We start from the raw sequence: 113,438 nt of genomic DNA on the forward strand, positions 1-113,438 counted from the left end.
CCGATTTTCCCGCCCGTGTAGTATGAGGCCATTGGGAACACGACATCTCGTGTGGCGGACCCCATCACCATACGACAGTTAGTATGCCGGCGGTCAAACCCATTTGTCCGCGTGAGAACGGACTCTATTCAAGAATACGGCCTGGAGCATAATCGATGAGCTGGACGGACGAGCGCGTAGCACTCCTGAAAAAACTTTGGATGGAAGGCCTCAGCGCAAGCCAGATCGCCGCGGAACTGAGCGGCGGGGTTACCCGCAACGCCGTGATCGGCAAGGTTCACAGATTGAAACTATCGGCGCGGGCCAAGCCGGCGAGCGTCGCACCGCGTGCCAAGACGCAGCGCCCCAGTGCGCCGCGGCGGCCATCTAGCTCTTCGGGAGGAGCGCGCGGCACGGCATCGGCGGCGGCCAGCGCGGTCAGCCAGCGGCGCACGACGATGGCGCCGACCATGGGCGCCACGGCGCTCAAGATGGATACCGAGCTCGAAACCGAGACGGTGGTGGAGACCAACACCAAGGCGGAGCTTTTCATTCCGGTCGAGGAGCGCATCTCGCTGCTCGAATTGACCGAAAAAACCTGCAAATGGCCGATCGGCGACCCGATGAACAGCGAATTTCACTTCTGCGGGCGCGAGTCCGACGAAGGCAAGCCCTATTGCGAATTCCATTCGCGGCGCGCTTACCATCAGATCGACCGCAAGAAGCGCTAGGTTTGTGTAGACCGTTAGGTGATGGTGGCCTGCAAGCGGCAGTTTTCGGCTCACCCTGACCTAACGGTCCACACAACCTAAAGCCTTCCGATACCGAAAAGCCCCCGGCCCTGCCGGGGCTTTTTTTTGTGCCGTTTGCCGTTAGGGCAATTCCAGCTTGCAGGCGGCCAGTTCCCCAGAAAGCGCATCGACCGATTTGCGGGCTTCAGCCTCGATCTGGTCGAGGGACAGGCCGTAGGCGACTTCGAGCCCCAGCCTCTTTGAGGGGTCATTGGCCCAGACGAAATTCAAGTAGGACTTTTTCTGCGCGATGTCGTGGGACAATCCCACTATGGTGAGGGTGGAAGCGGCCATTGTGCTGTCTTTGCGTTTCATCGAGGGCGATCATAATGCCCGACTGGGGCGCGAGGACAAGTTGGCGATAGGCAGGATTTCTTGACGGCCGCAGTTGGACGTCGTTTAATCGCCGGCTTGGGGGCAGGGAGATGGCGCAATGAAACTTCTGCTTGCCGTGGACATTGCCGATCGCCTGCGCGACATCCTCGCCAGCCGCAGGCCCTTCGATATCGAATTTGAAGCCCGAACGCTCGTGGAGCGTCATCCGGAGGCTCATGTGGAGATCGACGACGTCGTGGCCACCATGATGCAAGAGATAAACCGCGGGGCCGATCAGCCGGCAAAGATCATGCTGGCCGGCTCCACTCGGGCAGCGGGAACACCCGATCATAGGCCAGATTGAAGACGAAGGCGTAGCCCATGTATAACAGGGCGAACGATATATCCATGACCAGGGCGTGGATCAGGGTGATGCCCAGATACCAGGCGATGAACGGCATGAGCACGATCAGCAGCCCCAGTTCGAACAGTACGGCATGGACGATGCGCAGGCGTACCGATTTCAGCGTCGTGCCGATTGTGCGCTGCAGGACGGTGTCGAAGCCGAGGTTGAAAACGTAATTCCAGGCCATCGCGATGGTGGCCGAGACGAGGCCAACCACACCGATATCGTGCATGGGCATTGAAAAGACCAATGCGCCAAGCGGGATGACGAGAATGAGGCCGATGATTTCAAAGAAAAGCGCGTGGCGGACGCGATCCCAGGCGGTGCGCATGGTTGGGAAACTCCTTGGCTAAAAAGCTCGGGTCGTCCCGAAAACAATGCCCTTGGCGGGGGAGGTCGTCCTCACGGGGGGCTATTTAGGGGCTGGGGCGGGGAAGTCAAGTTTTGTGTCGGATACCGGAAGCAAGCCCCCCTTCGCTGACGCTCAAAGCCCCCTCACCCCTTCGTGGTGAGGATGGCCGGCAAGCCGGTGAGGGAGCCTGTCTTTTTCGGACAAGCACAAGCGTCCGACGGCGAGATCGCCTCGGTTTCTGATTGCCATTCGAGCTTGGCTCTCATGGCCTTCTCACCTCCAATCGTGCCACCGGCACGAAGTAGACGGCATGGGGCGATGAACGCTCCGCATGATTTAGTTTTTATATGAAGCGATCATCGCCCCATGCATCCGGGGTTTTGGGCTTATGGCGGCGTCTCGGGCTGGGGTTTGTCGTCCGGGATATTGGCATTTTTAGTGGGTCGGTTGGCGAACCGGGAAACCGGTGCCCACTTTCCCTGCCAACCTCCCGTCGGTGCCCCTCTCCCTTTCGGGAGTACGACGTGGACTCCCATCCTCGCCCGGCCATCCGTCCGCTTTGGGCCTTCCCTGCGGCGACCCGCATGGAACCCGGATCGGCCTGTCGGATGGGATCGAAGTGCCCGAGGGCCGATGCGGTCCTAAGGCTCGGACCCATGCTCCCCCTTCTCCAATCCCGCCCTCACCGGAAGCTCGTATGCATCCTCGTCTCTGGTGCGGCCGTGGGAGGAGAATGGCATGAGGATGAGGGGGCGGGGATAAGTTTTTGCGCAGCGTTTCCACCTTCACCCACGTCATCCTCGGGCTCGACCCGGGGATCCGCAACGCTGCTGTTGTGCAGCGCAGAAGTGGCGACCCCTCGCGTCTCACGGCTCCTCAACCCCTTCACCGGCTGCCCGACGCAGCAGATCCCCGGGTCAAGCCCGAGGATGACGATGGGGGTGGGGCGAATGGTGGTGATGGAACCAAGAAGGTGGCCCAAGCCCCATTGCTATCTTGGACATGATCCGGGACCCAGTAGCCTTGCCGACCCTCTGGTGCGTGAAGAGAGGCACATGGGCCCCTGCCTTCGCCGGGGGAGCTAGAGCGGGGTCTGTGGCGAGTCCGCCAGCCCCCGGTTGGGAATTGCCCTGGCCAAAACCGGCCCGGGCAGCGAGGGAGAGAGGTGAGGCGTTTCCGTCGAATGCCGATCTCGACAAGGGCGTGGAATCTGGGGCAATGTCGGGGGATGAACACTTCCCTATTCGCTGTTTTGTGCGTCGGCCTCGGTGGCGGTGTCGGAGCGGTTTTTCGCCATATTGTTTCGACGATCGTTGCGCAAAAACTTGGTCACGGGACCTTCGGCATTCTTGCCGTCAACGTGACCGGCAGCCTGCTTATTGGACTTATTGGCGGTTTTTTCCTGGAGCCGGGCGTGACGGGGACACCATCGGAGCTCGTCTGGCTGCTGGCGGTGGTCGGGGTGTGTGGAGGGTACACGACGGTTTCGAGCTTTTCGCTGCAGACCCTGACATTGCTGCGTGAAGGGCAAGGCGGCCCGGCGCTTCTCAATATCGGCGCTTCGCTTGTTCTGTGTTTGTCGGCCACCGCTATCGGTTTTGCGCTGATCTATTCAATGGGGGCCATGCCATGAGCGAGCGGATGCTTGTCGTTGCCATAGCGTTCGGCGGCGCCGCAGGCAGCATGGCCCGCTTCGGGCTGTCGCTTTTTGCCGTTTCGATGATCCCTGGCTGGTTCATGGCCGGTACGCTGGCCGCCAATATTGCGGGGTCGGCGTTGATCGGGCTGATTGCCGCCTGGTCGGTGCGCCGCTTGCCTTCTCCCATTCTCAGCGGGTTTCTGATCACCGGGTTTTGTGGGGGGTTCACGACGTTTTCGGCATTTTCGCTCGAAGCGCTGCTTTTTGCGATGTCGGGGGCGTGGGCCGTGGCGCTGGGATATATCGCAGCTTCGATTATCGGCTGGATGGTTGCGGTGTGGGTGGGCTGGAGCGCGGGGATGGCGCTGTTTGCGGAAAAAGAGGCGGTCGCCCAAACCAAATCTTAAACGGGTCGCTGCCATAACCCTTGAGGTAAAAAGCCTTGGGGACCACGATCATGCTCAGCCGCATAAACGCCATGGGCGTTCTGTTTGCCATCGCCGCGCTGATGGCGCTGGCGCTGGCGGGGGGACTGGCGCTTTACGCCATTATCGAGGATCCCGGTTCGAACAGCTATGCGCTGCTGGCCGAAGCGTTTCTCAACGGGCGGCTGGACACGACAACCTGCTTCGATGGCGATTGCGCGCGGTTCGAGGACAAGATCTTCGTGATGTTTCCGCCCGTCCCGGCGATCATCGCCCTGCCCTTCGTGGCGCTGTTCGGGGTCAATTTTTCCGGCTTCGTGTTTCTCTCGGCCATCGCCTTTGCGCTATCGGTGTGGCTGTGGTGGCAGATTTTCGAGGGGCTGAAGGTTGAGCGCGATGTGGCGATCTGGCTGCTGCTGGGGCTGGCCTTTGCCACCCCGCTCTATTTCGTGACCATCCGCGGCGACGGCATCTGGTTTTTTGCCCAGGCGATCGGGTTCGCCTTCACCTCGCTGGCCATCCACCAGATGGTGCGCGGGGGGAGCCTGATCCTGGCCGGGGCGTGCATCGGGGCGGCGTTTTTGTGCCGGCAAATGGCGGTGTTTTACCTGCCGTTCCTGTTTGCCCTGTCGCTGGACCGGTTCGAGCCGCTGATCAGCTTTTCGCGTGAGCATATCGTGCGGGTGCTCAAGCTGGGTCTGCCGGCGGGCGTCGCGGTTCTGATCTATCTTGCCTACAATTATCTTCGGTTCGGCGATCCGATGCAGACCGGCTACCCTTACATGATTGGCGCCGATATTGCCGAGGGCGGATCGATGATCAACTACCGGCTGGCCGAGCACGGGCTGTGGTCGTCGGCCTATGTGTTGTTCAACACGCTCTATCTGTTCGTGCAGGGCTTCCACATGGATTTCGGCGGCAATGCGATGGTCGAACCCGTCGGACTCGATCCGTCGGGCACGGCGCTTCTGGCGGCCAGCCCGTTCGTTCTGTTCGCGTTTTTCGCGCCGATGCGCCGGCCGGTACTGATCGGGATTGCGACGATCCTCGTTATCGCCGTGCCCACCCTGTTCTATCACTCGAACGGGTATTCCCAGTTCAACGTGCAGCGCTATGCGCTCGACTGGCTGCCCATCGTCTTTTACATGCTGGCGCTTGCCGTCACCGATCGCGACATGCGCGGGCTGGCGCTGCTGGTGACTTTCGGGATCGGGCTTAACCTCATTACCATGGCGTTTCTGGCACTGGGATTGGCGGCGTAGTTCCTAAGTGGTCACGCTTCCGAACCGAAAAAGTGGAAACCACTTTTTCTGGAAGCGCTCCGGTGGGATCGGGCTTAACCTCATTACCATGGCGTTTCTGGCACTGGGATTGGCGGCGTAGCGTCTTGTCTGGTCGCGCTTTCGAACCGACAAGCGCTTATTCAGCCGCCCAGGCGCCGAACTGCGCATTGTGCAGGCGAGCGTAGGCGCCGGCCCTGGCGACCAGCGCTTCATGGGCGCCCTCTTCCACGATACGGCCATCGGCGACCACGGCGATGCGGTCCGCATTGCGGATGGTGGCCAGGCGGTGGGCGATGACCAGAGTGGTGCGGCCCTCCGAGAGTGCCGAAAGCGCGCGCTGGATCTGCATTTCTGTTTCGGTATCGAGCGCCGAGGTCGCCTCGTCGAGAATGAGGATCGGCGGGTTTTTCAGAAATATTCGCGCGATGGCGAGGCGCTGCTTCTGGCCGCCCGAGAGTTTGACCCCGCGCTCGCCGATCATGGTATCGAGCCCGTCGGGCAATTGGGCAATGACGCTATCGAACTGGGCGCTGCGGGCGGCGGCCATGATCTCCTCGTCGGTTGCACCCAGACGGCCATAAGCGATGTTGTCGCGGATCGAGGTGCCGAACATGAAAACGTCCTGCTGGACGATGCCGATCTGGCTGCGCAGGGAATCCTGGGTCATGTCGCGGATGTCGATGCCATCGATGGTGATGGCGCCGGAATCGATTTCGTAAAAGCGCGGCAGCAGTGAGCAGATCGTGGTCTTGCCCGCACCGGAGGGACCGACCAGGGCGATGGTTTGCCCGGCTTTAACGCCGAGGGTGATGTCGGCCAGGATCGGGCGGTTGTCCGAATAGGCGAAGTTGACCTTGTCGAAGACGATATCGCCCCTGAGATCGGAAACCCTTTTTGCGCTTGGGCTATCGACGATATCGGGTTCGGTATCGATCAGGTCGGTGAAGCGTTTGAAGCCGGCGATGCCTTTGGGATAGCTTTCGATGACCGAGATGATCTTGTCGATGGGACGAAACAGAACGGTGATGAGAAGCAGAAAGCCGACGAACTGGCCGTAGGTCATTTCGCCATACATGACGAGCGCGGTCCCGGCGAGCATGACCATCAACTGCACGAGGCTCTTGGCCATATAGGACATCGAGATCGACGCCGTCATGATCTTGTAGGCCTTGAGCTTGGTGGTGCGGTAGCTCTGATTGTCACCTTCAAACAGCTTGCGCTCATGGCGCTCATTGGCAAAGGCACGTACGGCACGGACCCCGCCGATCGATTCCTCGATGCGCTGGTTGAAATCGCCGACCCGGCCGTAAAGGTTCTTCCAGGTCATGGTCATGGCGCTTCCGTATTTGAAGATCAGGAAGGCGGCGACCGGGACGATGAACAGGGTGAGCGCGGCGAGCTTTAAATTCATCAGCGCCATGATGATGAAGGCACCGATAAAGGTCATGATGGCTATAAAGACGTCTTCGGGACCGTGATGGGCGATCTCACCGACCTCTTCGAGATCCTTGGTGACGTGGGTAATGAGGTGCCCGGTCTTCTTGTTGTCGAAATAGCGGAATGAGAGTTTGTGGAGGTGATCGAAGGCCTGACGGCGCATGTCGGTCTCGATGCCGATGCCAAGCGCGTGGCCCCAATAGTTGACCACCGAAAGCAGGCCCGCATTGAGGATATAGACGACCAGCAGACCAGCAGCGGCGGCAAGAATCCAGAACCAGTTCTGGCTGGGCAGCAATTGATCGACATAGAGCTGGACGACCACGGGGAAGCTCAATTCGAGCAGGCCGACGATGACCGCGCAGCCGAAATCGAGGAAAAACAGGCCCTTATAGGGCGCGTAATAGGAGAAAAATCGGCGCAGCATCGTCGGATCGCTTTCAATACCGCCCGGACCTAGCGCGCTTAAACCAGACTCGTCAAGTCAAGTTTTCTGCGTGGTCGGGAGCGGTCCGAAAACTGAGATATTTGTGGCCGAAGAAATTTGCAACAGCGCCGACGCCGATTGCCGTGCCGTGTGCAACCGCTTCAGGCAGCAAGCGCCATCCGATGGCCGGGAGCAAATGATCGAGCAGGGCCAGGGAAACCGCCATGACGACAACGGCGCCGAGCGCATTGACGATGAGAAAGAGCGTGGCCTGCAGCGCCATGGACTGGCGGGAATTGGGAAACACATAGGCGCGGTAGAGCGTGAACCCGGCGCTCATGCCAATGAGATAGGCCACGAACACGGCGGCGGGAAACGGCAGCACGAGCGAGAGCGGGAAACGCACCAGCCAGTTGATCGCCGCTGCAAGACCGCCAAGCAGCAGGAAGCGCACGACCTGGGGCAGCTTGAGGAAGGCCTGCGGGCTCATATGCCGATCCAGGCGAGAAAGAAGCCGAGCGCCAGACCGGCGGCGAGCATGAGGCTTTTGGGGTCTTTCATGGCAAAGGCGACGGGATCGTCGTTGAGTTCGCCGCGAAAGCTGAGCATCCAGATGCGGCCGATCCACAGGAACAGGGCGGCGGGCATGAGCCAGAGCCAGATCGAATCCGAATAGAAATCGGCGGCCAGGGCATCCTGGGTGAGATAGAGCACAAGGATGAGAACCGAGCCGATGCCGCTGGCCACGCCCATGGCCATGATGAAGGGCGCATCGGTTGTGAAATATCCGCGCCCACTGATCCGGCCCGATCCGCCATTGTCGGTCATGCGCTGCACCTCGGTGTTGCGCTTGGCGAAGGAAAGCGAGGCAAACAGGAACATGGAAAAGACAAGCAGCCAGGGCGAGGCCATGACACCGACGGCGACAATGCCCAATACGAGTCGCAAGGTGAACAGCACGGCCAGCGTGAAGGCATCGAGGATCGGCTTGCGTTTGATCCCCAGGGAATAGGCGACGGTGAGGGTCAGATAGGCGGCAAGCGTTGCGACAACCAGGGGATTGACCAGCGCGCCGAGCGCGAAGGCGGCAATCATGGCGACGGGCATGGCGGCCACGGCATTGGCGATGGATATGCGACCGGCCGCGAGCGGACGGTTGCGCTTGGACCAATGGCGGCGGTCGTCGGCGATGTCCCAGAGGTCGTTGAGGAGATATGTCGAGGAGGCGAGGATGCCCAGGGCGAGAAATGCCATGCCCGCGCTGGTCCATGCTGCGAGGTCGAGCATATGGCCACCCAGCATGAGCGGCACGAACACCAAGGCGTTCTTGGCCCATTGATGCAGGCGCGCCTCCTTGATCCAATCCCTGAGCCGTGTGGGACGCTTTATGGTGTGCTCGATATCGGTCAGGCGGGCGGCCGCGCGCTCCACGCCACCGGCGGTTTCGACAAGAACGCCGGCTTTCGCGACTTTCCAGACGGCAAGGTCGGTCTTGCTGTCGCCGGCATAGACGAAGCCATCGGGAAACATTTCGGCCAGCTTTTGAGCCTTTGTGGCGCCCTTGAGATTGGTGATGCCATCGGATGCGATGGTCTTATCGATAAAGGGGAAGCGGTGAGCGATGCGTATGGCCAGCAGGCTGTCTGCCGCTGTGGCCAGAATGATTTGACGGCCTTTTGCCTTTTCGGCCTCGGCGTAGGCGACAAGCTCGGCGTTGAGCGGGATGTCGTCGACCTCGAGGGTCACCTGGCTGGCCAGTTGCTGCTTGAGATGCGCCTTGCCCTTGAGGAGCCAGAGCACGAGGGAAAACAGGCCGAACGGGTTCTGCTTGAGATAGGCGAAAACCGTCTCGTGCAGCAGATCGGTGCGGATCAGGGTGTCGTCGAGATCGAGAACGAGCGGGAGAAGGCCCGATCGGGGTTTCCGGTCGGCACGGGTCTGTTTGACCGCAACAGCTGATTTGGGCATCGCACCTGCTCACTTTGCAAATTTCGCCCCGTTATCGCGGGCGCGAAGCTGTGGTGCAAAGAAAACAGCAAATAAGCGTTAATCAGGCGCGACGCGCAAATCAGTCAAATGCACGACAAAATTTACGCTTTATCGATCTGGCTTAATATGGTGCCAACAGGATCGATAAAATCGTACCTGTTTATCAAGCCTCTAGTTCGCCACGAATTTTTCGTCGAAGGCATAGCCCGCGCCGCGGACGGTGCGGATGGGGTCCTTGACCCGCCCCCGATTGATGGCCTTGCGCAGCCGGCCGACATGGACGTCCACGGTGCGCTCGTCGACATAGACATCGGTGCCCCAGACGCCATCGAGCAATTGCTCACGCGAATAGACGCGGCCGGGATTGCCCATGAGGTATTCGAGCAGGCGGTACTCTGTGGGGCCGAGATGGACTTCCTTGCCCGAGCGGCGGACGCGATGGGTGGTGCGGTCGAGTTCGATGTCGCCCGCCTTGAGGATAGCAGCGATCAACTGCGGGTTCGACCGGCGCAAAAGGGCGTTGATGCGGGCCATCAGCTCGGGAAGCGAAAAGGGTTTGACGACATAATCGTCGGCCCCGGTCGCCAGACCGCGCACCCGCTCTTCTTCCTCGCCGCGTGCGGTGAGCATGATGATCGGGATGCGGGCGGTATCGGTGCGGGCGCGGATGCGGCGGCAGATCTCGATGCCCGAAGTGCCCGGCAGCATCCAGTCGAGCAGGATGATATCGGGCGTGTTTTCGGCGATGCGCAGCATGGCCTCTTCGGCATCTTCGGCGGTTGCGACGGAAAAATCTTCCGCCTCGAGATTGTATCGCAGAAGTTCGACGAGATCGGCCTCGTCTTCGACAACAAGAACCTGAGGGATCATTGACTAGCCCTTGATCTGCTCACGCTTGAAATCCTCGACGTCCGACGTCAGTGACTGGCCGGTCGCAAGGAAATAGGCCTGCTCTGCTATGTTGGTCGAGTGATCGCCCACCCGCTCAAGATTTTTGCCGCAGAACAGGAGGTGCGTACACATGGTGATATTACGCGGATCTTCCATCATGTAGGTGAGGAGTTCGCGGAACAGGGAAACATAGAGCGCATCGACGTCGGTATCGCGCTCGACCACATCGACCGCCATGTCCTTGTCGCGGGCGGCAAAGGCATCGAGGGCCAGCTTGACCTGGCGCTGGACGAGTTCGCCCATGTGGCGCAGTCCGTTCTTGAACTGGCTCGACATGCCGATGCCTTCGAACTGGGTGGAGCGACGGGCCGTCGACTTGGCCATGTCGCCGATGCGTTCGAGATCGTTGGCGACGTGAATGGAAGCGATGACAAGGCGCAGGTCCTGCGCCATGGGCTGGCGCCGGGCGATGATCGAGACCGCCATCTCGTCGATCTGGGCCTGCATGGCGTCGACCTTCTTGTCGGCGGCCACAGTGGCCAGCGCAAGGTCGGCATCGGAGCGGATCAGGGCGTCGGTGGCGTTGGAAATCGCCTTTTCGACAAACCCGCCCATTTCCGAGATCGAACGGGCCAACTCGATCAGTTCATCTTCGTAGGAGCTAACGATATGTTCGCTTGAATTGGGCATGACGTGGGTCTCCTACCCGATGCGGCCGGTGATGTAATCCTGGGTGCGCTTTTCCCTGGGATTGGTGAAGATGGATTCGGTCGGACCTTCCTCGATCAGCTTGCCCAGGTGGAAGAACGCGGTCTTTTGCGAGACGCGCGCGGCCTGCTGCATGGAGTGGGTGACGATAACAATGGTGTAATTGGCACGCAATTCGTCGATCAGCTCCTCGATGATCGCGGTTGCGATCGGATCGAGTGCCGAGCAGGGCTCGTCCATGAGGATGACTTCGGGACCGACCGCTATGGCGCGCGCGATGCACAGGCGCTGCTGCTGGCCACCCGACAGGCCGGTGCCGGGCGAATGCAGCCGGTCCTTGACCTCTTCGAACAGCCCCGCCTTTTGCAGCGAAGTCACGACGATTTCTTCAAGATCGGACTTGTTGCGGGCCAGTCCGTGGATCTTGGGGCCATAGGCAACGTTTTCAAATATCGATTTGGGGAACGGATTGGGCTTTTGGAACACCATACCGATCCGGGCGCGCAGTTCGACCACGTCGAGGCTGGCGTCGTAAAGATTGTCGCCGTCGAGAGCGACGGTGCCGGTGACCCGGCAGCCCTCGATGGTATCGTTCATACGATTGATGCAGCGCAGGAATGTGGATTTGCCGCACCCCGAAGGGCCGATAAAGGCGCTGACAGCCTTTTCGGGGATATCGATCGAAACGTCGAACAGCGCCTGTTTTTCATTGTAGAAGACCGAAACGTCTTCCGCCTTGAGGCGCGCGGGGTGCCCGGTATCGTCGGGCGTGCGGACTGTCTGGAAGCCGGCCTCGCCAGCTGTCGTGTTGCTCTGGTTCATCGGAGGCATTGCACTCCTGTCCATTGTGGTTCCGATTGTCATTTGCGGCGCTCCAATCGTGTGCGCAGGAAGATGGCGATGGCATTCAACAGGATCATCATGCCCAAAAGGACCATAATGGCAGCCGATGTCCGCGCCTCAAAGAAGTTCCGGTTTTCGTTGCCCTGCCAGAGATAGATCTGAACCGGCAGAGCCGTCGCCGAATCCAGCGGATTGGCGGGAATGTTGGCGATGAACGCGCTCATGCCGATCAGCAGCAGAGGTGCCGTCTCGCCAAGGGCCTGGGCTACACCGATGATGGTGGCGGTCAGAATGCCGGGGAACGTCAGCGGCAGAACATGGTGGAACACGGTCTGGTTGCGCGAGGCACCAAGCCCGAGCGCCGCCTGACGGAGCGAGGGCGAAACAGCGCGCAATGACGAGCGGGTCGCAATGATGATGGTGGGCAGGGTCATCAGGGTCAGCACAAGGCCGCCAACCAGCGGTGCCGAGCGCGGCAGGCCAAGATAGTTGATGAACACAGCCGCGCCGAGCAGACCGAAGACGATGGAGGGCACGGCCGCGAGATTGTTGATGTTGACTTCGATGAGGTCGGTCCAGCGGTTCTTGGGCGCGAACTCCTCAAGATAGACCGCGCTGGCAACGCCGAGCGGAACGGCCAGCACGATCACCACCATCATCATGTAGAGTGAACCCATGAACGCGCCGGCCAGACCAGCCGAAGCAGGAGCGGAGCGGCTATCGACATTGGTAAAGATGTGCCAGGCGAAATCGAAGCTTATGGCACCCTCTTCCAGGAGCCGATCGGCAAGCTGGCGTGTCTGGGGAGAAAGCTGCTGGCGCTCGTCAGCCAGCGAACGGTCGATGGTGCCCTTGAGCCAGTTGTCGGTGTTGGCGGAGGCCAGTATTGTCACCGGCACGGTCTGCCCGAGCACGTCGGGATTGGCGAAATAGCGATCGCGCAGCTGGAAGCGAGCGGCCGATGTTACGAGTTCGAGAACATCGCGGCTTTCGATTTCCAGATCGGGCACGGCGGTGCGGACAGCGGTTTCGACGATGGCGTTCCAGTTGGACAAAGTAACGTCGCGCTGCCACTGAACCATCGCCGCGCGATAATCGGCATCGGACGCACTGTCCGAACGGTCTGGCTGGGGACCGCCTTCAACCAGCTCGGGATCGAAATAGGCTTCGACATGCAGCGTTGACTGCCAGAAGGACGGCAGGCCCTTGGAGATGATCATCCCGAACAGGATGGCAACGAAGCCCAGCGCAGCGGCAATCGACAGGATGCCGGCCCAGCGAAACATGGTTTCATTGCGATGGCGCCGCGCAAGACTCTTGCGAACGCGTTCGCGCTTGGCATCGCTGGATTCGGGGCTGGAGAGCAATGTGTCGACCATGGCTATTCGTATTGCTCCCTGAACTTGCGGACGATGTAGAGTGCCAGGACATTCAGCAGCAGGGTCATGACAAAGAGTGTCAGGCCAAGCGCGAAGGCCACGAGAGATTGAGGGCTGGTGAAATCGGCATCGCCGGTGAGCTGATTGACGATGCTTACGGTCACGGTGGAGGTGGGCTCGGCCGGATTGAAGCGCAGCACGGGGCTGTTGCCGGCGGCCAGCACCACGATCATGGTCTCGCCGATGGCCCGGCTGACGGCGAGCAGGATGGCGCCCACAACGCCGGGCAAAGCAGCCGGCAGCAGAACCTTGCGGATGGTTTCCGATTGCGTCGCGCCCAGCCCGAGCGAACCGTCGCGCATGGTGCGGGGAACCTGGGCGATGATGTCGTCACTGAGCGAAGAGATGAAGGGGATGATCATGATTCCCATGACCACGCCTGCCGTCAGCGCACTTGTCGCCCTGATGTCCACACCGATCATGTTGCCCAGGCCGGCAAAGAACGGCCCCACGGTAACCAGGGCGAAAAAGCCGTAAACGATGGTGGGAATGCCGGCCAGCACCTCGATGATGGGCTTGACCACATTGCGCACATTGGGGGGCGCGTACTGGGAGAGATAGATGGCCGACATCAAGCCAATCGGCACGGCAACCAGCATGGCGATGAGGCTGATCATGACAGTGCCCCAGAGCAGCGGCAGCAGGCCATATTCGCCAGCCGATCCGGTGCCCGAGCTCTGGAACCGGGGGTTCCAGGTGGTGCCGAAGAAGAAGTCGAGCGGGTTGATGAAGGAGAAAAACCGCAGGGCGTCGGCAAGCAGCGAAAGCACGATACCGATCGTGGTCAGCACCGCGACGGTGGAGCAGGCAATAAGGCCGATACGGACAGCGATTTCGACTTCGGTTCGGGCCCGCAGCCGCAAGCCGATGCGCCGCTGAGCAAAAAAGAGCCCGCCGGCGCCAAGCGCCGCGGCTGCGCCGATCACGGCAAGGAACGAAACGAGCTGGAAGGTCTCAAAGGCCTGGGCGGCAGCCAATTCCTCGGGCGCGGGCTCACCGACCACGCCAAATCCGTTGGCGATGGCCTGGACACGGTTGATGACGGCCTGCACCTGGACCTGGGTAAGCTGCGCCGTTTCGGGCGGCAGTTGTGCGAGAATGAAGCTGCGCGTGACCGTTTCGCTGAACAGCGCCCACAGGCCGAGCACGATGATTGCCGGAAGCAGGGCGAAAAGGGCGGCGAGAACGCCGTGATAGATGGGGCGCGAATGCAGGCGCTCGGCGCCTCCGCTGGCAAGCCTGCGGCTGCGCGACCAGCCGATCTGATAAGAGAGCGTGAGAAGAACCAACAAAAGTGCGGCGATAACGAGAGCGTTCACGGCGAACTGGTCCTTCCAGATGGGCCGGGGCCTGGGACCCGGCGCGGACTGTAATTTTATATGGAGGACCCCGGAATGCCCGGGATCCTCCGATCTTGCAAGTGCCGATTACTGCGGCTGATACTGGTCGCCATTGTTGAAGGCATCGAGCTGTTCTGCAAGGAACTCGCTCGAAGCAGGAACCAGACCAGCGCCTTCAAGCGTGCCACCGGCACCGGCCATCTGGTCGGACAGGAAGAAGGCAACGTAGTCTTCGATGCCAGGGATCACGCCGACATGAGCGCCCTTGACGTAGAACTGCAGCGGGCGCGAGATCGGGTATTCGCCCGAAGCGATGGTGTCGAGCGAAGGTTCGACGCCGGAAACGGTTGCAACCTTGAGGGTGTCGCGGTTCTGGTCGTAGAAGGAGAGACCGAAGACGCCGATTGCTTCGGGGTTCGACTGCAGGCGGGCAAGGGTTTCGGTGTAGTCACCGGCGATCTCGACCACCACGTCCTGACGCGGGGTCAGGCAAGCAGCTTCCATGGCATCTTCTTCCATTTCAGGAAGACCGGCGGCTTCACAGCCAGCTTCGAGAACGCGAACGTCGAAGACTTCGCGCGTGCCGTGGTTGGTGCCGGGAATGGCGATGAAGATGTCCTGGTCGGGAAGCGAAGAGTCGATTTCGGACCAGTTGGTGTAGGGGTTGTCGACCATTTCGCCATCGACCGGAACCTGAGCGGCAATGGCCTGATAGAGATGGACGGGTTCGAGAGCGAAATCGCCCTGGTCGATACCAGTGGCGAACACGATGCCGTCAAAGCCGAAGATCACTTCGCGAACGTCTTCGACGCCGTTGGCAACGCAGCCTTCAAGCTCGCTGGCGCTCATCTTGGACGAGGAGTTGGCGATGTCGAGGGTCGCTTCACCGACGCCTTCGCAAAGCTGACGCTTGCCGCCGCCCGAGCCGCCGCCGGCAACGTTGGGCGTGTTGTAATCGGGGAATGCGTTACCGAATTCCTCGGCAACGATCGAGGAGAACGGCAGAACGGTCGACGAGCCGGCGATCTGGATGGTGTCGCGGCTCTGAGCCTGGGCAGCGGTTGCGCCAAGAGCGGCAACGACAGCCACCGCGGCGGCGCTGGCGTAAAGTGCGGTTTTCATGATTCTGATCTTCCTTTGTGTCAGAAGCGTCCGGGCATTTTTGCCCCTTGGGTTTGATGAAGCCGGACATGTGTCCTTGCGGCTCCATCTCGAAAACAGGGGCAACCTAGGACCGGCAGCTAAAGGTTCTATGTCTTTTTCGTGACACTTGGATGACAATATAAGGTGCTGATATTGCAAATAAAAATGCGCAGCGCCCTGTGGGAAACTGCGCATTGGCAACGTTTGTGACAAAGAGGCGGTCAGCGGGGCAGGAGGATTTCCACGCGTGTGCCCTCGCCCAGTTTCGAGCGTATGGAGAGCAGGCCGTGATGGCGGGCGACGATGTGTTTGACGATGGCCAGGCCCAGGCCCGTGCCCTTTTTCTTGCGGTTGGCTTCCGCATCGCCGCGATAGAAACGCTCGGTGAGGCGCGGTACGTGTTCTTCGGCGATTCCCGCGCCGAAATCGGTCACGGTGATGGCGTGGTGGGCACCTGAGCGGCTGGCGCCGGCGACCAATGCGATCTCCACCATGCCCCCGTCGCCGCCATATTTGATGGCGTTGTCGGCAAGGTTTTCGAGGACCTCGAACAATTCCTGGCGGTCGCCGATGATGGTCACGGGCTCGTCGGGCAATTTGAGATCGAGAACAAGTTGGGCGGCGGTGACCTTGGGTTCGAGGGTTTCTGCAACCTCACGCAGCAGCAGGTTGAGATTGACCTCGGTGGTCGGCTTGACGTGCTGGCGCAATTCGATGCGCGAGAGCGAGAGCAGATCATCGATCAGGCTCGACATGCGCTCGGACTGGCTGCGCATGATGCCCAGAAACCGGCCACGCGCCGCCTCGTCCTTTGCGGCCGGGCCCTGCAGTGTGTCGATGAAGCCCATGAGCGAGGTCAGCGGGGTGCGCAATTCGTGGCTGGCATTGGCGATGAAATCGCCGCGCATGCGGTCGGTGCGCTTCTGCTCGGTGAAATCGTAAAGGGTGATCGCAACGAAACTACGCTCCTCGCTGGGCCGATAGGGGACGACGGACGCGCGGTACCAGGTTTCGTTGGGCACCGGGATGTGCAGTTCGCTGCCTTGGGCGGTCCCGGTCTCGATGGCCTTGTCGATGGCTTCGACGAGATCGGGATCACGCAGGGTGAAGGCCAGAGGATCGCCGGTTCGGGCACGGGGAAAGCGTTTGAGCGCCGCCGGGTTGCGATAGATCAGCACGGCGCGTTCATTGATGATGAGGCAGGGTTCGGTCAGAATATCGGAGAACTGCTCGACGGCCCCGTCGATACCGACCAGCGCGCCGGCCTGATTGGTTTCGACATCGGAATTGAGTGAAGCGCGCATTGCGATGGCGGTTATGGCGGCGATTGCAAGAATCACCACGCCCGAATCGAGGAGAGCGAGCCTGCCCAATACCGCCAATGCCAGAACAATAAGCACGGCAGCGCCGCCGACCAGCAGCGGTGAAACCATGACGATCGGCCGGCCCACCTCGGGTCGCGTCCTCACCCTCTGTCCTGTGCTCATTGCAAATGAATCATCAATCATGACAATGGCCATATAGCGCGTGCATGACAATGGCATGATGCAACGGGCGCATCCGATTATGACAGCTGCGACACAAAACGCCGAAGAGGACTTGATCTATATGGACGGCTTCGACCTCGAAAATCCCGAACTCGACGAAGCGATCAAGGATCGGGCGCTGACCAGCGGCGGCTATCCTTACACCGAAAAGATGAAGACCAAGGATTACGAAAAGCATCTGCGCGCCCTGCAGATCGAACTGGTCAAGCTTCAGCGTCATCTGGCCGAGAGCGGGGAACGTGTGCTGGCGCTGTTCGAGGGGCGTGACTCGGCCGGAAAGGGCGGCACGATCAAGCGCTTTCTGGAAAACCTCAATCCGCGCAACGCGCGCACCGTTGCTTTGCCCGTCCCCTCGGATCGGGAACGGACGCAATGGTATTTCCAGCGTTATGTGACGCATCTGCCATCTGGCGGCGAGATCGTGCTGTTCGACCGCTCATGGTACAATCGCGCAGTGGTCGAGCCCGTCATGGGCTTTTGCACGCCGAGCCAGACCGAAAATTTCCTGCATGAGGCGCCGCCTTTCGAGCGGATGATCGCCGAGGAAGGCATCCATCTGTTCAAGTTCTGGCTCGAGATCGGGCGGGAAATGCAGCTCAAGCGTTTCCACGATCGCCAGCACGACCCGCTCAAGATCTGGAAGCTGTCGCCGGTCGATCTCAAGGCCCTGGAAAAGTGGGACGAATACACCAAGGCGCGCAACAAGATGTTTGTGGCGACCGATACGCCGGACACGCCCTGGACGCTGATCCGGGCCAATGACAAGAAGCGCGCCCGGATCGCCGCGATCCAGTCGGTGCTGTGGCCCATCGATTATGCCGACAAGGATTTTTCGGCCATTGGGGAAATCGACCATAAGATCGTCATGTCGCCCGAAGGCTTCCTCGCCAAGACCGGATAGGCTATGGCGGGACGCAAAACGGGGAGGATACGCGTGAGCCGGACAGCAGTTTCCATCGGGGAAGCGATGATCGAAATGAGCGGGGGCGAGGATCGCACCTACAGGCAGGGCTTTGCCGGGGACACGCTCAACACCGCCTATTACCTCAACGCGCTTCTCGATGCGGACTGGCGGGTGCGCTATGCGACCGCCGTGGGCGACGACCTTTATTCGCGCCAGATGGTTGAGTTTATCGGGCAGACCGGGATCGATACAGGCGCGATCCGCACTATCAAGGGCAAGCGCGCCGGGCTTTACATGATCCATCAGGCCGATGGAGACCGCCACTTCACCTATTGGCGCGATACTTCGGCCGCAAAGCTGCTGGCGGACGATGCGACGGCGCTCGAGGCGGCGCTGGAGGATGCCGAGCTGATCTATTTTTCAGGCATCACGCTGGCCATTCTTGCACCCGAAGCCCGCGAGCGGCTGGTTGCGGCGGTTGGCGCGCGGCGGGCAGCCGGGGCCATGGTGGCTTTCGACCCCAATATCAGGCCTGCCCTCTGGGCCGACGACCAGAGCGTTGTTCATGCGCTGACGGAAGCGGCAAAGGTTTCGAGCATCGTCTTGCCCACGCATTCGGACGAGGTGCCCTATTTCGGCGATGCGGACGATGAGGCGACCGCGCGGCGCTATCTGGCGGCGGGCTGTGAGGAAGTTGTTGTCAAGAACGGCGCCGATCCGGCGCTTGTGGTCACAGGTAAGGGGGAGTGGCGCGTTGGCGCAAGAAAAGTCGCCAGCGTGGTCGATGCGACCGGAGCCGGCGACAGTTTCAATGGCGGATATCTGGCGGCGCGTCTGGGTGGCGCCAGCCCCCAAGATGCGGCCAGGGCCGGGCACGCCACCGCCTCGGTGGTCATCGGCCATCACGGCGCGCTGATCCCCAAGGAAGCACTCGGGAAAGCCGGCTAGTGCTTTGAACCTTTGTCGAAGCCCCGCCGGATGGCGCGGAGGCCGAGGAATACGGCGATCAGCGCGACGGGCGAGAGGATAGAGATGGCGAGCGTCTTGTCCCAGCCTGTCGCTTCAAGCGGTCCTGCCAGCGCGTAGCCCAATATGCCGATCAGATAATAGGTGATGGCGATGGTCGAAAGGCCTTCGACGGTGTGCTGGAGCCGGAACTGGCTGCGGGCCGTTTCGGCGATGGTTTCGAGCACCGATTTGTTCTGGATCTGCATATCGAGGCTGATGCGCACATTGAGCAATTCGACGGCCCGCTCGAGCTTATCGAGCAGGACGGCGAGCCGCTTGTCCATGGCCTCGCAGGTGGCCAACGCCGGCTCGACCCGGTTGCCGATAAAGCTCGAAAGCGAGGAGCCCTGCCCCAGGGTCGTTTCGCGCAGCTTTTCGAGCCGGTTACGCAGGATCGCGCCATAGGCATAGGCCGCGGCGAAGCGATAATTGAGCTGTTCGGAAATCTGTCCCGAGCGCACGGCAAGCGCGTGCAGGCTCTTGAGGCGGTCCTGCACCGCATCGGTGGTTTCGACCGCCGAAAGGTCGGTCATCACATCGGTCAGCCCCATTTCAACGGCCCTTAGATCGGGGCCGGTCCGGCGGGCCAGCGGCAGGGCCAGAAGCGCCATGTTGCGGTAGGTCTCGATTTCGAGAATGCGGCGCAGGGTGATGGCGCGGCGCAGCGGCGAGAGCTTGCCGGCGGCAAATTCGAAGCGGATGAACTTGTCCTTGTCGGGCACGAAATCGGTGGCCAATTGGGCGTTGGCATGCTCGACGGCGACAAGACACAGACTGGTGGGATTGAACGAGGGAAACACCCGCTCGGGCAATTCGGGCTCGTCCATCAGATCGACGCGCATGGCGCCCACCAGTTCGGCCTCGCCCAGAACGTCGAGCCCGATATCGGTGGGCCAGCTCTCGGCATCGGTCAGCGGGGCATACCACGTTATGGTGATGAATTCGGTGTGAAATTCCCAACTCGCGACCCGTTCGGGGGTGGTGAACTGGTACTGCCGGCTGGCATCGTCCTTGACCGCATGACCGTTGTCAGCCGCGAACTGGCGGAATTCTTCCATGGCCTTTCGCATGCCGCCCGAGCGATTGGGCACGGTCAGCACAAGACGGCGCACGCGCATACTGGGTGCAACGAGTTCGACAGGCCGCGCGTGCAGTTCGGCCAGAACCGCTTCGCGGTAGGGATGGTCAGCTATTGGTGCCGCGCACATTGTTTCCGAGCCTTTAAAACAATATCGCTCTACCCTACGCCCTCTGAAAAGCCATACCCATCCATCTTTGGTGTGATGCGCGCTTTTGACCTAGTAAGCCTTGCCTTCGCGCTCTTTCATATAGGCCAGTTCCTCGGGTGTGGATGGGCGCCCCAATGCCGCGTTGCGAAGCGGAAACCGGCCAAACCGGGCGATGATGTCGTGATGTCCGAGGGCGTAGGTGAGATAATCATCATGGCCCAGGGCTTTGAACAGCCTCACGGACTCTTCCTGAATTACAGCCGATTCCGAGTGCTGGTAAGGGGTGTAGGCAAAGAGCCTTTCATCGACCGAAAGCTCTGCGTCGAGGCCGCGCGAAACGATCTCCTGGGCCAGCGCCAGCGCCATGGTGTCGGATGCAAACGCCCTGGCGCTCTCGCGATTGAACTGTCGCGAGAGCTGGTCGAGCAGAATGATCTCTGCCAGCCGGCCCCTGGCCGTTTCGCGCCAGGTCCAAAGTTCGGAGCGAATGGCTTTTTCATGAACATCGCCCAGGCGCGCCGCGCAGCGGGCATCGAATTCAGGGTCGTTGGCATACCAGTCTTCGAGCCCGTGTTCGACAAACCAGAAGTCGATTACATCATCAGGCTGCATGACCCTGTCTCCAATCTTGTTTTGTTCGCATTGTGGGTTTCGCCGCGGCCTTTGCCCGGCAATACTGGCGGGGAACTGATTCCCCTCGTTTGTCGGAGTGTGTTTCACAAATGGTTGCTTGGTCCAGCCAGCAGGATGAGGCCCTCAAAGCCGTGGCAGCGTGGCTCAAGGACGAGAACGGGCCGCAGGTGTTCCGGCTGTTCGGCTGGGCGGGCACGGGGAAATCGACGCTGGCCCGGCATCTGGCCCAGGACGTCAAGACGGTCAAATATGCAGCGTTTACCGGCAAGGCGGCGCTGGTGATGCGCAAGCGCGGGTGCAAGGGCGCCTCGACCATCCACTCGCTTATCTATACGCGAATTTCCGAAAAGGAAGGCGAGCCGCGCTTTGTGCTCGACCCTGAATCGGCGGCGGCGGATGCCGATCTGATCGTCATCGATGAGGTTTCGATGGTCGATGAGGTGCTGGGCACCGACCTGCTTTCATTCGGCACCAAGGTTCTGGTGCTGGGCGATCCGTTCCAGCTTCCGCCGGTGCAGGGCGAAGGTTTTTTCACGGCGCAGGATCCCGACGTGATGCTGACGGAAATTCACCGGCAGGCGGCGGACAATCCGATCGTCAGACTTTCGCTCGATATCCGCGAGGGCCGCGGGCTCGATTATGGCACCTATGGCGAAAGCAAGGTTGTCTCGCGCCGCGAGGTCGACCAATCCGAAGTGCTCAACGCTGATCAGGTGCTGGTGGGGCGCAACAAGACGCGGCTCGACTACAACAACCGGATACGGGAATTGAAGGGCCTGCCCACCGACATTCCGGTCAAGGGCGACCGGTTGGTATGCCTGCGGAACAACCCACAGAAAAAGCTGCTGAACGGGCAGATCTGGACGCTCAATTCGATCAAGAAGCGCGCCGGCGGCACCTTGGAAATGACCATCGATCCCGAAGAGGCCGACCGGACGTCAGTGCAGACCAAGGTGCGCGCGCATCAGAGTTTTTTTACCGGCGAGGATGCGGAAATGAGCTGGCAGCTGCGCCGGCAATACGATGAATTCACCTATGGCTATTGCCTGACCGTTCACAAATCGCAGGGCAGCCAGTGGGACAGCGTGTATCTGTTCGACGAGAGTTTCGTGTTTCGCGACGAGGCGCAGCGCTGGCTCTATACGGGCATCACCCGGGCGGCGGAGCGCATAACCGTCGTGCGCTAGACGCCCTGCAGCACCAATATCCCGACGCGCTGCCGGTGCGCCGGATCGCCCAAACAGAAGAACGCGCGGCGGGTCAGGCGTCTTCGACGGGCTGAGCCTTTTGCAGGATTTCTGCGGCCTCGGGGTTGAGGGCCGTGCTTTTTTGCCGGGGCTTGAACGAAGGGGTTGGCCGGGGGCCCGTGACATTGCCGAACATGAGCGTGGCACCCTCGCTTAGCCCACCGGCGATATCGAGTTCGAACCGCGCCTTGTCGCGCTCGCGGACCTGCTGGAGAATGTCGGCGGCCTCTTCTTCATCGACGCCCAGACCGACCAGGGTCTCGTAGCCGAAGACAAACGCCGATTCGAGCGTCTCGCGGATCTGATAGTCCACGCCCAGGTGAACCAGTTCGACAGCGTGCTCGCGGTCGAAGGCACGGACATAGAGCTGTGCGAGCGGGTATTCGGATTTGACGCGCTCGGCGATCCGGGTCGCGTCGGCGGGTCTGTCGATACAGACCAGAATTGCCGTGGCGGTCGATGCACCGGCGGCGTGGAGGATTTCGGGGCGTGTGCCGTCGCCGTAATAGATCTTGAACCCGAAATCGGCTGCGGCCTGGATCATTTCGACGTCGTTGTCGATGATGGTGACATCGACGCCCTTGGCCAGAAGGGGCTGGCTGACGATCTGGGAAAAGCGGCCGAAGCCGATGATGAGAACCGTGCCAGCCAGGCCGTCGGCAATTTCAACGCCGTCGAGATTTGGTGCCTGACGCGGCATCATGCGGTTCATCGCTATGATGGCGATGGGGGTGAGAACCATCGAGACAATGACGGTGCTGGTGAGAATGGCATTCATTTCCGCATCGAGGATGCCCACGCCCAGGGCCGCAGAAAACAGGACGAAAGCGAACTCGCCGCCTTGCGCCATGAGCACCGAACGCTCGAGCGCCTCGCCATGGCTGGAGCGCAACAGGCGGGCGATGGCGTAGATGCCGGCGAATTTGACGGCCATATAGACGATGACGGCCATGATGATGAAGGGGTAGTTCTGGGCGATGACGCCCAGATCGAGCGACATGCCAACGGCAATGAAAAACAGCCCGAGCAGGATGCCGCGAAACGGCTCGATATCGGCTTCGAGCTGGTGGCGGAAGGTCGATTCGGAGAGAAGGACGCCGGCAAGGAAGGCGCCCATGGCCATGGAAAGCCCACTCATGTTCATGGCCAGCGCGGCGCCGAGCACGACCAGCAGGGCGGCGGCGGTCATCACTTCACGGGCATGGGCATTTGCGAGAATGCGGAACAGGGGATTGAGCAGGAAGCGCCCGACCAGCACAAGGCCGACCAGCGCACCGACGGCGATTGCGATATCGATCAGGCGCTGGCTCATGGTTACAGTTTCGGCCTGCGGGGCAATGAACGCCACAAGGGCCAGAAGGGGCACGATGGCGAGGTCCTCGAGCAGGAGGACCGAGACCATTTTCTGGCCGGCCGCGGTCGAGATTTCCCCGCGCTCCTCAAGCACCTGAAAGACGATGGCCGTCGAGGTCAGAACAAAGCCGAGCCCGGCGATCAGGGCAATTGTCGGCGACAGACCCATCAATATTCCGGCCCCCGTCATCAGTGCGGCGCAGGTTGCAACCTGCAGGACGCCGAGCCCGAAAATCTGTTTGCGCAGGCTCCAGAGGCGCTGGGGCTGCATTTCGAGCCCGATGATAAACAGGAACATGACGACGCCGAGTTCGGCGGTGTGCAGGATGGTGTCAGGGTGGGTTACGACGGCAAGGCCGAACGGGCCGATGGCGAGACCGGCGGCCAGATAGCCGAGCACGGAACCGAGACCGATTCGCTTGAAAATGGGAACGGCAACGACACCGGCCGCCAGAATCCCGACGACTGGAAGAAGATCAAAACCATGTGCCGCTTCACCAGCCATCCTGTCCCCCGATGTATCGATTGTCCCGCTACGCTAAGCCAGACCGAAGCGTGCGACAAGGTGCTTGACAGTGGTGTGCCGGTGTTTTAGTTATATAGCACACTACACGGAAGCACACATGACCCAGTGGCGCGACGACCAACCGATATTTCTGCAAATCCGGCAAAGGATGATCGAGATGATCCTCAACGGGGCGATCAATGAGGGCGACCCCCTGCCCTCTGTCCGACAAGTGGCGACCGATCTTTCGGTCAACCCATTGACGGTAACCAAATCATACCAGTCACTGGTGGATATGGGCACCGTGGAAAAACGCCGGGGGCTCGGCATGTATGTGACCGAGGGGGCGCGGGCTGCCCTTCTGGCCCATGAAAGAGACAAATTTCTCAAAGAGGACTGGCCGGCGATTGCGGCGCGGATTTCAGCGCTCGGGCTTTCCACCGGTGATCTGCTCAAAGATGGAGACGAGAAATGACCGCTGAAAACCCGATCGTTTCCGCGCGCGGTCTGCGCAAGCAGTTCGGCAAGAACGAGATATTGCACGGGCTCGATTTCGACATTCCGGCCGGCCGCATCTACGGGCTGGTCGGGCACAATGGCGCGGGCAAGACCACGACGCTCAATGCGCTGCTGGGCCTGACCCAGTGCGAGGGCAAGATCGAGGTTTTAGGGCTCGACCCCTTCGCCAACCGCGCCACGCTGATGAACGATGTGGCGTTCATATCCGACGTCGCCTCCCTGCCCCGGTTCCTTCGGGTGCGGGAGTTGTTTGCTCTCCTAAGCAACATCCATCCCAATTTTTCCCAGGACAAGGCACGCGATTTTCTTTCGGGCACCGACATCAAGCCCGAAGCCAAGATCAAGAACCTTTCCAAGGGGATGATCGCCCAGCTTCATCTTGCCGTGGTCATGGCGATCGACGCCAAGCTTCTGGTGCTGGACGAACCCACGCTGGGACTCGACATCACCTATCGCAAGCGGTTTTACCGGCGGCTGCTCGAAGACTACATGACCGAGGAGCGCACGCTCTTGATCACCACCCATCAGGTGGACGAAATCGAGTTCATGCTCTCGGACATCATGTTCATCCGCGATGGTGAGCTGATCGTCCATATGCAGATGGAAACGGTCAACACGCGCTATTGCCAGTTGGTGATTGCCGACCCCACCCATCTCGATGCCGCCAGGGCACTGAATCCAGTCTATATCGAAAGCCGGTTCGGCCAGACGGTCATGATTTTTGATGGTGTGGACCGCGAAACACTGGCACCGCTGGGCCAGATTTCCACCCCGAGCCTTTCGGACCTTTTCGTCGCGCTCATGCAGCGTGAAACTCATAATGCGGGAGCTGCCTGATGCAGGCCTTCATTGCGCTTATCAAACGCGAATATCTCGAGCATCGCGGCGCGTTCATCTACGGCCCGATCCTGTTGCTGGCACTGGGATCTCTGGCGGCGATCTATGCCGTGTTCGGGACCGATTTCCGCGGCGAGTTCAGCGGAACCCTGCCCACGGTGCTGCGCTTTTACGAAACGGCCTTTGCACTGGGGGCGGCAGGGTGGCTGGTTTATCTGATCATCATGCTGTTCTTTTACTACGGTGATGCCTTTTCGGCCGACAGCCGCAACAATTCGATGCTGTTCTGGAAATCGATGCCCCAGAGCGATCTGAAAATCTTCGGGTCCAAGGTGGCGGCATCGCTCACGGTGTTTCCCACGGCGATCCTGCTTGCGCTGGCCATCACCGGGGTGATCGCCTATCTGCCGACAGTGGTCGCCAGCAATTTCCTTGGCGGGTTCGCACCGCCAACCATAGGGGAAACGCTGGGCGCCTGGGTCAACATCATGGCCTCGGCCATCGTGCTGTTTGCGATCGCCCTGCTCTGGTACCTGCCGTTCCTGGCGTGGGTGGGGCTGCTGGGCACCATATTCAAGCGCTGGGCCATTCCGCTGGCCTTCCTGATACCGGCGGTGATCGGGCTGTTCGAACGGGTCGTGATGCGCAACATATTGCAGGAGGGCGCCTTTTGGGCCTTCATCACGCAGCGGTTCGAACTGAGTTTCGAGGGCCTCGATTTCGAGGGCTACTGGCTGGCCGGGCAACCCTGGAACGGATTGGAACTGGCTACGCTGATGCTATCAGGAGTCGATTGGATCCAGCTTGTCGGCGGGGTCGCGGTTGCCGTGGTTCTTATCTATGCAGCCAGCGAGTATCGCAGGCGATATATCCTGACCTGAACCATTCCTAGTCGTACGGTCGAACCGGAAAAGTCTCCAACTTTTTCTGACCACACTCAAAAGGGCCGCCCTCCGGGGCGGCCTTTTTCGTTTACGCCATTGTCGGCATTGAGAACTGTGCGCCTTCCTTGAGCCCCGAGGGCCAACGGGCGGTGACGGTCTTGGTGCGGGTCCAGAACTTTATCGAATCGGTGCCGTGCTGGTTGAGATCGCCGAAGGCCGAGGCCTTCCAGCCGCCGAAGGAATGGTAAGCCAGCGGGGTGGGAATGGGCACGTTGATGCCCACCATGCCGATATTGATGCGCGAGGCGAAATCGCGAGCCGTATCGCCATCGTGGGTGAAAATCGCGACGCCATTGCCATAGGGGTGCCTGAGCGGCAGCGAAAGGGCCTCCTCATAGGTGGGGGCACGAACGACCGAAAGCACCGGGCCGAAAATCTCCTCGCGGTAGATGTCCATGTCGGGGGTGACGCGGTCGAACAGCGTGCCGCCGACGAAATAGCCGTTTTCATATCCCTGCAAGGAGAAGCCGCGACCATCGACGACGAGATCGGCGCCCTGCGCTTTGCCGCTGTCGATGAGCGAGAGGATACGCTGCTGCGCCGCGCTGGTGATCACCGGGCCAAGATCGGTTGCGGGATCGGTGTAAGGACCGATTTTCAGGCCTTCGACGCGTGGCGTGAGCGCGGCGACCAGACGGTCGGCGGTTTCCTCGCCGACCGGGACAGCGACCGAGATTGCCATGCAGCGTTCGCCCGCCGAGCCATAGCCGGCTCCGATCAGCGCATCGGCGGCCTTTTCGATATCGGCGTCGGGCATGATGATCATGTGATTCTTGGCGCCGCCGAAGGCCTGCACACGCTTGCCGTGGGCAGCGGCGGTCGCATAGATGTGCCGGGCGACGGGCGTGGAGCCGACAAAACTTACGCCGCCAATTTCATCGTGGGCGAGGATGGCATCGACGGCGGTCCTGTCGCCATTGACGACGTTGAGAATACCGGCGGGCAGGCCCGCCTCGATCATCAGTTCGGCCAGCCGCATGGGGACCGAAGGGGCGCGTTCGGAGGGCTTGAGAATAAAGGCGTTGCCCGCCGCAATGGCGGGGGCGAACATCCACATGGGGATCATGGCCGGGAAATTGAACGGGGTTATGCCCGCGCCGATGCCGAGCGGCTGACGCATTGAATACATATCGATCCCCGGACCGGCCCCTTCGGTGAACTCGCCCTTTTGCAGATGGGGGATGCCGCAGACAAATTCGGCGACCTCCATGCCACGCACGATATCGCCTTTGGAATCCCCGATGGTCTTGCCGTGCTCGGCCGAGAGCAGTTCGGCCAGTTCGTCCATGTGCTGGTTGACCAGAGCGACGAAGCGGAAAAACACCCGCGCCCGGCGCTGGGGATTGGTGGCGGCCCAAGCCGGCTGGGCTGCGGCTGCGGAGCTGATGGCGGCGTCGAGGTCCGTCTCATCGGCAAGGGCGAGTTTGGCCGAGACCTCTCCGGTTGCGGGGTTGAAGATTTCTGCCGTCCGGTCCGAATGGCCCGCAAATTGGGTGCCGTCGATGAAATGCCCGATGGTCTTCATTGCTCGCTCCGTGAAAAATCCCCGCGAGAATGAATGTCTATTATTATAGCTTCAACGTGATAGATTTCACATTCGATGTGCAAAAACCGTAGAGCAAAATGAACTGGGACGATATTCGAATATTCCTGGCGATCGCGCGCGCGGGGCAAATTCTGGCCGCGGCGCGGGGACTGGGCGTCAATCATGCGACGGTGGCGCGGCGGTTGAGTGCGCTTGAAGACTCCATGGGCGCGCGGCTTTTCGTGCGGCGCACCAATGGGTGCGATCTGACCGCCGAGGGTGAAGCCCTGCTCGAGCGCGCCGAGCTTATGGAAACCGCTGCACTCAGCGCGCAATCGGTGATCGGGGGCACCGATGCGGCGATTTCGGGCACCGTCAGGGTTGGGGCGCCGGACGGGTTCGGGGTGGGGTTTCTGGCATCGAGGCTGGGCCAGTTGCGCGCCCGGCATCCGGGCCTGACGGTGCAACTGGTGCCCGTGCCGCGCAGCTTTTCCCTGTCGCGCCGTGAAGCCGATATCGCGATTACCGTGGCGCGGCCGACCGAGGGGCGGCTGGTGTGTCGCAAGCTTGTCGATTACCGGCTCGGGCTCTACGCATCGTCCGACTATGTCAAACAGCGCGGCCTGCCCAAAACGGTGGCCGATCTGAAAGATCATAGTCTTGTGGGCTACGTGGAGGATTTGATTTTCACGCCCTCGCTCGATTATGCCCGCGACATCTGGAAAGGCTGGCGCTCCGATATCGAGGTGTCGAGCGCACTCGGTCAGACCGAGGCGGTCCGGGGCGGCGCCGGCATCGGCATCCTGCACGATTTCCTGGCGCACAGACATGGCGAACTGGTGCCGGTCCTGCCCGAACTGGGACTGGTGCGGAACTACTGGACGGTGATGCACGAGGATGTGCGGGCGATCAAACGGGTTTCGGTGGTGGCCGATTTCATCGCCGAAACCGTGTCGCTGGCACGCGAGGACTTCTCCCGGACAGGGCGCGCCTGATTCGAGACGGGGAAGTATGGAACAGCAGCAAGCCTTTGAGAATCCCTCTTATTCTTAAACCCACTCAAACATTCGTGCAGAACCGGTGAAGCAAAACAGGGTTGCCAGAGTTATGAAATCAGGCCAACATGATCATGGTCTTAACCAAGCGAAAGGAGGTGATCCAATGTCTAGTGAGATCCGCGCAGGCGGGAGCGACTTTGGGTATGAGGTGATTTCGACGAGGCAGCCCTCGGCGAAGTAAACCCTTCTCTCCGAACCGCTTGGTGCAAACGGTTCCAACGGTTCAAGTCACCCCGTGTGACGGTATCATGGAAGGACTGTTCGAGTTATCGGACAGTCCTTTTTCTTTTGGCCGCTTGATTGGCGTGCACGACGCGCCTAAATTGTCCATCGGCGTTTCACGATGGAACGCTTCATTTTTAGATCTACGTTCTCAGGGCGGGGTGAAAGTCCCCACCGGCGGTAACAGTCTTTGGGACTGAAGCCCGCGAGCGCCGCGCCAGATTGGCGAGGGTCAGCAGATTCGGTGCAACTCCGAAGCCGACGATCATAGTCCGGATGAGAGAGAACGGGAATTGCGCCTTGTCGCGTGCCGATATCCTTTGGGGGTGCGGAGCGCTCGCGGTGTCGCCTCCCGTAACCCTGAGGAAACTGGTTACGGAAAGGACGACAGATGAACCAGATTTCCTCCCTGCCCCACGCACCCGTTCTGGGCGCCGCATTCATGGTCGGGGCCGGCATTACTTTTGCCATTACCAACATTTTGACGCCGATCATCACCTATCAGATGGGTGTGCCCTCCACAGCCGTGGTGTTCTGGCAATACATCATTGCAACGCTTTTTGCCCTGCCGTTGATCCTGCGGATCGGGGTTTCGAAGTTGCGCACAAAACATCCCTATTGGCACGAGATCCGCGCGTTGCTTTCGGCGCTCGGCGTGCAGTTCTTCGCCTTCGGGTTCGCGCTGGGTGTGCCGGTCTGGCAGATGGTGGCGCTGTCGATGACGGGGCCGTTCTTCATTCTGCTCGGCGCAACGCTGTTTCTGGGCGAACGCCTGACCGTGCAGCGGCTTGGCGCGACGATTACCGGTTTTGTCGGTGCCGTCATGGTGTCCCAGATCGGCACCGAGCAGTTCACTCTCGCCTCGCTTTTGCCCGTATTGGCGGCGCTGTGCTGGGGTTCGGTTTCGGTCATCACGCGTTATCTGAGCCGCGACGAAGAGCCTGAATCGCTCACGCTTTACATGCTGGTGCTGATTACGCCCAACCACTTTCTGATCGGGTTGCTGGTTGGCATAGCCGTCGCGGTGCTGCCGGTGGGCGCGTTGCCGGCAGGACTGGCGACAGGGTTCGATTTTCAACTTCCGTTGGGCGATCCGTTGATGCTGATCGTGCTCTTGGGGCTGGTGACGGCCGGGGCGCAGTATTTCCTGAGCTTTGCCTACAAGGTGGCCGACGCCACCTATCTGCAGCCTTTCGATGATCTCAAACTGCCGCTCAATACGCTTTTGGGCTGGGTCGCTCTTTCGCAGGTACCGGCCATCTGGTTCTGGCCGGGTGCGCTTTTGATCCTCGGCGCGTCGAGCTTCATCCTGTGGAGCGAGCGCCGGGCAACGCCGAGCCGGCTGCAGATGGCATAGACTTTATGTTGTCGCGCTTCCGAACCGGATAAGTGGTGCCCATCCCCGATCGGGTCGAGGACATGCTTATCCTGGAAGCACTCTAGAGCCTCACCCAGCAGCCATCGCGATGGCTGTGCGCGATGGCATGTATGGTCTTTTCGATGGCCAGCCCCTGTTGAAAATCGATGATGTGCGCCGTCTCCCCGGAGATGGCGCACATCACTTCGCGGGCTTCGATGATTTTGAGCTCGTTGAACCCTAGACCGTGGCCGGGCGCGGGAATGAATTTGTCATAGGGCGGATGGATGGGCGCTGTCAGCACAGTGCGGAACCCCTGTTCGCTGGCCCTGCCCTCGCGGGTGAAGATCTGGAGTTCGTTCATGCGCTCCTGATCGTAGGCGATGGTGCCTTCGGACCCGAAAATCTGGATCGCGATACGGCCCTTGCGGCCCCAGGCGGAGCGCGAAAGCTGGATGGCGCCCGATACGCCGCCCGCAAAGCGCAGAAGAATATGGGCGATATCGAAGGTTTCCACCTCGCGGTCCTTGCCGTCCTGAGTGGGACGGGTGGGGAACGGTTTGGCAAGGTCGGCCATGACCTGTTCGGCGGGGCCGAGCAATTTCGAGAGGATCGAGAGCGGATGGACGCCGAAATCATCAAGCGCGCCATAGCCTGAACTCGTCTCGCTCTTCCAATAAAAGAGCGCAGCAGGGTCGGCCATGAAGTCTTCGTCCATTTCGACCCGCACCGAATGGACCCTGCCGATCGCCCCTTCGGCCAGCAATTTTCCGATGTGGCGGATGAGCGGGTTCTGGATGTAATTGTACCCCAAGACCGCCACCCGGCCCGACGCTCGCGCCGCTTCGGCCATGCGCTCGGCATCGGCAAAGGCGGGAGCCATTGGTTTTTCGCACCAGACATGCTTGCCGGCCCCGAGCGCGGCGATGGCCATTTCGGGGTGGAAGGCATTGGGCGTGGTTATCGAAACAATATCAACATCGGGGTCGGCGATCAGCTCGCGCCAGTCGCCTGTCGATTTGACAAAGCCCAGCGCCGCGGCCTGCTTTGTCGCCAGATCGGCATTGGCTTCGGCGAGGTGGACAAGACGTGGGCGCTCGACATCGCCGAAGACCGGCGCGACGGCGTTCCAGGCGAGCGCGTGGCACTTGCCCATATAGCCGGTTCCGATGAGGCCGACGCCGAGGGATGTCATTGAAGCGCTCCGGACAAAAAAAGACGGCGGAATATGGGAAACCCATATTGCCGCCGGAGGTTGCTCTTGCCCTTCGCGCTCTCGCGAAGGAGGCTAGAATACGCGCCTTGGCGGGAAAATTTCAAGGATAATGGCTATAAAACGGCGCGATTTGTGTCGCGCCGTTTTTCTTTTGTCACAGTCGGGCGTCTTTGATGGCCCTGTTACTGGTAGTCTGCGGCGTTGGACGCATCGACAAGAACGGTGCCGGTATCGACCCATTCCTCGATGGTTTCCCCGTTGTTCAGAGCAATCAGGGACTCGATGCCGAAGCGACCCATATTGTCGGGCGCCTGGGCGATCGAGGCCGTCATTTCGCCGGCAATGATGGAATTGGCGGCATCGGGGTTGGCGTCAAAGCCGACGACCATGACGCTTTCGAGCATGGCGGCCTGCTTGAGCGCCTCGACGGCACCGAGCGCCATGTTGTCGTTGGACGCGAAAATGCCTTTGATGTTGGGATTGCCCGCCAGAATGGTTTCGGCAACGGACAGACCCATGGCGCGATCCCAGTTGGCAGGCTGTTCGGCAACGATGTTGAGCCCGCATTCGGTCAGGCCGTCATGGGCGCCCTGGGCGCGCTGCTGGCCCGTCGACTGGCTGATAAGCCCCTGAAGAATGGCGACGTCGGACCCGGCTTCGAGATTGTCGCACATATATTGGGCCGCAAGCGCCGCGCCGACCTGGTTGTTGGTGCCGATAAAGGACACGCCCTCATTGGTGCCACGGGTATCGACGAACACCACCGGGATGCCCTGCGCGATGGCGGAATCGACAACCGGAGCCAACGCATTGGGATCGGTTGGGGCCAGCGCGATGCCGTCCACGCCCTGGGCGATCAGATCCTCGATCTGGTTGATCTGGGCCTGAACGTCGGATTCCTGGGGCGGGGCCACGACGATCACCTCGACCCCATGTTCCTCGCCGGCCGCCATGGCACCGGCCTCGACGGCGGCCCAGAACGGATTGCCCGCGCCGGGGCCCTTCATGCCCAGAACATAGGTTTGCGCCTGAGCGCCGACGGTCATGGCGCCGAGCGCCAAGCCTGCCAGAAGCACTGCTTTCATTTCGTGGTCCTCCCTTTTCGACCAGTCTCCGTTTGATCGTCGACCGTTCCGGCTGGAGCGCACCGGACGGCCGTAAACCTTATTGTCTGACCGACGCTCTGCGGCGGACCACGTCGATCCAGACCGCAAAGATGATCACGACGCCGATCAGCACCATCTGCCAGAACGAGCTGACATTGTTGATATTGAGCCCGTTCCGCAGGAGGCCCATGATGAGCACGCCGGCCAGAACCCCCAGCACGGTGCCGCGTCCGCCAAAGAACGATGCGCCGCCGATGATGACCGCCGCGATGGCGTCGAGTTCGAGCATCAGGCCCGCATTGGGGAAACCGGAATCGGTCCGGCCCGCCAAAAGCAGCCCGCCCAGTCCGGCCATGAAGCCGGAGATGACGTAAACCAGGACCAGAACCTTATCGACATTGACGCCCGAGACGCGCGCCGCCTGCGGATTGCCGCCGATGGCGTAGATGTGGCGGCCGGTGCTGGTTTTTTCGAGAAAGAACCACAGCCCCACCGCGCAGACCGCGACGACGATCAGGCTGGCCGGAATGCCGGCCGGCGGGGCAAGAAAGCCCAGATCGTAATAGGCCTGGCCCAGATAGCGGACTTCATCCTGGAGCCCGGAAATCGGAGCACCGTTGGTCACCAGATAGGCGATGCCGCGCACCGCGTTGAGCGTTCCCAAGGTCATGATGAAGGGGTGGGGGAGCCTGAGCCAAGTCAGCCCCACCCCGTTGACCACCCCCACGGCGATGCCGACCAGCGGGCCGACCATAAGGACGAGCGGCCAGGGCAGGCCCATGCGGCTGGCGAGCGCGAGGGTGACCATGGAAAGTGCCATTGTCGAGCCGACCGAAAGATCGATGCCGGCGGTGACGATCACCACGAACATGCCCAAGGCAACCAGCGCCAGTGTGGCGTTCTGTTTCAGGATATTGGTGAGGTTCTGGGGCGTCAAAAACACTTCAGGGCGCGAGAGGGCGATGACCACCATCATCACGACCACGACGAGGACGATGCCGTAGGATTCGAGAAATTTCGAGAGTTTGGGATTGTAAAACATTGCGCCCGCCCTGCCCTAGTGCAGCCTGTCGTGGGCTAGGGATTCGGTGTGTCCCTTGGTGCCCATGATCCAGCCGATGACCTCGTTGCGGGACGTGTCGCCGAGTTCGCTTTCGGCGAAGTTGGTGCCCTGATAGAGCGCCATGACCCGGTCGCAGCAATAGAAGATATCGTCCATGCGGTGGGAGATGACGATCACGGCAACCCCTCGGTCTTTCAGCCTTTTGATGAGGTCGAGCACCTTGCCGACTTCCTTGATGGCAAGGGCGGCGGTGGGTTCGTCCATGATGACGAGTTGGGCGTCGAACGCCGTGGCGCGCGCGATGGCGACCGCCTGGCGCTGCCCGCCCGAGAGATCCTCGGTGTTCTGGGACACCGATTTGACGTGGATGTGGAGATTGTCGAGATGGGACTGGGCCATCTCGCGGGCTTTCTTGTGGTCGATGATGGTCAGAGGCCCGAGCCTTCTGCCCGGCTCGCGGCCCATATAGATGTTTTCATAGATGGGCATGTTCCCGGCCAGCGCGAAGTCCTGATAGACCATCTCGATGCCCTTGCCCCGGGCGTCCTTGGGGCTGGAAAAATGGACCGGGCGGCCATCGAAAATCAGCTCGCCTTTCGAGGGCTGATAGAGCCCGGAGAGGATTTTCATCAGCGTGGATTTACCCGCGCCATTGTCACCCACGACCCCCAACACCTCGCCGTGACCGACGTGGAAATTGACGTCGTCCAGCGCGGTGATGGCGCCGAAATACTTGGCGATGCCGCGCGCTTCGAGAAGTGCCGTGCCGGTTTCGGCCATCTTCCTCTCCCTCCTCCTGCTCCCCACAAATAGAACACTTGGTGCACTATTTATATTTGTGGAATGTTTATTCCATTTCGTGCAGAATGCGTCAAGGCCCAATCGAACCGGACCGAGGAAAATTCGGGGCCAAAGAGCGGGAAAAATCAGGTTTTCAGCGCCGTTTTGCGGCGAAAAGGCGCCCGGGCAAATCCCGGGGACAATGGCCGGACGAGTATAGATGCAACGGGCCGGCTGGGGATAAGATCAGGAGAATCCGAGCATGGGGCGCAGCAAGGCGATGGACAGCGCAGAGCAGATCGATGTGCCGCGCGATTTCGCGGCTTTGCGCGAGCGCGTTCTGGCGCGCTGGGAAGAGTTGCCGCGCCGGCTGACCCAGGTGGCCGAATATGCGCTCAACAACCCCGACGAGATTGCCTTTGGCACCGCCGCATCGATTGCGGCCAAGGCCCATGTGCAGCCCTCGACGCTTGTGCGGTTTTCCCAGGCGCTGGGATATCAGGGCTTTTCGGGACTGCAGGAGGTGTTTCGTTCGCGGCTGCGTGACCAGGTGCTCGGTTATGACGAGCGCATGGCGCAATTGCGCGAGCACGGGGAAGGCTCGCCGCGCCCATCCATGATCCTTGAGGGGTTCGCCGAAGCCTCGCTGCGCTCGATCTCGGCATTGACCGCCCGGCACGATCCGGCGGTGTTCGAGCGGGCGCTCGACGTGCTCGAGGCGGCCCAGACCGTTTACCTGATCGGGCTGCGGCGCTCGTTTCCGGTGACTTCATATATGGCCTATGCCATGGGCAAGCTGGGCATTCGCACCATCCTGATCGATGCGGTGGCCGGGCTGGCGGCCGAGCAGGCCAATTTCGCCAACGGCAAGGATGCCGCCATCGCCATCAGCTTTACACCCTATGCCAGCGAAACGTTGGCGCTGACCACCCAGGTGCGCGAGGCGGGCGCCAAGGTGGTGGCGATCACCGACTCGATCTTTTCGCCGCTGGCCTCGCAGGCCGAGGCGTGGTTCGAGGTGGCCGAAGCCGATTTCGAGGGGTTCCGGTCGATGAGCGCGACCATGACGCTGGCCATGGCGCTGACCGTGGCGCTGGCCGACAGGCGCAAGGAAAAAGGATTGTAGTGGCAACGCGGAGAGAACCGCGATCGCTCAAGGCCCTCTCAGCGGTCTGCGGATCACCCTCTCTCCGAAGGGGCGAGGTCAATCCTGCCGCAGCGCCAACGCCAGGCCGCTTGCACAGCCCGCCCCTCGCCGCCGCCTCAACCGCAATATTCGCCCTGCTGAACGGCTGCCATGCCTTTTTCGAAATCGTCGCGGATTTCAGCCAGGGTCATCGATCCGAACCGGTCCACAATCATGGCCTCAGCGGCAGCCAGAGTATCGCCGATGCGGGCATTGACGGCTTTTTCGATGAGGCATTTTGGATCGTCATTGGCGAGGCCGAGCGCAAACATTTCGGGTGAACCCAACGCGCGGTAGATATCGGCCATCGTGATCTTTTCGAGCGGCGTCGCCAGTTCCCAGCCGCCATTGTGGCCCTTGGACGAGGTGACATAGCCCGCCTCGCGCAGCCCCGCCATGGTGCGGCGCACGACCACGGGATTGGTCGATAACATTCTGGCCATTGTTTCTGACGTCGCTGCTCCCTCCATCTTGCTCATGTGGATCAACACATGGAGCATGCGGGAGAGCCGGTTGTCGGTGCGCATGGGCTTTACCTCTGGTGTTGACCTAGCCCGGCGGGTGAGCCTGCGTCAATTGCCGGGCCGCTTGCGCAGCGTCGCGCCAAGCGCAATCCTTGTCCCGACACGGGAGGTGATCATGGGGAACACCATTTCAGGACGCTTGCTGGCCATCGTTGCCGCATTGCCGCTGGCGCCGGGCATGCGCGTGCTGGAAATCGGCTGCGGGCCGGGCGTGATGGCGCGCGAGATGGCTCGGCGCATGGGGACGGGCAAGGTGGTGGCCATCGACCGGTCGGCCAGGGCGATCGCATTGGCGCGAACCGGATCGGTGCAGGAAATGGCGGCGGGCCTTCTCGAATTCCGGCAAATCGCAATCGAGGATCTTACGCTCGAGCGCGGAGAGGCGCCGTTCGATCTGGCCGTGGCGGTGCGCGTGGGCGCGCTCGACGGGCGCCATCCTGAAACAGGCCTGAAGGCGCACGCGGTGCTTGCCAAGGTGCTCAAACCAGACGGGCAGCTGTGGGTCGACGGGCGCCCTGTCTCTCTTTGAAAGCGAGGTATGCCATCGTGTTGCATGCGCAGCACACCGAAATTTGATTGTTTTTCAATGCTATTGCTGTGTGGAACCAAGTGTTTCCTGTCCCGTTCGGTTGCCGCGGGGAAAAACAGAACAAGCCAATACCGGACCGGCCATCGCGCCGGCTTCGGAAAGAGGTTTGTTCGCCCAAGCAACGGAGTACGAACAATGAAAAACGCTCTTGCAAAAACAGCTCTGGCAACAACAGCCGGACTTTTGATGACGGGAACGGCGCTGGCGCAGACCGCCACGGCCACCGCAACGACCGACCTCAACATCCGCTCGGGCCCCGGCCCGCAGTTTGAAACCGTGGGCGTGATCGCCTCGGGCGACAGCGCCACGGTGACCGGCTGTGTGGCGGATTCGATGTGGTGCGAAATCGATTATGACGGCACCATGGGCTATGCCTATTCCGACTATCTGACCGTCGCGGCCCAGGCCCAGGGTGAGCCTATCGTTCTGACCGAACGTCCGCCCGAACTGGTGGGCGTTGCCGAACCCTCCACAACCGCCAATTCGACGGTGACCGGCGCGGCCGGTGGCGCGATTGCCGGTGCCCTGATCGGTGGGCCCGTTGGGGCCGCTATCGGTGCCGGGCTGGGCGCGACGGCCGGGGTCGTCGTCGATCCGCCGGAAAGCGCGCGCACTTATGTGACGTCCAACCCCATGGAGCCGGTCTATCTGGAAGGTGAAGTGGTGGTCGGGGCTCAGGTGCCCGACACGGTGACGGCCGAGGCTATCCCGGACTACGAATATGACTACGTCTATATCAACGGTCAGCCGGTGCTGATCGACCCGGCCAGCCGGGAAATCGTTTATGTCTTCCGCTAAAACCGGATGACCGAGAAAGTGGGGCGGCCCTGCGGGGCCGCCCTTTTTTGTCGCGCGATCGAACCGAAAAAGTCTGCAACTTTTTCTGATCGCGCTTAAGGCCGCCCCTTTTATTTGACCGAAATCACCTGCCCGGTTTTCAGGCTCTCGCTGGCGGCTTCGGCCAGTTTCTGGGCCATCAGCCCGTCATGGCCCGAGGCACGCGGGGCTTCCCCCTTCTCGAGAAAATCGAGGAATTTGTGAATTTCGGCGGTGTAGGCTGCCTGATAACGCTCGACGAAGGAAAAAGGGATCTTGTCCTGCATCCAGCCGGCGTCATTGGCGAGCTCGACCGTGGTGTCATGGATATTGGCGGCGCGCAAAAGCCCTTTTGAACCATGGACTTCAATGCGCTGATCGTGGCCATAGGTGGCACGGCGGGAATTGGTGATGACGACGATCCTGCCCGAAGCGGTCTGCATCTGGACGCTGGCGGTGTCGATATCGCCGGCCTTACCGATTTCCGGATCGGTGAGGACGCCACCAAGAGCGTGGACGGTGGCAGGTTCCTCATCGCCCAAAAGAAAGCGGGCCATGTCGAAATCGTGGATCATCATGTCGCGGTAGAGCCCACCCGAGCGCTCGATATAGGAGACGGGGGGCGCAGACGGATCGCGGCAGGTGATGGTGATGATTTCAGGATCGCCGATTTCGCCCGAGCGCAGGCGCTTTTCGAGGGCAGCGAAGTTGGGATCGTAGCGCCGGTGAAAGCCGATCATCAAGGGAACGCCCGCTTTTTCAACGACTTGCAGGCAAGCCTTTATCCGCTCGACCGAAAGGGATACCGGCTTTTCGCACAGGATGGCCTTGCCGGCGCGGGCGGCCTGTTCGATCAGGTCAGCATGGGTGTCGGTGGGGGTGGCGATGAGGATGGCATCGATGTCAGAGGACGCGATGATGTCCTCGACGGATGCGGTCTTTGCGCCGACGACAGCGGCCAGTTTTTCTGCCGCGTCGGGCATGGCGTCGGCGATATAACCGACGGTGGCGCGGCCCGAGGACGCGATGGCGCGGGCGTGGACATTGCCGATGCGGCCCGCCCCCAGAATTCCGAAACGCAGCATGAAACCCTCCCGAAATGCGCAGCCAACAAACGCAACATTGGCTGTAAAATCTATGGACTTGTGCGATGTTGACCGCGTTGTTGGCCAACATTTGCACAATTGCCTTTTTGCTTCACCCGCCGGTGGAATGCAATCGGAAAAATGGAACATATATTCCGAATTGACAGATTTTCGGAATTGATGTTTCAATCGAGGCTATCTAGAAAGGCGACGACTAATCGTCTGGATTGCGGGAGGCCAGCGCCATGGAAGAGCGGGAGAAGACGCTCGACGTCATCACCATCGGGCGCGCCTCGGTCGACCTTTACGGCCAGCAGATCGGCGCGCGGCTCGAGGACGTTGCAAGCTTTGCCAAATCGGTGGGCGGGTGCCCGGCCAATATCGCCATCGGCACGGCGCGGCTGGGGCTCAAATCGGCCTGGCTGGGACGGGTGGGCGATGAAGCCTTCGGGCGGTTCATCACCGAACAGATGGCCCGCGAGGGCGCTTCGACCGAGGGGATCGTCACCGACAAGGATCGGCTGACGGCGCTGGCCATTTTGGGCGTCGAGGACGACGCGCGGTTTCCGCTGATCTTTTATCGCGAGGATTGCGCCGATATGGCGCTGACCGAGGGCGATATTTCCGAGAACTTCATCGCGCGGGCCCGGTCGGTGCTGGTGACGGGCACCCATTTTTCCCGCCCCCACACCTCAGCGGCGCAAAAGATCGCCATGACCTTTGCCAAGGGCTATGGCGCCAAGGTGATCTTCGACATCGATTTTCGTCCCAATCTTTGGGGGCTGGCCGGGCACGGGGCGGGCGAGGAGCGCTATATCCGTTCGCACACGGTTTCCGAGCGGCTCAAATCGGTGCTGCCCCATTGCGACCTCATCGTTGGAACCGAGGAGGAAATCCTGATCGGCTCAGGAGAGACCGATCTGGATGCCGCGCTCAGGGCGATCAGACAGGTCTCCTCCGCCCTGATCGTCCTGAAGCGCGGCCCGATGGGGTGCATCGTTTATGATGGCGCGATCCCGGACAATATCGAAGATGGCATCGTGGGCAAAGGGTTCCCCATCGACGTTTATAACACGCTGGGGGCCGGGGACGCCTTCATGAGCGGGTTTTTGCGCGGCTGGCTGCGCGGGGAGACGCTGGAGACCTGTGCGACCTGGGCCAATGCCTGCGGGGCGTTTGCGGTGTCGCGGCTGTTGTGTTCGCCGGAAATCCCCAGTTTCGAGGAGTTGAGCTTTTTCCTCGAACAGGGCAGCGAATACACCGCGCTGCGCAAGGATCGGGCGCTCAACCACATTCACTGGGCAACAACCGGGCGGCGGCGGGCGTATGCGAGCCTCAAGGCGCTGGCCATCGACCATCGGAGCCAGTTCGAGGAGATGGCGGAGCGGGCCGGAGCCGACCGGGACCGGATTGCCGGCTTCAAGCTTTTGGCCGTCGAGGCGGCGGCCAAGGTGGCCGGCGGACGCGACGGGTTCGGGATGCTGCTCGATGAAAAATACGGGCGCGCGGCGCTGTTCGCGGCGGCCAAAGTGCCCGACTTCTGGATCGGGCGGCCGGTGGAACTGCCCGGGTCGCGGCCGCTCAAGTTCGAATTTTCACAAGACATGGGCAGCCGGCTGGTCGAATGGCCGGTGGACCATACCATCAAATGCTTGGCGTTCTTTCATCCCGACGATCCCGACGATATGCGGCTTGAACAGACCGAAAAGCTGGGTGCACTTTACGATGCGGCACGCAGCGTGGGGCGCGAGGTGCTGATCGAAATCATAGCGGGCAAGAACGGGCCAATGGAGGCCGATACGGTGCCGCGGGTTCTAACCGAGCTCTATTCGGCGGGGATCAAGCCCGACTGGTGGAAGCTCGAACCGCAGGCCGATGCGGGCGCCTGGGCGCTGATCGATGAGACGATCAAGGTCAACGATCCCTGGTGCCGCGGGGTGGTGCTTTTGGGGCTCGATGCGCCGGCCGACGCGCTGGAAGCGGCGTTCAAGGCAACGGCGGGATCGGCAAGTGTCAAAGGATTTGCCGTGGGGCGGACGATCTTTGCCGGTGCCGCCGAAAAATGGTTGGCTGGGGAGATGGACGATAGCGAAGCGGTTGCCGATATGGCCGAGCGGTTCGGCGCGCTGGTGGATGCATGGGAGGCGCGGGAGCAATGACCGAAACGATCAGACTGACCATGGCGCAGGCCGTCGCGCGGTTTCTGGCGGCGCAGATGACCGAGATCGAAGGCGAACGGGTGCCGCTGTTTGGCGGGGTGTGGGCGATTTTCGGGCATGGCAATGTCGCGGCCATGGGCGAGGCGCTCTATGGCGTGCGCGAGAAACTGCCGACCTATCGCGCCCATAACGAGCAGGGCATGGCCCATGCGGCGATTGCGTTTGCCAAGGCCAGTTTCCGGCGGCGGATGATGGCGTGCACAAGCTCGATCGGGCCGGGGGCGACCAACATGGTGACCGCGGCGGCAATGGCGCATGTGAACCGGCTGCCGGTCTTGTTTCTGCCCGGCGACGTGTTTGCCAACCGGCGGCCCGATCCTGTGCTGCAGCAGGTCGAGGATTTTGCCGACGGGACGGTGTCGGCGAACGATTGTTTGAAACCGGTATCGCGCTATTTCGACCGCATTACGCGGCCCGAGCAGATCATGCCGGCGCTGCGGCGGGCCCTGCAGGTTCTGACCGATCCGGCCGAGTGCGGGCCGGTGACGCTGGCGCTGTGTCAGGATACCCAAGCGGAGGCCTATGATTATCCAGTCTCGTTTTTTGCAGAGACGGTGCACACCCAACGCCGGGTGCGGCCCGATGCCGACGAGTTGGCGCGGGCGGTTGCGGCCATCGAGGGCGCGAAACAGCCGGTGCTGATCGCCGGTGGCGGGGTGCTCTATTCGGGGGCCAGCGATGTGTTGGCACGGTTTGCCGAGGCGCACGATATTCCTGTGATGGAAACGCAGGCGGGGAAATCGGCCCTGCCCCATTCCCATCCCCTCAATATGGGATCGGTGGGCGTGACCGGGACGAGCGCGGCCAATCAATTGGCGGAACAGGCCGATGTGATTTTGGCCGTGGGAACGCGGCTGGCCGATTTCACAACGGGATCTTGGGCGCTGTTCAAAAACCCTGACGCCAAGTTCGTGGCGCTCAACGTGGCGGCGATCGATGCGGGCAAGCATGGGGCAATGCCCCTTCTGGCCGATGCGCGGGTGGGGCTCGAGGCGCTCGGGGACAGGCTGGGGCCATGGCGGGCGCCACAAAGCTGGCGCGATGCGGCCAACGAGGGCAAACGCGGATGGCTGGACGCGGCCGATGCCGTGACGGCGGCGACCAATGTGCCCCTGCCCTCGGATGCCCAAGTGATCGGGGCGACCCAGCGGACGATGGGGGACGCAATCGTCGTGTGCGCGGCGGGGGGATTGCCCGGGGAGTTGCACAAGTTGTGGAAGGCGGAAAGCCCGGGGCGCTATCACCTCGAATACGGGTTTTCGACGATGGGCTACGAGATTGCCGGGGGGCTGGGGGTGAGGCTGGCGCGGCCCGATGACGAGGTTGTCGTCATGGTGGGCGATGGCAGCTACATGATGGCCAATTCCGAGCTTTCGACCGCCGTGATGATGGGGCTGGCGCTGACCATCGTCCTGCTCGACAATCGCGGGTTCGGCTGCATCAACCGGCTGCAAATGGCGACCGGGGGCAAAAATTTCAACAATCTGTTCGAGGACGTGCACAGGGAGGCGATGCCCGATATCGACTTTGTGGGGCATGCAGGCGCGATGGGGGCCCATGCGCAAAAGGTTGGAGGGATTGCCGAGCTGGAAACCGCACTGGCCGAGGCGCGGGCGCGCGGCGGGGTCAATGTGGTGGTGATCGATACCGACCCGCTGGTCGCGACCGAGGCCGGTGGGCATTGGTGGGACGTTGCGGTGCCCGAGGTGTCCGAGCGGGCGGATGTGCGTGCGAAGCGGGCGGAGTATGAGGACAAGATCAAGGGGCAGCGGATCGGGTGAGATGTCTGGCGCTGCCGTGTACTGGATCCCGGGTCTTCGCCCGGGATGACGGAGGTGGTGAGGATGATATGAGAAAAGAGGGTTGGCCGGCTGGCGAAGGTCGCGGCTATTTTTCCAAAGCCCGTTTCTCCTCCGCGGTCATCCCGGACTTGATCCGGGATCCAGTATGCTCGGCGATTGAGGGAAACGATGATCGATGAGCGGCACTATTACGTCTATATCCTCGCCAGCGGGATCGGCGGAACACTATATGTCGGGGTCACCAACAATCTGTTCCGGCGGATTCCCGAACACAAGGAGCGGAAAGCAGATCGGTTCACCGCCCGCTATGGTGTCGACCGGCTAGTCTATTTCGAGGCGCATGACACTATCGATGCGGCGATCGCGCGGGAAAAGCGGATCAAGCGCTGGCGGCGAAGCTGGAAGGTGCAACTGATCGAAAAAGACAATCCCAACTGGGATGACCGGTTTGCTGCCCTGCGGCCGTAGGGCAGGATGATACGCGGTTCAAACTACCGGCTCTGCTGGTTACTGGATCCCGGGTCTTCGCCCGGGATGACGGGAGTGGGGAGGAGGCGCAGGGGAAAAGATCGGAGGTTGAGCGGGTGGTGATGTCTGTGAACACAATGAGAGAGACGAAAGAAAAATGATCCGGATCGGTGCGAACCCTATCGGGTGGTCCAATGACGACATGATCGAGATTGGCGGGGAGACGCCGCTGGAGGTGTGTCTGGCCGAGGCCAGGGAGGCCGGGTTTACGGGGATGGAGCTGGGCAACAAGTTTCCGCGCGAGGCCGAAACGCTTCGGCCGGTGCTCGATGCCCATGGGCATTCTCTGGTTTCGGGGTGGTACTCGACCGAGCTTTTGCTGCGGGACGAGAACGCCGAGATCGAGGCGGCGGCGGCTCATGCGACGCTATTGCGCGACATGGGGTCCACGGTGATGATCGTGTGCGAGACATCGAATGCCATCCATGGGCAGATGGAGACGCCGCTGTCGGAGCGGCCGATCTTGCCCCATGACGTCTGGCCCCGGTTCGGGATGCGGTTGACCGCGTTTGCGCTCAAGCTCAAGCAGGCCTACGGGCTCGATCTTGTCTATCACCATCACATGGGGACGATCGTTCAGACCGAAGCGGAGATCGACCGGCTGATGGCCTCGACCGGAGATGCCGTGCATCTGCTGCTCGACACCGGGCACGTCACGTGGGGCGGGGGCGATCCGGCGCGGGTGGCGCGCAATCATTTCTCCCGCATCGCGCATGTGCACACAAAGGATGTGCGCGCCGAAATCATGCTCAAATCGAACTCGGAGGACTGGAGCTTTCTCAAATCGGTGCTGGCCGGGGTCTATACGGTGCCCGGTGATGGGCTGATCGACTTTTCCTCGGTGTTTGCCGAACTCAAGGGCTATGAGGGCTGGGTTGTGGTCGAGGCCGAACAGGATCCCGAAAAAGCCCATCCGCTGACGTATGCGAAGATGGGGTATGGGCATTTGCGCGCGGTGCTGGAGCGGGCCGGGTTCGCGGTAGCGGCCTAGAAAGGCCCCGTCACCCACCCCTCTCCCCCAAGGGAGAGGGGGCGGGCTGGGGAACGGATCGAGTGCGGGGGGACCGAGCCAAACGAGTATAGGGCGTCACGCATGGGATCGGGGGCCAAGCCCGGCGGCGAGGAGGGGAAGAAATGGTGACCCGAGCCGCAAGCTCTGCCGGTTACTGGATCCCGGCTCAAGGCCGGGATGACGGCGGTGGGGCGGAGAGGATTGGGGCCGGGTTGGCACCGGAAAACGAGGAAGCAAATTGATGTCTGAACTGCTCGTCAAACCGTCGGGGAATACCGGCAAGGTGATCGATGTGACGCCTCAAAGTGCCGGGTGGCGGTATGTGGGGTTTGCGCTGCATAAGCTGACCGCCGGGCAAAGCGTTTCGGCGGCGACGGGGGATCGGGAGGTCTGTCTGGTTTTCGTGTCCGGCACGGGGAGGGTGACGGCAGGAGGCGAGACGCTGGGCAAAATGGGCGAACGCAAGAGCCCATTCGACGGCAAGCCGGCGGCTGTCTATGTGCCGGGGCATTCGGACTGGTCGGTGACGGCGGAAACCGAGGTCGAACTGGCCGTCTGTTCGGCCCCTGCCCTTTCGCACCGCGCGGTGAAGGTGATCGGGCCCGACGCGATGAGCCAGGAGGTGCGCGGCAAGGGCACCAATGTGCGCCATGTCACCAATATCCTGCCCGAAACCGATGGGGTGGCGGACAGTCTGTTGGTGGTCGAGGTGATAACGCCGGGCGGGCACACATCGTCCTATCCGCCGCACAAGCACGATAGAGACGCTTTGCCCGAGGAGTCGTACCTCGAGGAAACCTATTATCACCGTCTCAACCCGCATCAGGGCTTTGCCTTCCAGCGGGTTTATACCGACGATCGCTCGCTCGATGAAACATTGCTGATCGAGGACGGGGTGACCACGCTGGTGCCCAGGGGGTATCACCCCTGCGCGGCGATCCACGGGTATGATCTTTACTACCTCAACGTGATGGCGGGGCCGCACAGGCGTTGGAAATTTCACAATCAGCCCGAGCATGAATGGCTTCTGGGAGGCTGAGTTTGAACCGGCACTTATGCGGGAGGCTCCGACCCGCCACCCCCCCATTTGTCAACCCGGCCTTTGGGCCGGGGGCTTGTACAATCAGCGTCCGGGATGGAGCCGTCGACGCTGAGTGTACTGGATCCCGGCTCGAGGCCGGGATGACGTCGGGCAAGGTGTTGGGGGTTGTTACAGTCTTGCTGGCCTTGCCCGCCGATCGCCTGGAAAATCAGCAAACGATGGCCCTTAAAGGGCGTGTTAAGTCCTTGGCCGTAACACTTTCCTTTGACCGAAAGACCGGTGCAGGGGGCAAGGCATTTTGGCAGGCACGATTCAAAGCAGGATCAGGCAATTGGGGCGCGTGCTCGCGCGCGCCAGCAACATACCTGCTTTGATGGCCGTGGTGGTGATCGCGGTGGCGGCCGGCTTTGCCGACTACCAGAACCGGGAAATCCACGCGCAATCTCAGCGCGCCGCAGTGCTCGACAAACTCGGGCTGGTGCGGGCCCAGCTCGAGGGCAACGTCTATTCCAACCTGCAACTGATCCACGGGCTGGTCGGGGTCATCGCCACCGAACCCTATATGGGCCAGGCGCGGTTTTCCGCGCTTTCCGCCTATCTGTTCAACCAGAGCAGCCAGATCATCAACATTGCGGGGGCGCCCGACTTCGTGGTGCGCATGGTCTATCCGCTGTCCGGCAACGAGGCGGCACTGGGGCTCAATTACCGGGACAACGCCGAACAGCGCGATGCGGCGATGCAGGCCCGCGACAGCCGCGAAATCGTGCTGGCCGGGCCGGTGCATCTGGTGCAGGGCGGACGCGGCTTTATCGGACGCTACCCGGTCTATTATCGCAACGGGACGGGCGAGGAGCGCTTCTGGGGCATTGTTTCGGCGGTGATCGACGCCGACAGGCTCTACCAGGAGAGCGGTCTGGACGCCATGGAAGCCGATCTCTCAATAGCCATTTCCGGCCGTGACGGGCACGCGGACAACGGAGCGGTGTTTTATGGCGACGCGGCGGTTCTGGACAGCGATCCGGTGCGGGCCGAGGTGTTGCTGCCATCGGGCAACTGGATCATATCGGCCATCCCCAACGGGGGCTGGAGCGTCAATCCGCCCAACACAGTGGTGCTGCGGGTCGGGATGGGGCTGGCCGCGGCGCTGATCCTTGTGCCGCTGGTTCTGTTGGGCCGGCTCAACGAGGAACGCCGGCGGCGGATGATCGAGCAGCGGCGGCGCGAAAGCGAGTTGTCACGGCTGTCGCGCCGGCTGGAGCTGGCATTGGCCACCTCGCAGGTCGGGGTGTGGGAAATGAACATCGCCACCGGCCACCTGTCCTGGGACGACCGTATGAACGAGCTTTACGCCCATCCGTGCGACGGCGGCGAGCGCGACTACACCCATTGGCGCGACAGGCTGCATCCGGACGATCTTGAACGCGCCGAGCGTGACTTCAATGAATCCATCCGCTCGGGCGCCCAGTACCTGTCCAATTACCGCATCGTGACCCCCGAGGGCGAAACGCGCCACATCAGGGCGATCGGCTCGGTCTATCAGGATCAGGGAACCTCTCCACGCATCGTGGGGGTCAATTGGGACGCAACGCCCGACGCCAAATTGTCAGAGGCGCTGCTGCGGGCCAAGACGCAGGCCGAGGCGAAAAATTTCGAGCTGGAGACCGCCAAGGCGCGCATCGAGCACAACGCCATGCACGACCCGCTGACCGGGCTGCCCAACCGGCGCTATCTCGACGAAATTCTCGACATGCACACCAAGCGCAGCGCGCACGATGGCGGCTATGTCTCGATCCAGCATATCGATCTGGATCGCTTCAAGCAGATCAACGATACGCTGGGCCATGCCGCGGGCGACGCCATGCTGATCCATGCGGCCGAAGTGCTCAGGGGTTCGGTGCGGCCATCGGACTTCGTGGCGCGGATCGGGGGCGATGAATTCGTGATCCTGTGCATCGGGGAGAAATCGGATGCCGAATTGCGCGCCATGGCCGAGCGGATCATCGCCGCCATGCGCAAGCCGGTCTCCTACCAGGGCCATGAATGCCGGTTCGGCGTTTCGATCGGCATTGCGGGCGGCGATGTTTCGACAACGCCGGCCAAGCAGGTGCTGGTCAATGCCGATATCGCGCTTTATCGTGCCAAGGAGCGTGGCCGGAACCGGGCCGAATTTTTCTCGGAAGAATTGCAGGCCGAAATCATCACCGCCAAGCGTGTGGCCGACGATATCCTGTCGGGGCTGGAGAACAACGAATTCGTCGCGTTCTACCAGCCTCAGGTGGACGCAAAGACCCTCGACATCGTTGGCATGGAAGCGCTGGCGCGCTGGAACCATCCCATAAGGGGCATGCTGACGCCCGATGCGTTCATGGCGATTGCCGAGGACCTCAACGTGGTTGCGGCCATCGACAAGCTGATCCTCGAGCAGGCGCTGGCCCAGCACAGGAAATGGAAGGCGGCAGGGCTAAGCGTGCCGCGGGTTTCGGTCAATGTTTCGGCGCGGCGGCTCAATGACGAGGGGCTGATCGATACGCTCAAGGCGCTGGAGATCGAACCGGGCACGGTGTCGTTCGAATTGATCGAATCGATCTATCTCGACGAGCGCGACACGCTGGTCTCGTTCAATATCGACCAGATCAGGGATCTGGGCATCGACATCGAGATCGACGATTTCGGCACAGGATACGCTTCGATCGTCTCGCTTCTGCAATTGCGCCCGACGCGGCTCAAGATCGACCGGCAGCTCGTGATGCCGATCACCAGTTCGGCAGGTCAGCGCCGGCTGGTCGGCTCGATCATCGAAATCGGCACGTCGCTGGGAATCGAGGCGATTGCCGAGGGTGTGGAGAGCTTCGAGCACGCCACAATTCTCGCCGATATGGGCTGTTCGGCGCTGCAGGGCTATGCCATTGCCCGACCCATGGATGGGGACGCGATAACCCAGTTCGTCGCCAGCCAGAGCTGGCGCAAGGCGAGCTAGGGTGCGGGGGTTCAGGTGATGGCCGGCTGCAAGCGGCACTTTCCTGCGCTCCGGTGCTCACGTACTGGAAGTACGCTCCGTTCCGGTGCTCGAAAAGCGTCGCTTTCGCTCAGCCCTGACCTGTCCCCCGCACCCTAGCCCCTAGCTTTTCGGCTTGGCGCGGTTGGTTGGTTGGGCGGCGAGGGGATTGTCGGGCCAGTAGTGGCGGGGGTAGCGGCCTTTCAGATCCTTTGCGACATCGGACCAGGAGCCACGCCAGAAGCCGGGAAGGTCGCGCGTGGTCTGGATGGGGCGATGGGCAGGGGAAAGCAGCGAGAGCAGCAGCGGCACCTTGCCATTGGCGATGGCGGGGTGGGTATCGAGGCCGAACAATTCCTGGACGCGCACGGCGAGGACCGGCCCGTTTTCCGCTGCATAGTCGATGGGGATATTGCTGCCCGAGGGAACGGGGAAATGGGAAGGCAAAAGCGTTTCCATCTGCGCACGCCTGTCCCAGGGCAAGAGATCGAACAGGGCGGCAGAGAGGTGGTCGGGGGTGATGGCGTCGAGGCGCGACAGGCCGGCGATGTGGGGGACGAGCCAGGCGGCATCGTTTTCAGCCAACGCCGCGTCGGAAAGGTCGGGCCAATCGGCGCCCATGGTGCGATGGAGGAAACCGGCGCGCTCGCGCAGGGTGCGCTGGTCGCGGGTCCAGGGAAGCTTTTCAACGCCGATCTGCGCGATGCCTTTGGCCAGCATGGGCGCGGCGGCGGCGGGATCGTCGATGGCGGCGGAACCATCTTCAAGGCGCAGGGCGCCGAGGCGGCGCTGGCGGCGGGCACGGACGGCGCGGGCTGTGGGATCGAAGGCCAGTTCGGTTGCGGTTTGGATATGGCTTGTGAAGATATCCTCGATGTCGTTTCGATCGATGGCGATGGCGGCGCGGATATGGGCGCTGGCGGCGGCGCCGGTCATTTCGGTTATGACGAGGAATTTTTCGCGCGCCAGGCGCTCGGTCTCATCGATGCGGGCCTGACGGCCATTGGCGAGACGGAAGCGGCCGGGGCCGGTCTGTTGGGCGACGCGGTCGGGATAGGCGCGGGCGAGGTGGCGGGCCAGATCGGCGCCGGAAAGCTGGCTCGCCCCGCCAGCGGCTTTGGACCAGCGGGTGGCGAGCGCTTTGGCTTCAGCAGCGCGTTTGGAATTGTCGCGGCGCAGGCGCTCGAAGCGATCGGCGAGATCTATGGCGTTGCCGCCAAGGCCGGGTTCGCCGGCGAGCACTCCGAGCAGGGCCGCATCCATGGCCGTGCCTTCGGTCGCGGCGCGCACGATCATGTGGCCGAGGCGCGGGTGGAGGGGCAGTTTGGCCAGCAAAGTGCCGTGGGGCGTGATGCGGGCGGCGGCGTCAAGCGCGTCGAGATTTTGCAAAAGATCGACAGCCTCGGACCATGCGGGGGCCGGTGGAGAATCGAGGAAGGCAAGGGTAGTTGGATCGGTGACACCCCAGCTTGCGAGATCGAGAACGAGATCTGTCAGATCGGCCTGCAGGATTTCGGGCGGATCGAAGGGCGGAAGGCTTTGGGTCTGACCCTCGTGCCAGAGCCGGTAGCACACGCCCGGTTCGGTGCGCCCTGCCCGGCCACGGCGCTGATCGGCACTGGCGCGGGAAACGCGGCGGGTTTCGAGCCGGGTCAGGCCGGTGTTGGGCTCATAGACCGGCAGGCGGGAGAGGCCGGAATCGATAACGATCCGCACGCCTTCGATGGTCAGGGAGGTCTGGGCGATGGCGGTGGCAAGCACGATCTTGCGGCGGCCGGGCGCGGCGGGCTGGATGGCGCGATCCTGTTCGGCGGGGGTGAGTTGGCCGTAAAGGGGAGCGATGTCGGTGTCGGGGCCAATGATGGGTGACAGCGCTTCGGCGGTGCGGCGGATTTCGGCCTGGCCGGGAAGGAAAACGAGGATCGAGCCGGTCTCCTCGGCCAGCGCGCGGCGGGTGGCGGCGGCGACCGCGTGTTCGATGCGCGCATTGGCATCGGGGACGATATGGCGGGTATCGACGGGGAAGGCGCGGCCCTGGCTTTCGATGACAGGGGCATCGCCGAGCAGGGTTGCCACCGCCGCGCCATCGAGCGTTGCCGACATGACGAGGATGCGCAAATCCTCGCGCAGGGCCGTGGCATCGAGGGTGAGGGCGAGGCCGAGATCGCCATCGAGGCTGCGTTCGTGAAATTCGTCGAACAGGATGGCAGCGATGCCGGTCAGTTCGGGATCGTCAAGCACCATGGAGGTAAAGACGCCCTCGGTGACCACTTCGATGCGGGTTCTTGCAGAGATTTTCGTATCGAGCCGGACGCGGTAGCCCACGGTTTCACCGACCTGTTCGCCCAGCGTCTGGGCCATGCGGCGCGCGGCGGCGCGGGCGGCAAGGCGGCGCGGTTCGAGCATGACGATCTTGCCCTCGGCGCGCCATGGGGCATTGAGCAGGGCCAAAGGCACGCGGGTCGTCTTGCCCGCGCCGGGTGGGGCGACAAGGACGGCGCGCCCATTGTCCTCAAGCGCGGATGCGAGCGCGGGGAGGACGGTGTCGATGGGCAGAATTGGCTGTGTAGCCAAAGAATGGAACTTCACGAAGCGGTCGCTATTCATCGAGCTTGCTGAGATCAGAAGCAATTTTTTCGACTTGCAGACGCAGAAGCTTATCCTGATGGACCTGCACGCGGGCGTACCATAACCAGAACCCATGAAGCATAAATACGAAGCCGGCAATGGCCATTGCGAACAACGGACCACGAACCATCGCTGTGTTATCCACTCTGGCCCTGCTGAGTGCAGAATCTTCGCTTATGCGGGCTGCGGATTCTCGATGTTGTCGTTCCAACTCTTCAAATTGAGAAAGGCGCAACTGCAAACCTTCAAAATCAACACTATCAAAATCGTTCTCTGCCTCTCGGCTCTCAAGCTGCTCACGAAAGGCCCGAATTTCTTCGGCATCCCTTTCAAGCAGCGTTTCGTATGATGAGATCACAGCCGAAATTCTAGCAACTTCCAGCGCATTCTCTGAAACTCGCAAATACATAAAAATGGAGCTAACAACGACCAACACCAGACCAGCAATTGCCTGAAATTTGTACAGATTGTCTGTGGGTAACGATGGCCACGACAACATGGGCGTCTCCTACTATTTCTGCTGGCTCTCTACCAGCCGCGCGTCAGGGCTTCGGGGACGGAGTAGTGCCTGCCATCAAAGACCAGGCGGTCAGTGGATGCTGAGGTGTCCGTCGCGGTTGCGGCGCACGCTATTGCGCCGCCGTGCGATTGCCAACCGTTAAGCGCGGGGTGCGCGCCATGCTGGAGATCAAACCACTGGCTCTGGGGGTACTGGATCCCGGGTCTTCGCCCGGGATGACGGCGGGTGGGGAGGATGGGCGGATTACCCCGCCATCGCTGTCCCGGAGACCTAGCGGTCTGCCCAGCCACTGGAGGGCGCGGTCGCGTGCATGGGCCCCGGGTCAAGCCCGGGGCAGCGAGGGTGTGGGGGTCAACTCAAGCCACCGTCATCGCCCGCTTGAGGGCGGCCACCAGTTCGACATCGGTGCGCTTCATGCCCGGTGCGACATAGCCCAGATCGGCAGCGCGGCCGGTGGGCGTTTCGATTGGGCGGCTGGCCGAGGCGTGGAGGTCGGTGAGGCCGAGCGCGAGGAAGATTTCGGCGTTGTCGGCGGTGACGCCGGAGCCGGCCATGATGGCGATGCGGCCGGCGGCGTGGGCGATGATGGTGCGCAGGGCGTCGCGCCCGTCGATGGCGCGGGGGGCGCCGCCGGAGGTGAGGATGCGCTTAAACCCCAGGTCGATGGCGGTATCGATGGCGGCGGGGAAATCGGGAGCCAGATCGAAGGCGCGGTGCAAAGTGAGACCAAGGCCGCTGGCGCGGGTGACAAGGCGCTCAAGGATTGCGGTATCGAGCCTGCCATCGGGATGGGTGGCGCCGAGGACGACGCCGGAGAGACCGGCTGAGCGGGCAGCGTCGATATCGGTTTGCATGGTCGCCACATCTTCCTGGGAAAAGACGAAATCGCCGGCGCGTGGGCGGATCATGGCGTAGACGGGAATGGGGGACGTGGCAGCGAGAGCCATCAGGCCGGGAGTGGGCGTAAGGCCGCCGAGGGCAAGGGAGGAGCAGAGTTCGATGCGGTCAGCGCCGCCGGATATGGCGGCGGCGAGGCCGGCAGCGTCATCGACGCAGATTTCGAGAATGGGTTCAGGCATAGGCAAACCGGTCCAGCCCCAAAAGCGCGGCGCCGACAAGGCCGGGTTCGGTGGCGCATTGGGCGGGGACGATCAGCGGGCGGTCGAGCTTGCGCAGGATGGACGCGCGCACGGCGGCGTCGAGTGCGGGGATCAGACCGGGCGCTCCGGCCATGCCGCCGCCGACGGGCACGATGGACGCGCCGGTGATGTTGACCGCAAGAGCCAGCGGGGCGGCGACCAGATCGACATAGACGTCCATGGTGCGGCTGGCCGCTTCGTCGCGTCCGGCCCAGCCGACGACGATTTCGCGGCTGTCACGGGCCTGGCCGGTCAAATGCATGTGCAGCTTTTCCAGCCCGCGCGCCCCGCCCACGGTATCGACACACCCCATGCGGCCACAGCCGCACTGGAAGTGGGGGATGGCGAGCGGCGGATCGCCGGCGGTCGTGGCGAGAATGGTTGCGTGGCCCCATTCGCCGGCATAGCCGCCGCGACGGTTGGCGAGACGGCCTTCGACGACGAGGCCGCCACCGACGCCGGTGCCCAGGATGATGCCGAACACGACGTCATGCCCCTGCCCTGCCCCAAGCCCGGCTTCGGCCAGGGCAAAACAATCGGCATCGTTGGCGATGGAAACGGGAAGTTCGAGCGCTTCTGACAGATCGGCGTCGAGAACGCGGCCATCGATACAGGGCACGTTGGCGCAGATCATTTTGCCGGTCTCGATATCGACGACCCCGCAGATGGAAATCGAGATGGCATCGGGGCGCTCGGGCGCCCCGGCCAGAATGCCGCGCAGGGTTTCAACAAAGGCCGCGAAATCGTTGCGCGGGGTTTCGATGCGGCCCATCGGCACGATGGAGCGGGCATCGTGCGCAAAAGCTGCCTTGATGGCGCTGCCGCCGATGTCGAGTGCAAGGATCATGGGGCGAACCTAGCGGGGGATGGCGCATGAGCAAGGGGAGATTTCGTCAAAAGCGGAGATTTGGCGATTTTGGCGGGTGCGAACGGGCGAGGTTGGCACAACAGTCATGGACGCTGGGGGTACTGGATCCCGGGTCTTCGCCCGGAATGACAGAGGGGGAAGCGTGGAGCAAAAAGGCGGGGCGTTGGGAAAGGCCGGACTATTCCGCAGCGGCCCTGCCGTCGGGGCTTTCGGCCGGGGCGTTGGCGTCGCCGGGGGCGGTTTCGCAGGAAAGGTCGGGGAAGGCGGCGATGCGGCGGTTGGAAAAATCCTCGCGCAGAACGATCAGGCCGCGATCCTCGAAATAGGTCAGGAGCCGCCGGGCGCGGGAGGCCGAGTGCGAGCCATAGGCGCGGGCCAGCGTCGCGTCGGATGGACAGGGCAATTTTTCAACAGCGGCGCGGGCGACCATGAGGAACACGCCCTGCAGATCTTCGGGCAGGGTGCGGGCCAGATCGAGGGCTGTTTTCCAGACGTCGGACTCGGCGGCGGCTGTATCGACACCGGCGCGGGCGACGGCAAAGCGGCGTTTGAAATCATTGAGATCGGGCGGCGTGCCCGGCACGCGGCGGATGCGGCAACGGACCAGGAAATCCTGATAAAGCACGGCGACCGAGCGGAAGCTGGCGTCCGGGTCTTCGAGGATTTCGACCAGTACCGCATCGATCAGGGCGGCGCGCTCGGCCTCGTCGATTTCGGGGAAGAGGCTTGCCGGCTCAGGGTCCGCCTTGGGGGCGGGTTGGCTCAGTTGAGCCAGAATATCGGCCGTGGGGCGCGGCGCGGGCTGGACGGTGCGGCGCGGGAGGGGGCGGGTTTCTTCCTCGGCGCCGGGGGTGAAAATGAGATCGGCGGCGTCGGCACCGGTTTCAGGCAGAGGCATCAGCTTGGGCGATGTGGAGCGGGCATTGGTTTCGACCGCACCGATACGGATGGGCAACGGGCGACGGGCGAGCGCGGGACCAAGCGCAACGAAATTGCCCTTTTCGAGATCGCGGAACATTTCGGTGCCGCGCCGGTCCATGCCGAGCAGATCGCCAGCGCGGGCCATATCGATATCGAGGAAGGTGCGGCCCATGAGAAAGTTGGACGCTTCGGCGGCGACGTTCTTGGCAAGCTTGGCAAGGCGCTGGGTGGCGATGACGCCGGCCAGGCCACGCTTTCTGCCACGGCACATGAGGTTGGTCATGGCGCCAAGCGAAAGTTTTCGCGCCTCGTCGGAAACTTCGCCGCCCGAGGAGGGCGCAAAAAGCTGGGCTTCATCGACAACGACCAGCATGGGATACCAGAAATCGCGGTCGGCATCGAAAAGCCCACCCAAAAAGGCGGCTGCGGCACGCATCTGGGCTTCGGCCTCCAGCCCTTCGAGCGAAAGGACGACCGAAACGCGATGCTGGCGGATACGGCCGGCGATGCGGGTCAATTCATGCTCGGAGCGGTCGGCTTCTACCACCACATGGCCGAACCTGTCGGCCAGGGTCACAAAATCGCCCTCGGGGTCGATAACGCATTGCTGCACCCAGGGGGCGCTCTGTTCGAGGAGGCGCCGCAAAAGGTGGGATTTGCCCGAGCCGGAATTGCCCTGCACAAGCAGGCGGGTGGCCAGCAATTCCTCGAGATCGAGCTTTGCGGGCGTCGCCGTTTTTGTCGTGCCCATGTCGATTTCGACGGTCATCGCCTTTTGCCTGCTCCGGGGTTTGGTTGGTGATTCGCGGTGGGACTCGGGAGAGCCGAACGCAGTTATCTTAGCATTGGGGAAAGCGGGCTGCACAACCCCCTTGCATCGATTCACAGCCATTCGCGTTCCGCTTTGACCGACTCGGCCAAATCGGCCTAGGCTTTGCTTTGTTCCGGATGGAGTCGTCCCCGATGCCCATGCGCCTTTGGTCCCGCTTTTTCTCCAGGCCCCCTTTCGAGCCGGTTGGGCCGCAATTTGGTGCGTTGCCCTACAAGATCGTAGACGGGCAGGTCGTGGTGCTGCTCATCACCTCGCGCGGACGGGGAAAGTGGATTTTCCCCAAGGGCCGGCAGATGGAGGGCAAGACGCCATGGGAAAGCGCCGAACTTGAAGCCTTTGAGGAAGCGGGCGTGGTGGGCGAGATCGAAACGAAACCCATTGGCTCATATTTCCTGCCGGTAACCGAAGAGCGGCCCCAACCCATCGAGGTCAAGATGTTTGCGCTGCTGGTCACCGACCAGCGCGAGGACTGGAAGGAAATGGGCCAGCGTTATCGCCATTGGGCGGTTTTGCCCGAAGCCAAGCGACTGATCACCCATGACGGGCTGGCCGATGTGGCCCTGGCGCTGGCGCAGAGGGAGAATTCTCGTTCTGTCTCACGGCGCCCACCGCAGAAGGCATGACGGGCTAAGACCGCCCTATGCCTTCCGCTGCGCCTGCGACGGCGCGGCCAAAAAATTGGCCGGGGTCCTCAGCTTCGCTTCGTCCGGTTCTGTCTCACGGCGCGCACCGCAGAAGGCATGACGGGCCAGGCTTTTTGCCTCGCGCCGGCGGGCTGGACTAAAGCCCGAAGAGAAGAACCATGCCCCAGAATATGCCCGCGGCGAGCAGCGCGGCGGCGGGGACGGTGATGACCCAGGCGGCGCCGATGGAGAAGGCGTGCTGGCGGCGGACCAGGTAGCGCCGCTGGCGTTTCTGGTAATTGGCGACGGCCTCTTCGGCGGTTCTGTTGAGATGGTCGGTGCGCAGGAAGACACCTTCGGGGCTGACGGCCTTGTTGCGGATGTTCTGGTTGGAAAACCCTTCGCGCAGAAAGCCCACGCCGAACACGGCGCCCACCGCGATATGGGTCGAGGAGACCGGCAGGCCGAGCGCCGAGGCAACCAGCACAGTGGACGCGGCCGAGAGCGCCACGCAATAGCCGCGGATTTCGTTGAGCTTGGTGATCTTTTCGCCCACGGTGCGGATGAGGCGTGGCCCGAACAGTGCCAGCCCCAGGGCCAGACCCAGCGCGCCGATGGCCAGCACCCAGATCGGCAGGGAAACCGAACCGCCAACCTCTCCGCCCTGCTGCACGGCCGAAACGATGGCGGCGAGTGGGCCGACGGCGTTGGCCACATCGTTGGCCCCATGGGCGAAGGACAGCAGAGCGGTCGCAAAGATCAGGGGCAGGCGAAAGAGCGTTCCGACCTGCTTGTTGGAATTGTCCATACCCTCGGTGCGCGCCCGCACCCAGGGCTGGGCGGCGAACCAGCCGATACCCCCGGCCAAGAGCCCGATCAGCAGCACGATATGGCCCTCAGGCTTCCAGACGCGCGAAAGGCCCTTCATGGACATATACATGGCGAAAACGCCGATCATCACCCCCACCAGAACCGGCACCCAGACCCGGGCGGCAACGATTTTTTCCTTTTCGCGCAGGATGGTGAAGTTGACGATGGTGAGCAGGACCGCAGCCAGCAATCCGCCCATGAGCGGGGAAATCACCCAGCTTGCGGCGATCTTGGCGATGGTGGGCCAGACGATGGCGGAAAAGCCGGCGGCAGCGACCCCTGCCCCGACGACGCCGCCAACCACCGCATGGGTGGTGGACACCGGAGCGCCGATGATGGTGGCAAGATTGACCCAGAGCGCCGAGGACAAAAGCGCAGCCATCATGACCATGATGAAAGCGGTGCCGTCGATATGAGCGCCGGGAACGATGATGTCGCGCGAGATGGTACTGACTACGTCGCCACCGGCCAGAAGTGCGCCTGCGGCCTCGCAGATGGCCGCGATGGCCAACGCGCCGGTCATGGTGAGCGCCTTGGACCCGACAGCCGGACCCATGTTGTTGGCCACGTCATTGGCCCCGATATTGAGCGCCATATAGGCGGCGATGACCGTGGCGATGATGACCAGATAGCTCAGGGGACCCGAGGAAACGGCAAAACTGGCCCAGACGAGGGCGGCGAGCAAAAAGACCAGCGCAATGCCCGGCGCGGCCATGGCGCGTGAGCTGTCGTGGGTCGCCTCACGCAACTGCCTGACGCGCTTTAAGTCCTTGTCGATGGCTGGCTTGGCCATGGGGCTCCTGGAAGGCTTGTCGGTCTGTTCTGGCCATATCGAACATGGATCGGCTTGGCCACAGCGATTGTGACGTTTTCGTCACAAAAGGCGCCCGTTGAGGTCTGTTTTACCGCGTCTGCGCAAAACCGCCACACCCCTTAGCAATTGTCTGGTCGTAAGCCCTCAATTGGGTTTACCATTTGGCCCGAAACGGAGGGCGCCGAGCCTTAATGGACACCAGACGCAAGAAGGACTGGCAGACGCGGCTGCGGAATGCGGTCTGGCCCCGCATGGGGATCAGGCGGTATTTGACCTATCTGCAAAAGCGCGTGCTGCGGCTGACGGCGAGCCCGCACGCCATCGCGGCAGGCGTTGCCTCGGGCGCGGCGGTGTCGGTGTTTCCGCTGATCGGGGTGCATTTCTTTCTGGGCTTCATTCTGGCGTTCGTGACGCGCGGCAACATGCTGGCTGCGGCGATCGGCACCGCCTGGGGCAATCCCATCACCTTCCCGCTGTTTTTTTCGCTCAGCTTTCAATTCGGTTCCGCGATCCGGGCAGCGCTGTTTCCCGACGATCCGGCGACCGTGATGCGTCACGCGGACGCCACGGCGCTTTCGGGCGGGCTGTTCTCGCTCGATCTTGGGGCCATTCTGCCGCTGTTCCAGACCATGATGATCGGCGCGCTGCCGATTGCGCTGTTTTGCTGGGTGTTCTTTTACGTGATCGTGCGCGGGCTGGTGAGCGGGTTCCAGCGGGCGCGCAAAGCCCGGCTGGAGCGGCGGCGGGCACGGCAGGGCCAGACCTCGCCGCGCAACGCGGTGCGGGGCTGATTTTCAAGACATGGAGAGAAGATAGAGTGACTCAATCGGTTTTTCACTTCGCCTATCACGTGACCGACCTGGACGCGGCGCGGCGATTTTACGGCGGCGTGCTGGGATGCGCCGAGGGGCGCTCAACCGAAACCTGGGTCGATTTCGATTTTTTCGGGCATCAGATTTCGCTGCATCTGGGCGAGCCGTTCAAAACGACCCGCACCGGCAAGGTGGGCGATCATATGGTGATGATGCCGCATCTGGGCGTGGTCCTTCCGCTCGATGACTGGAAGGCACTGGCCGCTCGCCTGGAGGGCGCGGGGATTGCGTTCGACATTCCCCCGGTTGTGCGGTTCGAGGGTGAACCGGGCGAACAGCGGACCATGTTTTTTACCGACCCGTCGGGCAATCCGATCGAGGTAAAGGGCTTTGCAGACTTTGCCGGGGTGTTTGCCAAATAGTCCTATCGTCGGCTGACCACCTCGCGAACCGCGGCGATGAAGGCGGTTGTGGGCAGGTCGAGATCGGCGCCGGCGCGGGTGGTGATGCCGATGGCGCCGTAGCTGGCGGACATATCGATATCGAGAGCGGCCAGCGCGCCGCTTTGCAGATCGGCGGCGACCACCGATCGGGAGATGAACCAGACCGCATCACCAAGGAGCGCATAGGCGCGGCCGAACGAATTGGACACGGTTTCGATTTCGTGCGGCAGGCGCGCGATGCCGGCGGCGAGGAGTACTGTTTCGACGGTCTGGCGAATGATGGCGCCGCGCGGGGGGACGAGCGCGGGAAAGGGTTCGACCATGCGCAGGGACGGCTCGGGCGCGGCGAGCAGCGGATGGTCGGGACGGACGGCAAGGACCAGGGGTTCTGAATAGAGGTGCTCGAAGGTGAGGCCCGCCATGACGTCCGGCGCGGGCATGCGGCCGACCACCAGATCGATGGCACCGGTGCGCAGCAGACCGAGAAGATGCGGGCTGGGCCCGCTTTCCACATGCAGGCGGGCGGCGAGCGGACCCAGGGCAAAGCGCGCCACGGCGCGCGGCATCACTTCGACCTCGACGGTCGGCAGCGCGCCGAGCCGCACCACGGCATCGGCATGGCTGGCGAGCGATACCGATTCAACGCCCTGGCGCAGGGCAGCGAGGGCAGCATTGGCGTAGCGCAGGAACAGCGCGCCGAACTCGGTGAGTGCCAGCTTGCGGCGGGAGCGGTCGAACAGGGCGACGCCGAGAATATCCTCGAGTTCGGCCAGCGATTTGGAAATGGCGGGCTGGGACAGGCCCAGCGCCTCGGCGGCGGGTACGACGCCGCCATGCCTGTCGGTTTCGACAAAACAGGAGAGATGGCGGAGTTTTATGCGGGGGTCGAGGTTCGGCATACCGATATATTCTATATGGTTATATCTTTCCCCATATTTATCATTTTACCGCGCCTCGTCGCCAGTGTTTATTGCGCTTTCGGTTATAGAACTGTTTTCCGGGGTGGAGACCAATGAGCAAAATCATGCCGCTCGAACAGGCGGTGCGCGAGAACCTTAGCGATGGCGATACGGTCGCGTTTGAAGGGTTTACGCATCTGATCCCGCATGCGGCGGGTCATGAAGCGATCCGGCAGGGGTTCAAGGACCTCACCCTGATCCGCATGACGCCCGATATCGTCTATGACCAGATGATCGGCATGGGCATGGCGAAAAAGGTGATCTTTTCTTATGCTGGCAATCCGGGCGTGGGGCTGTTGCGCCGCATGCGCGATGCCATCGAGAACCAGTATCCACGCGCCATCGAAACCGTCGAGCACTCGCATGCGGCCATGGCCAACGCCTATGCGGCAGGTGCCGCGGGCCTGCCTTGCGCGGTGTTTCGCGGCTACAAGGGCGCCGACCTGCCCAAGGTCAATCCCGACATCAAATCGATCACCTGCCCCTATACCGGGGAAGAGTTGGCGACGGTGCCGGCGCACAACCCGGACGTCGCCTTCATCCATGCCCAGAAGGCCAATGAAAAGGGCGATGTTCTGATCGAGGGCATTGTGGGGGTGCAAAAGGAAGTGGCGCTGGCGGCCAAGAAGGTCGTGGTGACGGTGGAAGAGATCGTGCCCGATTTTGCCGGCATGCACCCCAACCTCACAGTGCTGCCGCACTGGACGGTGACGGCGATTGCCAAGGTCAAGGGCGGCGCACACCCCTCCTATACCCATGGCTATTACGCGCGCGACAATGCGGCCTATCTGGCCTGGAACGAGATTTCGGCCGACCGCGAGCTGTTTGCCAAATGGATGGACGAGAATGTTCTGAACGCGACGCCCGAGGTGTTCGCCGAGCGTGTGAAGGGGCTTTGACGATGAGCGATTTTACCCCAACCGAAATGATGACCATTGCCGCCTCGCGGGCGCTGTCCTCGAAAGACGTGTGTTTCGTCGGTATCGGCGCGCCGTCTGCGGCGTGCAATGTTGCGCGGCTGACCCACGCACCCGATATCACGCTGATCTATGAGAGCGGAACCATCGGCACGGCGCCCGATGTGCTGCCGCTTTCGATTGGCGATGGCGAACTGTGTGAAACCGCCGTCACCACTGTCGCGGTGCCCGAGATGTTTCGCTACTGGCTGCAGGGCGGCAAGATCACCGTGGGGTTTTTGGGCGCGGCGCAGATCGACAAGTTCGGCAATATCAACACCACGGTGATCGGCGATTACGACCATCCCAAGGTGCGGCTGCCGGGCGGCGGCGGGGCGCCTGAAATCGCAACCTCATGCGGCGAGATTTATATTACGCTCAAGCAGGCGACGCGCTCGATGGTGGAAAAGATCGACTTTTTCACATCGTTCGGTCACGGCGAAGGCGGCGTCCACCGCGAGCGGCTGGGGATCAAGACCAAGGGACCGACGCTTTTGATCACCGATCTGGCGGTCTGGAAGCCCGACCCGGTGACCAAGGAATTTACCGTGATTTCGCTCCATGAGGGGGTGACGCGAGAGATGGTGCAGGAGACCTGCGGGTGGACGGTGAAGTTTGCCGACAATCTCGAGGTAACCCCTGCCCCGAGCGCGATTGAGCTTTCGACCCTGCGCGATCTCAACGAACGCACCAAGCGCGCCCATGCGGGCGGAAAGGCAGCGTAAAATGGCCGAAGCTTACATCTGCGACTATATCCGCACACCCATCGGGCGGTTCGGCGGGGCGCTCAGCAAGGTTCGGCCCGACGATCTTGGGGCGCTGGTGCTGAAAACGCTGGTCGAGCGCAATCCGTCAGTCGATTTCGAGGCGGTCGAGGACGTGATCTTCGGCAATGCCAACCAGGCGGGCGAAGACAATCGCAATGTGGCGCGCATGAGCCTGCTGCTGGCCGGACTGCCTGTCACTGTGACGGGGACAACCATCAACCGGCTATGCGGATCGGGGCTCGATGCGGTGCTGACGGCGGCGCGGGCCATCAAGGCGGGCGAAGCGGATTTGATGATTGCCGGCGGCACGGAATCGATGAGCCGGGCGCCGTTCGTGATGCCCAAGGCCGAGACGGCGTTTTCGCGCAATGCGGAGATTTATGACACGACCATCGGCTGGCGCTTCGTCAATCCCGCGATGAAGGCACAATATGGCGTCGATTCCATGCCCGAGACCGGCGAGAACGTTGCCGAGGATTATCATGTTTCCCGCCAAGATCAGGACGCCTTTGCGGTGCGCAGCCAGAACAAGGCGGCTGCCGCTCAGGCGAGTGGACGGCTGGCCCAGGAAATCGTTGCGGTGAGCATCCCCCAGCGCAAGGGCGATCCGGTTGTCGTCGACACCGACGAGCATCCACGCGCCACCACGCTGGAAACGCTGGCCAAGCTGCCAACGCCATTCAAGAAGGAGGGCGGCACGGTGACGGCGGGCAATGCGTCCGGCGTCAATGACGGGGCTGCGGCGCTGATCATCGCATCCGAAGCTGCAGTGAAGAAATACGGGCTGACGCCGATTGCGCGGATCGTGGGCGGTGCGACCGCCGGGGTGCCGCCGCGGGTGATGGGCATCGGGCCCCTGCCCGCTTCGCAAAAGCTGATGGCGCGACTGGGCCTGGGTGCCGAAGATTTCGATCTCGTCGAACTCAACGAGGCCTTTGCTTCGCAGGGAATTGCCGTGCTGCGCGGGCTGGGGATTGCCGAGGACGCGGACTTTGTGAACCCCAATGGCGGGGCTATCGCGCTGGGTCATCCGCTGGGCATGTCAGGCGCGCGCATTGCCGGAACGGCTGCTCTGGAGCTGAGCCTTTCGGGCAAAAAGCGGGCGCTGGTGACGATGTGCATCGGGGTCGGCCAAGGGATCGCGGCGGCGCTGGAGGCGGTTTAAGCCACGGATTTCGAGAGCCGGACAGTTTAACAAGGCCTCTTCACCCTGACCGCAGGGTGAGGGGGCCTTGTCAGTTTTTTGCGGCAAAACGCCGATTTTACCTCCGCCTTGCAATTGGGACGCCAAACGCCTATATGTCTGCAAGGTTCGATGGCGCGCGATTTGGTTTGTCGCGCTTTTGAAGCGCAACAACAGCAGCGCCCTTTTTCGAGCCAGTTTCTCCAACAATCATAAAACCGTAGCAAGGCTGCCCGATAATCGTGGCGCCGCTACAGTTCAGACGAGGCCGTCCAGTGGCGGTCAGAAAGACATATGAAGACCATAGATTTCAACGCCGAAGCGTCCCTCTATCTGGGCCGCGACTGGCGGACTGCGCTCGAGCAGGGATCGCGACGATTCCCGAGCGCTGCAAAGGCCATCCGATTTGCGCTTGAGGAAGTGCCGCCCGTGAGCCTTCACGGTGCGCGCATGATCGTTGAGGGGCGAACCTATTCGCCCCGCGATCTGCAAAAGCTTTACGGCGACCGGGAATACCCGCTGCACCGCAAGGCCGATCTCGAAGCGATCCTTGTCGAACCCTTCAACGATTAGGCTGTCGATTTTGGGGGTGGACGCAAACCCGGCACACGGGATCATCCCGGGTCGGCAGGTTGGCGGTTTAATTAGAGCCGTTCAGGATTTGATTGACTCCAATCCTTGGCTCTAAGCCCTTGTTCTGTCGCGTGTTGCGAACCGCAAAACCGTTTCCACTTTTGCTGGACACGCTCTAGACGCTGAGTGTACTGGACCCCGGCTCAAGGCCGGGGTGACCGGGCGGAACAGAGCTTGAATGATCTCAGGCTGTCGTCGTCTTGCGGCGAACAGCGGGCTTTTTCTTGGGGGCGGGCTTTTTGGCCGCCTTTTCGATGGCGTCGGTGCGCTCTTTTTCCAGCCGTAGGGCCTTGAGGCGCTCGGTCTTGGCGCGTGTGGCGTCCAGCGCGATTTCTTCCTGGCGCAGCGCCTCTTTCTGGCGCGCTTCCATCTCGGCGTATTTGCGCTGCGGGCTCACCTTGGGCGGAGCTTCCATTGAGATATCTCCTGAGATTAAAAAAGGCCGCCTTTGGAGCATACGCTCTAAAGGCGGCCTTTTATGGTATTAGGCAGCCTGGATGTTGATGGCCGACTTGCGTCCGTCGCGACCGCTTTCGAGCTCGTAGCTCACAGCCTGGCCTTCGACCAGCGTCGCCATTCCGGCGCGCTCGACAGCGGAGATGTGCACGAATGCATCTTCGCCGCCCTGATCGGGCTGAATGAAGCCGAAGCCCTTGGTTGCATTGAAGAACTTTACCTTGCCCGAGATCATCATGGATCCTTTCAGTGGCAGTGGACCCCGACGCGACATGCGCCAAGGCCGCCCAAATCCTTTGAGGATTTGCGGCTCAACGTCTAGCAATTGAGGATATCCAAGTATCCGGCGAACCGGGCGATCTGGTAGCCAAGAGCATCCAACGTGATAAAATTACACTATAGCAAATGTGGCACACAGGCAAGTACCGGCCGCATTGGGGGCTCTTCCATTCCCCGCCCATGGCGTTATGGTCCCGCCCCAGACAACAAGGACCGCCCATGACCGAGCAGCTCGTTTCCACTTTCCGTTCCATTGTCGGCCAACGTCATGTGCTGGTTGGCGACCGCTCGACGCGGCGCTACCGCAAGGGCTATCGCTATGGAGACGGGCAGGTGCTGGCCGTTGTGCGGCCGGGCACGCTGGTGGAGAAATGGCGGGCGCTCAAGGCGTGCGTGGAGGCCGGCGTCATCGTCATCATCCAGGCGGCCAATACCGGGCTCACGGGCGGGTCGACACCGTTCGGGGACGGCTATGACCGGCCCATCGTCATCATCAACACGATGCGGATTTCGCGGGTCGACCTTATCTCGGGCGGCAGCCAGGTGATCGCCCTGCCGGGCGCCACGCTCGACAAGCTCGAGAAAACGCTGCGCCCTGTCGGGCGCGAGCCCCATTCGGTGATCGGGTCGAGCTGCATCGGGGCGTCGGTGACCGGCGGGGTGTGCAACAATTCGGGCGGATCGCTGATCCAGCGCGGCCCGGCCTATACCGAGCTGGCGCTGTATGCGCAGGTCGATGAAACCGGCACGCTCAGACTGGTCAACCATCTGGGGGTCGACCTCGGGGACGAGGCGGAAACCGTTCTCTCGCGGCTCGATGCGGGCCAGTATTCCAACGCCGATGTCACGCCCGAAGGCAATCGGCGCGCCTCGGACCACGATTATCATCGCCATGTGCGCGATATCGAGGCGGACACCCCTGCCCGTTTCAACGCCGACCCGCGCAAGCTGTTCGAGGCTTCGGGCAGCGCGGGCAAACTGGCGGTGTTCGCGTTGCGGCTCGACACGTTTGCGGCGGACACCAATACGCAGGTGTTTTACATCGGATCAAACGACCCGCTCGAGCTCAACACGATCCGGCGGCACATGCTGAGCCGGTTTACCCACCTGCCCATCGCCGGGGAATATCTGCATCGGGACGCATACACGCTGACTCAAAGATACGGCAAAGACACGTTTCTGATCATCAAGCGGTTCGGCACCGACCGGATACCCACTGCGTTTGCAGCCAAGAGCTGGGTGGACGGGATCACCGAAAAGCTGGGGCTGGGCGGTACGGTTTCGGATCGCATGGTGCAGGCGATAACCGGGCTGTTGCCCCAACATCTGCCGAAGCGGATGAACGATTATCGCGACCGGTTCGAACATCATCTGATGATCCGCATGGGCGGAGACGGCGTTGCCGAAGCGCGAAGCTATCTCAAGGGCATGTTTCCCTCGGCAAGCGGGGATTATTTCGAATGCACGCCGCAGGAAGGCACCGACGCCTATTTGCACCGGTTTGCGGTCGGGGGGGCGGCGGTGCGCTATCGCAACACCCATCCTCACGATGTCGAGGACATTCTGGCGCTCGACGTGGCGCTGCCGCGTAACGAGATCGACTGGCTGCCCGAACTGCCTGCCGATCTTGACGCCCAGATCGAATACAAAGTGCTGTGCGGACATTTTTTCTGCCACGTCATGCATCAGGACTACATGATCAAAAAGGGCGTCGACGTGTCCGCGCTCAAGGAGCAGCTTTTGGCCCTGCTCGACACGCGGGGCGCCGAATATCCGGCCGAACACAATGTGGGGCATCTTTATGCGGCCAAGCCGGCACTGGCGGACTTCTACAAGACGCTCGACCCCACAAACAGCTTCAACCCCGGCATCGGCAAGACGAGCAAGAAGAAGCAGTGGGCTTAAACAAATAGCCCCGCAGCTTTTGCCGCGGGGCCCCATTCATTCATATCTCAGGCTCCAAGCTCAGATCTAGAGCGCGTTGATGCGCTCGAGCATGCCTTCGGGCCAGGCATCGGAAAGCGGGGACGCGAGGTATTGTTCCTGCGCGTAGGTCTTGAACGCTTCGAGGTCGGGCTCATAGACCTTGAGGCCTTCCTGCTCGAAGAAGGACACAAGTTCGGCTTCCTGATCGATATATTGCTGGTCGGACCAGGCAAAGGCCTCGGATGCGGCATCGCGCATGGTCTGCTGCTGCTCGGGGGTGAGCGAAGCAAACAGGTCGGCGTTGATGATGAGCATGCCAAATCCCATGTTGTGGCCGGTGAGGATGATCTGGTCGGTCACCTCGTGGAACTTCATGAGCTGATTGTTGGGCAGCGGGTTGTCCTGACCATCGATCGCGCCGGTCTGAAGGCCTGTATAGACCTCGGCATAATCCATCGGGGTGGGGTTGGCGCCAATGGCGCTGCCCAGGAACTGCCAGCTCTCGCCGCCCGGCATGCGCAGCCGCACGCCGTTGAGATCCTGAGGGGTCATCACTTCCCTATCGCCACGAAGATTGACGTGGCGGGCGCCGTAATAGGCGATGCCGAGGATTTCGAGACCCATTTCGTCGCGGGCCATCTGGCGGAACTCGTCGCCGATGTCGCTCTCGAACACTGCCTGGAGGTGCTCGGGATCACGAATGACATAAGCGGCGCCCAGAATATCGAAGGCCGGGACCTGCTTGGCGAAATCGGACGGCGGCAACAGCGACATTTCGAGATTGCCGCGCTGGATGGCGACGATTTCGGAGCCCTGGGGCACCAGTGTCGAAGAGAAATAGGGCTGGAACTCAAAATCATCGCCCAGCCGTTCGGCAAAAATGTCGGTCAGCGCCACCGAGCGCGGGGCGTCGGCGGTCGTGGAGTCGGAAAAACGCAGGGCAATCGGCTCCTGCGCCATGGCGGCCGTGGGCACCGTAAGTGCCAGAACGGCCAATGCCGAAAGGGCTTTGGTGTGGATGGTCATTTTGGGAAATCCTCCTCGGGGTTTTTCAGGAAAAGACAAATCTGTGTTCGGCCACGCCCTGCCCGATGCCCTCGACGGCCAGAAGCGAGCCGGCCAGCGGCTCGGCGGCAAGCTGGTTGTCGGAAAGAAATTTTCGGGCGGTCGTGACATAGAGCGTGCGGAAATCCGGGCCGCCAAAGCACAGGCAGGTTGGATTGGTGACGGGCATTTCAACGACCGTGTCGATCCGTCCATCGGGCGCGTAACGCACGATCCTCGAGCCGGCAAAGAACGCCTGCCAGAGGCACCCTTCGGCATCGATAGTTGCGCCGTCGGGGCGGTCGCCGGTTCGCGAGTAATCGGCAAAGACCTCCCTGCCGATTATGGCGCCATCGTCGGGATCGATCGTGAGGCGCCAGGATATGTGGCGTCTGGTGTCGGTGAAATAGCCTGTGCCGCCGTCGGGCGAAAAGGCAATGCCATTGGAGACGATGATGTCATCGATCATCGCATGGGCCGTACCATCGGCGTCTATGCGATAGAGCTTGCCGTTGGGGCGACGGAGCTGGTTGTCCATGGTGCCGACCCAGAACCGGCCACTGGGATCGACGCGGCCGTCGTTGAGACGGTTGTCGAGCCCGGCATCGACCTCGAGCATCGGATCGAGCGTGCCATCGGCCGCGAGACGGTTGAGGGTGAGGTCGGTGGCGATCAGCTTTTCGTCATGGCCCGCCAATGCCAGCGACCCCAGAAACTGCGTTTCAAAGGCACGCGCATCGTGTTGGCCAGTGGCCGGATCGAGCCGATGCAGTGTCGGCTTTTCGATATCGAGCCACCATAATACGCGCTCTTTATCGCACCACAGGGGCGTTTCGCCCAGCTGATCGAGACTGCGATGGGCACTCTCCACCGCGCTTCTGGCAATAGTCCTCATTGTCTCCCCCGGCTGCCGATTTGCTCTGTTCCAGCCGCCCGCACTTTTAACTAACGAGTTAGTTAAGTCAATAATCGTTCCCCGGCTCATCGTCCGTCGAGCGTGCGGGGCGGGCGGCAACCGGTTTTTCGGGGCGCAAACAAATCTGCACCGCGATGTAATGTAATGTCATAACGCTGTTATTTGCCGGCTCTAGCTTTGCCGGACGGGCGCTGGCGAGAGGATGGCTGAAGATGTCATCCCTTGCCAATCCAGCGTCCCGACCGCTCATGGACACTGGCCTCACACCTGCCCCATGGGCCCCGCAACGCAACCAAGCAGGGCTTTACAGATGAACGAGCACACTCCCAAATTTCCGACCCAGGGTCTGGAAAACGCCGAGTTCGAACCGGTTAATCCCACGTCCAACCCCACGATGGGCGAATTGATTTCCCGGCGCTTTTCGCGGCGCGGGTTCCTCAAGGGTTCGCTGGCCACAACGGCCATTGCCGCAACCGTCAGCCCGCTGGCGCTCCTGACCGCCGAAAAAGCACATGCCCAGACCGGCTCTGTCTTCTCGTTCGCCGAAGTCGAGGCCGGCGTCGATGCCGACCACCACGTCGCCGAGGGCTATGACGCCGACGTCCTGATCCGCTGGGGCGATCCGGTGACCAATGACGCGCCCGAATTCGACCCCACTGCCCAGACGCCCCAAGCCCAGGCGGGCCAGTTCGGCTACAACAATGACTATGTCGGCTATGTCCCGCTCGAGGGTTCGTCCGAACATGGTCTGTTGCTGGTCAACCATGAATACACCAACGCCCATCTGATGTTCCCCGGTCTGGTCACGGTGACCGACGGCGAGGCCCAACAGGGTCCGCTCTCTGAAGACCAGGTCAATATCGAGATCATGGCCCATGGCGGCTCGATCATCGAAATCGAAAAGGTCGACGGCAAATGGCAGCGCGTTGCCGGCAGCCCCTACAACCGCCGCATCACCGGCGAAACGGAAATGGAAATCACCGGCCCGGTCGCCGGACATGACCGTCTCAAGACCAGCACCGATGACACCGGCACCATGGTGCGCGGCACGCTCAACAATTGCGCCGGCGGCACGACGCCCTGGGGCACGTACCTGATGGCCGAAGAAAATTTCCACGGCTATTTCGCCGGCGAGTTGCCCGAAGGTCACCGCGAAAGCGAAAATTATGCACGCCTGGCGGCGCCGGGCGGCTGGTATGAGTGGCACAATTTCCACGACCGTTTCGACATTTCAAAAGAACCCAACGAGATGAACCGTTTCGGCTGGATCGTCGAAGTCGATCCCATGGACGCCAGCTTTATGCCAAAAAAGCGCACCGCCCTGGGCCGCTTCAAGCATGAAGGTGCCGAATCGGTTGTCGCTCCTGATGGCCGCGTGGTGTTGTATTCGGGCGACGACGAGCGCTTCGATTATGTCTATAAATTCGTGACCGCCGGCACGTTCAATGCCGACGATCGCGCCGCCAATATGGGCCTGCTCGATGAGGGCACGCTCTATGTCGCCCGGTTCGATGAAGACGGTTCGATGGAATGGCTGCCGCTCACCTTTGGCGAAGGCCCGCTCACGGAAGACAACGGCTTTGAGAGCCAGGCGGACGTTCTGATCGAGACCCGCCGGGCTTCCGATCTCCTGGGCGCGACCCCGATGGATCGTCCCGAAGACATCGAGCCCAATGCCACCAATGGCCGCGTCTATGTTATGCTGACCAACAATACGGCACGCGAAGAGGCCAATGCCGCCAATCCGCGCATCGACAACGCCTTCGGCCACATCGTGGAGATCCACGAAGAGGGTGGCGATTTCGCCGCCACCGCCGGCACCTGGGAAATTCTGCTGCAGTGCGGCGACCCTGAAATCGCCGAAGTGGGTGCAACCTTTTCGACCGAAACCAGCGAGAACGGCTGGTTCGGCATGCCCGACAACTGCGCAGTGGATTCTGACGGCCGCCTGTGGGTGTCCACCGACGGCAATTCGCTCGCAGCCACCGGCCGCACCGATGGTCTTTGGGCCGTCGATACCGATGGCGAAGCCCGCGGCACTTCAAAGCTGTTCTATCGTGTGCCGGTTGGCGCCGAAATGTGCGGTCCGCTGCCGACCCCGGACCTGGCCACAATGTTCGTTGCCGTTCAGCACCCTGCCGACGGCGGCGAGGACTGGGATGGCCATGGACGCCCGTCCTACTACGAAGACCTTTCGACCCGCTGGCCCGATTTCCGCGACGACATGCCGGTGCGCCCGTCCGTCGTTGCCATCACCAAGCAAGGCGGCGGCAAGATCGGTACGGCGTAACCGCAAAGACCAATTCCAATCATGACCGGGCCGGCGCGCGAGGTTTCGCGTGCCGGCTTTTTCATGGCCCTTAGGGCCTTGGGTTGGCCCCATTGAAGGCGTTAGGGTGGCAGGAAACGAAAGGATACAAACATGAGCGAAGTCAACGCCGCCGCCTCGGGTACATTCTCGCTGGGAGATCATACCATCAACCGGCTGGGGTACGGCGCCATGCGCATAACCGGGCGGGGGATCTGGGGCCCACCTTCCGATCGTGACGGAGCGCTCGAAACGCTGAAGCGCCTGCCCGAACTGGGTGTCAATTTCATCGACACCGCCGATTCCTATGGACCGGACGTTTCCGAGGAATTGATCCGCGAAGCGCTCTATCCTTATGAGGGGATGCTGGTCGCCACCAAGGCGGGGCTGACGCGGGCCGGGCCGGATCGCTGGGCGCCCAACGGGATGCCCGACTATCTGATCGAGCAGGCGCAAAGGAGCCTCAAAAAGCTCGGGGTGGAGCAGATCGCCCTTTGGCAGTTGCACCGCATCGATCCGCGCGTGCCGCGCGAAGAACAGTTCGGGGCGGTCAAGGCGCTGCTCGATCAGGGCATCATCGCCCATGCCGGGTTGAGCCAGGTCAGTGTCGAAGACATCGAGGCGGCGCGGAAGGTGTTTCCTGTCGCAACCGTTCAGAACAAATACAATCTCGTCGTTCGCGAGAGCGAGGACGTGCTCGATTACTGCGAAAAGGAAGGGATCGGGTTCATTCCCTGGTTCCCGCTGGCGGCGGGCGATCTGGCCAAGCCCGGATCGGTTCTCGACGGCATCGCGCAAAAGCACGGCGCAGCGCCCAGCCAGATCGCTCTGGCCTGGGTGCTCAAGCGCAGCCCCGTGATGCTGCCCATTCCAGGGACATCAAAAGTCGCCCATCTCGAAGAGAATGTGGCAGCCGCAGGAATCGCGCTTTCCGACGAGGACTTCGCGGCCCTCGATGCGGCCGGGCGCAAATGAGTGCCTATGTCGCGCTGTTGCGGGCGGTCAATGTGGGCGGAACCGGCAAGTTGGAAATGAGCGAACTTACCGCGATGTGCGAGGCGGCGGGGTTTGAGACGGTCAAAACCTATATCGCCAGCGGAAATGTGGTGTTTTCCGCCGACCTTGGTGAAGCGCAGGTGCGCAAGGCACTCGAGGAGCGGCTGGAAGCCTATGCGGGCAAGCCAGTGGGCGTTGTTGTGAGAACGGCACGGGAAATGGCCGAGGTCTTGAAGGCCAACCCGTTTCCCGATGCCAAGCCCAATCATACGGTGGCGATCTTTCTCAACGGGCAGCCGGCAGACGATACCCTCGACACCCTGCGCAACCTTGCCGAGAACGAAGAGGTGCGGCTGGGCAGGCGGGAAATCTACGTGTCCTACGGCTCGGGGATGGGACGATCCAAGCTGGTCATCCCTGCGGCCAAACAGGGCACGGCGCGCAACATGAACACCATTGCCAAACTGGCGGAGATGGGCGCAGCGCTCACGTAAAAAGGCCGCCTTGCGGCGGCCTTTTCAAAACCCTGGATTTCGAGGCAAACGCCCGAAATCAGTCAGCCGGCTGCAGGTTGACTGCAGAGGCGCGGCCGTCGCGGCCCTTTTCCAGCTCGTAGGAAACGGCCTGGCCTTCGACCAGAGTGGTCATGCCCGAGCGCTCTACAGCGGAAATGTGGACGAAAGCGTCCTGGCCGCCCTGGTCAGGCTGAATGAAGCCGAAGCCCTTGGTGGTGTTGAAGAATTTTACTTTGCCAGTGATCATCGAGAGATCCTTTCGAATGGCGAATAGTTCAGGCGCGACATGCGCCGAACCCAACGTCTTGCAATAAAGGATATCCAAGTGACCGGAAAAACCGGCAGATCAGGTAGCCAAGCGCATCGAACGTATGAGAATAATCATTACAGCGCTACTGCGGTCAAAACAAGGCCGTTGACGCACCCGGCGCACGATTTGAGTCGCGCGCGCCGGGCAGTGCCTTCCGGCAACGATCAGCCGAGCACCGATTTCACCGCGGAAGCGGTCTTTTCCACAACGATGTCGGCCTCGGCTTCGCTCAGGCAAAGGGGCGGTGAAAAGCCGATGATATCGCCCTGCGGCATGGCGCGGGCGATGACGCCCAGCCTTGCCATTTCGCCAACGACGCGGGGCGCGACTTTCTCTGAAGCGTCAAAGAAGGTGGCGGTGTCGCGGTCCTTGACCAGTTCGACGGCGCACAGCATGCCCTCCCCGCGCACCTCGCCCACATTGGCGTGTTCGCCCAGCGCGGCGCTCATCTGGGCGTTGAGATATGCACCGGTTTTCCCCGCGTTTTCCACAAGCCCCAGCTTGTCGATGAGGTTGAGGTTGGCAATGCCGGCGGCGGCGCCGATTGGGTGGGCCGAATACGTCCAGCCGTGCCCGATGGGGCCGTTTTCGTCGGTGCCGTCCATCAAGACCTGCCACATCCTGTCGCCCACGATCGAACCCGAGAGCGGGGCATAGGCCGAGGTCAGGCCCTTGGCGATGGTGATGAGATCGGGGCGCATGCCGTAGTGATCGGACCCCATCATGGTGCCCAGACGGCCAAAGCCGGTGACCACTTCATCGGCGATGAGCAGGATATCGTGCTTGTCGAGCACCTGCTGGATGGCCTCCCAATATCCGGCCGGGGGCGGCACGATGCCGCCGGTGCCCAGAATGGGCTCGCCGATGAAGGCGGCAATGGTATCGGCGCCTTCACGCGCGATCAGCGCTTCGAGTTCGGCGGCGCAATGGAGGACGAATTCGGCCTCGCTCATGTTGCGGCGCGGGCGGCGGTAATAGTACGGCGCCTCGGTGTGGATGACCTGGGAAAGCGGCAGGTCGAACTTGTTGTGGAAGGTGGCCAGCCCGGTCATTGACCCGGTCATCAGGCCCGAGCCGTGATAACCGCGCCAGCGCGAGATGATCTTCTTTTTTTCCGGCCGGCCCAGGATGTTGTTGTAGTACCAGATCAGCTTGATGTTGGTCTCGTTGGCGTCGGAACCCCCGAGCCCGAAATAGACCTTGCTCATATTTGCGGGTGCGCGGTCGAGCACCATCTTGGCCAGCGTGATCGAGGCTTCGGTGCCGTGGCCGACATAGGCGTGATAATAGGCGAGCTCTTTTGCCTGCTCGGCAATGGCTTCTGAAATTTCGGTGCGGCCATAGCCGACATTGACGCAATAGAGCCCGGCAAAGGCGTCGAGCAATTTGTTGCCGTCACGATCCTCGATATAGACGCCCGATGCTGTCTTGACGATGCGATTGGGGCTTTCGCCGCGCGCATGCTGGGCGAGGTGGGTCGAGGGGTGGAAGAAATTTTCCCGATCCCACTGGTCGAGCTGATCGTTGGTGAGCATTTTTTTGGTCCTTATTGATCTTCTAATTTTCAGTGGATGTGCGCGATGTCGGGAGCGCACGCCCTTTGCAGCCGCTCCGCACCGGACAGGCAGTGCACCTAGGCCCAGTCGCGGCAGACATATTTGACTTCGGTGAATTCCTCCATGCCCAGCCGGGCGCCTTCGCGGCCCATGCCGGACTGCTTGTAGCCGCCAAACGGGATCGGCGCGCCGGTGACCTTGGTGCGGTTGACGGCGACCATGCCGAACTGGAGCTGTCGGGAGGCCCTGTAGATGCGGCGCGGATCCATTGTGTGGAGGTATGCGATCAGCCCGTATTCGGTGGCGTTGGCGCGGGCGATGGCTTCCTCTTCGCTGTCGAAGGGGCAAAGCGCGGCGACCGGGCCGAAGGTTTCCTCGTTCATGATCAGGGCATCGGCGGGCACGTCGGTGAGGATCGTGGGCTGGAAGAACAGCGGGCCGTTTTCGTCCACCCTGCCCCCGGTCAGACATTTGGCGCCCTTGGCCAGAGCGTCCTCGACATGGGAGACCTGCTTGGCGACCGCCTTTTCGTTCATCAGCGGGCCGATATCGGGATCGGTGGAACCGGGACCGACCGAAAGGGCGGCGGCGGCTTCGGCGAAACGTTCGGCAAAGCTTTCGTAGATGCGGCGGTCTATGAAGAACCGGTTGGCGCCCAGGCAATCCTGGCCGGAGGTGGCGAACTTGGCCTTTACGGCTTCTTCGACGGCCTGATCGAGATCGGCATCGGCAAAGACGATGAAGGGAGCGTGGCCACCCAGTTCCATGACCAGCCGTTTTACGGTGCCCGCCGACTGGCGGTAGAGCAGCTTTCCGATTTCGGTCGAGCCGGTGAAGGACAAAACGCGGACGCGGGCGTCCGCCGTCCAGGGCTCAACGATTGTCGGTGCCTTGCCGGTCACCACGTTAAAGGCTCCGGCCGGGATGCCGGCGCGGGTGGCGAGGACGGCAAGAGCTGTTGCCGAAAACGGGGTTTCCGACGAAGGATGGACAAGGCAGGTGCAACCGGCAGCCAAGGCGGCCGCGGCCTTGCGGGTGATCATGGCCGCGGGAAAGTTCCAGGGGGTGATAAGCGCGGCAACGCCGGCCGGTTCGCGCCAAATTTCCACTTCCGCGTCGGGCAGGTGGGAGGTGACGGATTCGATATTGGGGCGCTTGGCTTCCTCGGCGAAGAACTCGACGAAAGAGGCCGCATAGGCGATTTCGCCGCGCGATTCGGAGATTGGCTTGCCCTGTTCGGCGGTCATGATCTGGGCGAGGTCTTCGCGCGCATCCATGATGAGATCGTACCAACGGCGCAGGATCGTGGAGCGCTCCTGGGGCAACAGCCCCGACCACTGGGCAAAGGCCGCATCGGCCTGATCGATGGCGGCAGAGGATTCTTCTGCGCTCAATGCCGGAATGGTGCCGACCACATCGCCGGTGGCGGGATCGGTGACGGTGAGGTCTTCGCCCGACGCAGCGGCCAGCGGACGGCCGGCGACATGGGCCAGTTGGCAGAACAGCTCGGGATCGGTCAGCGTCGTGGCAAGGCCGGACGGGGCATATTTGGCGGACAGGCTCGACATGGGCACGAGTCTTTCGTTTAGCGGGGAACCAGACTGACCATAGCGGGGAAGCGGGAGAGGTGGGCGCCAAACTGACCGGGGGTAAGGCGATGGTTCTGATGGTTTGATGGTCGAAGCGAAGAGGGTTATTCTGCCGGACCCGACTCGCCCCATTCCAGCCCGTCTCTTTCCCATATTCCACAAGGTCCGATCCGAAATGAAAACCTATACACTCCCAGCGTTCGGCCGGGATGTTTCCAGTGTCGTTCTGGGCATGATGCGCATTGCGAAAATGGACAATGGTGAGATCGACGCGCTGGTGCGCGGCGCGCTCGATCATGGGGTCAACGTGCTCGATCATGCCGATATCTATGGCGGAGAGCGCCACAAATGCGAGGCAAGGTTCGGCGAGGCCGTGGCGCTTTCACCACTCGAGCGCGAGCAGATCGCCATTCAATCGAAGGTCGGTATCCGCAAAGGGTATTTCGATTTTTCGGCCAGTCATATCGTTTCGACCGTCGATGAATCGCTTGCGGCGCTAGGGACCGATTATCTCGACGTGTTGCTGCTCCATCGCCCCGATACGCTGGTCGAACCCGAGGAAGTGGCCGCGGCATTCGATGCCTTGCACGCGGCGGGCAAGGTGCGCCATTTCGGGGTATCCAACCATACGCCCGGGCAGATCGAATTGCTCAAGACGGCGGTGCGTCAGCCCCTGATCTTCAATCAGGTGCAGCTTTCGCTCGCGCACGCGCCGATGTTTGCGCAAGGGGTGGCGGCCAATATGGCCGGGCTGGAGCAATCTGTCAGCCGCGACAATGGGCTGCTGGAATATTCGCGCATCAACGCAATGACGCTGCAGGCATGGTCGCCGTTTCAGGCGGGGTTTTTCGATGGGGTTTTCGTGGGCGATCGCGAGCGGTTTCCCGCGCTCAACACGGTGCTTGATGAATTGGCCGGAACCCATGGTGTGACGCCATCGGGCATTGCGGTGGCCTGGATCATCCGGCATCCGGCCAATATCCAGGTGGTGCTGGGCACCACCAAACCGAGCCGGGTTGCCGAAGCGGCGGCGGGGTCGGATGTGGAGCTGAGCCGGGAGGAATGGTATCGGCTGTTTACGGCAGCGGGGCATACGCTGCCCTGACGATGTGCCGTTATCCCGGTGACGGGTGGCTGCACATCGCGGCTTTACCGATAGGCTGTAAGCCCCTCTACCCCGCGTCGGCCACCGCGCTCACCGGCAGGGGCGTATCTTTTACCGGGGCCGTGACGACGTAGGAATAGTAGCGCCGCACGCCGATCTTGGCGGCCAGAAGGTCCTCGATGAGTTTTTGATAGTCTTCGAGGTCGCGGGTGATGATCTTGAGCATGTAGTCGATGCCCCCGCCCACGGCCCAGCATTCGACGATCCGCTCGATCTTGCCGATGGCGGCCTCGAAGCGGGAAAAATCCTCGGCCTGATGGCTTTCGAGTTCGATCTGGACGAAAACGATGGTCAGCGGGCCAAAGGCGCGCAGCGAGATGCGGGCGCCGTAGCTTTCGATGATCCCGGCGTCTTCGAGGCGTTTGAGGCGCTCCCAGCAGGGGGTGGGGGTGAGGTTGACCCGTTCGGCGAGCGTAGCCTTGGGTATGCGGCCCTCGCGCTGGAGGATCGCCAGAATTTTCAGGTCCCGGTCATCGAGCTTGAGTTGAACCTGGCGAATGGCAGCGCCCCTTTTTGCCAAATGCTTTTGCATCGGCGCAAGCTACTCTCTCGGGGGGGCTAACGTCCAGATTTATGACAAGAAAAAGTTTCACAGGCCAATACCCCACCGGAAGCAGGTCCGATGGGTCGCCCGTTGCCGAGTGCCGTTCAGAAGCGCTAGTTGTCTTCCAGAACGGCCTTGAGAAATTCGCGCGTGCGCTCTTCCTTGGGATCGGTGAACAGAACCTCGGGCTTGTCCTGTTCGAGCACCCTGCCCTGGTCGAAAAAGCAGACTCTATCGGAAATCTGCCGCGCGAAATTCATTTCATGGGTGACCAGCAGCATGGTCAGATCGTGTTCTTCAGCCAGGCGCCGGATGACGCCGAGCACTTCGCCCACCAGTTCGGGATCGAGCGCGGAGGTCGGCTCGTCAAACAGCATGATCTTGGGCCGCATGGCCAGCGCCCGGGCGATGCCCACGCGCTGCTGCTGGCCACCGGACAACTGGTGGGGGTATTTGTCGGCCTGGTCGGTCAAACCCACCATCTCGAGCAAATCGTCGGCGCGCTCTTTCGCCTCGGCTTTCGAGACGCCCAGAACCTGGGTCGGCGCTTCGGTCAGATTGCGCCGCACGGTCATGTGCGGGAACAGATTGAACTGCTGGAACACCATGCCCATCTTTTCGCGCATCCTGCGCAGATGGGACTCGCCGGCCGGCTTGAGGCTGCCATCGCCGGACTTTTCGTGCCAGAGCGTATCGCCATCGACATAGACCACGCCCCCCGAAATCGGCTCGAGGGTCATAAGGATGCGCAGCACCGTGGATTTGCCCGATCCAGAGGGCCCGATGATGGTGACCTTCTCGCCCGGTTGAACCTCGAAATCGAGTTCGTTGATGACCGTGAAGGTGTCGAAACGTTTGACGACCTTGTCGAACTTGATGATGGGGTCGGTCATTTAAGCGGAATCCCTCTTTTGGGCAGGGCGCGGTCAACGAAGCGGACGCCCGTTGAAGCCACCAGAGTCATGATGAGATAAAGCCCGCCCACCATCGAGAGCGGAATGATGTAATTGAACGTGCGGTCGCCGATGATGCGGGCCACGTTGAGCATTTCGAGCACGGTCACGACCGAAAGCAGCGGCACGTCCTTCATGATCGAGACGAGGTAATTGCCCATGGCGGGGATGATGCGCGGCACCGCCTGGGGCAGGATGATGTGAGTGAAGGTACGGCCGCCCGAAAGATTGAGGGCGCGGGCCGCCTCGTGCTGGCCCTTGGCCACGGCCTCGATGCCGGCGCGATAGACTTCAGATGTATAGGCCGAATATTGCAGGCCCAGAGCCAGCGCGCCGGTCATGAAAGCGGGGAGCGTAATGCCGAATTCGGGCAGCACGTAATAGAGAAAGAACAATTGGATCAAAAGCGGGGTATCGCGCAGAAACTCGGTGACCACCGCAGCGGGCCAGGAAATGATCTTGAGCGGCGCGGCCTTGAGCGCGGCCCAGACGAGCCCCACGACCAGCGCGATGAAAAAGCCCAGCACGGTGGCCTGAATGGTCACCCACATGCCGATCAAGAGGATGGGCAGGATCGAGGTGGCAAAAGCCCAGTTGGACGAGGCGTCCCATGCAATTCCGAACAGCATCTCGTCACCTCGCTCCGGCGCGCCAGCGGCCCACGAACCGCTCGAGCAGTTTCATCATGGCGGTCAAGACCAGCGCCAGCCCGAAATACATCAGCAGCGCCAATGAATAGATCGTCGTCGAATCCTGGGTGAAATTGCGCAATTGCTCGGCGCGGAAGGCCAGATCGGAGAGCGAAATGAGCGAGACCAGTGCCGTGTCTTTCAGGTTCTGGACCGCCAGATTGCCGAACGAGGGCATCATTTCGGGGATGGCCTGAGGCAGCGCTATGCGCCAGAGCGTCCGACGCGGCGTGAAATTGAGCGCCTTGGCGGCCTCGTACTGGTCCTTGGAAACCGACTGGATGGCTCCGCGCACCACCTCGGCGCCGTATGCGCCGATGTTGAGCGAGAGCGCCAGCACACCGGCAACGACAGGGGGCAATCGCAGATCGATGCCGATGGCCTGCCCTGCGACCGGCAGCGCGAAATAGAGCCAGAAGAGCTGCACCAGCAGCGATGTGCCGCGGAAGATCTCGATATAGCCGACCGAAATCGCCTTGATGAGAGGGTTATGGGCGAGCTTGCCGATACCTGCGGCGAAGGCGAGAATCGCCCCGAACACCGTTGAATAGATCGTCAGCTCGACGGTCACCCAAGCCCCTAGCATCAGGGGGTTGAGATATTGGGTCCAATCCATGAAGGCGTTCTCGAAACAGCTTTTCTGGAAAACGGGTGAAGCCTAACCAAGTTGCCGGCGGGCGCCTTTTCTGGTCGCGCCCACCGGCAGATCGGTATCAGAGCAATGCGCCTTATTCGGTGCAGAGCTCCTCAGTGCTCATGTCGAACGAACGCGAGGTGTCGGCATCGGTAAAGCCGTAGCCGGACACGGTTTCGAGCCATTCGTCGCTCTGCTTGTACTCGGCGAGCACTTCGTTGACCGCGTCGCGGAGCTCTTCATTGCCTTCGGCAAAGACGAACCCGCCCCAGGAGCGCTGTTCGGTCCCGTCGATGACCGGATCGGTGAAGCCTTCGGCCACTTCCACAGCATCGCTCTGGCCGGCCAGCTCGCTGGCGGTCAGACCGGTCGCTGCATAGGCATCGGCGCGGCCGGTCGAAACCGTCGAAATCGCGTCGGCGTTGGACGAGATCGTCACGAGCTGATCTTCAGACACTCCGAGCGCCTGCATCATGTCGAGCTGGTTGGCGCCAGCCATGATGGCAACCGTCATATCGGAATTTTCGGCGAAATCGGCGTAGCCGCTCAGCCCCTCGGGGTTGCCGGCGGGCACCAGAAGACCTTCACCGTAGGAGGTGTTGGGCTCGGAATAGATGACCGTTTCGCAACGGGTGGGGATGATGGCCATTTCGGCGGCGACCATATCGAAACGATCAGCCTGAAGGCCGGGAATCAGCGAGGAGAAATCGGTGGTGATCCACTCGATATCGGTCACGCCGAGTTCCTCGACAATGTGCTTGGCCACATCGGGGCCGGCACCCATGGCTTCGCCGGAAACCGGATCGATATAGCCATAGGGGATTTCGTTGGCGACGGCGATGCGGATCGAACCGCTTTCCTGAATTTCTTCAAGGCTGGCGGCCTGTGCGGCGCCTGCGACGGTGAGCGCGGCGGCGCTGGCGAGCAGGGTTGTCTTGAGGGCCTTGGAAATTGTTGCGTGCATAATGTTCCTGTCCTTTGATATTATCGCTGACATTGTGCGCAGTGCCGAAATTGAGGGCAAATATGCCCCCAATTCATTCAAAGTCGGGCGGCACCGTTCCCGAAGTCACTCCGGGGACAAAGCCACCTCATCACTGCCGAACTTGAGCGTTCTCTGCACATAATGCTTTAACACGGGATAGGGTTGCCAACTTCTGGCCACAAGTCGAGGGACGATACGTCTATATAGGGCGGGGTTTGGCAGCAAGATCGACTGCACGGGTCGTTCAAAATGGAAGGACCGCCCACGCGCCGGGGCTGCATAGTCGGTCGATTATCAATTGCCGGCCAAGCCCTTAGGTGGCGCATAGGGTCGGCGTGTCGGCTGACTCTTAGACAGAATTAAGGGGTGGTGCATGGCCGAAATGGTGACGATGGCAGACGTTCTGGCAGCCCGCCGGCGCATTGGTCCGCTCGTGCATCGCACCGCGCTGACACCGAGCCTGTCGCTGTCCGAAGCGAGCGGGCAGACGATCCTGCTCAAAAACGAGCAGCAGCAATTGACTGGCAGCTTCAAGCTGCGGGGTGCGACCAACGCAGTGCTTTCGCTTTCCGATGAGGAGCGCAGGCGGGGCGTTACCGCAGCCTCGACCGGAAATCATGGCCGTGCGCTTTCCCATGCCGCCAAGGCTGCGGGGACGCGCGCAGTGATCTGCATGTCGGCTCTGGTGCCCGCCAACAAGGTCGAGGCGATCAGGGCGCTGGGGGCTGAAGCGCGAATCGTGGGCAGGAGCCAGGACGATGCGCAGGTCGAGGTGGACCGGCTGGTCGCCGAGGAAGGCCTTATCGACGTCCCGCCGTTCGATCGGGTCGAAGTGATCGCCGGGCAGGGCACACTGGGGCTGGAAATTTTAGAGGATGCGCCCGAACTCGACGCGGTGCTGGTGCCGCTTTCGGGCGGCGGGTTGATCGCGGGCGTGGCGCTGGCGATCAAGACGCTTTCGCCCAGGACGCGGGTGGTCGGGGTGTGCATGGAGCGCGGAGCGGCCATGGTTGCCTGCCTTGCAGCAGGCCAGCCGGTCGAGGTGGAAGAACTCGAAACGCTTGCGGATTCGCTGGGGGGCGGGATCGGGCTGTCCAATCGCTACACCTTTTCGATGGTGCGCGATCTGGTCGATGAAACCATCGTCCTGACCGAAAAGGAAATCGCCGAGGCGATTGCGCATGGGTATTTCAAGGAGCGCGAGGTGCTCGAAGGCGCGGCAGCCGTGGGGATCGGGGCGATCCTTTCGGGCAAGTTCGTGCCCAAAGGCCCGACCGCGCTGGTGCTGTCGGGCAAAAATATCGACATGGGCGTTCACGGCCAGATCATAGCGGGCACGCACACGGCGTTGAGTGAGGCTGCGTGATGGCTGACGTTCAGATTCTCACCGAAACCGATCTGAAAAAGCTCGTGCCGCTCGATCTCGGGGCCGTCCAATGTGTCGAGGATGCGTTTGCGGCGCTGGCGGGCGGCAAGGTGGTGATGCCGCCTATCCTCAGGCTCGATATCGCCGAAGCCAATGGCGAGGTGGATGTGAAAACCGCCTATGTGCCGGGGCTCGAGAGCTTTGCCATCAAGATGAGCCCGGGCTTTTTCGACAATCCCAAAATCGGGCTGGCTTCGACAAATGGACTGATGGTGGTTTTGTCGGCAAAGACGGGGCTGCTCGAAGCGCTGCTGCTCGACAACGGGTATCTGACCGATGTGCGCACGGCAGCGGCGGGGGCCGTGGCGGCCAGACATCTTTCGCGTGAGGATTCGGAAAGCGCCGCGATCATCGGGGCCGGCATGCAGGCCAAACTGCAGCTCGAAGCGCTGGCTCTGGTGCGGCCGATCAAGAAGGCCGTGATCTGGGCGCGCGACCGGGGCAAGGCCGAGGACCTGGCGCGGCACGCTTCGCAGAAACTGAAGATCGCCGCCATTGTGGCCAGCAGCCCGGAGGCTGCGGTGCACGGTGCCGATATCGTGGTCACGACGACCCCGGCCACCGAACCGCTGATCATGGCCGACTGGATCAAAGCCGGTCAGCATGTGACCGCCATGGGATCGGACGCCGAGCACAAGAACGAAATCGATCCCGCTCTGGTGACAAAAGCCGACCTCTATGTCGCCGACCGGTTGAGCCAGACGCGGCTTTTGGGGGAATTGCACCACGCCATAAAGACCGGGCTGGTGGATGAGCAGGACAGCTTTGCCGAACTGGGCGCTGTGATCGCCGGGACGGCAACGGGCCGGACATCTCAAGCGCAGATCACCTTCGCCGATCTCACCGGCACCGGGGTTCAGGATACGGCGATTGCCACCCTGGCCCGAACCCGCGCGCTGACCAGCGGCGCGGGCACACTCTTTCAGACCTGATTGTCGGGTCTTTTTCTGGAGCGCCAAGGCAAAATGCCCAATACCCGCCTGCCTTTTACCCTGCCCGAATATTACGAGCGCCTGGAGGCCGTCCGCCGGTCGATGCAGACGCAGGGCATCGACGTTCTGATCGTCACCAATCCCTCCAACATGCACTGGCTGACCGGCTATGACGGGTGGAGCTTTTACGTGCATCAGGCGGTGATCGTTTCGCTCACCGACGAGCCATTGTGGTGGGGGCGGCCCATGGATGCGGTGGGGGCCGAAAAAACCACCTGGCTGGCAACGGACTCGATCTATTTCTATCCCGACGATTTCGTCCAGAACCCCGAAAAGCACGCCTATGTGCATCTGTGCGGCGTGCTCAAGGACAAGGGCTGGGACCAGCGCCGGATTGGCGTGGAAATGGACAATTATTATTTCACCGCCTCCTGCCTTGAGACGCTGCGGGCCGAAATCCCCGATGTCGCAATTGTCGATGCCACTTCGGTGGTCACCTGGCAGCGTTCGGTCAAATCGGAAGCCGAGATCGAATATATGCGCCGCGCGGCACGAATCGTTGAAGCGATGCATGCGCGTATTCGCGAGGTGACGCGGCCCGGTCTGCGCAAGAACGAGCTGGTCGCGGAAATCTATCACGCCTCGCTGGTTGGCGCGGATGGCTATGGGGGGGACTATTCGGCGATCGTTCCGCTCACGCCCTCGGGGCGCGATGCGGCGGCGGCACATCTGACCTGGGACGATCGCGAGATGGTCAAGGGCGAAGGCACGTTTTTCGAGATTGCCGGGTGTTACAAGCGCTATCACTGCCCGATTTCGCGCACCGGCTATCTGGGCAAGCCGCCCAAGGACATGCTCAAGGCGCAGGAAGCGGTGCTCGAAGGCATGGAAGCGGGCATGGCGGTGGCAAAACCCGGCTATACGTGCGGGGAAATCGCCGATGCGTTTTTCGGTGTGCTCAAGAAATACGGCGTCGAGAAAACCTCGCGCACCGGCTATTCGGTGGGGCTGTCCTATCCGCCCGATTGGGGCGAGCACACGATGAGCATCCGTCCGGGCGACCCCTCGATCCTGCGCGCCAACATGGTGTTCCATTTCATGCCGGCCATCTGGACCCCCGACTGGGGGCTGGAGATCACCGAAACCATGCGGATTACTGACGAGGGCGGGCCGGAGTGCCTAGCCAATGTGCCGCGCGAGATGTTTGTGAAGAACTAGAAAGGGCAAGGCCCCTCGCCCCGACCCTCTCCCCAGAGGGGAATGGCCCTAACCAGATATTGTGGAGTTTGATTCTTGGCCCATAGACTGCTCGGTGAAACGCTCGAAATCCTCGCGGACCTGATCGGCTTTGAGTCGGTGTCGGCGGACAGCAATCTCGAGATGATCGCCTATATCAACCACCGGCTCGACCAGATCGGCACGCGCACCTATCTGACGCTGAACGAGACGGGCAACAAGGCCAACCTTTTTGCAACGCTGGGCCCGCCCGAGGCCGATGGCGGGATCGTTCTGTCGGGGCACACCGATGTGGTGCCGGTGGAAGGGCAGGACTGGAGTTCGGACCCGTTCACCGCAACGCTGCGCAACCGAAAGATCTACGGGCGCGGGGCGTGCGACATGAAGGGGTTCATCGCCTGCACGCTGGCTTTTGCCCCCTATTTCCAGGAAATCGGATTAAAGCGCCCCATCCATCTGGCCTTTACCTATGACGAGGAGGTGGGGTGCCTTGGCGCACATGTGATGCTCAAGGAACTCAAGGCGACCGGCCGCAAGCCTTCGCTGTGCATCGTGGGCGAACCGACCATGATGAAGATCGTCGAGGGCAACAAGGGGTGCTGCGAATACACCACCCATTTTACCGGGCTCGAGGGCCATGGCTCGATGCCCGACCGGGGGGTCAATGCCGTCGAATATGCCGTGCAGTATGTAACCAAGCTGCTCGAAATCGGCGGCGCGCTGAAATCGCGCGCGCCGGAGGGCAGCCGGTTCGAACCGCCCTGGTCGACAATTCAGATCGGTAAAATGGCCGGCGGCATCGCGCGCAACATCATCCCCGGGCAGTGTTCGGTGGAGTGGGAGTTGCGGCACGTCAATTCGGGCGATTTTGCCTTCACCCATGAGCAGATCACCGGCTTTGTCGAGGATGTTCTGCTGCCCAAAATGGTCGATATCCATCCCGACGCGGCGGTCATCACCGAAACCATCGGGGAAGTGGCCGGGCTCGAACCAATGACCAAATCGGAGGCCGTGGCACTGGTGCGGGCGCTGACCGGCAATGAGGATCCTGCCGAATGCGTGGCGTTTTCGACCGAGGCGGGCCTGTTTCAGGAGATGGGCATCGATACGGTGATCTGCGGGCCAGGCTCGATCGAACAGGCGCACAAGCCCGACGAATTCGTCGAGCTCGACCAGCTTTCAGCGTGTCTGGAGATGATCGAGGGGCTGGAAAAGCACCAGTAGGCCGGGAAGCCCCCTCAACCCGGACCTTCGATCCGGCCTCCCGCAGGGAGAGGTGAGAAAGCGGCTGACGGTGGGGGAGATAGCGAGGGGTGGTGCATTTGCGCTCTGCCGTCATCCCGGGCCGAGACCCGGGATCCAGTAAGCGGCAGCTTGGCGGCTCCATCGCACGCGTTGGGGTACTGGCCCCCGGGTCAAGCCCGGGGTGACGGTGGCGGGGTTATAGAGCTAGAGCATACCGCTGGCGCTCAGGAGCGCTACCGGAACGCCGGAATGACCTCGCGGCCATAGCGGGCGATGATGTCTTCTTCCTCGCCACTGTCGAGATAGATGTTGAACTGGGTAACGCCCGCCGCTTCGAGATCGCGGATCTTTGCGATGTGGTCTTCGGGCTCGCCGAGCACGCAGAAGCTTTCAACGATGTCGTCGGTGATGAAATCGAGATAGGGGTTATCGGACTGGCCGTGCTTGGAATAGTCATAGCCACGCCGCGCTTCGATATATGAGGTGAGGCTGGCGGGGACCTTGTCGCTGTCGGCGCCGTATTTCTCGACGATATCGGCCACGTGATTGCCCACCATGGCGGGGAACCATTTGGTGGCTTCGATGGCTTTTGTCTTGTCCCCGAAATAGGCGGGCGCAGCGGCCATTGAGCGATAGCTGCTCATATCCCGTCCCGCGGCCTTGCCTGCGGCGATGCACTGGTCGGTGAACCATTTGCACAGGCCCGGTTCTGCGATCTGGAGCACGACGCCATCGGCGCTTTCCCCAGCGGTTTTGAGCGCCAAAGGCCCATAGGCAGCGATCCAGGAGGGTATATCGTGGCCCACGGCCCAGGGAAACTGGACGGGGTTGGGCACATCGCCATACATTACCTCTTCGCCGCGCACCATGGCGCGGGTCTTGGCGATGAATTCGGCTACGCGTTTGAGCGTTGCGGGCTTGTGGCCCATCACCCGGCGCGAGGAATCCCCTCGGCCGACGGCCAGATCGAAGCGCCCGCCGCTCTGTTTGGCCAATGAGCCGAACAGCGAAGCGGCGACGGACCAGTCACGCACGTCGGGATTGGTGACCAGCGGCCCGAACCGCATGGATTTGGTCCATTCCATTCCCATGGCCATGGCCGGATACGGATCGCGCCAGAGGATGTGGGAGTCGTAGAACCAGCAATAGGTGAAACCGGCATATTCGGCGGCTTGAATCAGATAGCGCGCCCTGTCGTGATCGACGAAACCCTTGAAGGTGATCCCGAATTCCATTGTCCCTACCCTTTCAGAACCGGCACCCCGCATTTGCCGTGCGGGAATATTTTGACCAGACGATCAAATTTTTAGACGGGGCGCAAGAGGAATTCGTCACGGCCCATAGGCGATCATCGGGCGGCCAGAGGCCGGGTTGGGCACTATGGTGGCGGCGACGCCATAGACGCGGGCGAGAAACGCGGAATCGATGACCGTTTCGGGCGTGCCCTGTGCCACCACCCTGCCCCGATCGAGCGCCACGACGTGATCGAACCAGGCGGCGGTCAGGTTGAGATCGTGCATGGTGACGAGGATGGTGAGCCCTTCACGGGCAAGGGCGCGCAGGATTTCCATGACGGCGATCTGGGCCGAAAGGTCGAGATGGTTGGTGGGTTCGTCGAGCAGTAGCAGGCGCGGGGATTGGGCGAGGGCGCGGGCAATGTGCACACGCTGCTGTTCACCACCGGACAGGGTGGAAAAGCGCCGCGTTGCGAACTCGGCGACCCCGGCCCGGGCCATGGCGCGGGCGGCGATCTCCTCGTCGCCGCTCTGGCTGTCGGCGGCCCACAGGCCCTGATGGGGCAGGCGGCCGAGCATCACCACGTCATGAACGTCAATGGGCTGGTCGGTGCCGGCGGTCTGTTCGACCAGGGCGGCGACGCGGGCGCGCTCCCGGCGCCGCAGGGCGTGAAAATCGGCACCCGCGAATTCGATATGGGCGCGCGCGCCCGGCTCGAAACCGAGGATCACCCGTAGCAGCGAGGATTTGCCGGCGCCATTGGGGCCGATCAGCGCGTTGAGACGGCCTGGCTGGAGGGCAAAGGATACATCATCGAGGATGGTCTTGCCCTCGAGGGTGAGACTGGCGCTTTGAATGGCAAGGCTCATGTGGCCCGCCTGTTGCGCAAGAGGATAAGGAAGAAGGCCGGGGCGCCGATCATGGCGGTGACGATGCCGACAGGCAGCTCGCGCGGGTCGAAGAGGGTGCGGGACGCCGTATCGGTCCACACCATGAAAACGGCCCCGGCCAAAGCCGCGAGCGGGAGCAGATGGTGGTGGCGTCCGCCGGCGACGAGCCGCACCGCGTGGGGCAGGATCAAGCCGACAAAGCCGATGGCGCCCGAAATCGCAACGAGAACGCCGGTCAGAAGCGCGGTACCGCCCAGCATGACCCAGCGGGTTCTTTCGACATCGATGCCCAGCGCGCGGGCGGCGGTATCGCCGAAGACGAATCCGTCGAGGATACGGCCCGAGGCGATCAATGGCGCGCCCACGGCGGCCAGCGCCACAAGCGCCAAACCTGTATCGGACCAGCGGGCGCCGGCCAGCGAGCCCATCAGCCAGGACAGAATTTCGCGGTAGGAATCCCCGGTCGCCGTCCAGAAGATCAGAAACGAGGTGAGCGCGGAGGCGAGCGCGGAAACAGCCAGCCCGGCGAGGATGGCGCGCGACGCGGTGATGGCGCCGAGCGAGCGGGCCAGCCCCAGCGTCAGTCCCATGGCGACCAGGGCACCGATGAAGGCGCCGACCGGCAGGAGCAGCGTCGCGCCGATCAGCATCATGGAAACGGCACCCACCGAGGCACCGGACGAAAGGCCGAGGAGGTAGGGATCGGCCAATGGGTTGCGCGTCAGAGCCTGCATGACGGCACCGCAAATGGCCAGCCCGGCACCCACGGCAGCGGCAGCGAGGACGCGCGGCAGGCGCAATTCCCAGACGATCCCCTCGCGCAGGCGCGAGACCGGGTTTTCGGCAATAAGACCGAGTTTGTGGGCGATCACCGCCCAGACTTCACCGGGGGAAATATCGGCAGGGCCGATGGTGACGGCGATGACGAGGGAAGCACAAAGCAGTAGTGCCAGCCCCGCCAGCCCGGCCTGAAACTTCAGCCGCCGCAGGGCGGCGGGCGTGAGGGCGGACAGGCCGAGCGGGGCGGCGACCATTAGAGAGCTTTCCTTCGACTGTTCCCAACCCGCCGCGCTGCCCCGGACCTGATCCGGGGTCCAGCAGCGCCAATCGAAACTCCAGCGCCCGAGGCTGGCTCACATGGGCCCCGGCTTTCGCCGGGGAAGCGAAGGAGGGGAGTCATGGGTTCAGATCCAGCCCCTGAAGTTGCCGGGCCAGATCGGCGGTGGCGGGGATGGAGCGTATGCCCGGTTCGGCGGCGGGGAACGGGATGATGATGTAGCGCTCGTTCTGGACGGCGCTCAGGTTCGCGGTCGCCGGATTGTCGTTGAGGAGGGTGATCTTCTGGGTGACCGAATTCCATGCGGCGTCGACAAGGATCATCACGTCGGGGTCCTCGTCGACAATGGCTTCCCAACTGGCAGAGGTCCAGGTGTCTTCCACATCGGCAAAGATGTTGGCGATGCCCAGCGCCTCCATGGTCATTTGCGGGCCGCCCAGGCCGGCGCCGACATAGGGGGTGGAGGTGGCCGAGGAATACCAGACGCCGGTCAGGTTTGAGGTTGGCTTGATCTCTTCGAGCATTGTGCGCTGCTCGGCGACAAGTTGGGCGGCGCGGTCCTCGACATCGAAAATGGCGCCCATTTCAACGATCTGGTCGAACACATCCTCGAACGAGAGCTTTTCGGGGGTACCTTCCGAGCGACAGGCGGTGGGGGCGACATAGGTGGCAACGCCGAGCGCGTGCAGGCTGTCGCGCGTCCCTGCCGCATCGGCGGCAAAGCTCGATTCCCAGCCGCCATAGACAAAATCGGGCTCGGCTTCGAGCACCACTTCCTGGGAGGGAACGCGATCGGCAAGGACGGTCAATTGGGTGTCCGGCGCCCATTGGTCGGGGACCGGGCCGTCCTGAAAGCCGACGCCGAAGATTTTGTCGCCAAGTCCCAAAGCCAGAAGCAGTTCGGTGGCGGTGGACTTGATGGTGACGACCCGTTCGGGCGGGGCATCGAAGGTTACCGTGGTGCCGCAGTTTTCGATGGTCAGGGGGTAGTCGGTGGCGAGGGCGGGGGTTGAGAGGGCCGCGGCGAACAAGAGACCGGAAAGTGCCGCAATGGCCATGGCCCCTCGTTCCTGCCAGAGAAGCGAAGGACGAAAAGTCGTGCCACGCCCCCAGCTTGTCACCCCGGCCTTGAGCCGGGGTCCAGACAACGGCAGCGTTTGCGATTTTGCCGGGGCGCTGCCGTTTACTGGACCCCGGGTCGAGCCCGGGATGACGGTGGTGTTTGGGGCAAAGGACGTGACACCGCTCATTTTACCTTTTCCTTTTTGCCCGCCATCTCGTGGATGGCCGCGTCGTAGCCCTGCTTGTAAGCCTCGGTCGACCCGAAGCGGAACATGTCGTCTTCGCCCAGCCGGGCCAGGGTCTTGGCGCCGGGGCTGTCGAGATCGATGACCAGCTTTGCCAGGCCCCGCGCTACCGCGACGGGCATGCGCGAGGCCTTGCCCTTGACCAGATCGGCCGCGGCGGCGAGCTCGTCGGCAAGCACGGTGACCGTTACGTTCAATGGCCGGCCATTGGCATCGACGCCACCGCGCAGATCATCGACCAGTTGCACGCCGGCTGCGCCTATGGCGGCGTCGGTCTGGCCGACGCGCCAGGGGCGACCGAGGGTATCGGTAATGATGAGGCCGAGCCTCTTGCCGGTCTTTTCGCGCAGGGCGCCGCAGAGCGCCCGGGCAGAAGCGTCGGGGTCGCGCGGCAGGCGCAGAGCGAGGCCATCGGGGACGTTTGAGGTGTCGAGCCCGGCGGCGGCCATCACCAGGCCTTGCCGGGTTTCGACAATTCTGGTGATCCCACCGGGATGGGCGCGCTCGGCGACGATGCGGACCGTATCTTCCTCGATGGCCATATCGCGCGCCGCGATAGGCACCTGCATGCCTTCGGCCTTGGAGACGATTTTGGAGGTGACGATCAGGATATCGCCATCGGCCAGCGCAGCGTCCGGATCGGAGGTGGCCATTGTGTCGATGGCGTTCGAAATCAGCGCCACCAGATCGTCACCTGGCCCGATTTCGGGGATGCCCTCGATGCCCCAGAGTGTCAGACGATCGGCCATCAGCGCTTCTTGAGTTTGGGCAGCACTTTTTCGGCGAAGACGTCGATCCATTCGCGCTGGTTGCGGCCCACATTGTGGAGATAAATGCGGTCGAAGCCGAAATCGGCAAACTTCTGGATGTGTTCGAGGTGCTCTTCGGGATCGGGCGAAATCACCATTCTTCCCTTGAAATCCTCGGGCCGGACCAGCTTGGCCATCTGCTCGAAATCGAAAGGAGAACGGATATCGGCCTTGGGGAATTTCATGCCGCCATTGGGCCATTCGGTCATGGCGTTGGCCAGTGCTTCTTCGTAGGTCTCGGCCCAGCTCAAATGGAGCTGGAGCACCTTGGGCATGGCGTCGGGGTCCTTGCCGGCCTCACGGGCGCCCTCGGAAAATTTTTCAAACAGCATCTCGATCTTGCCGAGTGGAGCGCCGACCGTGATGATGCCATCGGCAAATTTTCCGGTCTTTTTGGCGTTGAGCGGTCCGGCGGTTGCCACGAGAATTTCGGGCGCGGTTTCAGGCATGGTCCACAGCCTTGTGGATTCCATACGATAATAATCGCCCTTGTGTTTGGTGTCCTTGCCGGCAGCCGAGTTCTCGAACAGCTTCTTGATGATCTGGACGGCCTCGAACATGCGGGCGGAACGTTCGCCCACATCGGGCCAATACTGGGCGAGGAAACTTTCGTTGAGGGCCTCGCCTGCCCCTACCCCGAGCCAGTGGCGATTGGGATACATGGCGGCAAGGGTCGCCGAAGCCTGCGCCACCATGGCAGGGTGCCAGCGGAACGTGGGGGTGGTGACGCCGGGGCCCATATCGCCCCTGGTGCGCTCGCCGATGGCGGTCAGAACATTCCAGACGAAGGCCGACTGGCCCTGCTGGGGCACCCAGGGCTGGAAATGGTCGGCAGCCATGGCGCCGTTAAAGCCCCTTTGCTCGGCATATTCGGTCAGTTCCACGCAATCGCGCGGATGGAACTGCTCGAGCATCACCGCATAGCCGATCAACCCTTCGGGTCCGGATTTGAAAACGGACATCGACGCGACTCCCCTTGGCTTTGCGATCAGTCAATCACAAAGGATAAAGGAGCAACAGAGGGGATTTTGACCTTTTGGTAAAATTTTCTCCGTGGCATACGGCCTTATTCGTGGAAGGCTCCGACCTTGCGCATCTCGCCGAGCATACAGGCATCGGCCACCAGTTGCAGCGGGGCAATATCGACGTCGCTTTTGCCCTGCGCCAGAAGTGCGGCGAAATGGGCGTAGATGCCGTCATATTCGGTATCGTCGGCGGCCAGTTGGGTATCACCATCGATGCGCAGCACAGCGCCGCCGCTGGAGAGTTCGAGCAGCCCGGCATCGGTTCGGACGGTGATATCCCAGGTTTGCGGGCCTTCCTGGCGCCAGTCGAAATCTGCGGTGACCAGATGGCCGGTGACCGCAATAAAATCGATCTTCGCAGCGATGGGGGTCTGGCGGTTTTCCGGGACTTCAAGCACCGCGCCGGTCACCAGAACGGGTGCGGGGAGCATGTGGCTGAGGATCGAGAGCGCATTGATGCCGGGATCGAAGACACCCATGCCGCCGGGCTCCCAGATCCAGTCCTGACCGGGATGCCAGCGGCGCACATCCTCGCGCCAGACGATATCGACGCTTTTTATGGTCTTGTCGGCCAGCCAGGTGCGGGCCGGTTCAACGCCCTGTGCGTAGCGCGAGTGCCAGGTGGCAAACAGGGTAACCCCGTGCTTTGCTGCCAGATTTTTGAGCCATTCGACTTCGGCCACCGTGGCACCGGGCGGTTTTTCCAGCAGAACATGCCGGCCGGCGCGGATGGCGGCCTCAGCGTATTGACGGCGCACCTGTGGCGGCGTGCACAGAGCGACGGTGCCGATATCGGGGCGGGCCGCGAGCATGTCATCGAGCGCTTGGAAATGGTCGACGCTTTCAAGCTCCGCATTGCGCGAGACAATGGCGGCCAGTTCGAAATCGGGATTTTTGGCAATCGAGGGCAAATGCTGGTCGCGGGCGATCTTGCCCAGACCGACAATGGCAATCTTGTGGGTCATCAATGGGAATCCTTGCCCACCGCACTGCCGCGCGCGCCTTTGAGAAAATCGAAATCGGCGCCGGTATGGGCCTGATCGACGTGATCGAGGAACATCTTTGCGTAACCCGATTGCGGCTGATCGGGCAGCGGGCTCCAATCGGCCAGCCGGGCGGCGATCTCGGTCTCGGGGACATCGAGATGGATGGTGCGATTGGGCACGTCGATGGAAATCATGTCGCCATTGCGGACGGCTGCCAGCGGACCGCCCACCGCTGCCTCGGGGGAGGTGTGCAGGATCACCGTGCCATAGGCGGTGCCCGACATGCGGGCGTCGGAAATGCGCACCATATCCTTTATGCCCTTGCGCAACACCTTTGGCGGCAGGCCCATGTTGCCCACTTCGGCCATGCCGGGATAGCCCTTGGGGCCGCAATTTTTGAGCACCATGACGCAGGTCTCGTCGATATCGAGCGCCTCGTCGTTGATCTTTGCCTTGTAGTCGTCGATGTCCTCGAACACCACGGCGCGGCCGGTATGAACCATCAGGTGCGGGCTGGCGGCCGAAGGTTTGAGCACACAGCCATTGGGCGCAAGATTGCCCTTCAAAACCGCGATGCCACCATGGCTGGTGAGAGCCTTGTCGACCGGCCGGATCACGTCCTCGTTCCAGTTGCGGGCGCCGGCGACTTCCTCGCCCATGGTGCGCCCGGAAACGGTCAGCGCATCGCCATGGAGCTTTTTTCCGTCGAGCAGGGATTTGAGCACTACGGGCAGGCCACCGGCGTAGAAGAATTCTTCCATCAAATATTTGCCCGAGGGCATCAGATTGACGATTGTTGGGATATCGCGGCCCAGCCGGTCCCAATCGTCGAGCCCGATATCGATCCCGACACGCCCGGCCAGGGCCAGCAGATGGACCACGGCGTTGGTCGAACCGCCAATGGCGCCATTGGTCATCATCGCATTTTCGAACGCTTCGCGGGTGAGGATATCGGAAGGTTTGAGGTCGTCTTTCACCATATCGACGATACGGCGGCCGGTGAGTTGCGCCATAACCCGGCGGCGGCTGTCGACGGCGGGGATTGCCGCATTGCCCGAAAGCGCCATGCCCAGTGCCTCGGCCATAGAAGCCATGGTGGAGGCAGTGCCCATGGTGTTGCACGAGCCCGAGGACCGGCTCATGGCCTGTTCGGCTTCGAGGAAATCCTCCTGGCTCATTTCGCCGGCCTTGATCGCTTCGCTCATCTGCCACAGCGCGGTGCCCGAGCCGACCCGCTCGCCCCGGAACCAGCCATTGAGCATGGGGCCGCCGGTGACAACGATCGAGGGAATGTCGGTGGAGGCCGCGCCCATCAGAAGCGATGGGGTGGTCTTGTCGCAACCGACCAGCAGGACGGCGCCATCGATGGGCTGGCCGCGCATCACCTCTTCCACCGCCATGGCGGCGAGGTTGCGATACATCATGGCCGTGGGGCGGAAGGTGTTTTCCGAGGCCGAGAACACCGGCACCTCCAGAGGAAAGCCGCCAGCTTCCCAGACGCCGGCCTTTACCTTTTCGGCCAGTTCACGCAGATGCCCGTTGCAGGGGGTGAGATCGGACCAGGTGTTTAAGATCCCGATGACCGGGCGGCCGTCGAACAGATCGTGGGGATAGCCCTGATTTTTGAGCCACCCGCGGTGGTAGATCGTATCGCGCGAGGTGCCGCCATACCATTCCTGCGAGCGCAGCTTGCGCGGCCATTGGGCCTTTTCAAATGCCATTCCCTGCCCTTTCTACAATGATTTGACCGCGACAGGCGCGTCGGCAGGGCGTGTCTTGTCGATGGTCAGGGGGTTCTTGAGCGGCAGTCCGAAGGGGGCGGCTTCGATCTCAAAGATGTCGCCTTCCTGCGTGCGGATGTCGTCGGCAAAGCTCAACGTCGCGGTGCCGAACATATGGACGTGCACGTCGCCGGGCTTGCGGAAGATTTCGTATTTGAAGTGATGGTGCTCGAGATTGGCGAGGGTGTGGCTCATATTGTCCTCGCCCGAAACGAAGGGCTTTTCCCACAGCACAGTGCCATCGCGGACGACGCGGGAGGTGCCCTCGACATGGGCGGGGAGTTCACCGACAAGAATTTCGGGACCGATGGAGGCCGGGCGCAATTTCGAGTGCGCGAGATAGAGATAGTTCTGGCGCTCGGTGACGTGATCGGAAAACTCGTTTGCCAGCGCAAAACCGATCCGGTGCGGAACGCCCTCGTAGGAGACGATATAGATGCCGGCGATTTCAGGCTCTTCGCCTGCATCGAGCGCAAAGCCGGGCGAGGTGATGGGCTTGCCCGGCGCAACTAGGGCGTGGCCATTGCCCTTGTAGAACCATTCGGGCTGCACGCCCGTCTTGCCGCCCACAGGCTTGCCGCCTTCGACGCCCAGCCGGAACATCTTCATGGAATCGGTGACGTTTTCTTCGGCGCCGGCTTTGAGGTGCATGGCGTTGCGGGTCGAGGCCGAACCGAGATGGGTGAGCCCGGTGCCGGTGAGATGCAGGCGCGCGGGATCATCGGGGGTTATGGGCGCCAGAACCCTGCCCTCGGCATAGGCGGCGTCGAGATCGACGCTGTCGCCCAGCCCCTGTTCGGCGATCAGTTCGGCCAGCGCCATATCCCTTGCGATGGCGCGTTTGGCCAGCGCCAGAATGGAATCTGCGCCATTGACGATCCTGGCATTGTCGCCTTCACGCGCCACGACGCACTGGGAACCGCTGGTATGGGTAATCTGGGAGAGCAGCACTTTGATAATTACTCCGGGGATTGGGGAATCCGGCGCACCCTGGGCGCGCCGGAAAGATCAGGCGGCCTTGTTCTTGTTGTAGACGTCGAAGATCACGGCGGCGAGGAGGACAAGTCCCTTGATCATCTGCTGCCAGTCGATGCCGATGCCCATGATCGACATGCCGTTGTTCATCACCCCCATGATGAACGCGCCGATCACTGCGCCGACAATGGTGCCGACACCGCCGGCCATCGAGGCGCCACCGATGAAGACGGCGGCGATGACGTCGAGTTCGAAGGTTTCGCCGGCCTTGGGCGTGGCCATGTTGAGACGGGCCGCGAACACGAGGCCCGCCAGCGCAGCGAGCATACCCATATTGGCAAAAACCAGGAAGGTCAGGCGTTCGGAATTGATGCCCGAGAGTTTTGCGGCCTTTTGATTACCGCCCACGGCATAGACGCGGCGTCCGATGGTGGTCTGCTTGGCAACGAAACTGTAGCCGGCGATAAGCACAGCCATGATGATAAAGACGTTGGGCAGACCGCGCGATGTGGCCAGAAGGTACACCAGGTAGACCACGGCCCCGGCGGCGAGAATGTTGCGGCCGGTGAAGAATGCGAAGGGTTCGTCGGGCGTGCCGTGTTTTGCCTCCTTGGCGCGGGCCCGCACCGAGAGCAGGATGAGGATCGCCGCAGCGGCAACGCCGAGCAGCATCGAAAGCATATGGATGCCCTCGACGGCAAACAGATCGGGGATGAAGCCGGAGGCGATCATACGAAACGAGTCTGGGAACGGGCCGATGGACTGGCCCTTCAAGAGCACCATCATCAGGCCCTTGAACACCAGCATGCCGGCGAGCGTCACGATGAAGCTGGGGATTTTCCAATACGCGATCCAGTAACCCTGAACGGCACCGATGGCCGCGCCGACAGCCAGGCAGATGATGGCCGCGGGCACGAAATGGAGATCGAACTGCACCATCAGGACGGCAGCGAGTGCGCCGACAAAGCCCATGACCGAGCCGACGGAGAGATCGATATGGCCGCACACGATGACCAGCAGCATGCCCACCGCCATGATGACGATATAGGAGTTCTGGAGCACCAGATTGGTGACGTTGGCAGGGCGCAAAAGGATGCCGTCGGTGGCGATCTGGAAGAACACCACGATGGCAATCAGCGCAAACAGGATGCCGTATTCACGCAGATGGGTCTTGAGATAGCCCACAAACACCGACGGGCCGCCGGTTGCGGACGAGGGTTGGGTGAGATCAGTCATTGCGGTGTTCCGTTGATGAGCAGTTGAGGGCGATCATGCGGCTTTTCCGGTCTTTAAAATCATCGACATGATCTTTTCCTGGCTGGCTTCGGCGATGGGCAATTCGCCCACGAAGCGGCCTGCGTTCATGACGTAGATGCGGTCGCAGGTGCCCAGCAGTTCGGGCATTTCCGAGGAGATCAGGACGATGGCTTTGCCCTGGCTCGCCAGGTCGTTGATGATTGAATAAATCTCGTATTTCGCGCCCACATCGATGCCGCGGGTGGGTTCGTCGAGGATCAGAACGTCGGGTCCGGCATAGAGCCATTTGGACAACACGACCTTTTGCTGGTTGCCGCCCGAGAGATTGACCGTTTTCTGGCCGATGCCCGAGCTTTTAATCGCCATGAGCTTGCGATAGCGCTCGGCGACCTCGCGCTCCTTGTGATTGTCCACCACGAGACCGTTGGCGATGCCGTTGAGATTGGCGAGGGGGACGTTGTCACGGATCGGCTGGTCGAGGACGAGGCCATAGGTCTTTCTGTCCTCGGTGGCGTAACAGATGCCGTTCGCTATGGCTTTGGGGACCGAGGAGGTATCGACGGACTGGCCGCGCAGAAACACTTCGCCGGAAATTTTGTCGCCATAGGATTTTCCGAACAGGCTCATGGCCAGTTCGGTGCGGCCGGCGCCCATCAGCCCGGCAATGCCCACCACTTCGCCGGCGCGCACCGAAAAGCTGACATCGTCGACCACCTTGCGCTCGGAATGGATGGGGTGGTGCGCGGTCCAGTTTTTGACTTCGAACAGCACCTCGCCGATCTTTGGTGCGCGGGGCGGGAAGCGGTCGGTCAGGGAGCGCCCCACCATGTCACGCACGATATCGGCTTCGGAAATCTCGGAGGTGTGGCAATCAAGGGTGGAGACCGTATGCCCGTCGCGCAGCACCGTGATACGGTCGGCGACCTGGGAAATCTCGTTGAGCTTGTGGGAGATCAGGATCGAGGAAATGCCTCTTTCCTTGAGTTCGACCAGCAGCTTGAGAAGGGCCTGGCTGTCGGTCTCGTTGAGCGAGGATGTGGGCTCATCGAGGATGAGAAGTTTGACCTGTTTCGAGAGCGCCTTGGCGATTTCGACAAGCTGCTGTTTGCCCAGCCCCAGATGGGTGATCCTGGTGCGCGGCGATTCCTTTAGGGATACGCGCTTGAGCAGATCTTCGGTGCGACGGTAGGTTTCGGTCCAGTCGATCACTCCGTTTTGGGCGCGCTCATTGCCCAGAAAGATGTTTTCGGCGATCGAGAGCAGCGGGACCAGCGCCAGTTCCTGATGGATGATGACGATGCCGCATTTCTCGCTGTCGGAAATGGAATGGAAATGGCGTTCCTCGCCCTCGAAAAAGATCTGGCCCTCGTAGTCGCCGGACGGATAGACGCCCGAGAGCACCTTCATGAGGGTGGACTTGCCTGCCCCGTTCTCGCCAACCAGAGCGTGGATCTCGCCCTGCTCGACAACGAGGTTGACGTTTTCGAGCGCATTGACGCCCGGAAAGCTCTTGGTGATGCCGCGCATTTCGAGAATGGACGTCATGGCGTTCCCGCTCTCTTTTGTTAAGTGTGTGCGGCGGGGCGAAATACTGCCCCACCGCACGGCCTCTGGAGGAGGATTGGTCGATTAATTGGCGATCTGGTCTTCGGTATAATAGCCCGAACCCACAAGAACCTCTTCGAGATTGCCGGCGGTGACCAGCACCGGCTCGAGCAGGTAGGAAGGGACAACCTTGACGCCGTTTTCGTAGGTCTCGGTGTCGTTGATCTCGGGCTCGGCGCCGTTGATCAGCGCTTCGACCATGCCGACCGTCACACGCGCCAATTCGCGGGTATCCTTAAAGATTGTCGAATACTGGTCGCCGGCCATGATTGCAGCAACCGAGGGGAGCTCGGCATCCTGGCCTGAAATGATCGGCATGGGCATGTCGCCCGAACCGTAACCAACCCCGCGCAGCGAGGAGATGATGCCGATGGAAAGCCCGTCATAGGGCGAAAGCACGGCATCGACCTGATCGTCGGTGTAGTGGGCCGACAGAAGGTTATCCATTCGGGCCTGGGCAACCGAGCCGTCCCAGCGCAGCGTTCCGACCGTATCCATGCCCATCTGGCCCGATTTGACGACCAGCGTGCCGTCATCGATCAGCGGCTGGAGAACGCTCATGGCGCCGTCATAGAAGAAATAGGCATTGTTGTCGTCGGGCGAACCACCGAACAATTCGATATTGTAGGGCGCTTCGCGATCGGAGTCTTCGAGCCCGTCGACCAGCGACTGGGCCTGCTGCACACCGACCTTGAAATTGTCGAAGGTGGCGTAATAGTCGACGTTTTCCGAACCGCGGATCAGCCGGTCATAGGCAATCACATGGATGCCGGAGGCGGCGGCGTTTTCAAGTGCCGTGGTCAGCGTCGTCCCGTCGATCGACGCGATAACCAGCACATCGACGCCGCGCACGATCATGTTTTCGATCTGGGCGAGCTGGTTGGGAATATCATCTTCAGCGTATTGCAGATCGGTCTGGTAGCCGGCGGCCTCGAACAGCTCCACCATGGAATTGCCGTCCGAGATCCAGCGGGCGGAGGATTGGGTCGGCATGGAAATGCCCACCGATCCGGCGTCCTGCGCGATTGCGGGCATCGCCGCAAGGGCAGACGTCATCACCAGGGCGCCCAGCCCTGCCAAAATCGATTTCATGAGGTTTCTCCCTGTCAGTTTCGCCCCGGCGCCTCTCGCCACAGCGACCTCCCATGCCGCACGTCAAGCGCAACAATCGCCAGCACATTTGCATATAGTATGATTATTTGTAAAGCGGGTGTTTGAACCCCTCACGCGCTTTTTCAACACAGCTCCGCTGCGTGTCGCACGCCGGTGCAATGTGGGGACATGGAGCCCCACCATGCTGGAGTGGTGTGGCCAATGGGCCGGACCGGAAACCGGCGGCGATTTCTGCGGCTTAGCTTTGGGCCACACCCAAAGTGGTCGTGGCCCGATCGACACCGGACTGGATGGCCTGGCGCATGGCGACGCGGGCCATTTCGGGGTCCTTGGCCATGATGGCCTCGGCGATGTTGCGGTGTAGACGCACCGCCTTGTCGAACGCCGCCCCGCCTTCCATCGGCGAGGAAATGGTGAAGGACGCCATCAGCGCAATCTCGACAACATTGGAGAGCGAGACCATGAACGGATTGCCCGACGCCTGGGCCACCACACGGTGGAACCCTACGTCGTTGCGGGCGAAATCCTCGGCGCTCTGGCCCTTGGTCGCCATGCCGGCAAGCCAGGCCATCAGTTCATCGGCCTGCTCGTCGGATCGCCGCTCGGCAGCGAGCGCTGCGGCATCGGGCTCGACGGCCATGCGGATTTCGGCCAGCGAGGCAATGAAATCAAAGGAAATTCCCGATTCCAGATGCCATAGCAGCACATCGGAATCGAACATGTTCCAGCGCGACCGCGGCAGGACGCGCGTGCCGACGCGGGCCCGCGCTTCGACAAGGCCCTTGGCCGACAATGTCTTGAGCGCTTCGCGCAGCACCGTGCGCGACACGCCGAACTGGTCGATCAGATCGCTGTCGCCGGGCAGGATCCGGCCCTCTTCATAGGTTCCGCTCACGATGGCGGTCCCCAAGGTATACATGACATGGGCGTGGAAATTGTGGGGCTTGCGGCGCGCGGGCGCGACCGCTGGTCCGGCAGCAACCCCCGTCCCCTCCTGATCGTCCATCGTTCCCGCCATGCCGGTTCGCCCAAATCCCTGTTCTGTCGCGCCGGGCAAAACACGGCGCCAACAGAACATGACAAAGGGCGCGATGGATTGTCAAAATAAAAATATAATAAGATAATTGGCGGCTTGCGGGGGAATCGGGTGGCCGTCCAGCATGATGTGCCGCCAAATCGAGGAAAGAATCAATCCATGACGCAATCGGTCTTTGAGCACACCGCGCGCGTGACATGTCCTTGAGCGCCGACTGGATCGCGGTCGACTGGGGCACCTCCAACATGCGTGCCTGGGCGATGCGGGCAGACGGCACCGTTCTGGCGCGGGGCGAAAGCGCCAAGGGCATGGGCCAACTCACGCCGTCTCAATTCGAGCCGGCGCTGCTTGAAGCTGTTGAACAATGGCTCAATTCAGAACGCGTCACCCCAATCATCGCCTGCGGCATGGTGGGTGCGCGACAGGGCTGGATCGAGGCTGAATACGCAAATACCCCTACCCCGCCCATCGCCGCGCAAGCGACCCGTGCCCCGGTTTCCGACAGCCGCATCGCCGTTTTCATCCTGCCCGGCGTCAGCCAAATGGCGCCACCCGACGTGATGCGCGGCGAGGAAACCCAGATTGCAGGGTATGTCTCGGCGGTCGGGGCTTCCGGCACTATCTGTCTTCCGGGCACGCACAGCAAATGGGTCGAGATCGCCGACGGGCGCATCACACGGTTTCGTACGGCAATGACCGGGGAAATCTTTTCCCTGCTCGCCGAGAAATCCGTTCTGCGCCATAGTGTCGGGACGGACATTTGGAGCGAGGACGGGTTTGCCGCAGGCGTTCGCGAGGCGCTGGACGATGCGGAAATCATAACGAAGCTGTTTTCGATCCGGGCCGGGAGCCTGCTCGACGGGATAGTGCCACAGGTTTCCAGATCGCGCCTGTCGGGGCTGTTGATCGGCGCTGAACTTGCCGGAACCGGCGATTACTGGCAGGGCGGTGACATCGCCCTGATTGGCGCATCGCGGTTGAGCGCGCTATACCAGACCGCACTGGGCCTGGCAGGGGTTTCCGCCCGGGTGCTGGACGCCGGGGATATGACACTGGCCGGGCTTTGCGCCGCCCGCGCAGCGCTGGAGGAGACGCAATGAGCCGCAATCTGATCGCTATCCTGCGCGGCATCAAGCCCGATGAGGCGCTGAGCATAAGCCAAGCCCTGCTCGAGGCGGGGATTACCGCCATCGAAGTGCCCCTCAATTCGCCGCAACCGTTTGATTCCATCGCGGCAATGGTGCGTGAATTTGGCAGCGACGCTCTGATCGGCGCGGGGACGGTGTTGAGTGAAAAGGACGTGGCCGACGTCGCACGGGCGGGCGGAAAACTGATCGTTTCGCCCAATTGCGACGCGGCGGTGATCGGGGCGACCAAGGCGGCGAGCCTTCAATCCTTCCCCGGGGTGTTCACCGCCACCGAATGTTTCGCGGCGCTCAAGGCGGGGGCGGACGGGCTCAAGATTTTTCCCGCCGCAATCATGGGACCAGCCGGTGTTTCGGCGCTGAAGGCCGTGCTGCCGTCCTCGGTTCCGGTTTATGCGGTTGGGGGTGCCGGGCCAGATAATTTCGCCCAGTGGCGAGCCGCCGGAGCCGACGGGTTCGGCATCGGCACGGCGCTTTATACGCCCGGCCTGACAGCAAAAGAGGTGGGTGAGCGAGCCCGCAAACTTGTATTGGCCTATGACGAGGTTATGGCATGAGCGACGCGCACGTTTTCGACGACCGGTCCTGTTTTCTGGGCGAAGGTCCGCTGTGGCATCCCGAGCGCCAGCAGCTTTTCTGGTTCGACATCATCGGCCGCACGCTGCTGACGCGCAAGAACGGCGAGACCGGGGCGTGGACATTTGACGACATGGTTTCGGCGGCAGGCTGGATCGACCGGGACAATCTCTTGATTGCCGGCGAAACGGCGTTGCTCAAACTCAATATCGAAACCCGGACCCGCGACGTCGTCGCCAGGATCGACATCGGCGAGGGGCTGCGGACCAATGACGGTCGCGCCGATCCGTGGGGTGGGTTCTGGTTCTCCTCGATGGGCAAGAAGGCCGAGAACGACGCCGGAGCGATCTATCGGTATTATCGCGGTGAGGTCAAAAAGCTGTTTTCTTCCATCACCATACCCAATGCCATCTGCTTTTCACCCGACCGGGCGTTCGGCCATTTCGCCGATACGGACCGAGGTATCGTCAAGCGCGTCGGGCTCGATCCGGAAAGCGGCGCGCCGGTCGGCGAACCGGAAATCTATCTGGACCTGACTGGCGAAGGACTGAACCCCGACGGGGCGGTGATCGATGCCGAGGGCAATATGTGGCTTGCTCAATGGGGTGCGGGGCGGGTTGCCGTCTATGATCCATCGGGACAGTTTCTCAAGGCCGTTTCGGTCGAGGCGCCCCACACGTCATGTCCGGCCTTTGGCGGGACCGGTTTTTCAACGCTCTATTGCACCACCGCCCGCGAAGGGCTCGATGCCGAGGCGCTGGCCGACCACCCGGAATCGGGAAAAGTCTTTTTTGCCGAGGGCGTTGGGCGGGGACGGCCCGAACCTGCAGTTATCGTTTGAGCCGGCATGAAAAAAGGGGCGCCGAAGCGCCCCTTTGCATAAGAGATAAAGCCCCTTACTGGCGCTCGGCAGCCATGGCTTCCTGAGCGGCAGCATAGAGCGCTTCGCCGTCGATGCCGATGGCTTCCATATCGGCGAACCACTGCTCGATTGTGGGCTGGGCGGCTTCCTTCCAGCGGGCGGTTTCGGCTTCGTCCAGCGTCACGATGTTGTTGCCGGCGTCCTCGGCGATCTGCAGGCCGACATCGTCGCCGGCATCCATGGCGCGACCGAACATTTTCGAGGTTTCGAGGCCGGAATTGGCATCGATGACGGCCTTGAGGTCGTCAGGCAGGCCTTCATAGGTGCCCCGGTTCATGACGAACCCGAAGGTCTGGGTGTAAAGACCGTTTTCGCCGGAAAAGCCGGTGTGGTTGGAGACCAGTTCGGCGACGCGGATGGAGGGTGTGACTTCCCAGGGAACCGTAGTGCCGTTGATCACGCCGCGCGACAGCGCTTCGGTGGTCTGGGGCACGGGCATGCCGACGGGCTCAGCGCCGAGCTGGGCGAGCATGTTGGAGATGATGCGCGAACCGCCACGGATCTTCATGCCCTGGATGTCTTCAAGAGCGTTGATGGGCTCCTGGGTGTGGAACAGGCCGGGACCGTGTGTGTGCAGCGCAATGACCTGGACACTTTCGAACTCGTCAGCGGAATTTTCCATGACGTAGTTGTAAAAGGCGGCCGAGGTTTCTTCGGCGCTGTTGGACATCAGGAAGGGCAACTCGAACACTTCCGATTTCGGGAAGCGGCCCGGCGTATAGCCAAGCACCGTCCAGATGACGTCGACCACGCCGTCCTGAGCCTGGGCGAACAGGCTGTCGGGCGCGCCGCCGAGCTGCATGGCCGGGTAGAGTTCCACGGCGATACGGCCGTCGGACTGGTCCTGAATGGCCTCGGCCCAAGGTGCGATGGCGGTGGCAGGAATGGTGGCCTGCGCGGGCAGGAACTGGTGGACGCGCAGCGTTACCTCCTGGGCCATGGCGCCGGCGGCAAACGAGACGCTGGCAACCGCCCCGAGCAATATCGATTTCAGTTTCATTTGATCTTCTCCCTTTGTTGCACGCTTGTTCGCGTGTGAACTCCCATATGTCCCGGGCCGCTCAATAGAGCAGCCACACCAGCCCCAGCGTTATCGGTGGGAAGGCGACAAGAATGATGGTGCGAATGATGTCGCTGGCCACGAAGGGCAGCGCCCCCCGGAACGTTTCGGAAAGGCGTGTGCCCTTGGCCATCGAATTGATAATGAACAGATTCATCCCCACCGGTGGCGTTATCAGCCCGACTTCGACGACGATCAGGACCAGAATGCCGAACCAGATGGCAAATTCGTCCGGGGTCAGTCCGAAATCGAGGGCAGACATCATCGGAAAGATGATCGGCACGGTCAGAAGGATCATCGAAAGCGAGTCCATGACGCAGCCGAGCACGAGATAGAGCAGCAGGACGATAGCCATCACCACCCAGGGGTTGAAGCCCTGCTCGGTGACCCATCCTGCGGCGAACTGGGGCAATTGCGAAAGCGCCAGGAATCCATTGAGCGAAGCGGCGCCAAGCACGATGAGAAAAATCATCGCGGTGGAGGACGCGGTTCCCAGAATGGCCTCTCTGATCCCGTTGCGCGACAGACTGCGCGAAACCAGCGCGACAAGCCCCGTGCCGGCGGCACCGACCGCGGCGGCTTCGGTGGGTGTGAAGATGCCGGTGTAGATGCCGCCGATCACCAGGACAAAGATCGCCACGACCGGCCAGATATGGGCCAGTTCGCGGAAGCGCTCGCCATAGGGCACGCGGTCACGGACGCCGGCGGATTCAGGACTGACCCGCACATAAATGGCGATGACGAGCAGATAGCCGATGGCGGCGAGAATGCCCGGCACGAAGGCCGCCATGAACAGTTTGGCGATGTTCTGTTCTGTCAAAACGGCAAAGATGACAAGGATGACCGAGGGCGGAATGAGGATGCCAAGCGTACCGCCGGCAGCGACCGCACCGGTTGAAAGCGCGCCCGAATAGCCGTGCTTTTTCAACTCTGGCAGAGCGACGTGGCCCATGGTGGCGGCGGTTGCAAGCGAAGACCCGCAGATGGCGCCGAACCCGGCGCTGGCGCCCACGGCAGCCATGGCCACACCACCCCTTCGGTGACCCAGCCAGGACGCGGCGGCATTAAACAGTGCGGCCGACATGCCCGAAAGGGTGGCGAACTGCCCCATCAGGATGAACAGCGGCACGACCGAGAGCGAATAGGACGCAAAGGTCGAATAGGTGAGGCTCTTGAACTGGGCCATGACCGGATTGAACGTGCCGGTGAGCACCCAGGAGCCGAAAATGCCGACGCCGAGCATGGCAAGCCCGATGGGTACGCGCAGGAAAATCAGAAGCAGGATAACTGGAAACGAGAGCAGTCCGATAAGTACATTGCTCACAGGTCGGCTCCCGACGACTGCAGTTCTGAACGGCCGGCCAGCGCGTTGGAGACCGAGCGGCCCAGCACGTAAAGCGCGACGGCAAAAAAGACGACCGCGCCAACCAAGCCGGCCGCATAAGTCCAGCCCAGCGGCATGCGCAGCAACAGCGTGGTCTCGTTGTAGCGGAACTTGTCGAGCATGCCGTCATAAAGCCGCCAGGCAATAAATCCGGCGGCGGCGAGCATCATGACATCGGTGATGACGAGGATCCACCGGTTGACGAGGGGGCCGAAGCGGTCGGTCACTATGGTGACAATGGCGTGTCCGCGCTCAAGGTGCGCCCATGGCAGGAAGGCGAAGACTGCAAAGCCGATACCAGCCTCTACGAGTTCATAATCACCCCTGATCGGACGCAGACCCGCCCAAAGCAGAGCGCGGCCGGTGACGCTGACGACGACCATGACAACCAGGCCGACAAGGACTATGCCTCCGGCCAGCGCCATCAGCTTGGCCAAGCCGTAAATGGTGCGCCCAAGCGGCGACTGATCCTGGAACAAACCCATCCTCCCCTGCACGCTCCGATGATACCTCTCTATCACCCGATAATGCCAAGCGCACCCTTGTCTCTCGCCGTCTGATCGAACAATGGACAATGCACACAAACGATAGGATCATCCGAACATCGATCGGCCATCCCATCGCATATTGTTTATATAACATAACTAGTTTTGGCAAGCGCCCGGTGGAGGTGCACCGCTCCGGCGTTGCGTTTTTCGCCGATCGCTTTAAATTCTAAAGCATAACAATAAGGGGAGCGTTCATGTCCGCTGGTCCGGGGTCCGTCATCGACGAAGCCATGCTCGAAACCGGGTCGACCACCGACATTGTCGGATACCGGTTGCGCCGGGCGCAGTTGAGCGTCTTTCAGCGCTTCCTTTCGGCCTTCGCGGCGCTCGATCTGCGCCCGGCCGAATATTCCGCCTTGACGCTGATCGGCGACAATCCCGGCCGCAAACAGACCGAGATCGCCGAAATCCTGGGTATCAAGCGCGCCAATTTCGTGGCGCTCATCAACGGCCTGGAGGGCCGAGGGCTGACCGAGCGCCGGGCCGCGCATGGCGACCGGCGCGCCAATGCGCTGTTTCTTACCAAAGAGGGCGAGGATTTTCTGGAAACGGCGCGCGCCGTACAGGATGATTTCGAGGCCGATTGCATCGCCCGTCTGGGTGGGCCCAAGGCGCGAGACACGCTGCTCGACCTGCTGGGCCGGTTGTGCTGATCGCGCCATCGCGGGTTGCGCCAAAGAACCGATAAGAGTCAAATGGGCCAGCGAATCAACTTTCCCTGACCGCCGGATTTTCCTGTCTTCCATGTCGCTTTTTTCCAACGCTACGGCCCTTGATGCTGCGCCGGCCGGCGGACTGGATATCTTGCGATCCGTGTTCGGGCTCGATGCGTTTCGCGGCCAGCAGCAAGACGTAGTCGATCACGTCATGGGTGGCGGTGACGCTGTGGTGCTTTTTCCCACCGGGGCGGGGAAATCGCTGTGCTACCAGATTCCGGCGATCGGCCGGCCCGGGGTCGGCGTTGTCATCTCTCCTCTGATCGCCCTGATGCGCGACCAGGTCGAAGCGCTCAAGCAGGCCGGCGTGCGGGCCGCAGCGCTCAATTCCTCGCTTTCGCCCGAGGAGAACCGCAGCGTGCGCCAGGCCCTGCGCGATGGGGAACTCGATCTTCTCTATGTGGCACCGGAGCGCTTGGCGGCGGCGGGGTTTCTCGACCTTCTGGCCAGCGTCGACATCGGGCTTTTTGCCATCGACGAAGCCCATTGCGTGAGCCAGTGGGGCCATGATTTCCGGCCCGAATATCGCGAACTGGCCAAATTGCGCGAATTGTTTCCGCACGTCCCGCGCGTTGCGCTGACGGCGACGGCCGACCCCACAACCCGCGCCGATCTGATTGAGCGGCTGGGGCTGGAGGATGCGCAGCTTTTCATCTCGAGTTTCGATCGGCCCAATATCGGCTATTCGATTGTCGAGCGCGCCAATGCGCGAGCGCAATTGCTCGATTTTCTGGCCCGCCACAAGGGCGAAAGCGGCATCGTTTATTGCCTCTCGCGCGCCAAGGTGGAGGCGATTGCCGAGTTCCTGACCGAAAAGGGTATCCCTGCCCTGCCCTATCACGCCGGTCTAGATGCGGGCGTAAGGGCGCGCAACCAGGACGCGTTTTTGAAGGAAGACGCCGTGTGTCTGGTGGCAACCGTTGCGTTCGGGATGGGGATCGACAAGCCAGATGTTCGCTATGTGGCGCATATGGATTTGCCCTCCTCGATAGAGGCTTACTATCAGGAAACGGGCCGGGCCGGTCGCGACGGGCAGCCCTCGGAAGCCTGGATGTGTTATGGGCTGTCCGATGTGAGCCAGAGGCGGCGGATGATCGCCGAAGGCAACGCGCCCGACGAGATCAAGCGGCTGGAAAACACCAAGCTGAGCGCCCTGCTCGGTGTGTGCGAGACGGCGGGCTGCCGTCGACAAGCGGTTCTTGCTCATTTCGGCGAGCAGCATCAGGGCAATTGCGGGAATTGCGACACCTGCATCACCCCGGTCGACACCTGGGACGGCACGGAGGCGGCGAACAAGGTTATGTCGTCGATCTATCGCACGGGCCAGAGGTTCGGCGCGGCGCATGTGATCGATGTCGTGATGGGCAAGGCCACCGAAAAGGTGGAAAAATTCAGGCACCAGCATTTGCCGGTTTTCGGGGTCGGGCAGGATATTTCGGTCAAGACCTGGCGGTCGGTTGTGCGGCAGTTGACGGCCATGGGGCTGGTCCATGTGAACCACGAAGCCCATGGCGCCCTCTATCTCGATGAAGGCGCGCGGGCGGTGTTTCGGGGCGAACGGACGGTGACGCTGCGGCGCGATCCCGAGCGCAAGAAATCGGACACCAATCGGGCCCTGGCGGGCGGAGAAGCGCTTTCTGGCGAAGCCGAGGCCGTATTCGAGCGGTTGCGGCGCAAGCGGCGTGAAATCGCTTCGGCGCAGGGCGTGCCGCCCTATGTGGTTTTTCAGGATACGACATTGCGGGCCATGGCGCAGAGGCTGCCGGCGACGCTCGATGATCTGCGCGCCCTGCCGGGGGTGGGCGATGCCAAGCTCGAGCGGTACGGCACGGCATTCCTCACGGCGATTGCCAGCGCAGACTAGATTTTCCGGTGCGCCGGCTCGAATATGGTTCGAGCGCTGAGCCCTATTTGGATGGATATCCATCATGAGTGAAATCGACAGGATCGATCGCAGAATTCTCATCGAGCTCCAGAACGATGGGCGGATCACCAATTCCGAACTGGCGCAGCGCGTGGGGCTGGCTCCCACATCGATGAGCGACAGGGTACGGCGGCTGCAGAACCACGGCTACATCAAGGGCTTCCGCGCCATTCTCGACGCCGACCAGATGGGGCTGGGCCTTCTGGTTCTGGTGGAAGTGTCACTCGACAAGACCACTCCCGATATTTTCGAAAAATTCGCGACGGCGGTGCGCAAGCAACCGGAAATCCTCGAATGCCATATGGTGGCCGGGGGGTTCGACTATCTGGTCAAGGCGCGGCTGCCCGACATGGGACGCTACAGAGCCTTTCTTGGGGAGATTCTGCTCTCGCTGCCCGGCGTGCGCGAGACCCGCTCCTATCCAGTGATCGAAGAGGTCAAGGACGACGGCGTTCTGCCGCTCTGAAGACCTCAGTCGGGCAATTCGGCTTCCGGCTCATGTTCGCCGGCGTGCACGATCATGTCGGAAATGACATGGCGGATGTGGTGGTCGTCCGCTTCATAGTGAACGTGCTTGGCGTGTCGCGTGCCGCGGACCAGCCGCGCGGCGCGCAGCAGGCGCAGATGGTGGCTGACGAGGGACTGAGACGCATCGATCTTGCGGGCGATATCGCCCACCGCCATGGGCTGATCGAGGCAGGCGAGCAGGATCTTGAGACGGGTGGGATCGCCGAGCAGCTTGAAGGTCTCGGCAACGACGAGGATTTCGGTTTCCGTTGGGCTGCGGCTGTCTCTCAAAAGGGGGCCTCGTGCGGGCGGTATGAACTATGGGATCGTCATACTACCCGGATTCTGCCGCGCATGCACAATGGGTTCGTTCTCGCGGATGGTCAGGGCGTCTCGGTCTCGACCGCATCGATCGCCTGATCGATCATGGTACGCAGCATCTGATCCTGCGTGCGCATGAGGACCGCAACAGCGCGGGTGTCGCGCTCAAGGGGCGCAACCGTGCCCTGATGGGAATAGAAATCGCCCGACTGCAGGGCGGGCCGGTCGAGATGGGGTTGCCAGACGATGGCTGCATCGAGTTCGCCGGCCTCCATCAAGGACACCATGAGCTCGGGGCGGTCGTAGGGCAGCCGGCGGACCCCATCGAAAGTTCCGGCCGCGATGGCGAGCATGATATCGGCGTCGATCGGCGAATAAAGGGGCACGCCCAGACGCGTTCCGGGCGCCAGATCGGTCAGATCTTCGATCTCATCGTCGCGCGTCAAGAGGACATAGGGCGCTTCGAAATAGGGCCGCGACAAGGTCATCCAATCGGGCGTGATTTCGCCGGGGACGATCTGGACGCCCATGACGCCGACGCATTTTTCCGCGAGGTGGACAAGAATGGAGGGCCAGAGGCCCTCATTGTCGAGGAGCTCGATATTGACGTCCATTTCGACGATTTCGGGCTCGAGCAGCAGGACATGGGCCAACTCGGTGGCAACCTCGCGGTCACGGACGAGCGTGGGGCTGTTGGGAATGACACAGAGCGGCAGCCGGTTTTCAAAGTCGGGGCGGGTGCGGTTATAGGATTCCACGGGCACGAAGGGTTGGGCCAGCGCCGACGATGCAGCCGGAAGCGCGACAACCAGCAGGCTCGCACAGCAGATAATCTGTTTTAGCACGCCAAGACCCATGCGCCCCTCAAATCAATTTCCCGGTTTCGCTCTTAAACAGGAGATGGGCCGGCGTGTGCCGACCCATCAATTTGCTGCCTTCTGACCGTCAGCCCCGATCGGGCAGAGCGAAAACGAGGACGGCGTTGCCCGAGCTCGGACGCTTGATTTCAGGCGTCAGCTGGCTCGGGACGCTCGACGACCAGGAATAGCCCCCGACGCCGACCGGAACCGCAACATACTGCTTTCCATCGACGGCATAGGCGATGGGATAACCCTGGGCAGCCTGAGGCAGGCGGGTTTCCCAAAGCACTTCGCCGGTTTCTTCGTCCCATGCATACATGTGACGATCCCAATCGCCGCCGAACACCAGGCCGCCCGCGGTGGTGAGCATGGCCGTATTGGCCGGAGAGCGCGAGGGGTTCTCCCAGAGCACTTCGCCGGTATCGATGTTCATGGCAACGAAGCGGCCGATATTGTCCGGGCTGTCGGGATGGATGGCACGGGTGCTGCCGACCTGGCCGTTGCCGCCGCCGCCCTCGACCATCTCGACTTCGCCATAGGTCATGGCCGTGTCGCAGTTGATGCTCATGGGGATATAGACGGCGCGAGTCTGCGGGCTGTAGGCAAGCGAACGCCAGCTGCGGAACCCGGTCGTGCTCGGGCACATGGTAATGGGCTCACCCAGTTCGGCAATCTTGCCTTCGCGATAGTTGGCAAAAGTGCCTTCATCGGTGATGTCGATCTGGTCCTGCCAGCCGAGGTCGAAGGCGAGATAGGGCTCACCCGTCTCGCGGTTGCCGCGCCAGAGAATGGCCAGCTTGCCCATGTTGACGTAGGAGGGCTCCCCGTCGATATCGACAAGGATGTGCTCGAAAGCTTCGTCCATGTCGTTTGTTTCGCCCGGAATGTACTGGCGGAACCATTCGATTTCGCCTGTATCGGGGTCGAGCGCCAGGGTGGAGCTGGTATAGAGGGAGGCATCGTCCTGGCCGCGGCTGACGCGGGCCCAGGGCTTGGCCTGGGAGGAGCCGATATAGACCAGATCGGCTTCGGGATCGTAGGACGCCGAGGTCCAGATATCACCACCGCCGCGCAGGACGTAAGGCATACCGCCCCAGCTGTCTTCGCCTTCGGGGGCATCGGAAACGGTGATGGTGCGCCAGACTTCGTCACCGGTTTCGGTATCGAACGCGGCAACACCGCACTTGTCCTCAACAAAACCAAAGCAACCCATATAGCCGACGATGACCTTGCCGTCGGCGATTACGGGAGCGGCGGTCACGGTCTTGCCCTCTCCGGCGACGTCCGTTTCCCAGACAACCTGCCCCGAGACCGCGTCAAGCGCGACAAGTCCCGCGTCGGGCGTGGCAAAAAAGACCTTGTCGCCGTAAATGGCCAAACCACGGCTCATCATGCCCGGGCGGAACCCTTCGGGCATTTCGCGCCGATACTCCCACAAAAGATCGCCGGTCACCGCATCGAGCGCCTGGGCGATACCATCAGGATTGGCGAGGTACATGACGCCATCATAGACGATGGGCGCCGTTTCCTGCCAGCCTGGTTCCATGGACCAGCCCCAGGCAAGGGTCAGATCGCTTACGTTTTCGCGGTCAATCTCATCGAGCGGGGAATAGCCCCAGCTGTCGAGGGCGCGGCGCCAAAGCAGCCAGTCGCCATCGGCGGGGGCGCTCAGCATCGCATCGGTGACCGGGGTGAACGCATCGTCCTGGGCCCATGCAGGGGCCGAGACGCCAAGGGCAGCGATCAACGCTGCCGCGCTGACAATAGATTTGAGTTTCATTGTATCTCCTCCAGAAATTTCCAGAATTGGTATCGGGCCCCGCGCTCGGGTCCCGCAGGTATCAGGGAGCGGTTATGGTGATGGCCTGAAGGGCCTCGGGATCGGCCGGCAGTTCACCATCTTGTGTCGCCGACACGCCGTTGGCGGACAGAATGTAGGCGACGATATCGACATAGGTCTGGTCCGAGAGCGACCCGCCCATGCCGGCGGGCATGGTTGTCGAAATGACGTTGTATTTGGCGCCGACCGTCTGCCCGACCCAGCCATATTTGAACACGGACCCTGTAAGATCGGGTGCCGTCGAAAGGACCGAATGGAGGTCCTCGCCATGGCAACTCGAACAGTTTGCCATGTACTCCTCCTGACCGCGCTCGACCTGCTCGACGCCGATGGAGCCGCCCTCAAGCGCATGGTCCTGCGCGATCGCCGGAAGCCCGGTGAAGGCCGCCATTGCGAGCGCGCACCCAAGGACCTGGATGTGCGGGTGCGTGAAGAGAGTTTGCACGGGAGAACTCCATTGATGCAGAGAGGGAAAGCGAGGCGCGGATGCCCTGCCGGAGCGCCAAAAGGCGCATCCGGCAGGCACACCCGGGAGGATCAGTCCTGACAGAAGGGCTCTTTGCCCATCACGCTGTCGATGCCGCCAAGCACGTGCTGGCGCCAGTTCTCGTCCTCGAGAATTTCGAAGCTGTGGCCGAGTGTGGTGAGCCATGCCCGGCCGCCATCGTAGTAGTGACACCAGGACACGGGGTTGGTGTCGCCCATGCCGGGATTGCCGTAATAGCCGGCCAGTCCCTGCTCGCGCGTCGCATTGTCGACGCTGAGCAGAATGCGGACATCGCTGAGCCAACGCGGATCGGGGTTGAGGTTGTAGAACTCTTCATCGCTGAATTGAGTGCCCTCGGCCAGATGCGCGACCGAGACGTCGTTCTCGCTCTCGACGATGACGGCGCCTGCCTGACGCGGGCCGTGGTCATAGAGCTGGGCGCCAAGAAGACCTTCGAACCATGTCGAGTTGAAATTGGTGCCGAATGCGTTGTGGATACCCACAAAGCCGCCACCGCCCTCGACATAGATGCGCAGAGCCATCATGCCCAGGCTGGTCACGGCATCGCGGCCGGTGTTGAAGAATACGATGGCATCATAGGGGCGAAGACCGAATCCGCTTTCGAGATCGGCGGGGTCCTGGCTGGTGGTGACCTCGTAGCCCTGTCCCTCGAGCAGTTCAGTGAGCGCCTCGACGCCCGCATCGCGGTTGTCATGCGGGTTCACGCCCGTAGCGACGTGAGAGAAGATAAAGACCTTCCAGGGCTCTTCGTCACCCGAAGTACGGTCATACCAGGCGTTGTAGCAGCTATCGTCGATGCTGCCGCAAAAGCCGTATTTCTCGAACGTCGTGTACTGCTCGGGCTGTTGCGCCAGAACGGGCATGGCGGTCAGGGCAGTCAACACCGTGGCGGCGCCGGCAAGGCGCGCGATTAGCTTGGTCATCTAAGTCTCCTCCAAAAATCTCGGTCGGGCTGCAGCGCCGCTGAGCGGTGATGGCCAGCGGCTGCGCCGGTTGGACAATCTGATCTCCAGCCCCCGCGATTGATGGCACGATAAAATCCGTCATGCAAGATTTAATATGAGACTTTGTATTTCATATGTTGATTTCGCTTTTCGTCGTCAAAACGACAAACGTCAAC

Annotated in this window: 106 protein-coding genes and 1 riboswitch; of the genes, 44 read left to right on the forward strand and 62 right to left on the reverse strand. The window is 61.9% G+C overall.

What is annotated here, in order from left to right:
• Positions 1-155: 155 nt before the first annotated feature.
• Positions 156-710: a GcrA family cell cycle regulator gene (locus V6617_RS14960; protein WP_338607715.1), complete on the forward strand. Its 555-nt coding sequence runs from the start codon at positions 156-158 to the stop codon at positions 708-710.
• Between the two features lie 141 nt (positions 711-851).
• Here the strand turns inward: V6617_RS14960 and V6617_RS14965 are convergent, their stop codons facing one another.
• Positions 852-1,064, reverse strand: coding sequence for a hypothetical protein (locus V6617_RS14965; protein WP_338607716.1), 213 nt, complete (start codon positions 1,062-1,064; stop codon positions 852-854).
• A 139-nt stretch (positions 1,065-1,203) separates the two neighbouring features.
• Here V6617_RS14965 and V6617_RS14970 point away from each other — a divergent pair, with 139 nt between their 5' ends.
• Entirely contained in the window at positions 1,204-1,449 is a 246-nt protein-coding gene (locus V6617_RS14970) for a hypothetical protein (protein WP_338607717.1), read from the forward strand.
• On the opposite strand, the gene V6617_RS14975 is transcribed toward V6617_RS14970, so the two are convergent.
• Positions 1,394-1,822: a PACE efflux transporter gene (locus V6617_RS14975; RefSeq protein ID WP_338607718.1), complete on the reverse strand. Its 429-nt coding sequence runs from the start codon at positions 1,820-1,822 to the stop codon at positions 1,394-1,396. The two genes, V6617_RS14970 and V6617_RS14975, sit on opposite strands and share 56 nt — an antisense overlap.
• 1,249 nt (positions 1,823-3,071) lie before the next feature.
• On the opposite strand from V6617_RS14975, the gene V6617_RS14980 reads away from it, so the two are divergent.
• From V6617_RS14980 to V6617_RS14990, 3 genes are read left to right on the forward strand one after another with little or no spacing between them, the layout of a single operon-like run.
• Complete coding sequence (locus V6617_RS14980) at positions 3,072-3,476, forward strand: fluoride efflux transporter FluC (protein ID WP_338607719.1); 405 nt, start codon at positions 3,072-3,074, stop codon at positions 3,474-3,476.
• Positions 3,473-3,889 (forward strand): CrcB family protein, encoded by a 417-nt coding sequence (locus tag V6617_RS14985; protein ID WP_338607720.1) that lies wholly within the window; start codon positions 3,473-3,475, stop codon positions 3,887-3,889. The genes V6617_RS14980 and V6617_RS14985 overlap by 4 nt, the downstream gene beginning before the upstream one ends.
• Positions 3,890-3,939: 50 nt before the next feature.
• Positions 3,940-5,169, forward strand: coding sequence for a hypothetical protein (locus V6617_RS14990; protein WP_338607721.1), 1,230 nt, complete (start codon positions 3,940-3,942; stop codon positions 5,167-5,169).
• A 157-nt stretch (positions 5,170-5,326) separates the two neighbouring features.
• On the opposite strand, the gene V6617_RS14995 is transcribed toward V6617_RS14990, so the two are convergent.
• From V6617_RS14995 to V6617_RS15040, 10 genes are all read right to left on the reverse strand, one after another.
• Positions 5,327-7,054 (reverse strand): ABC transporter ATP-binding protein, encoded by a 1,728-nt coding sequence (locus tag V6617_RS14995; RefSeq protein WP_338607722.1) that lies wholly within the window; start codon positions 7,052-7,054, stop codon positions 5,327-5,329.
• A 52-nt stretch (positions 7,055-7,106) separates the two neighbouring features.
• Positions 7,107-7,544, reverse strand: a complete 438-nt coding sequence (locus V6617_RS15000; RefSeq protein WP_338607723.1) for a GtrA family protein — start codon at positions 7,542-7,544, stop codon at positions 7,107-7,109.
• Complete coding sequence (locus V6617_RS15005) at positions 7,541-9,022, reverse strand: UbiA family prenyltransferase (protein WP_338607724.1); 1,482 nt, start codon at positions 9,020-9,022, stop codon at positions 7,541-7,543. The genes V6617_RS15000 and V6617_RS15005 overlap by 4 nt, the downstream gene beginning before the upstream one ends.
• Before the next feature lie 192 nt (positions 9,023-9,214).
• Positions 9,215-9,913 carry a phosphate regulon transcriptional regulator PhoB gene (gene phoB, locus V6617_RS15010; RefSeq protein WP_338607725.1) on the reverse strand — a complete coding sequence of 233 codons (699 nt, stop codon included), beginning with the start codon at positions 9,911-9,913 and terminating at the stop codon, positions 9,215-9,217.
• Positions 9,914-9,916: 3 nt separating this feature from the next.
• A complete protein-coding gene (phoU, locus tag V6617_RS15015) occupies positions 9,917-10,624 on the reverse strand; it encodes a phosphate signaling complex protein PhoU (RefSeq protein WP_338607726.1) in 708 nt (235 codons plus the stop codon).
• 12 nt (positions 10,625-10,636) lie between these two features.
• Entirely contained in the window at positions 10,637-11,506 is an 870-nt protein-coding gene (pstB, locus tag V6617_RS15020) for a phosphate ABC transporter ATP-binding protein PstB (protein ID WP_338607727.1), read from the reverse strand.
• The gene (pstA, locus tag V6617_RS15025; protein WP_338607728.1) at positions 11,503-12,864 is read right to left on the reverse strand and encodes a phosphate ABC transporter permease PstA; all 1,362 of its coding nucleotides are present in this window, start codon (positions 12,862-12,864) and stop codon (positions 11,503-11,505) included. Before pstA ends, pstB begins: the two co-directional genes overlap by 4 nt.
• A gap of 2 nt (positions 12,865-12,866) precedes the next feature.
• A complete protein-coding gene (gene pstC, locus V6617_RS15030; protein ID WP_338607729.1) occupies positions 12,867-14,243 on the reverse strand; it encodes a phosphate ABC transporter permease subunit PstC in 1,377 nt (458 codons plus the stop codon).
• 108 nt (positions 14,244-14,351) lie between these two features.
• Entirely contained in the window at positions 14,352-15,386 is a 1,035-nt protein-coding gene (locus V6617_RS15035) for a PstS family phosphate ABC transporter substrate-binding protein (RefSeq protein ID WP_338607730.1), read from the reverse strand.
• A gap of 242 nt (positions 15,387-15,628) precedes the next feature.
• Positions 15,629-16,894, reverse strand: a complete 1,266-nt coding sequence (locus V6617_RS15040; protein WP_338607731.1) for a sensor histidine kinase — start codon at positions 16,892-16,894, stop codon at positions 15,629-15,631.
• A 79-nt stretch (positions 16,895-16,973) separates the two neighbouring features.
• Between V6617_RS15040 and ppk2 the strand changes: the two genes are divergently transcribed.
• Together ppk2 and V6617_RS15050 are read left to right on the forward strand one after the other, a co-directional pair.
• Entirely contained in the window at positions 16,974-17,855 is an 882-nt protein-coding gene (gene ppk2, locus V6617_RS15045; RefSeq protein WP_338607732.1) for a polyphosphate kinase 2, read from the forward strand.
• A 33-nt stretch (positions 17,856-17,888) separates the two neighbouring features.
• A complete protein-coding gene (locus tag V6617_RS15050; RefSeq protein WP_338607733.1) occupies positions 17,889-18,806 on the forward strand; it encodes a sugar kinase in 918 nt (305 codons plus the stop codon).
• Here V6617_RS15050 and V6617_RS15055 read toward each other — a convergent pair.
• Together V6617_RS15055 and V6617_RS15060 are read right to left on the reverse strand one after the other, a co-directional pair.
• Positions 18,803-20,074 carry a DUF3422 domain-containing protein gene (locus V6617_RS15055; RefSeq protein WP_338607734.1) on the reverse strand — a complete coding sequence of 424 codons (1,272 nt, stop codon included), beginning with the start codon at positions 20,072-20,074 and terminating at the stop codon, positions 18,803-18,805. The genes V6617_RS15050 and V6617_RS15055 overlap by 4 nt on opposite strands.
• A 90-nt stretch (positions 20,075-20,164) precedes the next feature.
• Positions 20,165-20,707: a DUF924 family protein gene (locus V6617_RS15060; RefSeq protein ID WP_338607735.1), complete on the reverse strand. Its 543-nt coding sequence runs from the start codon at positions 20,705-20,707 to the stop codon at positions 20,165-20,167.
• Positions 20,708-20,817: 110 nt separating this feature from the next.
• Between V6617_RS15060 and V6617_RS15065 the strand changes: the two genes are divergently transcribed.
• Complete coding sequence (locus tag V6617_RS15065; protein WP_338607736.1) at positions 20,818-21,915, forward strand: ATP-dependent DNA helicase; 1,098 nt, start codon at positions 20,818-20,820, stop codon at positions 21,913-21,915.
• 73 nt (positions 21,916-21,988) lie between these two features.
• Here V6617_RS15065 and V6617_RS15070 read toward each other — a convergent pair whose 3' ends face one another.
• A complete protein-coding gene (locus tag V6617_RS15070; protein WP_338607737.1) occupies positions 21,989-23,833 on the reverse strand; it encodes a monovalent cation:proton antiporter-2 (CPA2) family protein in 1,845 nt (614 codons plus the stop codon).
• Between the two features lie 118 nt (positions 23,834-23,951).
• Between V6617_RS15070 and V6617_RS15075 the strand changes: the two genes are divergently transcribed.
• The 3 genes from V6617_RS15075 to V6617_RS15085 are packed head-to-tail and all read left to right on the forward strand — an operon-like array spanning position 23,952 to position 26,070.
• Positions 23,952-24,308: a GntR family transcriptional regulator gene (locus tag V6617_RS15075; RefSeq protein WP_338607738.1), complete on the forward strand. Its 357-nt coding sequence runs from the start codon at positions 23,952-23,954 to the stop codon at positions 24,306-24,308.
• A complete protein-coding gene (locus V6617_RS15080) occupies positions 24,305-25,189 on the forward strand; it encodes an ABC transporter ATP-binding protein (protein ID WP_338607739.1) in 885 nt (294 codons plus the stop codon). The genes V6617_RS15075 and V6617_RS15080 overlap by 4 nt, the downstream gene beginning before the upstream one ends.
• A complete protein-coding gene (locus V6617_RS15085; RefSeq protein ID WP_338607740.1) occupies positions 25,189-26,070 on the forward strand; it encodes a hypothetical protein in 882 nt (293 codons plus the stop codon). Before V6617_RS15080 ends, V6617_RS15085 begins: the two co-directional genes overlap by 1 nt.
• Positions 26,071-26,161: 91 nt before the next feature.
• On the opposite strand, the gene V6617_RS15090 is transcribed toward V6617_RS15085, so the two are convergent.
• Positions 26,162-27,658, reverse strand: a complete 1,497-nt coding sequence (locus V6617_RS15090; RefSeq protein WP_338607741.1) for a CoA-acylating methylmalonate-semialdehyde dehydrogenase — start codon at positions 27,656-27,658, stop codon at positions 26,162-26,164.
• A gap of 98 nt (positions 27,659-27,756) precedes the next feature.
• Here V6617_RS15090 and V6617_RS15095 point away from each other — a divergent pair, with 98 nt between their 5' ends.
• Together V6617_RS15095 and V6617_RS15100 are read left to right on the forward strand one after the other, a co-directional pair.
• Positions 27,757-28,653, forward strand: coding sequence for a LysR family transcriptional regulator (locus V6617_RS15095; RefSeq protein ID WP_338607742.1), 897 nt, complete (start codon positions 27,757-27,759; stop codon positions 28,651-28,653).
• 428 nt (positions 28,654-29,081) lie between these two features.
• Positions 29,082-29,230, forward strand: a riboswitch (FMN riboswitch).
• A gap of 99 nt (positions 29,231-29,329) precedes the next feature.
• Entirely contained in the window at positions 29,330-30,295 is a 966-nt protein-coding gene (locus V6617_RS15100; RefSeq protein ID WP_338607743.1) for a DMT family transporter, read from the forward strand.
• A gap of 82 nt (positions 30,296-30,377) precedes the next feature.
• Here V6617_RS15100 and V6617_RS15105 read toward each other — a convergent pair whose 3' ends face one another.
• From V6617_RS15105 to V6617_RS15120, 4 genes are all read right to left on the reverse strand, one after another.
• Positions 30,378-31,490, reverse strand: coding sequence for a Gfo/Idh/MocA family oxidoreductase (locus V6617_RS15105; RefSeq protein ID WP_338607744.1), 1,113 nt, complete (start codon positions 31,488-31,490; stop codon positions 30,378-30,380).
• Between the two features lie 203 nt (positions 31,491-31,693).
• Positions 31,694-32,596 (reverse strand): sugar ABC transporter substrate-binding protein, encoded by a 903-nt coding sequence (locus V6617_RS15110; RefSeq protein ID WP_338607745.1) that lies wholly within the window; start codon positions 32,594-32,596, stop codon positions 31,694-31,696.
• Between the two features lie 79 nt (positions 32,597-32,675).
• The gene (locus V6617_RS15115) at positions 32,676-33,659 is read right to left on the reverse strand and encodes an ABC transporter permease (protein ID WP_338607746.1); all 984 of its coding nucleotides are present in this window, start codon (positions 33,657-33,659) and stop codon (positions 32,676-32,678) included.
• A 15-nt stretch (positions 33,660-33,674) separates the two neighbouring features.
• The gene (locus V6617_RS15120) at positions 33,675-34,460 is read right to left on the reverse strand and encodes an ATP-binding cassette domain-containing protein (RefSeq protein WP_338607747.1); all 786 of its coding nucleotides are present in this window, start codon (positions 34,458-34,460) and stop codon (positions 33,675-33,677) included.
• Positions 34,461-34,722: 262 nt separating this feature from the next.
• Here V6617_RS15120 and V6617_RS15125 point away from each other — a divergent pair, with 262 nt between their 5' ends.
• Positions 34,723-35,586, forward strand: a complete 864-nt coding sequence (locus V6617_RS15125; protein ID WP_338607748.1) for a MurR/RpiR family transcriptional regulator — start codon at positions 34,723-34,725, stop codon at positions 35,584-35,586.
• 137 nt (positions 35,587-35,723) lie between these two features.
• On the opposite strand, the gene V6617_RS15130 is transcribed toward V6617_RS15125, so the two are convergent.
• Complete coding sequence (locus V6617_RS15130) at positions 35,724-36,173, reverse strand: Rrf2 family transcriptional regulator (RefSeq protein ID WP_338607749.1); 450 nt, start codon at positions 36,171-36,173, stop codon at positions 35,724-35,726.
• A 112-nt stretch (positions 36,174-36,285) separates the two neighbouring features.
• Between V6617_RS15130 and V6617_RS15135 the strand changes: the two genes are divergently transcribed.
• A complete protein-coding gene (locus V6617_RS15135; RefSeq protein WP_338607750.1) occupies positions 36,286-36,699 on the forward strand; it encodes a class I SAM-dependent methyltransferase in 414 nt (137 codons plus the stop codon).
• A 195-nt stretch (positions 36,700-36,894) separates the two neighbouring features.
• Positions 36,895-37,557 carry a DUF1236 domain-containing protein gene (locus V6617_RS15140; RefSeq protein ID WP_338607751.1) on the forward strand — a complete coding sequence of 221 codons (663 nt, stop codon included), beginning with the start codon at positions 36,895-36,897 and terminating at the stop codon, positions 37,555-37,557.
• A gap of 110 nt (positions 37,558-37,667) precedes the next feature.
• Here V6617_RS15140 and iolG read toward each other — a convergent pair whose 3' ends face one another.
• A complete protein-coding gene (gene iolG, locus V6617_RS15145) occupies positions 37,668-38,660 on the reverse strand; it encodes an inositol 2-dehydrogenase (RefSeq protein ID WP_338607752.1) in 993 nt (330 codons plus the stop codon).
• A 245-nt stretch (positions 38,661-38,905) separates the two neighbouring features.
• Between iolG and V6617_RS15150 the strand changes: the two genes are divergently transcribed.
• From V6617_RS15150 to V6617_RS15175, 6 genes are all read left to right on the forward strand, one after another.
• The gene (locus V6617_RS15150; protein WP_338607753.1) at positions 38,906-40,819 is read left to right on the forward strand and encodes a bifunctional 5-dehydro-2-deoxygluconokinase/5-dehydro-2-deoxyphosphogluconate aldolase; all 1,914 of its coding nucleotides are present in this window, start codon (positions 38,906-38,908) and stop codon (positions 40,817-40,819) included.
• Positions 40,816-42,660: a 3D-(3,5/4)-trihydroxycyclohexane-1,2-dione acylhydrolase (decyclizing) gene (gene iolD / locus V6617_RS15155; protein WP_338607754.1), complete on the forward strand. Its 1,845-nt coding sequence runs from the start codon at positions 40,816-40,818 to the stop codon at positions 42,658-42,660. The genes V6617_RS15150 and iolD overlap by 4 nt, the downstream gene beginning before the upstream one ends.
• Before the next feature lie 189 nt (positions 42,661-42,849).
• Positions 42,850-43,149 carry a GIY-YIG nuclease family protein gene (locus tag V6617_RS15160; RefSeq protein ID WP_338607755.1) on the forward strand — a complete coding sequence of 100 codons (300 nt, stop codon included), beginning with the start codon at positions 42,850-42,852 and terminating at the stop codon, positions 43,147-43,149.
• A 157-nt stretch (positions 43,150-43,306) separates the two neighbouring features.
• Positions 43,307-44,200, forward strand: coding sequence for a myo-inosose-2 dehydratase (gene iolE / locus V6617_RS15165; protein ID WP_338607756.1), 894 nt, complete (start codon positions 43,307-43,309; stop codon positions 44,198-44,200).
• A gap of 262 nt (positions 44,201-44,462) precedes the next feature.
• Complete coding sequence (gene iolB, locus V6617_RS15170; protein ID WP_338607757.1) at positions 44,463-45,260, forward strand: 5-deoxy-glucuronate isomerase; 798 nt, start codon at positions 44,463-44,465, stop codon at positions 45,258-45,260.
• Positions 45,261-45,636: 376 nt separating this feature from the next.
• Positions 45,637-48,240 (forward strand): bifunctional diguanylate cyclase/phosphodiesterase, encoded by a 2,604-nt coding sequence (locus V6617_RS15175; protein WP_422394837.1) that lies wholly within the window; start codon positions 45,637-45,639, stop codon positions 48,238-48,240.
• A gap of 141 nt (positions 48,241-48,381) precedes the next feature.
• On the opposite strand, the gene hrpB is transcribed toward V6617_RS15175, so the two are convergent.
• The 5 genes from hrpB to V6617_RS15200 form a co-directional block, all read right to left on the reverse strand.
• Positions 48,382-50,832, reverse strand: a complete 2,451-nt coding sequence (gene hrpB / locus V6617_RS15180) for an ATP-dependent helicase HrpB (protein ID WP_422394789.1) — start codon at positions 50,830-50,832, stop codon at positions 48,382-48,384.
• Between the two features lie 25 nt (positions 50,833-50,857).
• Positions 50,858-51,385 carry a hypothetical protein gene (locus V6617_RS15185; protein ID WP_338607759.1) on the reverse strand — a complete coding sequence of 176 codons (528 nt, stop codon included), beginning with the start codon at positions 51,383-51,385 and terminating at the stop codon, positions 50,858-50,860.
• Positions 51,386-51,762: 377 nt separating this feature from the next.
• A complete protein-coding gene (locus V6617_RS15190) occupies positions 51,763-52,485 on the reverse strand; it encodes a copper homeostasis protein CutC (RefSeq protein WP_338607760.1) in 723 nt (240 codons plus the stop codon).
• Positions 52,478-53,392, reverse strand: a complete 915-nt coding sequence (locus V6617_RS15195) for an ROK family protein (protein WP_338607761.1) — start codon at positions 53,390-53,392, stop codon at positions 52,478-52,480. Before V6617_RS15195 ends, V6617_RS15190 begins: the two co-directional genes overlap by 8 nt.
• A 199-nt stretch (positions 53,393-53,591) precedes the next feature.
• Positions 53,592-55,103, reverse strand: a complete 1,512-nt coding sequence (locus V6617_RS15200; protein WP_338607762.1) for an ATP-binding protein — start codon at positions 55,101-55,103, stop codon at positions 53,592-53,594.
• A 194-nt stretch (positions 55,104-55,297) separates the two neighbouring features.
• On the opposite strand from V6617_RS15200, the gene V6617_RS15205 reads away from it, so the two are divergent.
• On the forward strand, positions 55,298-55,789 hold the full coding sequence (locus V6617_RS15205; protein ID WP_338607763.1) for an NUDIX hydrolase: 492 nt from the start codon (positions 55,298-55,300) through the stop codon (positions 55,787-55,789).
• Between the two features lie 157 nt (positions 55,790-55,946).
• On the opposite strand, the gene V6617_RS15210 is transcribed toward V6617_RS15205, so the two are convergent.
• On the reverse strand, positions 55,947-57,452 hold the full coding sequence (locus V6617_RS15210; protein WP_338607764.1) for an inorganic phosphate transporter: 1,506 nt from the start codon (positions 57,450-57,452) through the stop codon (positions 55,947-55,949).
• A gap of 212 nt (positions 57,453-57,664) precedes the next feature.
• On the opposite strand from V6617_RS15210, the gene V6617_RS15215 reads away from it, so the two are divergent.
• Together V6617_RS15215 and V6617_RS15220 are read left to right on the forward strand one after the other, a co-directional pair.
• The gene (locus V6617_RS15215) at positions 57,665-58,264 is read left to right on the forward strand and encodes a DUF2062 domain-containing protein (RefSeq protein WP_338607765.1); all 600 of its coding nucleotides are present in this window, start codon (positions 57,665-57,667) and stop codon (positions 58,262-58,264) included.
• Positions 58,265-58,290: 26 nt separating this feature from the next.
• On the forward strand, positions 58,291-58,707 hold the full coding sequence (locus V6617_RS15220; RefSeq protein WP_338607766.1) for a VOC family protein: 417 nt from the start codon (positions 58,291-58,293) through the stop codon (positions 58,705-58,707).
• Positions 58,708-58,709: 2 nt separating this feature from the next.
• Here the strand turns inward: V6617_RS15220 and pcaQ are convergent, their stop codons facing one another.
• Positions 58,710-59,627, reverse strand: a complete 918-nt coding sequence (gene pcaQ, locus V6617_RS15225) for a pca operon transcription factor PcaQ (protein ID WP_338607767.1) — start codon at positions 59,625-59,627, stop codon at positions 58,710-58,712.
• A gap of 113 nt (positions 59,628-59,740) precedes the next feature.
• On the opposite strand from pcaQ, the gene V6617_RS15230 reads away from it, so the two are divergent.
• The 4 genes from V6617_RS15230 to V6617_RS15245 all read left to right on the forward strand — a co-directional run bounded on the left by V6617_RS15230 (position 59,741) and on the right by V6617_RS15245 (position 63,166).
• Positions 59,741-60,586, forward strand: coding sequence for a CoA transferase subunit A (locus V6617_RS15230; RefSeq protein ID WP_338607768.1), 846 nt, complete (start codon positions 59,741-59,743; stop codon positions 60,584-60,586).
• 2 nt (positions 60,587-60,588) lie between these two features.
• Entirely contained in the window at positions 60,589-61,368 is a 780-nt protein-coding gene (locus V6617_RS15235; RefSeq protein WP_338607769.1) for a CoA-transferase subunit beta, read from the forward strand.
• A 1-nt stretch (position 61,369) separates the two neighbouring features.
• A complete protein-coding gene (gene pcaF / locus V6617_RS15240; RefSeq protein ID WP_338607770.1) occupies positions 61,370-62,575 on the forward strand; it encodes a 3-oxoadipyl-CoA thiolase in 1,206 nt (401 codons plus the stop codon).
• 312 nt (positions 62,576-62,887) lie between these two features.
• Positions 62,888-63,166 (forward strand): hypothetical protein, encoded by a 279-nt coding sequence (locus tag V6617_RS15245; protein ID WP_338607771.1) that lies wholly within the window; start codon positions 62,888-62,890, stop codon positions 63,164-63,166.
• Between the two features lie 244 nt (positions 63,167-63,410).
• Here V6617_RS15245 and V6617_RS15250 read toward each other — a convergent pair whose 3' ends face one another.
• Together V6617_RS15250 and V6617_RS15255 are read right to left on the reverse strand one after the other, a co-directional pair.
• Positions 63,411-63,641, reverse strand: a complete 231-nt coding sequence (locus V6617_RS15250) for a hypothetical protein (protein WP_338607772.1) — start codon at positions 63,639-63,641, stop codon at positions 63,411-63,413.
• A gap of 69 nt (positions 63,642-63,710) precedes the next feature.
• On the reverse strand, positions 63,711-63,917 hold the full coding sequence (locus V6617_RS15255) for a cold-shock protein (protein WP_014129445.1): 207 nt from the start codon (positions 63,915-63,917) through the stop codon (positions 63,711-63,713).
• Positions 63,918-64,180: 263 nt separating this feature from the next.
• Here V6617_RS15255 and dld point away from each other — a divergent pair, with 263 nt between their 5' ends.
• Positions 64,181-65,866 (forward strand): D-lactate dehydrogenase, encoded by a 1,686-nt coding sequence (gene dld, locus V6617_RS15260; protein ID WP_338607773.1) that lies wholly within the window; start codon positions 64,181-64,183, stop codon positions 65,864-65,866.
• 66 nt (positions 65,867-65,932) lie between these two features.
• Here the strand turns inward: dld and V6617_RS15265 are convergent, their stop codons facing one another.
• Complete coding sequence (locus V6617_RS15265; protein WP_338607774.1) at positions 65,933-66,913, reverse strand: sialic acid TRAP transporter substrate-binding protein SiaP; 981 nt, start codon at positions 66,911-66,913, stop codon at positions 65,933-65,935.
• Positions 66,914-66,938: 25 nt separating this feature from the next.
• Entirely contained in the window at positions 66,939-67,826 is an 888-nt protein-coding gene (locus V6617_RS15270) for an SMP-30/gluconolactonase/LRE family protein (RefSeq protein WP_338607775.1), read from the reverse strand.
• Between the two features lie 331 nt (positions 67,827-68,157).
• Between V6617_RS15270 and V6617_RS15275 the strand changes: the two genes are divergently transcribed.
• The 3 genes from V6617_RS15275 (at position 68,158) to V6617_RS15285 (ending at position 71,645) form a co-directional block, all read left to right on the forward strand.
• The gene (locus tag V6617_RS15275) at positions 68,158-70,137 is read left to right on the forward strand and encodes a PhoX family phosphatase (protein ID WP_338607776.1); all 1,980 of its coding nucleotides are present in this window, start codon (positions 68,158-68,160) and stop codon (positions 70,135-70,137) included.
• A 132-nt stretch (positions 70,138-70,269) separates the two neighbouring features.
• Positions 70,270-71,130 (forward strand): aldo/keto reductase, encoded by an 861-nt coding sequence (locus V6617_RS15280; RefSeq protein ID WP_338607777.1) that lies wholly within the window; start codon positions 70,270-70,272, stop codon positions 71,128-71,130.
• Positions 71,127-71,645, forward strand: a complete 519-nt coding sequence (locus V6617_RS15285) for a DUF1697 domain-containing protein (protein WP_338607778.1) — start codon at positions 71,127-71,129, stop codon at positions 71,643-71,645. Before V6617_RS15280 ends, V6617_RS15285 begins: the two co-directional genes overlap by 4 nt.
• A gap of 58 nt (positions 71,646-71,703) precedes the next feature.
• Here the strand turns inward: V6617_RS15285 and V6617_RS15290 are convergent, their stop codons facing one another.
• The 3 genes from V6617_RS15290 to V6617_RS15300 all read right to left on the reverse strand — a co-directional run bounded on the left by V6617_RS15290 (position 71,704) and on the right by V6617_RS15300 (position 75,100).
• Positions 71,704-71,913, reverse strand: a complete 210-nt coding sequence (locus V6617_RS15290; protein WP_264225380.1) for a cold-shock protein — start codon at positions 71,911-71,913, stop codon at positions 71,704-71,706.
• Positions 71,914-72,140: 227 nt separating this feature from the next.
• Positions 72,141-73,511: an aspartate aminotransferase family protein gene (locus tag V6617_RS15295; protein ID WP_338607779.1), complete on the reverse strand. Its 1,371-nt coding sequence runs from the start codon at positions 73,509-73,511 to the stop codon at positions 72,141-72,143.
• 98 nt (positions 73,512-73,609) lie between these two features.
• A complete protein-coding gene (locus tag V6617_RS15300) occupies positions 73,610-75,100 on the reverse strand; it encodes an NAD-dependent succinate-semialdehyde dehydrogenase (protein WP_338607780.1) in 1,491 nt (496 codons plus the stop codon).
• A 196-nt stretch (positions 75,101-75,296) separates the two neighbouring features.
• Between V6617_RS15300 and V6617_RS15305 the strand changes: the two genes are divergently transcribed.
• Complete coding sequence (locus V6617_RS15305; protein WP_338607781.1) at positions 75,297-76,226, forward strand: aldo/keto reductase; 930 nt, start codon at positions 75,297-75,299, stop codon at positions 76,224-76,226.
• A 67-nt stretch (positions 76,227-76,293) separates the two neighbouring features.
• Here the strand turns inward: V6617_RS15305 and V6617_RS15310 are convergent, their stop codons facing one another.
• The 5 genes from V6617_RS15310 to ehuB form a co-directional block, all read right to left on the reverse strand.
• Positions 76,294-76,818 (reverse strand): Lrp/AsnC family transcriptional regulator, encoded by a 525-nt coding sequence (locus tag V6617_RS15310; RefSeq protein ID WP_338607782.1) that lies wholly within the window; start codon positions 76,816-76,818, stop codon positions 76,294-76,296.
• A 125-nt stretch (positions 76,819-76,943) separates the two neighbouring features.
• Positions 76,944-77,723: an ectoine/hydroxyectoine ABC transporter ATP-binding protein EhuA gene (gene ehuA / locus V6617_RS15315; protein WP_338607783.1), complete on the reverse strand. Its 780-nt coding sequence runs from the start codon at positions 77,721-77,723 to the stop codon at positions 76,944-76,946.
• Positions 77,720-78,412 carry an ectoine/hydroxyectoine ABC transporter permease subunit EhuD gene (gene ehuD / locus V6617_RS15320; RefSeq protein ID WP_338607784.1) on the reverse strand — a complete coding sequence of 231 codons (693 nt, stop codon included), beginning with the start codon at positions 78,410-78,412 and terminating at the stop codon, positions 77,720-77,722. Before ehuD ends, ehuA begins: the two co-directional genes overlap by 4 nt.
• A 4-nt stretch (positions 78,413-78,416) precedes the next feature.
• Positions 78,417-79,088 (reverse strand): ectoine/hydroxyectoine ABC transporter permease subunit EhuC, encoded by a 672-nt coding sequence (gene ehuC, locus V6617_RS15325; RefSeq protein WP_338607785.1) that lies wholly within the window; start codon positions 79,086-79,088, stop codon positions 78,417-78,419.
• A 112-nt stretch (positions 79,089-79,200) separates the two neighbouring features.
• Positions 79,201-80,070, reverse strand: a complete 870-nt coding sequence (gene ehuB, locus V6617_RS15330; protein ID WP_338607786.1) for an ectoine/hydroxyectoine ABC transporter substrate-binding protein EhuB — start codon at positions 80,068-80,070, stop codon at positions 79,201-79,203.
• 394 nt (positions 80,071-80,464) lie between these two features.
• Between ehuB and eutB the strand changes: the two genes are divergently transcribed.
• The 4 genes from eutB to argE all read left to right on the forward strand — a co-directional run bounded on the left by eutB (position 80,465) and on the right by argE (position 84,909).
• Positions 80,465-81,457 carry a hydroxyectoine utilization dehydratase EutB gene (gene eutB / locus V6617_RS15335; RefSeq protein WP_338607787.1) on the forward strand — a complete coding sequence of 331 codons (993 nt, stop codon included), beginning with the start codon at positions 80,465-80,467 and terminating at the stop codon, positions 81,455-81,457.
• Entirely contained in the window at positions 81,457-82,449 is a 993-nt protein-coding gene (eutC, locus tag V6617_RS15340) for an ectoine utilization protein EutC (protein WP_338607788.1), read from the forward strand. Before eutB ends, eutC begins: the two co-directional genes overlap by 1 nt.
• Positions 82,450-82,482: 33 nt before the next feature.
• The gene (locus V6617_RS15345) at positions 82,483-83,667 is read left to right on the forward strand and encodes a M24 family metallopeptidase (protein WP_338607789.1); all 1,185 of its coding nucleotides are present in this window, start codon (positions 82,483-82,485) and stop codon (positions 83,665-83,667) included.
• A 75-nt stretch (positions 83,668-83,742) separates the two neighbouring features.
• Positions 83,743-84,909 carry an acetylornithine deacetylase gene (argE, locus tag V6617_RS15350; protein ID WP_338607790.1) on the forward strand — a complete coding sequence of 389 codons (1,167 nt, stop codon included), beginning with the start codon at positions 83,743-83,745 and terminating at the stop codon, positions 84,907-84,909.
• A gap of 254 nt (positions 84,910-85,163) precedes the next feature.
• On the opposite strand, the gene V6617_RS15355 is transcribed toward argE, so the two are convergent.
• The 13 genes from V6617_RS15355 to V6617_RS15415 all read right to left on the reverse strand — a co-directional run bounded on the left by V6617_RS15355 (position 85,164) and on the right by V6617_RS15415 (position 99,977).
• Positions 85,164-86,165, reverse strand: a complete 1,002-nt coding sequence (locus V6617_RS15355) for a TIGR03842 family LLM class F420-dependent oxidoreductase (RefSeq protein ID WP_338607791.1) — start codon at positions 86,163-86,165, stop codon at positions 85,164-85,166.
• Positions 86,166-86,261: 96 nt separating this feature from the next.
• Positions 86,262-87,035, reverse strand: a complete 774-nt coding sequence (locus V6617_RS15360; protein ID WP_338607792.1) for an ABC transporter ATP-binding protein — start codon at positions 87,033-87,035, stop codon at positions 86,262-86,264.
• On the reverse strand, positions 87,032-88,090 hold the full coding sequence (locus tag V6617_RS15365) for a putative F420-0 ABC transporter permease subunit (protein WP_338607793.1): 1,059 nt from the start codon (positions 88,088-88,090) through the stop codon (positions 87,032-87,034). Before V6617_RS15365 ends, V6617_RS15360 begins: the two co-directional genes overlap by 4 nt.
• A gap of 142 nt (positions 88,091-88,232) precedes the next feature.
• Complete coding sequence (locus V6617_RS15370) at positions 88,233-89,171, reverse strand: putative F420-0 ABC transporter substrate-binding protein (RefSeq protein WP_338607794.1); 939 nt, start codon at positions 89,169-89,171, stop codon at positions 88,233-88,235.
• 188 nt (positions 89,172-89,359) lie between these two features.
• The gene (gene cofE, locus V6617_RS15375) at positions 89,360-90,169 is read right to left on the reverse strand and encodes a coenzyme F420-0:L-glutamate ligase (protein WP_338607795.1); all 810 of its coding nucleotides are present in this window, start codon (positions 90,167-90,169) and stop codon (positions 89,360-89,362) included.
• Positions 90,169-91,191 carry a TIGR03557 family F420-dependent LLM class oxidoreductase gene (locus V6617_RS15380; protein ID WP_338607796.1) on the reverse strand — a complete coding sequence of 341 codons (1,023 nt, stop codon included), beginning with the start codon at positions 91,189-91,191 and terminating at the stop codon, positions 90,169-90,171. Before V6617_RS15380 ends, cofE begins: the two co-directional genes overlap by 1 nt.
• 104 nt (positions 91,192-91,295) lie before the next feature.
• Positions 91,296-92,219, reverse strand: coding sequence for a Gfo/Idh/MocA family oxidoreductase (locus V6617_RS15385; protein WP_338607797.1), 924 nt, complete (start codon positions 92,217-92,219; stop codon positions 91,296-91,298).
• A complete protein-coding gene (gene araD, locus V6617_RS15390) occupies positions 92,219-93,961 on the reverse strand; it encodes an L-arabinonate dehydratase (protein WP_338607798.1) in 1,743 nt (580 codons plus the stop codon). The genes V6617_RS15385 and araD overlap by 1 nt, the downstream gene beginning before the upstream one ends.
• Positions 93,962-93,973: 12 nt before the next feature.
• Positions 93,974-94,972: an AraD1 family protein gene (gene araD1, locus V6617_RS15395; protein ID WP_338607799.1), complete on the reverse strand. Its 999-nt coding sequence runs from the start codon at positions 94,970-94,972 to the stop codon at positions 93,974-93,976.
• Between the two features lie 57 nt (positions 94,973-95,029).
• Positions 95,030-96,232: a multiple monosaccharide ABC transporter permease gene (gene mmsB / locus V6617_RS15400; RefSeq protein ID WP_338607800.1), complete on the reverse strand. Its 1,203-nt coding sequence runs from the start codon at positions 96,230-96,232 to the stop codon at positions 95,030-95,032.
• A 33-nt stretch (positions 96,233-96,265) separates the two neighbouring features.
• Positions 96,266-97,798: a multiple monosaccharide ABC transporter ATP-binding protein gene (gene mmsA / locus V6617_RS15405; RefSeq protein WP_338607801.1), complete on the reverse strand. Its 1,533-nt coding sequence runs from the start codon at positions 97,796-97,798 to the stop codon at positions 96,266-96,268.
• Positions 97,799-97,882: 84 nt separating this feature from the next.
• Positions 97,883-98,950 (reverse strand): multiple monosaccharide ABC transporter substrate-binding protein, encoded by a 1,068-nt coding sequence (chvE, locus tag V6617_RS15410; protein ID WP_338607802.1) that lies wholly within the window; start codon positions 98,948-98,950, stop codon positions 97,883-97,885.
• 259 nt (positions 98,951-99,209) lie between these two features.
• Positions 99,210-99,977: a FadR/GntR family transcriptional regulator gene (locus tag V6617_RS15415; RefSeq protein ID WP_338610743.1), complete on the reverse strand. Its 768-nt coding sequence runs from the start codon at positions 99,975-99,977 to the stop codon at positions 99,210-99,212.
• 227 nt (positions 99,978-100,204) lie between these two features.
• Here V6617_RS15415 and V6617_RS15420 point away from each other — a divergent pair, with 227 nt between their 5' ends.
• From V6617_RS15420 to V6617_RS15430, 3 genes are read left to right on the forward strand one after another with little or no spacing between them, the layout of a single operon-like run.
• The gene (locus tag V6617_RS15420) at positions 100,205-101,107 is read left to right on the forward strand and encodes a 2-dehydro-3-deoxygalactonokinase (RefSeq protein ID WP_338607803.1); all 903 of its coding nucleotides are present in this window, start codon (positions 100,205-100,207) and stop codon (positions 101,105-101,107) included.
• Entirely contained in the window at positions 101,104-101,709 is a 606-nt protein-coding gene (locus V6617_RS15425; RefSeq protein ID WP_338607804.1) for a 2-dehydro-3-deoxy-6-phosphogalactonate aldolase, read from the forward strand. The genes V6617_RS15420 and V6617_RS15425 overlap by 4 nt, the downstream gene beginning before the upstream one ends.
• Entirely contained in the window at positions 101,706-102,569 is an 864-nt protein-coding gene (locus V6617_RS15430; RefSeq protein ID WP_338607805.1) for an SMP-30/gluconolactonase/LRE family protein, read from the forward strand. The genes V6617_RS15425 and V6617_RS15430 overlap by 4 nt, the downstream gene beginning before the upstream one ends.
• A 55-nt stretch (positions 102,570-102,624) precedes the next feature.
• Here V6617_RS15430 and V6617_RS15435 read toward each other — a convergent pair whose 3' ends face one another.
• The 3 genes from V6617_RS15435 to V6617_RS15445 form a co-directional block, all read right to left on the reverse strand.
• The gene (locus tag V6617_RS15435; protein ID WP_338607806.1) at positions 102,625-103,650 is read right to left on the reverse strand and encodes a TRAP transporter substrate-binding protein; all 1,026 of its coding nucleotides are present in this window, start codon (positions 103,648-103,650) and stop codon (positions 102,625-102,627) included.
• Between the two features lie 61 nt (positions 103,651-103,711).
• Entirely contained in the window at positions 103,712-105,034 is a 1,323-nt protein-coding gene (locus V6617_RS15440) for a TRAP transporter large permease (protein ID WP_338607807.1), read from the reverse strand.
• The gene (locus tag V6617_RS15445) at positions 105,031-105,573 is read right to left on the reverse strand and encodes a TRAP transporter small permease (RefSeq protein WP_338607808.1); all 543 of its coding nucleotides are present in this window, start codon (positions 105,571-105,573) and stop codon (positions 105,031-105,033) included. The genes V6617_RS15440 and V6617_RS15445 overlap by 4 nt, the downstream gene beginning before the upstream one ends.
• A gap of 263 nt (positions 105,574-105,836) precedes the next feature.
• Between V6617_RS15445 and V6617_RS15450 the strand changes: the two genes are divergently transcribed.
• The 3 genes from V6617_RS15450 to V6617_RS15460 all read left to right on the forward strand — a co-directional run bounded on the left by V6617_RS15450 (position 105,837) and on the right by V6617_RS15460 (position 108,748).
• Positions 105,837-106,295 (forward strand): MarR family winged helix-turn-helix transcriptional regulator, encoded by a 459-nt coding sequence (locus V6617_RS15450; protein WP_338607809.1) that lies wholly within the window; start codon positions 105,837-105,839, stop codon positions 106,293-106,295.
• 91 nt (positions 106,296-106,386) lie between these two features.
• Positions 106,387-108,222: a DNA helicase RecQ gene (recQ, locus tag V6617_RS15455; RefSeq protein ID WP_338607810.1), complete on the forward strand. Its 1,836-nt coding sequence runs from the start codon at positions 106,387-106,389 to the stop codon at positions 108,220-108,222.
• A gap of 64 nt (positions 108,223-108,286) precedes the next feature.
• Entirely contained in the window at positions 108,287-108,748 is a 462-nt protein-coding gene (locus V6617_RS15460) for an Lrp/AsnC ligand binding domain-containing protein (protein WP_338607811.1), read from the forward strand.
• A gap of 5 nt (positions 108,749-108,753) precedes the next feature.
• On the opposite strand, the gene V6617_RS15465 is transcribed toward V6617_RS15460, so the two are convergent.
• The 5 genes from V6617_RS15465 to V6617_RS15485 form a co-directional block, all read right to left on the reverse strand.
• Positions 108,754-109,080: a metalloregulator ArsR/SmtB family transcription factor gene (locus V6617_RS15465; protein ID WP_338607812.1), complete on the reverse strand. Its 327-nt coding sequence runs from the start codon at positions 109,078-109,080 to the stop codon at positions 108,754-108,756.
• A 92-nt stretch (positions 109,081-109,172) separates the two neighbouring features.
• On the reverse strand, positions 109,173-109,955 hold the full coding sequence (locus tag V6617_RS15470; RefSeq protein ID WP_338607813.1) for a hypothetical protein: 783 nt from the start codon (positions 109,953-109,955) through the stop codon (positions 109,173-109,175).
• 100 nt (positions 109,956-110,055) lie between these two features.
• Entirely contained in the window at positions 110,056-111,750 is a 1,695-nt protein-coding gene (locus V6617_RS15475) for a pyrroloquinoline quinone-dependent dehydrogenase (RefSeq protein WP_338607814.1), read from the reverse strand.
• Positions 111,751-111,811: 61 nt separating this feature from the next.
• Positions 111,812-112,255: a c-type cytochrome gene (locus V6617_RS15480; protein ID WP_338607815.1), complete on the reverse strand. Its 444-nt coding sequence runs from the start codon at positions 112,253-112,255 to the stop codon at positions 111,812-111,814.
• A 92-nt stretch (positions 112,256-112,347) separates the two neighbouring features.
• On the reverse strand, positions 112,348-113,241 hold the full coding sequence (locus tag V6617_RS15485; RefSeq protein ID WP_338607816.1) for a ThuA domain-containing protein: 894 nt from the start codon (positions 113,239-113,241) through the stop codon (positions 112,348-112,350).
• Between the last annotated feature and the right edge of the window lie 197 nt (positions 113,242-113,438).

The organism is Pelagibacterium nitratireducens (genome assembly GCF_037044555.1).
GTDB classification, from domain to species: domain Bacteria; phylum Pseudomonadota; class Alphaproteobacteria; order Rhizobiales; family Devosiaceae; genus Pelagibacterium; species Pelagibacterium nitratireducens.

Bases quoted from the DNA above. Each gene is read 5' to 3' on its own strand.
- iolD (WP_338607754.1), top strand. From the start codon at position 40,816: ATGACCGAAACGATCAGACTGACCATGGCGCAGGCCGTCGCGCGGTTT.
- cofE (WP_338607795.1), bottom strand. From the start codon at position 90,169: ATGGCCGATCGTCTGACACTCTGGGGCATCGAGGGCATCCCCGAAATC.
- V6617_RS15300 (WP_338607780.1), bottom strand. From the start codon at position 75,100: ATGTCGAGCCTGTCCGCCAAATATGCCCCGTCCGGCCTTGCCACGACG.
- V6617_RS14970 (WP_338607717.1), top strand. From the start codon at position 1,204: ATGAAACTTCTGCTTGCCGTGGACATTGCCGATCGCCTGCGCGACATC.
- V6617_RS15475 (WP_338607814.1), bottom strand. From the start codon at position 111,750: ATGAAACTCAAATCTATTGTCAGCGCGGCAGCGTTGATCGCTGCCCTT.
- V6617_RS15415 (WP_338610743.1), bottom strand. From the start codon at position 99,977: ATGGACGATCAGGAGGGGACGGGGGTTGCTGCCGGACCAGCGGTCGCG.
- V6617_RS15065 (WP_338607736.1), top strand. From the start codon at position 20,818: ATGGTTGCTTGGTCCAGCCAGCAGGATGAGGCCCTCAAAGCCGTGGCA.
- V6617_RS15190 (WP_338607760.1), bottom strand. From the start codon at position 52,485: ATGCCTGAACCCATTCTCGAAATCTGCGTCGATGACGCTGCCGGCCTC.
- V6617_RS15205 (WP_338607763.1), top strand. From the start codon at position 55,298: ATGCCCATGCGCCTTTGGTCCCGCTTTTTCTCCAGGCCCCCTTTCGAG.
- V6617_RS15040 (WP_338607731.1), bottom strand. From the start codon at position 16,894: ATGAGCACAGGACAGAGGGTGAGGACGCGACCCGAGGTGGGCCGGCCG.
- iolB (WP_338607757.1), top strand. From the start codon at position 44,463: ATGTCTGAACTGCTCGTCAAACCGTCGGGGAATACCGGCAAGGTGATC.
- V6617_RS15035 (WP_338607730.1), bottom strand. From the start codon at position 15,386: ATGAAAACCGCACTTTACGCCAGCGCCGCCGCGGTGGCTGTCGTTGCC.
- V6617_RS15270 (WP_338607775.1), bottom strand. From the start codon at position 67,826: ATGAGGACTATTGCCAGAAGCGCGGTGGAGAGTGCCCATCGCAGTCTC.
- V6617_RS15360 (WP_338607792.1), bottom strand. From the start codon at position 87,035: ATGAGCCTTGCCATTCAAAGCGCCAGTCTCACCCTCGAGGGCAAGACC.
- V6617_RS15460 (WP_338607811.1), top strand. From the start codon at position 108,287: ATGAGTGAAATCGACAGGATCGATCGCAGAATTCTCATCGAGCTCCAG.
- V6617_RS15150 (WP_338607753.1), top strand. From the start codon at position 38,906: ATGGAAGAGCGGGAGAAGACGCTCGACGTCATCACCATCGGGCGCGCC.
- V6617_RS15370 (WP_338607794.1), bottom strand. From the start codon at position 89,171: ATGGCCATTGCGGCACTTTCCGGTCTCTTGTTCGCCGCGGCCCTCTCA.
- V6617_RS15055 (WP_338607734.1), bottom strand. From the start codon at position 20,074: ATGTGCGCGGCACCAATAGCTGACCATCCCTACCGCGAAGCGGTTCTG.
- pcaF (WP_338607770.1), top strand. From the start codon at position 61,370: ATGGCCGAAGCTTACATCTGCGACTATATCCGCACACCCATCGGGCGG.
- V6617_RS15250 (WP_338607772.1), bottom strand. From the start codon at position 63,641: ATGGAAGCTCCGCCCAAGGTGAGCCCGCAGCGCAAATACGCCGAGATG.
- V6617_RS15265 (WP_338607774.1), bottom strand. From the start codon at position 66,913: ATGACCATCCACACCAAAGCCCTTTCGGCATTGGCCGTTCTGGCACTT.
- mmsB (WP_338607800.1), bottom strand. From the start codon at position 96,232: ATGACTGATCTCACCCAACCCTCGTCCGCAACCGGCGGCCCGTCGGTG.
- V6617_RS15105 (WP_338607744.1), bottom strand. From the start codon at position 31,490: ATGACATCCCTCGGCGTCGGCCTCATCGGAACCGGCTATATGGGCAAG.
- V6617_RS15420 (WP_338607803.1), top strand. From the start codon at position 100,205: ATGTCCTTGAGCGCCGACTGGATCGCGGTCGACTGGGGCACCTCCAAC.
- iolG (WP_338607752.1), bottom strand. From the start codon at position 38,660: ATGCTGCGTTTCGGAATTCTGGGGGCGGGCCGCATCGGCAATGTCCAC.
- V6617_RS15290 (WP_264225380.1), bottom strand. From the start codon at position 71,913: ATGATCACTGGCAAAGTAAAATTCTTCAACACCACCAAGGGCTTCGGC.
- V6617_RS15310 (WP_338607782.1), bottom strand. From the start codon at position 76,818: ATGCAAAAGCATTTGGCAAAAAGGGGCGCTGCCATTCGCCAGGTTCAA.
- V6617_RS15245 (WP_338607771.1), top strand. From the start codon at position 62,888: ATGAAGACCATAGATTTCAACGCCGAAGCGTCCCTCTATCTGGGCCGC.
- V6617_RS14995 (WP_338607722.1), bottom strand. From the start codon at position 7,054: ATGCTGCGCCGATTTTTCTCCTATTACGCGCCCTATAAGGGCCTGTTT.
- V6617_RS15095 (WP_338607742.1), top strand. From the start codon at position 27,757: ATGAACTGGGACGATATTCGAATATTCCTGGCGATCGCGCGCGCGGGG.
- V6617_RS15000 (WP_338607723.1), bottom strand. From the start codon at position 7,544: ATGAGCCCGCAGGCCTTCCTCAAGCTGCCCCAGGTCGTGCGCTTCCTG.
- V6617_RS15285 (WP_338607778.1), top strand. From the start codon at position 71,127: ATGAGTGCCTATGTCGCGCTGTTGCGGGCGGTCAATGTGGGCGGAACC.
- recQ (WP_338607810.1), top strand. From the start codon at position 106,387: ATGTCGCTTTTTTCCAACGCTACGGCCCTTGATGCTGCGCCGGCCGGC.
- V6617_RS15085 (WP_338607740.1), top strand. From the start codon at position 25,189: ATGCAGGCCTTCATTGCGCTTATCAAACGCGAATATCTCGAGCATCGC.
- V6617_RS15255 (WP_014129445.1), bottom strand. From the start codon at position 63,917: ATGATCTCGGGCAAGGTAAAGTTCTTCAATGCAACCAAGGGCTTCGGC.
- V6617_RS15380 (WP_338607796.1), bottom strand. From the start codon at position 91,191: ATGTCCGTTTTCAAATCCGGACCCGAAGGGTTGATCGGCTATGCGGTG.
- V6617_RS15075 (WP_338607738.1), top strand. From the start codon at position 23,952: ATGACCCAGTGGCGCGACGACCAACCGATATTTCTGCAAATCCGGCAA.
- V6617_RS14985 (WP_338607720.1), top strand. From the start codon at position 3,473: ATGAGCGAGCGGATGCTTGTCGTTGCCATAGCGTTCGGCGGCGCCGCA.
- V6617_RS15365 (WP_338607793.1), bottom strand. From the start codon at position 88,090: ATGGTCGCCGCCCCGCTCGGCCTGTCCGCCCTCACGCCCGCCGCCCTG.
- mmsA (WP_338607801.1), bottom strand. From the start codon at position 97,798: ATGACGTCCATTCTCGAAATGCGCGGCATCACCAAGAGCTTTCCGGGC.
- V6617_RS15235 (WP_338607769.1), top strand. From the start codon at position 60,589: ATGAGCGATTTTACCCCAACCGAAATGATGACCATTGCCGCCTCGCGG.
- V6617_RS15070 (WP_338607737.1), bottom strand. From the start codon at position 23,833: ATGGCTGGTGAAGCGGCACATGGTTTTGATCTTCTTCCAGTCGTCGGG.
- V6617_RS15280 (WP_338607777.1), top strand. From the start codon at position 70,270: ATGAGCGAAGTCAACGCCGCCGCCTCGGGTACATTCTCGCTGGGAGAT.
- V6617_RS15305 (WP_338607781.1), top strand. From the start codon at position 75,297: ATGAAAACCTATACACTCCCAGCGTTCGGCCGGGATGTTTCCAGTGTC.
- V6617_RS15135 (WP_338607750.1), top strand. From the start codon at position 36,286: ATGGGGAACACCATTTCAGGACGCTTGCTGGCCATCGTTGCCGCATTG.
- V6617_RS15080 (WP_338607739.1), top strand. From the start codon at position 24,305: ATGACCGCTGAAAACCCGATCGTTTCCGCGCGCGGTCTGCGCAAGCAG.
- V6617_RS15125 (WP_338607748.1), top strand. From the start codon at position 34,723: ATGGGGCGCAGCAAGGCGATGGACAGCGCAGAGCAGATCGATGTGCCG.
- phoU (WP_338607726.1), bottom strand. From the start codon at position 10,624: ATGCCCAATTCAAGCGAACATATCGTTAGCTCCTACGAAGATGAACTG.
- V6617_RS15485 (WP_338607816.1), bottom strand. From the start codon at position 113,241: ATGACCAAGCTAATCGCGCGCCTTGCCGGCGCCGCCACGGTGTTGACT.
- V6617_RS15140 (WP_338607751.1), top strand. From the start codon at position 36,895: ATGAAAAACGCTCTTGCAAAAACAGCTCTGGCAACAACAGCCGGACTT.
- V6617_RS15110 (WP_338607745.1), bottom strand. From the start codon at position 32,596: ATGAAAGCAGTGCTTCTGGCAGGCTTGGCGCTCGGCGCCATGACCGTC.
- V6617_RS15435 (WP_338607806.1), bottom strand. From the start codon at position 103,650: ATGAAACTGAAATCGATATTGCTCGGGGCGGTTGCCAGCGTCTCGTTT.
- V6617_RS15215 (WP_338607765.1), top strand. From the start codon at position 57,665: ATGGACACCAGACGCAAGAAGGACTGGCAGACGCGGCTGCGGAATGCG.
- V6617_RS15005 (WP_338607724.1), bottom strand. From the start codon at position 9,022: ATGCCCAAATCAGCTGTTGCGGTCAAACAGACCCGTGCCGACCGGAAA.
- V6617_RS15115 (WP_338607746.1), bottom strand. From the start codon at position 33,659: ATGTTTTACAATCCCAAACTCTCGAAATTTCTCGAATCCTACGGCATC.
- iolE (WP_338607756.1), top strand. From the start codon at position 43,307: ATGATCCGGATCGGTGCGAACCCTATCGGGTGGTCCAATGACGACATG.
- V6617_RS15120 (WP_338607747.1), bottom strand. From the start codon at position 34,460: ATGGCCGAAACCGGCACGGCACTTCTCGAAGCGCGCGGCATCGCCAAG.
- ppk2 (WP_338607732.1), top strand. From the start codon at position 16,974: ATGACAGCTGCGACACAAAACGCCGAAGAGGACTTGATCTATATGGAC.
- V6617_RS14965 (WP_338607716.1), bottom strand. From the start codon at position 1,064: ATGGCCGCTTCCACCCTCACCATAGTGGGATTGTCCCACGACATCGCG.
- V6617_RS15195 (WP_338607761.1), bottom strand. From the start codon at position 53,392: ATGATCCTTGCACTCGACATCGGCGGCAGCGCCATCAAGGCAGCTTTT.
- V6617_RS15430 (WP_338607805.1), top strand. From the start codon at position 101,706: ATGAGCGACGCGCACGTTTTCGACGACCGGTCCTGTTTTCTGGGCGAA.
- pstA (WP_338607728.1), bottom strand. From the start codon at position 12,864: ATGGTCGACACATTGCTCTCCAGCCCCGAATCCAGCGATGCCAAGCGC.
- V6617_RS15090 (WP_338607741.1), bottom strand. From the start codon at position 27,658: ATGAAGACCATCGGGCATTTCATCGACGGCACCCAATTTGCGGGCCAT.
- eutB (WP_338607787.1), top strand. From the start codon at position 80,465: ATGGCCGAAATGGTGACGATGGCAGACGTTCTGGCAGCCCGCCGGCGC.
- pcaQ (WP_338607767.1), bottom strand. From the start codon at position 59,627: ATGCCGAACCTCGACCCCCGCATAAAACTCCGCCATCTCTCCTGTTTT.
- V6617_RS15385 (WP_338607797.1), bottom strand. From the start codon at position 92,219: ATGACCCACAAGATTGCCATTGTCGGTCTGGGCAAGATCGCCCGCGAC.
- phoB (WP_338607725.1), bottom strand. From the start codon at position 9,913: ATGATCCCTCAGGTTCTTGTTGTCGAAGACGAGGCCGATCTCGTCGAA.
- V6617_RS14975 (WP_338607718.1), bottom strand. From the start codon at position 1,822: ATGCGCACCGCCTGGGATCGCGTCCGCCACGCGCTTTTCTTTGAAATC.
- ehuA (WP_338607783.1), bottom strand. From the start codon at position 77,723: ATGACCGACCCCATCATCAAGTTCGACAAGGTCGTCAAACGTTTCGAC.
- pstB (WP_338607727.1), bottom strand. From the start codon at position 11,506: ATGACAATCGGAACCACAATGGACAGGAGTGCAATGCCTCCGATGAAC.
- V6617_RS15425 (WP_338607804.1), top strand. From the start codon at position 101,104: ATGAGCCGCAATCTGATCGCTATCCTGCGCGGCATCAAGCCCGATGAG.
- araD (WP_338607798.1), bottom strand. From the start codon at position 93,961: ATGGCATTTGAAAAGGCCCAATGGCCGCGCAAGCTGCGCTCGCAGGAA.
- V6617_RS15345 (WP_338607789.1), top strand. From the start codon at position 82,483: ATGCCCAATACCCGCCTGCCTTTTACCCTGCCCGAATATTACGAGCGC.
- ehuC (WP_338607785.1), bottom strand. From the start codon at position 79,088: ATGGATTGGACCCAATATCTCAACCCCCTGATGCTAGGGGCTTGGGTG.
- V6617_RS14990 (WP_338607721.1), top strand. From the start codon at position 3,940: ATGCTCAGCCGCATAAACGCCATGGGCGTTCTGTTTGCCATCGCCGCG.
- V6617_RS15185 (WP_338607759.1), bottom strand. From the start codon at position 51,385: ATGTTGTCGTGGCCATCGTTACCCACAGACAATCTGTACAAATTTCAG.
- V6617_RS15100 (WP_338607743.1), top strand. From the start codon at position 29,330: ATGAACCAGATTTCCTCCCTGCCCCACGCACCCGTTCTGGGCGCCGCA.
- V6617_RS15130 (WP_338607749.1), bottom strand. From the start codon at position 36,173: ATGCGCACCGACAACCGGCTCTCCCGCATGCTCCATGTGTTGATCCAC.
- V6617_RS14980 (WP_338607719.1), top strand. From the start codon at position 3,072: ATGAACACTTCCCTATTCGCTGTTTTGTGCGTCGGCCTCGGTGGCGGT.
- V6617_RS14960 (WP_338607715.1), top strand. From the start codon at position 156: ATGAGCTGGACGGACGAGCGCGTAGCACTCCTGAAAAAACTTTGGATG.
- V6617_RS15295 (WP_338607779.1), bottom strand. From the start codon at position 73,511: ATGCTCACCAACGATCAGCTCGACCAGTGGGATCGGGAAAATTTCTTC.
- eutC (WP_338607788.1), top strand. From the start codon at position 81,457: ATGGCTGACGTTCAGATTCTCACCGAAACCGATCTGAAAAAGCTCGTG.
- ehuD (WP_338607784.1), bottom strand. From the start codon at position 78,412: ATGCTGTTCGGAATTGCATGGGACGCCTCGTCCAACTGGGCTTTTGCC.
- V6617_RS15210 (WP_338607764.1), bottom strand. From the start codon at position 57,452: ATGGCCAAGCCAGCCATCGACAAGGACTTAAAGCGCGTCAGGCAGTTG.
- V6617_RS15060 (WP_338607735.1), bottom strand. From the start codon at position 20,707: ATGCAGCCTGATGATGTAATCGACTTCTGGTTTGTCGAACACGGGCTC.
- V6617_RS15275 (WP_338607776.1), top strand. From the start codon at position 68,158: ATGAACGAGCACACTCCCAAATTTCCGACCCAGGGTCTGGAAAACGCC.
- dld (WP_338607773.1), top strand. From the start codon at position 64,181: ATGACCGAGCAGCTCGTTTCCACTTTCCGTTCCATTGTCGGCCAACGT.
- V6617_RS15450 (WP_338607809.1), top strand. From the start codon at position 105,837: ATGTCCGCTGGTCCGGGGTCCGTCATCGACGAAGCCATGCTCGAAACC.
- V6617_RS15200 (WP_338607762.1), bottom strand. From the start codon at position 55,103: ATGACCGTCGAAATCGACATGGGCACGACAAAAACGGCGACGCCCGCA.
- V6617_RS15160 (WP_338607755.1), top strand. From the start codon at position 42,850: ATGATCGATGAGCGGCACTATTACGTCTATATCCTCGCCAGCGGGATC.
- V6617_RS15230 (WP_338607768.1), top strand. From the start codon at position 59,741: ATGAGCAAAATCATGCCGCTCGAACAGGCGGTGCGCGAGAACCTTAGC.
- chvE (WP_338607802.1), bottom strand. From the start codon at position 98,950: ATGAAATCGATTTTGGCAGGGCTGGGCGCCCTGGTGATGACGTCTGCC.
- ehuB (WP_338607786.1), bottom strand. From the start codon at position 80,070: ATGCACGCAACAATTTCCAAGGCCCTCAAGACAACCCTGCTCGCCAGC.
- V6617_RS15175 (WP_422394837.1), top strand. From the start codon at position 45,637: ATGGCCGTGGTGGTGATCGCGGTGGCGGCCGGCTTTGCCGACTACCAG.
- V6617_RS15355 (WP_338607791.1), bottom strand. From the start codon at position 86,165: ATGGAATTCGGGATCACCTTCAAGGGTTTCGTCGATCACGACAGGGCG.